76 protein-coding genes, 2 tRNA genes and 1 pseudogene (1 of these 79 only partly in view) are annotated in these 86,190 nt (G+C 71.1%); 22 read left to right on the plus strand and 57 right to left on the minus strand.

What is annotated here, in order from left to right; all coding sequences use genetic code 11:
* From AB0L21_RS13730 to bldG, 12 genes are all read right to left on the minus strand, one after another.
* Nucleotides 1–308, minus strand: the 5' end (the start) of a protein-coding gene (locus tag AB0L21_RS13730) for a ScbA/BarX family gamma-butyrolactone biosynthesis protein (protein WP_365784034.1). It extends 739 nt beyond the left edge of the window; only the first 308 of its 1,047 coding nucleotides appear in the window; the start codon lies at nucleotides 306–308; the stop codon falls past the left edge of the window.
* Between the two features lie 274 nt (nucleotides 309–582).
* Nucleotides 583–659, minus strand: a tRNA-Thr gene (locus AB0L21_RS13735).
* A gap of 107 nt (nucleotides 660–766) precedes the next feature.
* Nucleotides 767–2,377, minus strand: coding sequence for an alpha/beta hydrolase (locus tag AB0L21_RS13740; RefSeq protein WP_365784036.1), 1,611 nt, complete (start codon nucleotides 2,375–2,377; stop codon nucleotides 767–769).
* Nucleotides 2,378–2,493: 116 nt separating this feature from the next.
* Nucleotides 2,494–3,699 carry a DNA polymerase III subunit delta' gene (locus AB0L21_RS13745; protein ID WP_365784038.1) on the minus strand — a complete coding sequence of 402 codons (1,206 nt, stop codon included), beginning with the start codon at nucleotides 3,697–3,699 and terminating at the stop codon, nucleotides 2,494–2,496.
* Nucleotides 3,700–3,828: 129 nt separating this feature from the next.
* Entirely contained in the window at nucleotides 3,829–7,161 is a 3,333-nt protein-coding gene (gene tmk / locus AB0L21_RS13750; protein ID WP_365784040.1) for a dTMP kinase, read from the minus strand.
* A gap of 131 nt (nucleotides 7,162–7,292) precedes the next feature.
* On the minus strand, nucleotides 7,293–10,124 hold the full coding sequence (gene topA / locus AB0L21_RS13755; RefSeq protein ID WP_365699158.1) for a type I DNA topoisomerase: 2,832 nt from the start codon (nucleotides 10,122–10,124) through the stop codon (nucleotides 7,293–7,295).
* Nucleotides 10,125–10,381: 257 nt separating this feature from the next.
* Complete coding sequence (locus AB0L21_RS13760; protein ID WP_365784042.1) at nucleotides 10,382–10,579, minus strand: hypothetical protein; 198 nt, start codon at nucleotides 10,577–10,579, stop codon at nucleotides 10,382–10,384.
* Nucleotides 10,580–10,966: 387 nt separating this feature from the next.
* Nucleotides 10,967–12,487: a class I SAM-dependent methyltransferase gene (locus tag AB0L21_RS13765; protein ID WP_365699156.1), complete on the minus strand. Its 1,521-nt coding sequence runs from the start codon at nucleotides 12,485–12,487 to the stop codon at nucleotides 10,967–10,969.
* Between the two features lie 106 nt (nucleotides 12,488–12,593).
* Nucleotides 12,594–13,205: a small secreted protein gene (locus AB0L21_RS13770; RefSeq protein WP_365784044.1), complete on the minus strand. Its 612-nt coding sequence runs from the start codon at nucleotides 13,203–13,205 to the stop codon at nucleotides 12,594–12,596.
* Between the two features lie 236 nt (nucleotides 13,206–13,441).
* Entirely contained in the window at nucleotides 13,442–15,844 is a 2,403-nt protein-coding gene (locus AB0L21_RS13775; protein ID WP_365784045.1) for a sodium-translocating pyrophosphatase, read from the minus strand.
* A 331-nt stretch (nucleotides 15,845–16,175) separates the two neighbouring features.
* Nucleotides 16,176–16,610 (minus strand): ATP-binding protein, encoded by a 435-nt coding sequence (locus AB0L21_RS13780; RefSeq protein ID WP_365699153.1) that lies wholly within the window; start codon nucleotides 16,608–16,610, stop codon nucleotides 16,176–16,178.
* Nucleotides 16,611–16,792: 182 nt separating this feature from the next.
* Nucleotides 16,793–17,134 carry an anti-sigma factor antagonist BldG gene (gene bldG, locus AB0L21_RS13785; protein ID WP_014674042.1) on the minus strand — a complete coding sequence of 114 codons (342 nt, stop codon included), beginning with the start codon at nucleotides 17,132–17,134 and terminating at the stop codon, nucleotides 16,793–16,795.
* Nucleotides 17,135–17,214: 80 nt separating this feature from the next.
* Here bldG and AB0L21_RS13790 point away from each other — a divergent pair, with 80 nt between their 5' ends.
* Complete coding sequence (locus AB0L21_RS13790) at nucleotides 17,215–19,695, plus strand: DEAD/DEAH box helicase (protein WP_365699152.1); 2,481 nt, start codon at nucleotides 17,215–17,217, stop codon at nucleotides 19,693–19,695.
* A gap of 380 nt (nucleotides 19,696–20,075) precedes the next feature.
* Here AB0L21_RS13790 and AB0L21_RS13795 read toward each other — a convergent pair.
* From AB0L21_RS13795 to ssd, 7 genes and pseudogenes are all read right to left on the minus strand, one after another.
* Nucleotides 20,076–20,405 (minus strand): annotated as a pseudogene (locus AB0L21_RS13795) (Rv3654c family TadE-like protein); the annotation flags it as partial.
* Nucleotides 20,406–20,524: 119 nt separating this feature from the next.
* Entirely contained in the window at nucleotides 20,525–20,863 is a 339-nt protein-coding gene (locus tag AB0L21_RS13800) for a TadE family type IV pilus minor pilin (protein WP_365784047.1), read from the minus strand.
* Nucleotides 20,864–20,885: 22 nt separating this feature from the next.
* A complete protein-coding gene (locus AB0L21_RS13805; protein WP_078611786.1) occupies nucleotides 20,886–21,086 on the minus strand; it encodes a DUF4244 domain-containing protein in 201 nt (66 codons plus the stop codon).
* A gap of 121 nt (nucleotides 21,087–21,207) precedes the next feature.
* A complete protein-coding gene (locus tag AB0L21_RS13810) occupies nucleotides 21,208–21,990 on the minus strand; it encodes a type II secretion system F family protein (RefSeq protein WP_365784049.1) in 783 nt (260 codons plus the stop codon).
* Between the two features lie 90 nt (nucleotides 21,991–22,080).
* Nucleotides 22,081–22,926, minus strand: coding sequence for a type II secretion system F family protein (locus AB0L21_RS13815; RefSeq protein WP_365784137.1), 846 nt, complete (start codon nucleotides 22,924–22,926; stop codon nucleotides 22,081–22,083).
* 209 nt (nucleotides 22,927–23,135) lie between these two features.
* On the minus strand, nucleotides 23,136–24,323 hold the full coding sequence (locus tag AB0L21_RS13820) for a TadA family conjugal transfer-associated ATPase (RefSeq protein WP_365784051.1): 1,188 nt from the start codon (nucleotides 24,321–24,323) through the stop codon (nucleotides 23,136–23,138).
* Nucleotides 24,320–25,426 carry a septum site-determining protein Ssd gene (gene ssd / locus AB0L21_RS13825; protein ID WP_365784053.1) on the minus strand — a complete coding sequence of 369 codons (1,107 nt, stop codon included), beginning with the start codon at nucleotides 25,424–25,426 and terminating at the stop codon, nucleotides 24,320–24,322. Before ssd ends, AB0L21_RS13820 begins: the two co-directional genes overlap by 4 nt.
* A 593-nt stretch (nucleotides 25,427–26,019) precedes the next feature.
* Here ssd and AB0L21_RS13830 point away from each other — a divergent pair.
* Nucleotides 26,020–26,850 carry an HAD-IB family hydrolase gene (locus AB0L21_RS13830; RefSeq protein ID WP_365784055.1) on the plus strand — a complete coding sequence of 277 codons (831 nt, stop codon included), beginning with the start codon at nucleotides 26,020–26,022 and terminating at the stop codon, nucleotides 26,848–26,850.
* 366 nt (nucleotides 26,851–27,216) lie between these two features.
* Here AB0L21_RS13830 and AB0L21_RS13835 read toward each other — a convergent pair whose 3' ends face one another.
* A complete protein-coding gene (locus AB0L21_RS13835; RefSeq protein WP_365699145.1) occupies nucleotides 27,217–28,041 on the minus strand; it encodes an oxidoreductase in 825 nt (274 codons plus the stop codon).
* 101 nt (nucleotides 28,042–28,142) lie between these two features.
* Between AB0L21_RS13835 and AB0L21_RS13840 the strand changes: the two genes are divergently transcribed.
* Nucleotides 28,143–29,123, plus strand: coding sequence for an ATP-binding protein (locus AB0L21_RS13840; protein ID WP_365699144.1), 981 nt, complete (start codon nucleotides 28,143–28,145; stop codon nucleotides 29,121–29,123).
* A gap of 3 nt (nucleotides 29,124–29,126) precedes the next feature.
* Here AB0L21_RS13840 and AB0L21_RS13845 read toward each other — a convergent pair whose 3' ends face one another.
* Nucleotides 29,127–30,392: a hypothetical protein gene (locus tag AB0L21_RS13845; RefSeq protein WP_365784057.1), complete on the minus strand. Its 1,266-nt coding sequence runs from the start codon at nucleotides 30,390–30,392 to the stop codon at nucleotides 29,127–29,129.
* A gap of 338 nt (nucleotides 30,393–30,730) precedes the next feature.
* On the opposite strand from AB0L21_RS13845, the gene AB0L21_RS13850 reads away from it, so the two are divergent.
* From AB0L21_RS13850 to AB0L21_RS13875, 6 genes are all read left to right on the plus strand, one after another.
* Nucleotides 30,731–33,079: a SulP family inorganic anion transporter gene (locus AB0L21_RS13850; protein WP_365784059.1), complete on the plus strand. Its 2,349-nt coding sequence runs from the start codon at nucleotides 30,731–30,733 to the stop codon at nucleotides 33,077–33,079.
* Between the two features lie 92 nt (nucleotides 33,080–33,171).
* Nucleotides 33,172–35,127: an acetate--CoA ligase gene (gene acs, locus AB0L21_RS13855; protein WP_365784061.1), complete on the plus strand. Its 1,956-nt coding sequence runs from the start codon at nucleotides 33,172–33,174 to the stop codon at nucleotides 35,125–35,127.
* Nucleotides 35,128–35,332: 205 nt separating this feature from the next.
* Nucleotides 35,333–36,769, plus strand: coding sequence for a Na+/H+ antiporter NhaA (nhaA, locus tag AB0L21_RS13860; protein ID WP_365784063.1), 1,437 nt, complete (start codon nucleotides 35,333–35,335; stop codon nucleotides 36,767–36,769).
* A gap of 78 nt (nucleotides 36,770–36,847) precedes the next feature.
* Nucleotides 36,848–37,336, plus strand: a complete 489-nt coding sequence (locus tag AB0L21_RS13865) for a phage holin family protein (RefSeq protein WP_103814648.1) — start codon at nucleotides 36,848–36,850, stop codon at nucleotides 37,334–37,336.
* A complete protein-coding gene (locus AB0L21_RS13870) occupies nucleotides 37,333–38,256 on the plus strand; it encodes an alpha/beta hydrolase (protein ID WP_365699136.1) in 924 nt (307 codons plus the stop codon). Before AB0L21_RS13865 ends, AB0L21_RS13870 begins: the two co-directional genes overlap by 4 nt.
* A 162-nt stretch (nucleotides 38,257–38,418) precedes the next feature.
* Nucleotides 38,419–38,598 (plus strand): hypothetical protein, encoded by a 180-nt coding sequence (locus AB0L21_RS13875; RefSeq protein ID WP_365784065.1) that lies wholly within the window; start codon nucleotides 38,419–38,421, stop codon nucleotides 38,596–38,598.
* Nucleotides 38,599–38,613: 15 nt separating this feature from the next.
* On the opposite strand, the gene AB0L21_RS13880 is transcribed toward AB0L21_RS13875, so the two are convergent.
* Genes AB0L21_RS13880 through nth form a run of 3 tightly spaced genes read right to left on the minus strand, consistent with a single transcriptional unit; the run spans nucleotide 38,614 to nucleotide 41,554 of the window.
* Complete coding sequence (locus AB0L21_RS13880) at nucleotides 38,614–39,813, minus strand: MarP family serine protease (protein ID WP_365784067.1); 1,200 nt, start codon at nucleotides 39,811–39,813, stop codon at nucleotides 38,614–38,616.
* Between the two features lie 12 nt (nucleotides 39,814–39,825).
* A complete protein-coding gene (locus tag AB0L21_RS13885; RefSeq protein WP_365699134.1) occupies nucleotides 39,826–40,521 on the minus strand; it encodes a CoA pyrophosphatase in 696 nt (231 codons plus the stop codon).
* 55 nt (nucleotides 40,522–40,576) lie between these two features.
* Entirely contained in the window at nucleotides 40,577–41,554 is a 978-nt protein-coding gene (gene nth / locus AB0L21_RS13890; protein ID WP_365784069.1) for an endonuclease III, read from the minus strand.
* Nucleotides 41,555–41,895: 341 nt separating this feature from the next.
* Here nth and AB0L21_RS13895 point away from each other — a divergent pair, with 341 nt between their 5' ends.
* Both AB0L21_RS13895 and AB0L21_RS13900 read left to right on the plus strand, forming a co-directional pair.
* Nucleotides 41,896–42,570 (plus strand): Crp/Fnr family transcriptional regulator, encoded by a 675-nt coding sequence (locus tag AB0L21_RS13895; RefSeq protein ID WP_014674022.1) that lies wholly within the window; start codon nucleotides 41,896–41,898, stop codon nucleotides 42,568–42,570.
* A 60-nt stretch (nucleotides 42,571–42,630) separates the two neighbouring features.
* Nucleotides 42,631–43,452: a nucleotidyltransferase domain-containing protein gene (locus tag AB0L21_RS13900; RefSeq protein ID WP_365784071.1), complete on the plus strand. Its 822-nt coding sequence runs from the start codon at nucleotides 42,631–42,633 to the stop codon at nucleotides 43,450–43,452.
* Here the strand turns inward: AB0L21_RS13900 and AB0L21_RS13905 are convergent.
* Genes AB0L21_RS13905 through AB0L21_RS13920 form a run of 4 tightly spaced genes read right to left on the minus strand, consistent with a single transcriptional unit; the run spans nucleotide 43,449 to nucleotide 45,858 of the window.
* Nucleotides 43,449–44,279 carry an MBL fold metallo-hydrolase gene (locus AB0L21_RS13905; RefSeq protein ID WP_365699131.1) on the minus strand — a complete coding sequence of 277 codons (831 nt, stop codon included), beginning with the start codon at nucleotides 44,277–44,279 and terminating at the stop codon, nucleotides 43,449–43,451. The two genes, AB0L21_RS13900 and AB0L21_RS13905, sit on opposite strands and share 4 nt — an antisense overlap.
* Nucleotides 44,276–45,169: an NUDIX hydrolase gene (locus AB0L21_RS13910; RefSeq protein ID WP_365699130.1), complete on the minus strand. Its 894-nt coding sequence runs from the start codon at nucleotides 45,167–45,169 to the stop codon at nucleotides 44,276–44,278. Before AB0L21_RS13910 ends, AB0L21_RS13905 begins: the two co-directional genes overlap by 4 nt.
* A gap of 57 nt (nucleotides 45,170–45,226) precedes the next feature.
* On the minus strand, nucleotides 45,227–45,691 hold the full coding sequence (locus AB0L21_RS13915) for a RidA family protein (RefSeq protein ID WP_365699128.1): 465 nt from the start codon (nucleotides 45,689–45,691) through the stop codon (nucleotides 45,227–45,229).
* Nucleotides 45,688–45,858, minus strand: a complete 171-nt coding sequence (locus AB0L21_RS13920) for a hypothetical protein (RefSeq protein WP_165951826.1) — start codon at nucleotides 45,856–45,858, stop codon at nucleotides 45,688–45,690. The genes AB0L21_RS13915 and AB0L21_RS13920 overlap by 4 nt, the downstream gene beginning before the upstream one ends.
* A 107-nt stretch (nucleotides 45,859–45,965) precedes the next feature.
* Between AB0L21_RS13920 and AB0L21_RS13925 the strand changes: the two genes are divergently transcribed.
* Nucleotides 45,966–46,943, plus strand: a complete 978-nt coding sequence (locus AB0L21_RS13925) for an ArsA-related P-loop ATPase (RefSeq protein ID WP_365699127.1) — start codon at nucleotides 45,966–45,968, stop codon at nucleotides 46,941–46,943.
* The gene (locus tag AB0L21_RS13930) at nucleotides 46,940–48,337 is read left to right on the plus strand and encodes an ArsA family ATPase (RefSeq protein ID WP_365784073.1); all 1,398 of its coding nucleotides are present in this window, start codon (nucleotides 46,940–46,942) and stop codon (nucleotides 48,335–48,337) included. Before AB0L21_RS13925 ends, AB0L21_RS13930 begins: the two co-directional genes overlap by 4 nt.
* Nucleotides 48,338–48,578: 241 nt before the next feature.
* Here the strand turns inward: AB0L21_RS13930 and wblA are convergent, their stop codons facing one another.
* Nucleotides 48,579–48,917, minus strand: coding sequence for a transcriptional regulator WblA (wblA, locus tag AB0L21_RS13935; protein ID WP_018547931.1), 339 nt, complete (start codon nucleotides 48,915–48,917; stop codon nucleotides 48,579–48,581).
* Between the two features lie 490 nt (nucleotides 48,918–49,407).
* On the opposite strand from wblA, the gene AB0L21_RS13940 reads away from it, so the two are divergent.
* Nucleotides 49,408–51,747, plus strand: a complete 2,340-nt coding sequence (locus tag AB0L21_RS13940) for a transglycosylase domain-containing protein (protein WP_365784075.1) — start codon at nucleotides 49,408–49,410, stop codon at nucleotides 51,745–51,747.
* Nucleotides 51,748–51,833: 86 nt separating this feature from the next.
* On the opposite strand, the gene AB0L21_RS13945 is transcribed toward AB0L21_RS13940, so the two are convergent.
* Complete coding sequence (locus tag AB0L21_RS13945; RefSeq protein WP_365699124.1) at nucleotides 51,834–52,301, minus strand: GatB/YqeY domain-containing protein; 468 nt, start codon at nucleotides 52,299–52,301, stop codon at nucleotides 51,834–51,836.
* 94 nt (nucleotides 52,302–52,395) lie between these two features.
* Between AB0L21_RS13945 and AB0L21_RS13950 the strand changes: the two genes are divergently transcribed.
* The 3 genes from AB0L21_RS13950 (at nucleotide 52,396) to AB0L21_RS13960 (ending at nucleotide 54,458) form a co-directional block, all read left to right on the plus strand.
* Nucleotides 52,396–53,322: a metallophosphoesterase gene (locus AB0L21_RS13950; RefSeq protein WP_365699123.1), complete on the plus strand. Its 927-nt coding sequence runs from the start codon at nucleotides 52,396–52,398 to the stop codon at nucleotides 53,320–53,322.
* Nucleotides 53,323–53,559: 237 nt separating this feature from the next.
* Nucleotides 53,560–54,318: a Pr6Pr family membrane protein gene (locus AB0L21_RS13955; RefSeq protein ID WP_365784077.1), complete on the plus strand. Its 759-nt coding sequence runs from the start codon at nucleotides 53,560–53,562 to the stop codon at nucleotides 54,316–54,318.
* Nucleotides 54,319–54,384: 66 nt separating this feature from the next.
* Nucleotides 54,385–54,458 (plus strand) — tRNA-Pro (locus AB0L21_RS13960).
* Between the two features lie 97 nt (nucleotides 54,459–54,555).
* Here the strand turns inward: AB0L21_RS13960 and AB0L21_RS13965 are convergent.
* The 14 genes from AB0L21_RS13965 to AB0L21_RS14030 all read right to left on the minus strand — a co-directional run bounded on the left by AB0L21_RS13965 (nucleotide 54,556) and on the right by AB0L21_RS14030 (nucleotide 63,249).
* Nucleotides 54,556–55,725 carry a site-specific integrase gene (locus AB0L21_RS13965; RefSeq protein WP_365784079.1) on the minus strand — a complete coding sequence of 390 codons (1,170 nt, stop codon included), beginning with the start codon at nucleotides 55,723–55,725 and terminating at the stop codon, nucleotides 54,556–54,558.
* Nucleotides 55,725–55,907, minus strand: a complete 183-nt coding sequence (locus AB0L21_RS13970) for a helix-turn-helix domain-containing protein (protein WP_365784081.1) — start codon at nucleotides 55,905–55,907, stop codon at nucleotides 55,725–55,727. Before AB0L21_RS13970 ends, AB0L21_RS13965 begins: the two co-directional genes overlap by 1 nt.
* The gene (locus AB0L21_RS13975; protein ID WP_365784083.1) at nucleotides 55,900–57,204 is read right to left on the minus strand and encodes a replication initiator; all 1,305 of its coding nucleotides are present in this window, start codon (nucleotides 57,202–57,204) and stop codon (nucleotides 55,900–55,902) included. The genes AB0L21_RS13970 and AB0L21_RS13975 overlap by 8 nt, the downstream gene beginning before the upstream one ends.
* Before the next feature lie 132 nt (nucleotides 57,205–57,336).
* Complete coding sequence (locus AB0L21_RS13980; RefSeq protein ID WP_365784085.1) at nucleotides 57,337–57,585, minus strand: SpdD protein; 249 nt, start codon at nucleotides 57,583–57,585, stop codon at nucleotides 57,337–57,339.
* 14 nt (nucleotides 57,586–57,599) lie between these two features.
* The gene (locus tag AB0L21_RS13985; RefSeq protein ID WP_058081262.1) at nucleotides 57,600–57,794 is read right to left on the minus strand and encodes a hypothetical protein; all 195 of its coding nucleotides are present in this window, start codon (nucleotides 57,792–57,794) and stop codon (nucleotides 57,600–57,602) included.
* 12 nt (nucleotides 57,795–57,806) lie between these two features.
* A complete protein-coding gene (locus AB0L21_RS13990; protein WP_058081261.1) occupies nucleotides 57,807–57,998 on the minus strand; it encodes a mobile element transfer protein in 192 nt (63 codons plus the stop codon).
* Entirely contained in the window at nucleotides 57,998–58,198 is a 201-nt protein-coding gene (locus AB0L21_RS13995) for a hypothetical protein (protein ID WP_365784088.1), read from the minus strand. The genes AB0L21_RS13990 and AB0L21_RS13995 overlap by 1 nt, the downstream gene beginning before the upstream one ends.
* An 18-nt stretch (nucleotides 58,199–58,216) precedes the next feature.
* The gene (locus AB0L21_RS14000) at nucleotides 58,217–58,840 is read right to left on the minus strand and encodes a DUF2637 domain-containing protein (RefSeq protein WP_365784091.1); all 624 of its coding nucleotides are present in this window, start codon (nucleotides 58,838–58,840) and stop codon (nucleotides 58,217–58,219) included.
* On the minus strand, nucleotides 58,840–58,989 hold the full coding sequence (locus AB0L21_RS14005) for a hypothetical protein (RefSeq protein WP_365784093.1): 150 nt from the start codon (nucleotides 58,987–58,989) through the stop codon (nucleotides 58,840–58,842). Before AB0L21_RS14005 ends, AB0L21_RS14000 begins: the two co-directional genes overlap by 1 nt.
* Before the next feature lie 192 nt (nucleotides 58,990–59,181).
* Nucleotides 59,182–60,495, minus strand: a complete 1,314-nt coding sequence (locus AB0L21_RS14010; protein WP_365784095.1) for an FtsK/SpoIIIE domain-containing protein — start codon at nucleotides 60,493–60,495, stop codon at nucleotides 59,182–59,184.
* A 5-nt stretch (nucleotides 60,496–60,500) separates the two neighbouring features.
* On the minus strand, nucleotides 60,501–60,851 hold the full coding sequence (locus AB0L21_RS14015; RefSeq protein WP_365784097.1) for a hypothetical protein: 351 nt from the start codon (nucleotides 60,849–60,851) through the stop codon (nucleotides 60,501–60,503).
* A 126-nt stretch (nucleotides 60,852–60,977) separates the two neighbouring features.
* Nucleotides 60,978–61,706: a GntR family transcriptional regulator gene (locus tag AB0L21_RS14020; RefSeq protein ID WP_365784099.1), complete on the minus strand. Its 729-nt coding sequence runs from the start codon at nucleotides 61,704–61,706 to the stop codon at nucleotides 60,978–60,980.
* 89 nt (nucleotides 61,707–61,795) lie between these two features.
* Nucleotides 61,796–62,233, minus strand: a complete 438-nt coding sequence (locus AB0L21_RS14025) for an ATP-binding protein (RefSeq protein WP_365784101.1) — start codon at nucleotides 62,231–62,233, stop codon at nucleotides 61,796–61,798.
* Nucleotides 62,234–62,508: 275 nt separating this feature from the next.
* The gene (locus AB0L21_RS14030; RefSeq protein WP_365784103.1) at nucleotides 62,509–63,249 is read right to left on the minus strand and encodes a GntR family transcriptional regulator; all 741 of its coding nucleotides are present in this window, start codon (nucleotides 63,247–63,249) and stop codon (nucleotides 62,509–62,511) included.
* A gap of 81 nt (nucleotides 63,250–63,330) precedes the next feature.
* On the opposite strand from AB0L21_RS14030, the gene AB0L21_RS14035 reads away from it, so the two are divergent.
* Complete coding sequence (locus tag AB0L21_RS14035) at nucleotides 63,331–64,437, plus strand: DUF1152 domain-containing protein (RefSeq protein WP_365784105.1); 1,107 nt, start codon at nucleotides 63,331–63,333, stop codon at nucleotides 64,435–64,437.
* 48 nt (nucleotides 64,438–64,485) lie between these two features.
* On the opposite strand, the gene AB0L21_RS14040 is transcribed toward AB0L21_RS14035, so the two are convergent.
* From AB0L21_RS14040 to AB0L21_RS14065, 6 genes are all read right to left on the minus strand, one after another.
* Nucleotides 64,486–65,052 carry a hypothetical protein gene (locus AB0L21_RS14040; protein WP_365784107.1) on the minus strand — a complete coding sequence of 189 codons (567 nt, stop codon included), beginning with the start codon at nucleotides 65,050–65,052 and terminating at the stop codon, nucleotides 64,486–64,488.
* A gap of 637 nt (nucleotides 65,053–65,689) precedes the next feature.
* Nucleotides 65,690–66,226 (minus strand): hypothetical protein, encoded by a 537-nt coding sequence (locus AB0L21_RS14045; RefSeq protein ID WP_365784108.1) that lies wholly within the window; start codon nucleotides 66,224–66,226, stop codon nucleotides 65,690–65,692.
* Nucleotides 66,223–66,843: a hypothetical protein gene (locus AB0L21_RS14050; RefSeq protein WP_365784110.1), complete on the minus strand. Its 621-nt coding sequence runs from the start codon at nucleotides 66,841–66,843 to the stop codon at nucleotides 66,223–66,225. Before AB0L21_RS14050 ends, AB0L21_RS14045 begins: the two co-directional genes overlap by 4 nt.
* Nucleotides 66,844–67,905: 1,062 nt before the next feature.
* On the minus strand, nucleotides 67,906–68,406 hold the full coding sequence (locus AB0L21_RS14055) for a hypothetical protein (protein ID WP_365699121.1): 501 nt from the start codon (nucleotides 68,404–68,406) through the stop codon (nucleotides 67,906–67,908).
* Between the two features lie 247 nt (nucleotides 68,407–68,653).
* Nucleotides 68,654–69,049 carry a hypothetical protein gene (locus AB0L21_RS14060; protein ID WP_365784112.1) on the minus strand — a complete coding sequence of 132 codons (396 nt, stop codon included), beginning with the start codon at nucleotides 69,047–69,049 and terminating at the stop codon, nucleotides 68,654–68,656.
* On the minus strand, nucleotides 69,049–70,689 hold the full coding sequence (locus AB0L21_RS14065) for a hypothetical protein (RefSeq protein WP_365784114.1): 1,641 nt from the start codon (nucleotides 70,687–70,689) through the stop codon (nucleotides 69,049–69,051). Before AB0L21_RS14065 ends, AB0L21_RS14060 begins: the two co-directional genes overlap by 1 nt.
* A gap of 394 nt (nucleotides 70,690–71,083) precedes the next feature.
* Here AB0L21_RS14065 and AB0L21_RS14070 point away from each other — a divergent pair, with 394 nt between their 5' ends.
* Together AB0L21_RS14070 and AB0L21_RS14075 are read left to right on the plus strand one after the other, a co-directional pair.
* Nucleotides 71,084–73,753: an ATP/GTP-binding protein gene (locus AB0L21_RS14070; protein ID WP_365784116.1), complete on the plus strand. Its 2,670-nt coding sequence runs from the start codon at nucleotides 71,084–71,086 to the stop codon at nucleotides 73,751–73,753.
* A gap of 453 nt (nucleotides 73,754–74,206) precedes the next feature.
* On the plus strand, nucleotides 74,207–77,371 hold the full coding sequence (locus AB0L21_RS14075) for a BTAD domain-containing putative transcriptional regulator (RefSeq protein ID WP_365784118.1): 3,165 nt from the start codon (nucleotides 74,207–74,209) through the stop codon (nucleotides 77,369–77,371).
* A 64-nt stretch (nucleotides 77,372–77,435) separates the two neighbouring features.
* On the opposite strand, the gene AB0L21_RS14080 is transcribed toward AB0L21_RS14075, so the two are convergent.
* From AB0L21_RS14080 to AB0L21_RS14100, 5 genes are all read right to left on the minus strand, one after another.
* Nucleotides 77,436–78,230, minus strand: coding sequence for an ABC transporter permease (locus tag AB0L21_RS14080; protein WP_365699116.1), 795 nt, complete (start codon nucleotides 78,228–78,230; stop codon nucleotides 77,436–77,438).
* The gene (locus tag AB0L21_RS14085; protein ID WP_365784120.1) at nucleotides 78,227–79,201 is read right to left on the minus strand and encodes an ATP-binding cassette domain-containing protein; all 975 of its coding nucleotides are present in this window, start codon (nucleotides 79,199–79,201) and stop codon (nucleotides 78,227–78,229) included. The genes AB0L21_RS14080 and AB0L21_RS14085 overlap by 4 nt, the downstream gene beginning before the upstream one ends.
* A 26-nt stretch (nucleotides 79,202–79,227) precedes the next feature.
* Nucleotides 79,228–79,422: a hypothetical protein gene (locus AB0L21_RS14090; protein WP_365784141.1), complete on the minus strand. Its 195-nt coding sequence runs from the start codon at nucleotides 79,420–79,422 to the stop codon at nucleotides 79,228–79,230.
* Between the two features lie 7 nt (nucleotides 79,423–79,429).
* The gene (locus AB0L21_RS14095; protein ID WP_365784122.1) at nucleotides 79,430–79,519 is read right to left on the minus strand and encodes a potassium-transporting ATPase subunit F; all 90 of its coding nucleotides are present in this window, start codon (nucleotides 79,517–79,519) and stop codon (nucleotides 79,430–79,432) included.
* A 212-nt stretch (nucleotides 79,520–79,731) separates the two neighbouring features.
* Nucleotides 79,732–80,136, minus strand: a complete 405-nt coding sequence (locus AB0L21_RS14100) for a hypothetical protein (protein WP_365699112.1) — start codon at nucleotides 80,134–80,136, stop codon at nucleotides 79,732–79,734.
* A 170-nt stretch (nucleotides 80,137–80,306) separates the two neighbouring features.
* On the opposite strand from AB0L21_RS14100, the gene AB0L21_RS14105 reads away from it, so the two are divergent.
* A complete protein-coding gene (locus AB0L21_RS14105) occupies nucleotides 80,307–82,373 on the plus strand; it encodes an NAD(+) synthase (RefSeq protein ID WP_365699110.1) in 2,067 nt (688 codons plus the stop codon).
* 10 nt (nucleotides 82,374–82,383) lie between these two features.
* Here AB0L21_RS14105 and AB0L21_RS14110 read toward each other — a convergent pair whose 3' ends face one another.
* Nucleotides 82,384–83,088, minus strand: a complete 705-nt coding sequence (locus AB0L21_RS14110; RefSeq protein WP_365699109.1) for a TIGR03943 family protein — start codon at nucleotides 83,086–83,088, stop codon at nucleotides 82,384–82,386.
* Nucleotides 83,085–84,095: a permease gene (locus tag AB0L21_RS14115; protein ID WP_365784123.1), complete on the minus strand. Its 1,011-nt coding sequence runs from the start codon at nucleotides 84,093–84,095 to the stop codon at nucleotides 83,085–83,087. Before AB0L21_RS14115 ends, AB0L21_RS14110 begins: the two co-directional genes overlap by 4 nt.
* A gap of 159 nt (nucleotides 84,096–84,254) precedes the next feature.
* On the opposite strand from AB0L21_RS14115, the gene AB0L21_RS14120 reads away from it, so the two are divergent.
* Nucleotides 84,255–86,093: an NAD(P)-binding protein gene (locus AB0L21_RS14120; RefSeq protein ID WP_365784139.1), complete on the plus strand. Its 1,839-nt coding sequence runs from the start codon at nucleotides 84,255–84,257 to the stop codon at nucleotides 86,091–86,093.
* The last annotated feature ends 97 nt before the right edge of the window (nucleotides 86,094–86,190 follow it).

Raw genomic sequence — 86,190 nt, forward strand, 5'->3', positions numbered from 1 at the left:
GTGTCCATCGGCACACCGAGGTGACAGTGCGCCACCAGGGTTCCCGCCTGCCGGGAGCACTCCAGCAGCAGCATCGGGTCGATGAGCGCCGGGGACAGCGGGTCGTCGTTGAAGTACCGGTGGGCAGACGGCAGTCGCGCCGCGACTGCGAAACGGTCGCCGCCCAGCGCGACGTGATCGGTGAGGAAGACCTCACTGGCCGCATGACGGTGGACGAGCGACCGTTCCACCGCCCCGTCGAAGCCGAGCCGGTGCCCAGCGACGACCGCGCCGGAGGCCGTGGTCACACCCGTATTCACCTGGGTCATCGACTTGCTCCGTTCGAATCGATCGCACCGAGGTGTCCGTGCGGAACACCTCTGGGCTGTCTCGTCGTGACGCGCCGCGCACCTTCTCCTCCGCGGCCGACGCAGCAAGAAGCTAGCCGCGGCGTCTTTCGTCCTGCTGTCGCAGCGTGTAAGCGACTGCTGTCGCCGAGGGGAGGGCGGTGCCGAATCCGGCTGACGAGCGCCGGTACTGCCCCGGGCGAGGACCGGCAGAAACGAAAAAACCCCAGGTCAGAAGCCTGACCTGGGGTTACCGTGGAGCCGCTTTCGGGATTCGAACCCGAGACCTACGCATTACGAGTGCGTTGCTCTGGCCATCTGAGCTAAAGCGGCGTGCTGCCCGCACCATGGTGCGATCGGCAACGTCGGTAAGTCTACACAGTTTCCGGGGGTGCTTCGCACCCACCCCGGAGGGGTGGTTCCGGGGTGGGTGGCAGAGGCTAGGAGCACCGCTTTCCCCGGGCCGGCGGGGTGCCCCGGAGGAGGTAGGTGTCGATCGCCGTGTCGATGCAGGCGCTGCCCCGGCCGTACGCCGTGTGGCCGTCGCCGTCGTACGTCAGCAGGCGGGCCGAGGAGAGCTGGCCGGCCAGGGACCGGGCCCAGCGGTACGGCGTCGCCGGGTCGCGGACCGTGCCGACCACCACGATCGGCGCCGCCCCCTTCGCCTCGATGCGGTGCGGCTCACCCGTCGCCCGCACCGGCCAGTACGCGCAGTTCAGCGAGGCCCAGGCCAGGCCCGGGCCGAAGACCGGGGACGCCTTCTCGAACTCGGGCAGCGCCTTCTCGACGTCCTCGGGACCGGAGAAGGCCGGCGGCAGGTCCAGGCAGTTCACGGCGGCGTTGGCCATCATCAGATTGCTGTAGTGGCCGTTCGCGTCCCGCTCGTAGTAGCTGTCGGCGAGGGACAGCAGACCGGCGCCGTCGTTCTCCCGCATCGCCGAGGTCAGCGCCTCGCGCAGCTGCTCCCAGGACCCCTCGTCGTACATCGACGCGATCACCCCGGTCGTGGCCAGCGACTCCCCCACCTTGCGGCCGTCCGCGTCCCCCGCCGGGATGGGGTGGGCGTCGAGCTTGCGGAAGAAGGCCTGCAGGTTGGCGCCGACCCGTGCGGGCGTCGTGCCCTTCCCGCCGAGCGGGCAGTCGGAGTGCCGCACGCAGTCCCTCGCGAACGCCTGGAACGCCGTCTCGAAGCCCGCCGTCTGGTCCAGGTTCAGCCTGCGGGCGTCCAGGGTCGGGTCCATCGCGCCGTCCAGGACCATCCGGCCGACCCGCCGGGGGAACAGCCCGGCGTACGTCGCCCCGAGGAACGTGCCGTACGACGCCCCGACGTAATTGAGTTTCCGGTCCCCGAGCACCGCCCGCAGGATGTCCATGTCCCGTGCCGCCTCGACGGTGGAGACGTGCCGCAGCAGCCGCGCCGAGCGGGCCCCGCAGCCCTCCGCGAACTTCCGGTCCGCCGCGACCAGCGCGTCCCGTTCCCGCTGGTCGTCCGGGGTCAGGTCCGTCTGCGTGTACGCGTCCATCTGGCGTCCGTCGAGGCATTCGACGGGCTCGCTGCGGGCGACGCCCCGTGGGTCCACCGCGACCATGTCGTAGCGGGCGCGGACCTGAGCCGGGTAACCGATGCCCGCGTACTGCTGGAGGTACCCGACCGCCGAACCGCCCGGTCCGCCCGGGTTGACCAGCAGCGAGCCGAGCGGCTTGCCCTTGCCGGTGGCCTTCTTGCGGGCGACGGCGAGCCGGACGGTGCCCGCGTCGGGTCGGGCGTAGTCCAGCGGGGCCCTCATCGTCGCGCACTGGAACCCGGGCACACCGCAGTCGCGCCAGCTCAGCCGTTGGCCGTAGTACGGCGTCAGCGCCGACGGCGTGGCATGCGGCAGCGCGGCCAGCGCCGCCTCCGCCGTCCCGCCCGCCGACGTGGTCGAGCTCCCGGAGGAGCAGGCGGACAGGAGCAGCGCGGCGGCCGTGAGGAAGGTGGCCGTGAGACGGGCCGTCGTCCGGACGCGGGTGCCCCGGGTCCGGCGGGTGCGGGGGGATGGCCTGGTGTACATCCGGCGAGCCTAACGGTGTGCGACGAGATGTGTGCGGTGCGTGTGACGTGTGGCTCGTACGAGGGACACGGTGGCCTCCTTCCGTGCTCGGCCCGTGCCTTGGCGGGCTTACGGACTCACCCCGCGCGCAGCGCCATCGTCATCGCCTCGACCGCCAGCAGCGGAGCCACGTTGCGGTCCAGGGCCTCGCGGCACGCTCCGATCGCCTCGATGCGGCGGAGGGTGGACTCCGGGGTGCTGGACCGGGCCAGCCGCTCCAGGGCGTCCTCCGCGTCGGCGTTGGCGAGCGCCACGCGTGTGCCGAGCTGCAGGGCGAGGACGTCGCGGTAGAAGGTGGTGAGGTCACCGAGGGCGATGTCCAGGCTGTCGCGCTGCGTACGGGTTCTGCGGCGCTTCTGCATGTCCTCCAGGTCCTTCATCACCCCCGCCGTGCCGCGCGGCATCCGGCCGCCCTGGGCCGCGCCGAGCGCCGCCTTCAGCTCCTCGGTCTCCTTGCCGTCCATCTCCTCGGCGAGCTGCTTGGCGTCCTCGGCAGCCGCGTCGACCAGCTCCTGGGCGGCCCTCAGGCAGGCGCCGACCTCGTCCAGCCGCAGCGGGAGCTTCAGCACGGCGGCCCGGCGCTCGCGGGCCGCCGGGTCGGTGGCCAGGCGGCGGGCCCGGTCGACATGCCCCTGGGTGGCGCGGGCGACGGACGTGGCGACCTCGGGCTCGATGCCGTCGCGCCGCATGAGCATGTCGGCGACCGCCTCGACGGACGGCGTGCGCAGGTTCAGGTGGCGGCAGCGGGAGCGGATGGTCGGCAGGACGTCCTCGACGGAGGGGGCGCACAGCAGCCAGACCGTGCGCGGGGCGGGCTCCTCCACCGCCTTGAGGACCGCGTTGGCCGACTTCTCGTTCAGCCGCTCGGCGTCCTCGACCAGGATGATCTGCCAGCGGCCGTTCGCCGGGGAGGTGAACGACTTGCGGACCGTGTCCCGCATGTCCTTGACCAGGATCTCGGAGCCGACCGCGGCGACCGTCGTGACGTCCGCGTGGGTGCCGAGCAGCGCGGTGTGGCAGCCGTCACAGAAGCCGCAGCCGGGGGCGCCGCCGAGCGCGCGGTCGGGGCTCACGCACTGCAGGGCGGCGGCGAAGGACCTGGCCGCCTGGTTCCGGCCCGCGCCGGGCGGGCCCGTGAAGAGCCAGGCGTGGGTCATCTTCGACGTCTCGGGCAGCGGCTGGTCCGCCGCGGCGGCCGTGACCAGGGCGTCGGCGTCCCGCGCGGCGGCGTCGAGCACCGCGCTCACCTTCTCCTGCCCGACGAGGTCGTCCCACACGGTCATGGGTCACGCCGCCCTTCCGTCACACTCCGCGTTCCGGGATCCATTGTGCGGGTGGGCACTGACAACGGGGGCGGGCGGAGGTACGGCCGGGACAGGCCGACGGCACGGCGCGGGTCACCCCCCGTGTCGTCAGCCGCGCCGGCCCCGGCCGCCGCGCCCCTTGCGCCCCTGTTCCTCGCCGTCGCCCTGGTCGCCGTACTCCCCCTCGTCGTACGAACCCAGCAGTTCGTCGGCCAGCGTCGGCAGGTCGTCCAGCGGGGTTTCCTCGGCCCAGTCGGGGCGCGGGCGCCGGCGCGGCGTGCCGTCGGCGTCGAGCTGGGGCATCTCGCGCGTGCGCGGCTCGGAGCCGTCGGGGCCCGCGGCGGGCCGCTCGTCCCGGAAGAAGCCGGGCGGCACCCGGTCGACCGGGTCGCCGCCCCGTACGGGCGGCAGCACCGCGGTCTCGTCCGCCGCACCCGGAGCCACCGACGGCAGCTCAGCCGTCTCGTCGGCGGACACCGGCGGCAGCACGGCCGTCTCGTCCGCCGCGCCCGGCGGCACCTGCGGCAGCACCGCGGTCTCGTCGGCCGGCCCGGTGGCCGTCGGCGGCTGCGGCAGTTCGGCGGTCACCTCGGAGTCGGGGTGGACACCCCGGGCGTCGCCGGCGGCGCGCTCCTCGCGCACCGGCCGCAGCACCGTCGTCTCGTCGTCCGTGCCCCGCGTGTCCGTCCCGCGCGCGGCCGCTTCCGGCGACACCACCGGCGTCGGGACCGTGGCCGCGTCCGGGACCACTCGCGGTGCCGTGGGCAGGGGCGTGCTGGGCCTGCGGGCCGCGGCGTCGGCCGCCGCCGCGGCCTCGGCGGCCTGCCGGCGGGCCTCCTCCGCCCGCAGCAGCGCCTCCTCGGCCTTGCGCTGGGCCTCCAGGCGCCGGGCTTCCTCCTCGGCCCGCAGCCGGGCCTGCCGGGCCTCCTCCTCGGCGCGTCGGCGGGCCTCCTCCTCGGCCTGCTTGCGGCGCCGCTCCTCCTCGGCCCTGCGGCGGGCCTCCTCCTCCGCGCGCGCCTTCTCCTCGGCGAGCAGCCGCTGCCGCTCCTCCTCCGCGCGCCGACGGGCCTCCTCGGCCCGCCGCCGGGCCTCCTCCGCCTGCCGCTCGGCCTCGCGCCGCTGCGCCTCCTCCAGCTCGCGCCGCTTGCGCTCCTCCTCCTCGGCCCGCAACTTGGCCAGCTGCTCCTGGCGCTCGCGCTCCAGGCGCTCCTCCTCGGCCTTGCGGGCGGCCTCTTCCTCGGCCTTGCGGCGGGCCTCCTCCTCGGCCTTCCTGCGAGCCTCCTCCCGGGCCTTGATCTCCGCCTCGGACAGCGGCAACACGGTGTCCAGGCGGTGCCGGATCACCGTGGTGACGGCCTCCGGCTCCTGTCCGGCGTCCACGACCAGGTAGCGCCCGGGGTCGGAGGCGGCCAGCGTGAGGAAACCGGCCCGCACGCGCGCGTGGAACTCGGCGGGCTCCGACTCCAGCCGGTCCGGTGCCTCGGTGAACCGTTCGCGGGCGGTCTCCGGGGAGACGTCCAGCAGAACGGTCAGGTGCGGGACGAGACCGTTGGTGGCCCAGCGGTTGATGCGGGCGATCTCGGTCGGGGACAGGTCGCGGCCGGCGCCCTGGTAGGCGACGGAGGAGTCGATGTAGCGGTCGGTGATCACCACCGCGCCGCGCTCCAGAGCGGGTCGTACGACGGTGTCGACGTGCTCGGCACGGTCGGCGGCGTACAGCAGCGCCTCCGCACGGTGCGACAGGCCCGCCGACGAGACGTCCAGCAGGATCGAGCGCAGCCGCTTGCCCACCGGCGTGGCGCCGGGCTCGCGGGTGAGCACGACCTCGTGGCCCTTGGCGCGGATCCACTCGGCGAGCGCCTCGGCCTGGGTGGACTTGCCGGCGCCGTCGCCGCCCTCCAGGGCGATGAAGAAGCCGTTGGCCGCCGGGGCGGTGACCGGATCGTCGCCGCCCAGCAGGGCGTCCTTGAGGTCTTGCCGCAGCGGCACGCCGGAGCGGTCGTCGACCTTGGCGAGCACCAGCGCGGCCACCGGCAGCAGCAGCGCGCCGACCAGCATCAGCGTGAAGGCGGCGCCGCCGTGCGCGAAGACGAACTTGCCGTTCTCCAGCCGGTGCGGGCCGATCAGAGCCGCGACCAGGGGCGCGATCAGAGCGCCGAGTGCTATGAAGACGCGGATCATGGCGTGCAGGTGTTCGGTGGTGCGCGCCCGGCGGGAGTCCTCGGTCTCCTGGTCGAGCAGGGTGTGTCCGGTGTTGGCCGCCACGCCCGCGCCGACGCCGGCCAGCGTGACGATCAGCAGGACCGTGGTGACGTCCGGGACCAGCCCGGCGGCCAGCAGCGCGATGCCGGTGACGGCGATGGCCAGGGCCAGCAGGCGACGGCGGGACAGCGAGGGCAGCAGCGCGGGGGCGGTGCGGATGCCGACGGCGACACCGCCGGTCAGGCCCAGCACCAGCAGGCCGTACAGCACCGGGCCGCCGCCCAGGTCCTTGGCGTGCAGCACGCACACCGCGACGGCCGCCGCGATGGCGCCGGCGACTCCGGCGCAGGCCGGGACGAGCAGCGGGATGGCGCCCGTACGGCCCTTGTCGACGCCGGTGCCGGTGCGCGGGCGGCGCAGGCCCTCCAGCGGGGACCGCGCGCGCGGGGTGCGCGTGTCGGGCAGCTCCAGGTAGACCAGCACGGACAGCGAGGCGGCGAACAGGCCCGCCGCCACATACGACCCGAGGGCCGCCTGGTGCTGGTCGAACCAGGGCACGCCGGTGCCCAGCAGGTTGTTCAGCAGGGCGGCGACGACCAGGGCGGCGGCGGCCAGCGGCACCGCCAGGAAGGTCGTCCGCAGCGACAGGCGGCGCAGGGCGTCCAGGTGGTCCGGCAGCGGTCGTACCGTCGCGCCCTCCGGCGGCGGGGCCGGCAGCAGAGCGGGGGCGGCGCTCTCCCGGCAGACGGTCCACAGCCGCTCGGCGACGCCGGTGACGAAGGCGGTGACCAGCAGGACGGCGAGCGCGTTGTCCGGCGTCCAGTCGATCCACAGGGGCGCGACGATCAGCAGCGCTGCGCGCAGGCCGTCGGCGCCGACCATGGTCCAGCGGCGGTCGAGCGGGCCCTCCTGGGCGGTGAGCGAGGTCAGCGGGCCGAGGAGCACGGCGCCGAAGAGCAGCGCGGCGAGGACGCGCGCGGCGAAGACCGTCGCCACTGCGAACGCCACGCCTCGGTAGCCACCGCCGAAGGCCCCCTCGGCGATCGCCGACTGGAGGACCAGGAGGACCAGGACGAGGAGGGACAGGGTGTCGCCGACACCGCTCACCAGCTGCGCGCTCCACAGGCGCCTCAGCTGCGGTCGGCGCAGCAGGGAACGGACGGCGCGCTCGCGGGAGTCCGCGACCAGGGCGTCGTCCGGTGCTGTGGTGTGGGCCGTTGGCTGCTCGGCTCGCGTCATGCGTTCAGCCTATCCGCAGCCGCTGACACCACACCTCCGCGTGTCCGGGCATGCGCGCGCCCCGGCACCCAAAGGGTGCCGGGGCGGTCGTTTCGCGAGCCGGGAGAGGGGGCCGCCGAACCGACGGAGTGTCAGTCCTCCGTGCCGGAAGCCGTCGCCTTGGAAGCCGTCGCCTTCTTCGCGGTGGTCTTCTTGGCGGTCGTCTTCTTCGCGGCGGCCGTCGTCTTCTTCGCGGCCGTCTTCTTGGCGGCGGTCTTCTTCGCCGGGGCGGTCTTCTTGGCCGCCGCCTTCTTCGCGGTCTTCTTGGCGGGGGCCTTCGCGCGCTTCTCGGCGAGCAGCTCGAAGCCACGCTCAGGAGTGATCGTTTCGACGCTGTCGCCGGAGCGCAGGGTCGCGTTGGTCTCGCCGTCGGTGACGTACGGACCGAAGCGGCCGTCCTTGACCACGACCGGCTTGCCGGAGACCGGGTCCTCGCCCAGCTCCTTCAGCGGCGGCTTGGCGGCCGCCCGGCCACGCTGCTTCGGCTGGGCGTAGATCGCCTGGGCCTCCTCCAGCGTGATCGTGAAGAGCTGGTCCTCGGACTGCAGCGAGCGCGAGTCCGTGCCCTTCTTCAGGTACGGGCCGTAGCGGCCGTTCTGCGCGGTGATCTCCTGACCGTCGGTGTCGGTGCCGACGACACGAGGCAGCGACATCAGCTTCAGCGCGTCCTCAAGCGTCACCGTGTCGAGCGACATGGACTTGAAGAGCGAGGCCGTGCGCGGCTTGACCGCGTTCTTGCCCGTCTTCGGGGTGCCCTCGGGGAGGACCTCCGTGACGTACGGGCCGTAGCGGCCGGCCTTGGCGACGATCGTGTGGCCGGTGGCCGGGTCGGTGCCCAGCTCGAAGTCGCCGCTGGGCTTGGCCAGCAACTCCTCGGCCAGCTCGACGGTCAGCTCGTCCGGTGCCAGGTCGTCCGGGATGTCGGCGCGCTGGTGCTGCTCGGTGTCCTTCTCGCCGCGCTCGATGTACGGGCCGTAGCGGCCGACGCGGAGCACGATGTCGTTGCCCACCGGGAACGAGGACACCTCGCGCGCGTCGATCGCGCCCAGGTCGGTCACCAGCTCCTTGAGGCCGCCGAGATGGTCACCGTCGCCGTTGCCGGCGTCGGCCGCGCCGCCCGTGGCCGTCCCCTCGCCGAAGTAGAAGCGCTTCAGCCACGGCACGGCCTTGGCCTCACCCGCCGCGATGCGGTCGAGGTCGTCCTCCATCTTGGCCGTGAAGTCGTAGTCGACGAGCCGCCCGAAGTGCTTCTCCAGGAGGTTCACCACGGCGAACGACAGGAACGACGGCACGAGGGCCGTGCCCTTCTTGAAGACGTAGCCGCGGTCGAGGATCGTGCCGATGATCGACGCGTACGTCGACGGGCGGCCGATCTCGCGCTCCTCCAGCTCCTTGACCAGGGAGGCCTCGGTGTAGCGGGCCGGGGCCTTGGTGGCGTGGCCGTCGGCCGTGATCTCCTCGGCGGACAGCGCGTCACCCTCGGCGACCTGCGGCAGCCGGCGCTCGCGGTCGTCCAGCTCGGCGTTCGGGTCGTCGGCACCCTCGACGTAGGCCTTCAGGAAGCCGTGGAAGGTGATCGTCTTGCCGGAGGCGCTGAACTCGACGTCCCGGCCGTCGGCAGCGGTGCCGCCGATCTTCACGGTCACGCTGTTGCCGGTCGCGTCCTTCATCTGGGAGGCGACGGTCCGCTTCCAGATCAGCTCGTACAGCTTGAACTGGTCGCCGGTCAGACCGGTCTCCGCGGGCGTGCGGAAACGATCACCCGACGGGCGGATCGCCTCGTGCGCCTCCTGGGCGTTCTTGACCTTGGCGGCGTAGGTGCGCGGCTGCGGCGGCAGGTAGTCGGCGCCGTACAGCTGCGTGACCTGGGCGCGGGCGGCGGCGATCGCCGTGTCGCTCAGCGTCGTGGAGTCCGTACGCATGTACGTGATGTAGCCGTTCTCGTACAGCTTCTGCGCGATCTGCATGGTCGCCTTCGCGCCGAAGCCGAGCTTGCGGCTGGCCTCCTGCTGCAGCGTCGTCGTACGGAACGGGGCGTACGGCGAGCGGCGGTACGGCTTGGACTCGACGGACCGCACGGAGAACCGGGTGTTCTCCAGAGCGGCGGCGAGGGCGCGGGCGGTCGCCTCGTCGAGGTGAAGGGTGTTCTCGCTCTTGAGTCGTCCCAGGGAGTCGAAGTCGCGGCCCTGCGCGACCCGCCGGCCGTCGACGGTCTGCAGGCGGGCGACCAGCGACGACGGGTCCGACAGATCCCCCGCGCGGCCGGTGGCGAAGGTGCCCGTCAGGTCCCAGTACTCAGCAGAACGAAAAGCGATGCGCTCGCGTTCCCGCTCCACGACGAGTCGTGTGGCGACGGACTGCACGCGGCCGGCGGACAGCCGGGGCATGACCTTCTTCCACAGCACCGGCGAGACCTCGTAGCCGTAGAGACGGTCGAGGATGCGGCGGGTCTCCTGGGCGTCGACCAGCTTCTGGTTGAGCTGGCGCGGGTTGGCGACGGCCTCGCGGATCGCGTCCTTGGTGATCTCGTGGAACACCATGCGCTTGACCGGGATCTTCGGCTTCAGAACCTCCTGGAGGTGCCAGGCGATCGCCTCGCCCTCCCGGTCCTCGTCAGTGGCGAGGAACAGCTCGTCGGAGTCCTTCAGGAGGTCCTTGAGCTTCTTGACCTGGGCCTTCTTGTCCGCGTTGATCACATAGATCGGCTGGAAGTCATGGTCGACGTCCACACCGAGGCGACGGACCTCGCCGGTGTACTTCTCGGGCACCTCCGCGGCGCCGTTGGGAAGGTCGCGGATGTGCCCGACGCTCGCTTCGACGACGTATCCGGGGCCGAGGTAGCCCTTGATCGTCTTCGCCTTGGCAGGCGACTCGACGATGACGAGTCGGCGGCCGCCCTGTGCGGTCTCGCTGGTCGGGGACAACTTCGCTCTTCTCTCCGGTCGACGCTGGGGCCTCCCCAGGCCTTGGTCCCGGGGTCGCGGCGTACTGCTGGCACGTGTGACGCTGCGGAGTGTGACGCTACATCCCGCCCCCGTGTCAAACGGGAAAAGCCCACAACGGCCACTCGAACGGTAACCCGACTACCGCCCTTCCTGCCGCCCGGACCGCCCGGTCACCTCCACGACCCTGTCCGGAGCGTGACGCTCCCCTTACCCGCCGGACACGGCGGGTGCCCCTCTCAGACCCGGGCCAGGCAGTACGCGCCGAGGGTCAGGGCGACCGTCCCGGCCACGCTCGCGACGGCGGCGGATGCGACCCGACTCACACCGACGGCCACCGGTTCCCGGCGCCGGAGACGGTCCCCGGTCCACGCCAGCAGACCGGCCCCGAACAGGGCGAACACCACTCCCGCGAAGATCGCCGGCCCGCTCTCCATCGCCCGAGCGCCCCTTCCCTGCCGTCGGCTCTGCCCAGTGCCGGGAGGGTGGCACGCGCGGGAGGCGGGCGGGCGACACCGGGGTGAACGGAAGGCCTCCACGCATTCGAACAGGCACTCGAATTGAGGCGGTCCGAACCCGGCGCCGATATTTTTCCGGCCGTTTTTCGGGAAACGGTTCGGTGCCGCCCTCGATCGGCAACCTCGCCGGGCCCGTGCCCCCGGCATACGACGATGCGCGCACCGCGATCGGAAGATGATCCGAACGCTCCTACGACGGCACGGGCACCCGGCGTACGGCACCTGCCCGGCACCGCTCCCCGCCGGGCCTCGCACCCGGCGCCGCGGCTCCGCCCCCCGCGGCGCTCCCGCCCCGGGCGGGCCCGCTCAGCCCGCCGGCTCCAGGAAGCCCTGCTCCACCAGCAGCCGGATCTGCGCGGGCGTGCGGTCGCGGAGCACCACCGGGTCCTCACCGACGAGCTGCGCGATGGCATCCAGGATGCGGCCCGCGGTCAACGTGCCGTCGCACACCCCCGCGAACCCGGCACCCACCGTGTCCACCTTCGTCGCCCGGCGCATCCCGCGGTGCTGGCGCAGCACCACATGCTCCGGGTCCTCGGCGCCAGGCAGCCCGACCTGCTCCTGGACGACCTCGGCGACGAGCTTGAAGCGGCTGTCCAGCAGCGCCGCGTCGTCGTGCTCGCGGAGATAGTCGAGCCGCTCGAAGTGCGCCCGGATCGTCTCCCCGAGCGGTTGTTCGACCGGGTGCGGCCACTCCTCCACGGTGACGACGGGCTCGGCGGACCCCGTCCTGCGCAGGGTGATCCAGCCGAAGCCGACCGCCCTGACCTTGCGCGCCTCGAACTCGTCGAGCCAGGCGTCGTACCGCGCCTGGTACTCCGCCGGGTCCGCGCGGTGGTCACCGGCGTCCCTCAGCCACAGCTCGGCGTACTGCGTGACGTCCTGCACCTCGCGCTGCACGATCCAGGCATCGCACCCGCGCGGCACCCACGACCTGAGTCTGTCCTGCCAGTCCTCCCCTGCCACGTGCTGCCAGTTCGCGAGGAACTGCGCGAACCCGCCCTCGTTCAGCCGTTCCCCCGCCTCTTGAACGAGCGAGCGGCACAGATCGTCCCCGCCCATGCCACCGTCCCGGTACGTCAGCCGGGCACGCGGGGAGATCACGAACGGCGGGTTGGAGACGATCAGGTCGAACGTCTCGTCGTCCCGGACCGGCTCGAACAGCGAGCCCTCGCGCAGGTCGGCGGCGGGCGCCCCGGACAGCGCCAGCGTGAGCGCCGTGATGTGCAGCGCGCGCGGGTTGAGGTCGGTCGCCGTCACGCGCGTGGCGTGCTGCGCGGCGTGCAGCGCCTGGATGCCGGACCCGGTGCCGAGGTCCAGGGCGGAGGCGACCGGGGTGCGGACGGTGATGCCGGCGAGGGTCGTCGAGGCGCCGCCGACGCCCAGGACGACACCCTCGTCACGCTGTCCGATGCCGCCGGCCCCGCCGACCGCGCAGCCGAGGTCGGAGACGATGAACCAGTCCTCGCCGCCGGGGCCGCCGTACGGCCGCACGTCCACGGTCGCGGCCACCTCGTCGCCGCCCACGCGCCTGAGCCAGCCGGCCTCCAGCGCCTCCTCGACCGGCAGAACGGCCGCCACGCGCGCGTGGGGCACCGGCTGCTGGAGCAGGAACAGCCGTACGAGCGTCTCCAGCGGCGTGTCGCCACGGGTCGCCCGGAGAGCGGGCACGGTCTCGCTGCGGGCCAGCGCCGCGTACGCGGGCGCGCCGAGCAGGTCGAGCAGCCCGTCAGCGGTGAAGGATGCGGCCAGCAGCGCGTCCCTCAGGCGCGCGGCGATGTCGAGCCGGTCGGAAGCGGGCAGGGGAGCGAGTCCGGAGTCAGTCACGCCCCCATTGTGGCCCGCGACGGCCGCCCGGGGCCGACTCGCGCCGACTGCCCGGACCGACTCGTGCCGACTGCCCGGGCCGACTTCGCGCGGGCCGTTCCCGACGTCAGCCGGCCGTCGCCGATGCCGTCGGCTGTGCGGAGCCGGACGCGGTGACCTTGCAGCTGGGCTGCTGGGCCATCGCCTCCTTGACGTCGCCCTCCTCCAGCCGCTTCAGCGCCTCCGTGCCGCTGTCGCTCTGCTTGCCGACCTCCTTGGTCTGCAGGGCGACCTCCTTCAGGCCCTTGGCGAACTTGCCCTGGTCCTTGGTGTTGAGCCCGTCGACCTTCTTCTTCAGGCCGGCGTACGACGTGGAGAGGCCGGCCAGGTTCTTGGCCGCGTCCCGCTGGAGCTTGGCGCCGCCGTCGATCCCGGGCGGCGCTCCGGCGCTGTCGAGGGCGTCGGCGAGCGCCTTGTAGCCCTCGGCCATGTCCTGGAAGGCCTCGGCGTACGTCTTCTGGGCGTCCTTGGGCGGGAGGTTCGTGTCCGTGGCGATGGCCGCGATCGACGCGTTGGCCGACCTGATCTTCGCGTCCTGCGCGGGCACCGCGTCGCACACCGTCTTGGCCCAGGACACCAGCTTGGGGTCGGGCCCCTTGTCACCGCCGCCGCTGCACCCGGACACCGCCACCACCAGTACCGCACCGCCGGACAGTGCGGCCGCGAGCTTCTTGTTCACCGGATTGGTCCCTTCCATGGCTCTCGGCCCCCGGAATCTACACGGCGGACGCACTCCTTCCCCTTGCCGGGTGAGGCATAAGTCAGTTTTTGTGATCTTTCGCTCCATGGGAGAGAAGGCTCACGACGTGGGCGAGCCCACAGACGACGAGCGGGCGGGCGGCGTCAGCACACGCCGCCCGCCCACCCGTTGAGCAGGGCCTTCCTGTCCCGGCCTCGTCCCGAGCTCGTCCCGGCCTACGAAACCACCGCGGCGTCCGGCGGGTTGGCGACCCGTCCGGCGCTGTCGTCGTCGCCGACGGCGATCCCCCGCCGCTTGGAGATGTACACGGCCACGACGATCACCAGCAGCGCGAGGATCGCGATCCCGATCCGCACCCCGAGGTTCTTGTCGTCGCCGTAGGAAAACTTGATCACTGCCGGTGCGATGAGCAGCGAGACCAGGTTCATGACCTTCAGCAGCGGGTTGATCGCGGGGCCGGCGGTGTCCTTGAACGGATCGCCGACCGTGTCCCCGATCACCGTGGCCGCGTGGGCCTCGCTGCCCTTGCCGCCGTGGTTGCCGTCCTCCACCAGCTTCTTGGCGTTGTCCCAGGCACCGCCCGAGTTGGCGAGGAACACCGCCATCAGCGTGCCCGCGCCGATCGCGCCGGCGAGGTAGGAGCCGAGCGCACCGACACCGAGCGTGAACCCGATGAAGATCGGCGCCATGACGGCGAGCAGACCGGGCGTGGCCAGCTCCCGCAGGGCGTCCTTGGTGCAGATGTCGACGACCTTGCCGTACTCGGGCTTCTCGCTGAAGTCCATGATCCCGGGCTTCTCACGGAACTGCCGCCGCACCTCGAACACCACCGAACCCGCCGACCGCGACACCGCGTTGATGGCCAGTCCGGAGAAGAGGAAGACGACCGCGGCGCCCGCGATGAGGCCGACGAGGTTGTTGGGCTGCGAGATGTCCATGGACAGGCTGAGCGGCGAGCCCGGCCCGGTGAGCTTCGCGCCGACGTCCTGCACGTTGGTGGTGATCGCGTCGCGGTACGACCCGAACAGCGCCGACGCGGCGAGGACGGCGGTGGCGATGGCGATGCCCTTGGTGATGGCCTTGGTGGTGTTGCCGACCGCGTCCAGGTTGGTGAGCACCTGCGCGCCCGCGCCCTCGACGTCGCCGGACATCTCGGCGATGCCCTGCGCGTTGTCGGAGACCGGCCCGAAGGTGTCCATGGCGACGATCACGCCGACCGTGGTGAGCAGGCCCGTGCCGGCCAGCGCGACCGCGAACAGCGCCAGCATGATCGACGTACCGCCGAGCAGGAAGGCGCCGTACACCCCGAGCCCGATGAGCAGCGCGGTGTAGACGGCGGACTCCAGACCCACCGAGATACCGGAGAGGACGACGGTGGCGGGTCCGGTGAGGGAGGTCTTGCCGATGTCCCGCACCGGACGGCGGTTGGTCTCGGTGAAGTAGCCGGTCAGCTGCTGGATGACCGCGGCGAGCAGGATGCCGATGGCCACCGCGACCAGCGCGAGGATGCGCGGATCGCCGTCCTTGCCCCTGATCGCCGCGTCGGTGACGCCGTCGAGGGCGGAGTACTTCGACGGCAGATAGACGAAGACCGCGATCGCGACCAGCGCCAGCGAGATCACCGCGGAGATGAAGAAGCCGCGGTTGATCGCGGACATGCCGCTGCGGTCGGCCCGGCGCGGGGCGACCGCGAAGATGCCGATCATCGCCGTGATCACACCGATGGCGGGCACCAGCAGCGGGAACGCCAGCCCGGAGTCGCCGAAGGCGGCCTTGCCGAGGATCAGCGCGGCCACCAGCGTCACGGCGTACGACTCGAACAGGTCGGCCGCCATGCCCGCACAGTCGCCGACGTTGTCGCCCACGTTGTCGGCGATGGTGGCGGCATTGCGCGGGTCGTCCTCCGGAATGCCCTGTTCGACCTTGCCGACCAGGTCGGCGCCGACGTCGGCGGCCTTGGTGAAGATGCCGCCGCCCACCCGCATGAACATCGCGATCAGGGCGGCGCCGAGGCCGAAGCCCTCCAGCACCTTCGGCGCGTCGGCCGCGTACACCAGCACCACACAGGAGGCGCCCAGCAGGCCGAGCCCCACCGTGAACATGCCGACGACGCCGCCCGTGCGAAATGCGATCTTCATCGCCGTGTGCGAGACGGTGGTGAGATCCTTTTCCGGCTCGCCTTCCGCCGGGGTGGCTTCCCGGGCCGCCGCGGCGACCCGCACATTGCTGCGTACGGCGAGCCACATGCCGATATAGCCGGTGGCCGCCGAGAACGCCGCTCCGATCAGGAAGAACACCGAGCGGCCGGCCCGCTGATTCCAGTCGTCCGCGGGCAGCAGCATGAGCAGGAAGAAGACGACGACGGCGAATACGCCGAGCGTGCGCAGCTGCCGGGCGAGATACGCCTTGGCACCTTCCTGGACCGCCTCGGCGATCCCCTTCATGCTGTCGGTGCCCTCGCCGGCCGCCAGCACCTGGCGCACCAGGATCCCCGCGACCACCAGCGCGGCCAGGGCGACCGCCGCGATGACGGCCACGATGATCCTGTTGTCGTCGGTCAGGACCGCGGCTGCGAGGGATGTGGGGTGACCCAACTGAGGAGTAGAAAGCCCCGCCATTCGTCCTCCTTGACGCTTGGGCTGAGCTCAAGATGTGGACGGATTGTAGGTACCGCCGACTGATCTAAACAGGGGACGGTAAACGGAATTGGTCTGCATGTACATACAGCGAACCCGAACGATGTAATGCCTCAAAGCCATTGTCGGCCACCTGGACGCTTGATCAAATTACCACGGTTTCCGGTCGTGAATTCGTTCACGAATTCAGCGCCGACCGGAAAAACACGACAGGGGCCCTGCTCGGCAGGGCCCCTGTGCGCTTGTCGGGTGGTTGTGGCGGCTACGGCCAGTCGGGTGAGGCCGGTCGTCCGTCGGACCGGGCGGGGTGAGATCAGGCGAGTGCGGCGGCCGGCGGTGTGGTCGGCCAGGTCATGCGGATCAGGCCGCCGTTCTGCCCGGTGGTGACCTCCACGTCGTCGACGAGGCCGCTGATGACCGCGAGGCCCATCTCGTCCTCCTCGGCCTCCGCCTCGGCTTCCTGCCCCGCGCCCGGCGTGTCGCCGCCCGGAGCGGCGTGCGGAGCCTCGTCGCCGACCTCGATGGAGAACTGTTTCTCCTCTTCGATCAGCGCCACCTTCACCGGTGCCGTGACGCCACTGTTCTGGTGGAGTCCGACAGCGCGGGAGCAGGCCTCACCCACGGCGAGCCGCACCTCGTCCAGGACGGCCTCGTCCACTCCGGCCCTGCGCGCCACCGCTGCCGCCACCAACCGGGCGGTCCTGACGTGCTCGGGCAGCGCGCTGAAGCGGAGTTCGACGGTGGCCATGCATCCCCCTCGCGACTACGGGCGTGCGGTCGGGGGCGGGGCCGCCGAGCGCCCACACCCCCCGGTGTACATCTGCGTCCTGGGCCGCCGCATCGGCATCGGCCCAGGACAGGACCGGCCGGCGACCGGGCCCCGGCAGGAGCCCGACGCCGGCGACCGGTCCAGGATCGGTCGGTGGTCGATCAGTCGGTGGCCGCCACCGCTTCCTCGACCGTGGTGTGGATCGGGAACACCTTGGTGAGGCCGGTGATGCGGAAGATCTTGAGAATGCGCTCCTGGTTGCAGACCAGACGCAGCGAGCCCTCGTGGGCACGAACTCTCTTCAGGCCGCCGACCAGCACGCCGAGCCCGGTGGAGTCGAGGAAGTCCACGCCTTCCATGTCGACGACGAGGTGGAAATTCCCGTCGTTCACCAGCTCGACCAGCTGCTCGCGCAGCTTGGGCGCGGTATATACGTCGATTTCGCCACCGACCTCGACGACCGTACGATCGCCGACGGTACGGGTCGACAGGGACAGGTCCACGGATCCTCCAGCACCTTGCTATCGAGCGGTCGCCCCTCGGGCACCTCGCTTGCGGCCCCCGGGACGTTTCGCCAGCCGCGATGGCATTCAATCACTTACCGGCAGGCGTGCACGACGCCTTGGCTCCATTGTCCGTCACGCCAGTGACACACTCGGTGCCGATGGCCAAGAATCACCGATCCGATCGACCCCAGGCACACCCGGCCTCGCGCCCCTCTCCGGGCACGGTCCTGGACCGGCTCGCCTCCGGGCCGAGCCGGGCTGCGCGCATCACTCATACGGAGCACTTGCCCCCGCGCGCGGGCCGCCATGCCGTCTGGCCTGACCGGATTCGGCCCGAGGTGATCGCGGCCGTCCAGGCGTGCGGCATCGAGCACCCCTGGGCGCACCAGGCGCTGGCCGCCGGGCACGCGCTGGACGGCGACTCCGTGGTGGTCGCCACCGGCACCGCCTCCGGCAAGTCCCTCGCCTACCTCGTGCCCGTCCTGTCCACCCTCCTGGACGGTGCCGAGGCGCCGAACGGCCGTGGTGCCACCGCTCTCTACCTGTCCCCCACGAAGGCGCTCGCGGCGGACCAGTGCCGGTCGGTGAAGGAACTTTCACAACCCCTCGGCACATCGGTACGGCCGGCCGTGTACGACGGCGACACCCCGTTCGAGGAACGCGAGTGGATCCGCCAGTACGCCAACTACGTCCTCACCAACCCGGACATGCTGCACCGCGGCATACTCCCCTCCCACCCGCGCTGGTCCTCCTTCCTGAGATCGCTCAAGTACGTCGTCATCGACGAGTGCCACACCTACCGGGGCGTCTTCGGCTCGCACGTCGCCCAGGTGCTGCGCCGGCTGCGCCGCCTGTGCGCCCGCTACGGCTCCTTCCCCGTGTTCCTGCTGGCCTCGGCGACCGCCGCCGAGCCCGCGGTCGCCGCCCGCCGGCTGACCGGCCTGCCGGTCGTCGAGGTCGCCGACGACGCCTCCCCGCGCGGAGAGCTGGTCTTCGCCCTCTGGGAGCCCCCGCTCACCGAACTGCAGGGCGAGAAGGGCGCACCCGTACGGCGTACCGCCACCGCCGAGACCGCCGATCTGCTGACCGACCTCACCGTGCAGGGTGTGCGCTCGGTCGCCTTCGTACGCTCCCGGCGCGGCGCCGAGCTGATCTCGGTGATCGCCCAGGAGAGACTCGCCGAGGTCGACCGCTCCCTGGCCCGGCGTGTCGCGGCCTACCGCGGCGGCTACCTCCCCGAGGAGCGCCGCGCCCTGGAACGCGCCCTGCACTCCGGGGAACTCCTCGGCCTCGCCGCCACGACAGCCCTGGAGCTGGGCGTGGACGTCTCGGGACTGGACGCGGTGGTGATCTCCGGCTACCCGGGCACACGCGCGTCCCTGTGGCAGCAGGCGGGCCGCGCGGGCCGCTCCGGCCAGGGCGCCCTCGCGGTCCTCGTCGCCCGCGACGACCCCCTGGACACCTTCCTCGTCCATCATCCCGAGGCCCTGTTCGACCAACCGGTGGAATCCACGGTCCTCGACCCCGACAACCCCTACGTCCTCGCCCCGCACCTGTGCGCCGCCGCCGCGGAGCTGCCGCTGACCGAGGAGGACCTGGACCTCTTCGGCCCCGCCTGCGCGGACGTGCTGCCGCAGCTGGAGGCCGCCAAGCTGCTCCGTCGGCGCACCAAGGCCTGGCACTGGACCCGCCGGGAGCGGGCCGCCGACCTCACCGACATCCGTGGCGCCGGCGGCCGTCCGGTGCAGGTCGTCGAGGCGGGCACGGGCCGCCTGCTCGGCACGGTCGACGCGGGTGCCGCGCACTCCACGGTCCACGAAGGCGCCGTCCATCTGCACCAGGGCCGCACCTACCTGGTGCGCTCCCTGGATCTGGAGGACTCGGTCGCCCTGGTCGAGCAGGCGGACCCGCCGTACTCGACGGTCGCCCGCGACACCACGTCCATCTCCATCCTGGAGACGGACACCGAGATCCCATGGGGCGCCGGCCGCCTGTGCTACGGCTCCGTGGAGGTCACCAACCAGGTGGTCTCCTACCTCCGCCGACGCCTCATCACCGGCGAAGTGCTGGGCGAGACGAAACTCGACCTCCCTCCTCGTACGCTGCGCACACGCGCGGTGTGGTGGACGGTCACCGAGGACCAGCTGGACGAGGCCCGGATCACTCCGGAGATCCTCGGCGGCTCCCTGCACGCCGCCGAGCACGCCTCCATCGGCATGCTGCCCCTCTTCGCGACCTGCGACCGCTGGGACATCGGTGGCGTGTCCGTACCCCTGCACCCCGACACCCTCCTGCCCACGGTCTTCGTCTACGACGGCCACCCCGGCGGCGCCGGATTCGCCGAGCGCGCCTTCCACACCGCCCGCGCCTGGCTCACCGCCACCCGCGAGGCCATCGCCTCCTGCGAGTGCGAGGCCGGCTGCCCGTCCTGCATCCAGTCCCCCAAGTGCGGCAACGGCAACGACCCACTGCACAAGAGGGGCGCGGTACGACTGCTCACCGTGCTGCTGCGGGGGGCGCCGGAGGGAGCGGGTACGGAGGAATCGGGGGAAGCGTAGGCGAGGGGGCAAGCGACACGGCATGGAGGCGCGACGGACTCCAGGCGGTGGGGCCTGGGAGCCGCCAGGACGTCAGGCGGCAGGGCCTCGGACCCGCCTCGGCGCGGCGGACGGCAGGGCCTGGGTATCGCGGGGACATCAGGCAGCGGGCCCTCGGACCCATTCGGCGCCGCGGACGGCACGGCATGGGTGTCGCCGGGACGCCAGGCGGCAGGGGCTAGGTGTGCTGACCCGGCAGGTCGGTGACGCGGCACGGCATCGGAGTCGCCCCGGACACCTGGCGGCACAGCCCGGGAGCCGTCCGGGACACCGGGCGGCCCAACCGGAGAGCCGCCCATGGCGCCGGGCGAAGAACCCGGGGATCCGTCCGACACGCCGGGCGGTACCGGACCTGCCGGTCCCGCTCTCGCCCTGACCTCCGCCGTGAACGGCCCCCTTCCTGCGGCCGCCGTCACATCGGACGTGTCGCCGACGATGGCGCACCGCACCAGCCGTACTCCCTGGGCCGCCGCCAGCCGTTCGGCCCGGGCGCAGGCCGCCGTGCCGCCCTCGGCCCAGTGGTCCGCCGCCGCGAGCGCGGCCAGGTCGGCGCCGCCGGCCGCCCGGTGCCGTACGACGACGGCCTGCCCGAGAGCGAGCACGGCGCCGAAGACCACGCACAGCACGGCGATCGCCCCCAGGCTCCAGACGGTGGCGGATCCTCGGTCGGAGTCCGGCGGCCGGTCCGGCTGCGCGTGCCCACGGCACCGCGCCTCCTCACACCCTTCCCGCCCGGCCCCCCACCGACCGTCGGCACGCACCCGTTCGTCGGCCGGCCCGCCCCGGCATCTCATGGCCCCGTCTCCCTCGGTCCCACCGTGTCCTCGGCGAGGGCCACGGCCTCCTCCCGGATCTCGAACGGCAACCCGCTCAGCACCGGCGGCTCGGCCGCCACCGTCACCCGGACCCGGTCGCCCTCGCGCGCGACGGTCACCCGTGCTCCCCTCGGCGCCGCTTCCCGGGTCACCGTCACCACCGCCTGGGCCGGGTCCTGCCGGGCGGCGGCCCGGGCGCCCGCGCGGGCCGCGTCCACGCACTCGATCTGCGCCGCCACCACAAGCAGCGCCCAGACCAGCGCCATCGTGAACGCCACCAGCACGGACAGCACCACGGCCGCCTCCGCGGTCACGAACCCACGGTCCCTACTTGGCTCACATGCGCGCACTGAGGGCCTTCTTCACGATGGCCTGCAGCTCCGCCTGGACCTGGCCGCTGGTGACGACCTTGTAGAGCAGCAACGCGAACCCGACGGCCGCGATGATCCCCATGGCGTACTCGGACGTCACCATTCCGCCGTCCTGGCGGCACGCTCCGCGCACCCGGACCGCCGCTTTCCTGATCTTCTCGAACATTCCAACCCCCGTGACGCTTCTGGTCTGTCGTCGCTTGCTGTCGTTTGTCGCCGTTCGTTGACGTTTGTCGTCGTTCTTCGTGCTTACCTGACGTCTGCGTGCCGGCCCGCTCTCCTCGCCCTCACCTCCCTCCCATCACCTCGCCCGCCAGTCCGATCACGACCGGCAGCACACCGACCGCGATGAACGCGGGCAGGAAGCACAGGCCGACCGGCGCCGAGATCAGTACGCCCGCCCGACGCGCCCGGGCCGTCGCCGTACGAGCCCACTCCGCACGCGCGTCCGACGCGAGCCGGGCGACCGGGCCGGCCGCGGGCAACCCGGACTGGTCAGCCCGCTCCAGCAGCCGCGCCAGCGCACCGGCACCGGGCAGCGCCGCCAAGCTCCGCCAGGCGTCCGCCGGTTCACCGCCGAGCCGGACCTCCGCCGCGCCCCGCGCCAGCGCCTGTCCGACGGGCCCGCCAAGGGCCTCCCCCACCGCCTGGGCGGCGATCACCGGTCCGGCGCCGGCCGCGATACAGGCGGCCAGCAGATCGGCGGCCAGCGGAAGTTGACGCGCGGCCCCGGCCGTATCGACCGCCTCCTGCTGCCCGGCTGCCGCCTGACGGCCCCGCCACCGCCACAGCACCGCGCCCACCCCAAGCCCCAGCACCACACCGACGACCCCGCCGACCAGCACCCAGACACCGCACACCGCACCGGCCGTCGACACCCATCGCCGCCGAACGATGTCCGAAAGCGTCAACCGATCCGTGCGCTCAGGCACTGCGATGCCCAGCAGCTCGGCCATCCGGCGCCGCGCCCGACGCCGCCGTCGCGCCAGCTCCAGCCGCCGGACACCCCAGCCGAGGACCAGCACCACGGCCACCGCCGTCCCCAGCCTGTGGATGACTTCCCCGCTCATACCGCTCGCCCCTTCCCCGTCATTCGGCCATTCGGCCATTCGGGCTGTTCGCCCCATCGCGCACCGCTCTCCTCGCGCGGCCTCCGCCCCTCATGCGGCCTCCGCCCCTCGCACGATCCGCATCGCCCACCACATCCCGGCCGTCTCGAAGACCGCGCCGGCCGCCAGGCAGCCGAGGCCCGCGCCGCTGTGCAGCAGCACGTGCAGCGGGTCCGCCCCCATGGCCGTACCGAGGAGCAGCCCAAGGGCGGGCAGTGCGGCGAGCAGCACCGCGCTGGCCCGGGCGCCCGACAACTGGGCGCGCACGTCGGCTCGTTGGTCCCGTTCGGCGCGCAGTGCCCCGTCCAGCCGGTTCAGGCCGGTGGCGAGTCCGGCGCCCTGGTCCACGGCCACCCGCCAGCACGCGGCGAGTGCGAGCAGGCCTTCCGCCCCCGGCTGCCGAGCCGCCACGGCGAGCGCGCCGGGCACGTCTCCGCCGAACCGCGCAGCGGCCACCACGGCGGCCTGTGCGTCGCCGAGTCCGCCGGAGTCCCGCGCGGCCCGCAGCAGCGCCTCCCCCGGCTGCCGTCCCGCCCGCACCTCCCCGACGAGCCCACCGCACAGGGCGATCACCGCGTCGGCCCGCCGCTCCCGGGCACGCCGGGCCTGCCGGGCCAGCCGCATCCTGCGCAGCACCGGCACCCCGGCGACCCCCGCGACCACCGGAATCACCGAGGCACCCAGCAGCGCGATGCCCAGCCCGGCGACGAGCGCCCACCACTCGGCTCCCCATCGGCCGCGCTGCCGCCGCAGTTCCGCGAGGGCCCGCTCCCAGCCGGGCGGCCCGGTCGCCACCACCCCGCCGTCGGCCAGCAGCAGCCGCGCCCGCCGCATCCCGTAGTGCCGCCCGCCCAGCAGCCACACCAACGCACCGAGACAGACCAGCGCGGCCCCCATGGACGTCTCACCGATCACTTCCGTCACCCCTCTCATCAACGCCGGCTCCGACTGCTCCGCCGAAGCTCACTGACCCGCCACTGACCGCCGAACGATCTGATCTGCCGAACGCCCCCCGAACACACCGCTCCGGAACGCAGTTGACCCCAGAACCCACTCGCCGGACCAGAACGGGCCCCTCACACCACCCGCCCGCCGGTCCCCACCCCTCACTCCCCGAACTCCCCCGCGTCCCCCACCAGTTGCCGCAACCGCTCCCACCCCCGCTCCCGAACGAACGCCCGCTCGCCCCAGCGCAGGGCCGGCACCGTCCGCACCAGCCCGGTGGTGTCCCGTTCCAGCACGTGCACCTCGGCGATCCGGCGCCGCCCGGACCGGTCCCGTACGAGGTGCACCACCACGGAAAGGGCCGCCGCCAACTGGCTGTGGAGTGCGGCGCGGTCCAGCCCGGCTGCCGTGGCCAGCGCCTCCAGCCGGGCCGGTACATCCGCCGCCGCGTTGGCATGGACCGTGCAACAGCCTCCTTCGTGGCCGGTGTTGAGCGCCGCGAGCAGATGCACGACCTCGGGGCCGCGCACCTCGCCGACGACCAGCCGGTCCGGCCGCATCCGCAGTGCCTGCCGCACCAGGTCCTCCAGGGTGACCAGACCGGCGCCCTCCTGGTTGGCGGGCCGGGTCTCCAGCCGGACGACGTGCGGGTGGTCCGGCCTCAGCTCGGCCGAGTCCTCGGCGAGCACGATCCGCTCGCCCGGTCCGACGAGCCCGAGCAGCGCGCTGAGCAGCGTCGTCTTGCCGCATCCGGTGCCGCCGCTGACGAGGAAGGACAGCCGGGCATCGAGCAGTGCCCTCAGGATCCGGTCGCCGCCGGGCGGCACCGTGCCGGCCGCGACGAGCTCCTCCAGGGTGAAGGCCCGGGGCCGTACCACCCGCAGGGCGAGGCAGGCGCAGCCGACGGCGACCGGGGGCAGCACCGCGTGCAGCCGGGTGCCGTCGGGCAGCCGGGCGTCCGCCCAGGGCCGGGCGTCGTCCAGCCGGCGTCCGGCCACGGCGGCCAGCCGCTGCGCGAGACGCCGTACGGCCGCCGCGTCGGGGAAGGTCACCGGGGTCAGCTCCAGGCCGCCGCCGCGGTCCACCCAGACCCGGTCCGGGGCGGAGACCAGGACGTCGGTGACGTCCGGGTCGGCGAGCAGCGGCTCCAGAGGGCCGGTGCCGACGAGTTCGGACCGCAGGTGCGCGGCCGCGCCGAGTACTTCCGCGTCGCCGAGCACCCGGCCCTGTTCGCGCAGGGCCTGGGCCACCCGCGCGGGGGTGGGTTCGGCGCCGCTCTCGGCGAGCCGGCGGCGGACGCCGTCGAGCAGGGCCGCGCCGTCGGCCCGGTCGAGTCCGGGCAGCGTCATCGGATGCCTCCCGTCTCGACCAGCGCGCGCTCCCAGAAGTGCGCGCAGAAGCGGGCGAGCGGTCCGCGTCCGGTCGCGCCCGGCGGTTTGGCGCCGCCGCGCGGACGCAGCAGCGCCGGTTCGACGGGCACCTCGCCGGCCAGCGGCAGGCCGAGCAGCCGGGCCACCTCGTGGTCGTCCAGGCCGGGTGCGTACGGCCCGCGGACCGCCACCCGCAGGTCCCGCACGACCATTCCGACGGCGGAGGCGACGCGGCCTGCGGCTGCGACGGCCCGCAGCTCGGCCGGGACGACGAGCAGCCCCATGTCGAGCTGGGCGAGGGCCTCGGCGACCCCGTCGTCGAGGCGTCGGGGCAGGTCGACGACGACCGTGCCGCCGCGCCGCCGGGCGGCTGCCAGCACCGCGCGGACCGCGGGAGGCGGAATGGCGACGCAGTCGCCGCGGTCCCAGCTGAGCACGCGCAGGGAGTGCAGCTCGGGCAGCGACTCCTCCAGGGCGCCGCCGCCGACCCGGCCCCGGGAGGCGGCGAAGGCGGGCCAGCGCAGGCCTTCGGCGCTCTCGCCGCCGAGGAGTACGTCGAGTCCGCCGCCCAGCGGATCTGCGTCCACCAGGAGGGTGCGCAGTCCCTCGCGCGCGGAGGTGACGGCGAGCGCGCAGGCGAGCGTGGACGCGCCGGCCCCGCCCCGGCCGCCGATCACCCCGACGGTGAGGGCCGGGCGGCCGATGCCCTCGGCGACGTCGGCGATGCGGTCGACCAGCCATGGTTCGCCGTCGGGGAGCATCAGGACGTGGTCGGCGCCGATCTGGACGGCTCGTTTCCACACCCCCGGGTCGTCCTGGTCGCGGCCCACCAGCACCACCCCCGGCCGGCGGGCGGTGCCGCGCATCCGGTGGGCGGCGTCGTCTCCGACGAGTACGAGGGGGGCGGCCGCCCAGCCGTCGCCGGATTCCGGTACGCCGTGGTGGACCTCGGGTGTGGCGCCCGCCGCCGCGCACAGGCGCAGCAGATCGTCCAGGAGGACGGCGTCCTCGGTGACGATGAGCGGCCGCCCGGGCCGGTCTGCGGAGCCGGGCGGCGGGTCGTGGGTGACGGTTCCGGTCACGGGTGTTCCCCCTTCGCTGCGCGGGCCGCGCAGCCCCTGCGGCCACGCGATTCCCAAAGCTGTGAAGAACCGGCAAGCGGCCTCCATATGAACGGCCGATAGGAACCGGCCATACGCGCTCCGGCAATCGGACCCGGCCATGAACTCGCCGCGGCGGGAGTGCGCTGGAATCACGGTGCAGCGATCCGCGAAATAATGTGGATCTTGGTCGATAACTGTGGACAACCCGGACCCTGTGAATATCTTCGTCACCCATACCGGTGACCCTCGTGCTGATCCGTGTGCGATATCCACAGAGCAGCCTGACGATTACGGACCGTCACCGATCATGGGCATGTCGAGGACGCGGCCACGGCGGCGCGATGCCGGCCGTACAGCCGCGTGAAGAAGGAGGGGGGAGGGAGAAAACCCATCCGGACATGCGACGACCCCCGCCGGGGGGGAGAGCGGGGGTCGTCCCCACGGCCGACTCGGGGGGGGAGGAGTCGGACCGGGTTAGCACGGTCGCGAACGATCCGTGACTTCCATGGTGTACCCGAGAGCCCTCTCAGGCAAACCCACGCGCCCCACCTTACGCCGAATGGTGGGCGCCTATGCTCGGGGGCGTGGAAAACCACTCCTTGCCCCGCGCAGCGGCCTTCTTTGACCTGGACAAGACGGTCATTGCGAAGTCCAGCACCCTCACCTTCAGCAAGTCCTTCTACCAAGGCGGGCTGATCAAGCGCAGGGCGGCGCTGCGTACCGCATATGCCCAGTTCGTCTTCCTGGCCGGCGGTCTGGACCACGACCAGATGGAGCGCATGCGCGAGTACCTCTCCGCGCTGTGCCGCGGCTGGAACGTCCAGCAGGTGCGGGAGATCGTCGCCGAGACCCTGCACCAGCTGATCGACCCGATCATCTACGACGAGGCCGCCTCCCTCATCGAGGAGCATCACGCGGCCGGCCGGGACGTGGTGATCGTGTCCACCTCGGGCGCCGAGGTGGTCGAGCCGATCGGCGAACTGCTGGGCGCGGACCGAGTGGTCGCCACCCGCATGGTCGTCGGCGAGGACGGCTGCTTCACCGGAGAGGTGGAGTACTACGCCTACGGCCCGACGAAGGCCGAGGCCGTCAGAGAGCTGGCCGCGTCCGAGGGCTACGACCTGGACCGCTGCTACGCCTACAGCGACTCGGCGACCGACCTGCCGATGCTCCAGGCCGTCGGGCATCCGCACACCGTGAACCCGGACCGCGCGCTGCGCCGCGAGGCACTCGCCCGCGGGTGGCCGATTCTGGAGTTCCGCCACCCGGTCCGCCTCAAGAAACGGCTCTCCGCGTTCTCCGTCCCGCCCCGCCCGGCGCTGGTCGCCGCGGCGGCCATAGGCGCGGCAGCGGCGACCGCCGGCCTCGTCTGGTACACGAGTCGGCGCCGTGGCACCGCCTGAACCGCGCCCGTTTCACCCTGTTTGAACCTGAAAGTAAAGAAGTGCAGGCAGGGGTTCCGCTTCCTCCCGGCTCGCGGTACAAAGAACCTAGGCCCGCGAGACCAAAGGACATCCGAGAGGATCCCCTACCACTACGCATTGGCCCCACGGACCCAGCATGAACACCGGGCACCCACGCGACGTCGACCCGTCGATTACGGGCCAGCCGCACCAGGTGACGGGCAAAGCATCCCGACCTGATGGGCGACATATCGAGGACGCCTGGTAACCCGGTGATCATGCCAGCGGCGGTACGAGCACTCGTACCGCCGCAACCCTTTGCCGGGAAGCCCCGCCGTCCGGGGCTTCCGTCGTCCGGCCTTTTTCTCAGGCCGCGCCCCGCTGCAGCGCTTCGCAGACCGCCGTCGACTCGCGTACGCCCAGTTCGACCGCCCGGCCGCAGTGGGCGATCCAGGCGGCCATGCCCTCGGGGGTGCCGGAGACGTACCCGTCCAGAGCGGCCAGGTAGGAGGCGCGGCCCAGTTCGGCGTGGCCCACCTCGGCCGGGCAGACCGCCTTCGGGTCCAGTCCGCTGCCGATCAGCACGATCCGCTCGGCCGCGCGCGCGACGAGGCCGTTGTGGTGCGTGAAGGGGCGCAGTGCGAGCAGTTCGCCGTGCACCACGGCGGCCGTGACCAGCGCGGGCGCGGAGGTGCCGGCGATGATCAGGTCCGCCAGCCCCTCCAGTCGGCCCGAGACCTCCTCGGCGTCCGGCAGCGGCAGCTCGACCAGCGGCTCGTCGACCGGCTCGCCCGCCAGACGTGGCCTGCCGACCTGGTCCTCGTCGCTCGCCGCGGCCACCAGGTGCAGCCGGGCCAGGACCCGCAGGGGCGACTGGCGCCAGATGGACAGCAGCTGTCCCGCCTCCGCGGTGAGCCGCAGGGCCGCACCCATGACACGGGCCTCGGCGTCGACGCCGAAGTCGGTGCGGCGGCGCACCTCCTCCAGGGCCCAGTCCGCGCCGGACAGCGCCGCAGAGCCGCGGGCGCCGCGCAGGGCCGCCTCGGAGGTGATCTCGTTGCTGCGACGTCGCATGACCCGGTGCCCGTAGACCCGGTCCACGGCCTGGCGCACGGACTCAACGGACTCGGCCACACCGGGCAGCGAGCCCAGGGCCGCGAGCGGATCGGCGGTCGCGCCTGTCGTACTCATGAGTACGACACTACGCACCCCATCGGCCCACCCCACGAAGGAGTGGTCTTCTTCACTGCCTGGTGCCACGCACAGCCATCGCACGACTACTGTTGGTGAACATGAAAATTGCTTTCGTCGGGAAGGGCGGCAGCGGCAAGACCACGCTCTCCTCCCTCTTCATCCGCCGTCTCGTCGCCTCGGGCGCCCCGGTGGTCGCCATCGACGCGGACATCAACCAGCACCTCGGCCCCGCGCTCGGCCTCGGCGAGGAGGAGGCGTCGGCGCTGCCCGCCATGGGCGAACAGCTGTCGCTGATCAAGGACTACCTGCGCGGCACCAACCCGCGCATCGCCTCGGCCGCGACGATGATCAAGACGACTCCGCCCGGCGAGGGTTCGCGGCTGGTCGGGGTGCGCGAGCCCAACCCGGTCTACGACGCCTGCGCGCGCCCGGTGGAACTCGACGGCGGCGCCGCCCGTTTGATGGTCACGGGCCCCTTCACGGACGCCGACCTGGGGGTCGCCTGCTACCACTCCAAGACGGGAGCGGTGGAGCTGTTCCTGAACCACCTCGTCGACGGCCCCGACGAGTACGTCGTGGTCGACATGACGGCCGGTTCGGACTCCTTCGCCTCCGGCATGTTCACCCGCTTCGACATGACGTTCCTCGTCGCCGAGCCGACCCGGAAGGGGGTCTCCGTCTACCGCCAGTACAAGGAGTACGCCCGCGACTTCGGCATCGCCCTCAAGGTCGTCGGCAACAAGATCCAGGACCCCGACGACCTCGACTTCCTGCGCGACGAGGTCGGGGACGACCTGCTCGTGACGGTCGGGCGCTCGGACTGGGTGCGCGCCATGGAGAAGGGCCGTCCGCCACGGTTCGCACTCCTGGAGGAGGCCAACGCCCGCGCTCTGGACCTGCTCAAGACCACCGTCGACGCCACCTACGAGCAGCGCGACTGGGAGCGCTACACCCGCCAGATGGTGCACTTCCACCTGAAGAACGCCGAGTCCTGGGGCAACGAGCGCACCGGGGCCGACCTGGCGGCGCAGGTCGACCCCCACTTCGTGCTCGGCGAGAGTGTGGCGACGCCGGCCTGATCTCTACGGTTCGTCCGCCGGCGCCCCGGGCACGCCCTTGGGCGCCGGAGCCGGGCGGCCGGACAGGAAGGACGCCCAGCCCTGCCGGGGGGCCTCGCCCACCTTCAGGGTGCGCAGCTTCGCGAGGGTCCCCGGGTCCTGGGCGTCCAGCCAGTCGGCCAGCTGGTGGAAGGAGACACAGCGCACCTCGGGCTTGGTGCACACCTCCTTGACCACGTCTTCGACGGCGCGCATGTAGGTGCCGCCGTTCCAGGACTCGAAGTGGTTGCCGATGATCAGGGGCGCGCGGTTGCCGTCGTAGGCGCGGTAGAAGCCCTTGATCAGTCCGTCGCGCATCTGGGCGCCCCAGTAGTCGAACTTGTCGGGGTCGCCCTGGGTCTTGGTGCCGGACTGGCCGACCATGAAGTTGTAGTCCATGGTCAGCTGCTCATAGGTGTGGCCCGGGAAGGGCACCAGCTGCATCGACAGGTCCCACAGGCCCTCCTTCTTCTTGGGCCAGACCTGGTTGTCGACTCCGCTGGAGTCGTAGCGGAAGCCCAGCTGGCGGGCGGCCTTGATGAAGTTCTTCCGGCCTTCCAGGCAGGGGGTGCGGGCGCCGATCAGCTCCTTGTCGTAGTCGAAGGGCAGCGGAGCCGTCCGCTTCATCCCGGTGTTGGTCCGCCAGGACTTCACGAACTTCTTGGCCTGGGCGATCTCGCTCTTCCACTCGTCCACCGACCAGGTGCCGACCCCGCCGTCGGGCCCGCAGAAGTGGCCGTTGAAGTGGGTGCCGATCTCGTTGCCCTCCAACCAGGCCAGCCGTACCTGCTTGAGGGTGTCGGTGATGCCCTGCTCGTCGTTGAAGCCGATGTCGGAGCTGCCCGGCGAGTGCTGCGGGGGCTTGTACAGGTCGCGTTTCTCCTCCGGCAGCAGGTACACGCCGCTGAGGAAGTACGTCATGGTCGCGTTGTTCTCCTTGGCGACCTTGCGGAAGTGCGAGAACAGCTTCTGGCTGTCCTCACCCGCGCCGTCCCACGAGAACACGACGAACTGCGGGGGTTTCTGACCGGGGCCCAGCCGCTCGGGCCGGGGCAGATGCGGCTGGGATCCGGTGTAGGCGGTGGAACCGTCGCCGATCAGCCGGAGCACGCTGCCCGGCGCCGGCGCCCCCTGCCCCGGGCCGGGCGCCCCTTCCTTCGCGCCGCTGGAGTCGGTCGCGCAACCGGCGAACGACGCCGCACAGGCCGCGGCGACCATGGCGCCGACGGCGATCCTCTGGGTGGCGGCCATGTTCCGCCCACCTTCTTCCTTCTCTCAGGCACACGCTGACGAGGGCCGTTTTCGGGTGATGTGCCGGGTTCGCTCCGGCAGCGTCGCCAAGGTCGCACGGGGCCGAGAAGGAATTAGTACGACAAGCCGATCAAATGCTCACTTCACTCCAGCGGGCGATCTTCCACCCCTTTTGCCCGAGAAAACTATGCTCTGGCTTTACGTGGCATTACGGTTCTTTTACCGATCATTGATCCATCCCGCCGCTGTACGCCGTGACCCACGGCCGCGACCGAGCCCGCCCATCGCCGCGGGTCCCACCCAGTCCGCGACCGCGCCGCCCCGGAGGAGACGGGAACATGTCCGCCTGCGCACCCCCTCACACCCAGCACCCCCACCCGCCGCACAACCCCGCACCGGCCCGCCGCCGCTTCACCGTCGCGGGCGCCGACCTGTCCGCGGCCGTCGCGGTCTTCCTGATCGCCCTGCCGCTCTCCCTCGGCATCGCCCTTGCCACCGGCGCCCCGCTCCAGGCCGGACTCGTCGCCGCCGCCGTCGGCGGAATCGTCGTCGGGCGGCTGGGCGGCTGCCCCCTCCAGGTCAGCGGTCCCGCCGCCGGACTCACCGTGGTCACCGCCGACCTGATCCACCGTTACGGCTGGCGGGCCACCTGCGGCATCACCGTCCTGGCCGGCCTCGCCCAACTCGGCCTCGGCTGCCTGCGGGTGGCGCGCGGCGCACTCGCGGTCAGCCCGGCCGTGGTGCACGGCATGCTGGCCGGCATCGGCATCACCATCGCCGTCGCCCAGCTGCACATCGTCCTCGGCGGCAGCCCGGACAGTTCCGTCCTCGCCAACCTGCGGGCCCTGCCCGCCCAGTTGGCGGGCCTGCACCCGGCCGCCGTGTCGATGAGCGCGCTGACCCTGGCCCTGCTGCTGGCCTGGCCCCGCCTGCCCGGCCGCGCCGGCCGGCTGCTGCGCAGGGTGCCGGCCGCCCTCGTCGCCGTCACCGGAGCCGCCGCGACCGCCGCCCTCACGGGCCTGAGCCTGCCCCGGGTCGAACTGCCGTCCTGGCACAGCCACGCCCTGGCCGGACTGCCCGAGGGTCCGGCGCTCGGCCTGGTGGCCGCGGTGCTCACCACCACCCTGGTGTGCAGCGTGCAGTCGCTGCTCGGCGCGGTGGCCGTGGACAAGCTGGTCGCCGCCCGCACCGGCCCCCAGTCCCGCATCGGCCGCTCGGACCTGGACCGGGAGCTGCTCGGCCAGGGCGCCGCCAACATCGTCTCCGGTGCCCTCGGCGGGCTGCCGATCGCGGGCGTGGCGGTGCGCAGCACCGCGAATGTGAACTCAGGTGCCGTCAGCCGGAACTCCACGATGCTGCACGGCGTTCTCGTAGTAGTCGCCGCGCTGCTGATGGTCCCGATCCTGGAGGAGATCCCGCTCGCCTCCCTCGCCGCCCTGGTGATGGCCGTCGGCATCCAGATGGTGTCCCTGCACCACATCCGCACGGTGACGCGCCACCGCGAAGTGCCGGTCTACGCCGCGACCACACTCGGCGTGGTGCTCCTCGGCGTCCTGCAGGGCGTGTTCCTCGGGGTCGCCGTGGCGGTCGCCGTCGCCCTGCACCGCCTCGCCCGCACCCGCATCACCCACCACGAGAAGGAAGGAGTCCATCACGTACGCGTCCGAGGTCAGCTGACCTTCCTCGCGGTGCCCCGGCTCAGCAGAACCCTGCATCTCGTACCCCAAGGCGCCCACGCCGTCGTGGAGTTGGACGGTTCGTTCATGGACCACGCGGCGTACGAGTCGCTGCAGGACTGGCGCAGCTCCCACACCGCTCGGGGAGGCACGGCCGAGCTGGCGGGCCGGCGCGACGGAATCCGGACCGCCGAGCAGGCCCCGGCCACCGAGTGCCGGTGCCGCCCCTGGACCCCCTGGCGCAACCACCAGGCCTGCTTCGCCGGAGCCCCCGCCGCTCCGGAAGGGCAGGGGGCCGGCCGGGAACTGGCCCGTGGCATCAGCTCGTTCCAGCGGAACACCGCGCCGCTGGTGCGTGAGGAGCTGGCGCGGCTCGCCCGGGAGGGTCAGCGGCCCTCCCAGCTCTTCCTGACCTGTGCCGACTCCCGGCTCGTCACGTCCATGATCACCGCCAGTGGTCCCGGCGACCTGTTCGTCGTCCGCAACGTCGGCAACCTGGTGCCGCCGCCGGGCGAGGACCACGGCGACGACTCGGTGGCCGCCGCCATCGAGTACGCGGTGGACGTGCTCGGGGTGCGCTCCATCACGGTGTGCGGGCACTCCGGGTGCGGGGCGATGCAGGCACTGCTGACCACGGGGGCCGGCCAGGGGGACAGCACCCCGCTCCAGCGGTGGCTGCGGCACGGGCTGCCGAGCCTGGCGCGGACGGCCGGCGATCACCCCGAGCGGCCCCGGCTGGCCGGCCGGGAGCCCGCGGACGCGGTGGAGCTGCTGTGTCTGACCAACGTGGTCCAGCAGTTGGCGCATCTGAGGGCGCACGAATCGGTGGCCCGGGCGCTGGCCGAGGGGGCACTGGAACTGCACGGCATGTATTTCCATGTGGGCGAGGCCCAGGCGTATCTGCTCGCGGGGACGGAGGAGCAAGCGGTGTTCGAGGACGTCGCGGGAGGCATCGACGGAGGTGAGGAGGCACGCGAAGCGGTGCGGGTCACGAGCCACAGACAGGTCTAAACCAATTTTGCCGTCGACCCTTGTCATCGGACCCCCGCGTCTGATGAGCTGTGGCCTGGGACACAACGGACACCCTTCGAAAGGGAGATGTCGTGAGCAACGAGAGCCTGGCCAACCTGCTCAAGGAAGAACGCAGGTTCGCGCCCCCGGCCGACCTGGCAGCGCACGCCAACGTCACCGCGGAGGCGTATGAACAGGCCAAGGCTGACAGGCTCGGCTTCTGGGCCGAGCAGGCCCGCCGGCTGACCTGGGCCAAGGAACCGACCGAGACGCTGGACTGGTCGAACCCGCCGTTCGCGAAGTGGTTCAAGGACGGCGAGCTCAACGTCGCCTACAACTGCGTGGACCGGCATGTGGAGGCCGGGCACGGGGACCGCGTCGCCATCCACTTCGAGGGTGAGCCCGGCGACAGCCGGTCGATCACCTACGCGGAGCTGAAGGACGAGGTCTCCAAGGCCGCCAACGCCCTGCTGGAGCTGGGCGTGCGGAAGGGCGACCGCGTCGCCATCTACATGCCGATGATCCCGGAGACCGCCGTCGCGATGCTGGCCTCGGCCCGGATCGGCGCCGCGCACTCGGTCGTCTTCGGCGGCTTCTCGGCGGACGCGCTCGCGACCCGGATCCAGGACGCGGACGCCAAGGTGATCATCACCGCCGACGGCGGCTACCGGCGCGGCAAGCCGTCCGCGCTCAAGCCGGCGGTGGACGCGGCGATCGGCAAGGTGGACAACGTCGAGCACGTGCTCGTCGTCCGCCGCACCGGCCAGGAGGTGGCCTGGACCGAGGGCCGGGACGTGTGGTGGGACGACATCGTCGCCCGCCAGCCGGCCGAGCACACCCCGGAGGCGTTCGAGGCCGAGCACCCGCTGTTCATCCTCTACACCTCCGGCACCACGGGGAAGCCGAAGGGCATCCTGCACACCTCCGGCGGCTACCTCACCCAGGCGGCCTACACCCACTGGGCGGTCTTCGACCTCAAGCCGGAGACGGACGTGTACTGGTGCACGGCCGACGTCGGCTGGGTGACCGGGCACTCGTACATCGTGTACGGCCCGCTGGCCAACGGCGCGACGCAGGTGATGTACGAGGGCACGCCGGACACCCCGCACCAGGGCCGGTTCTGGGAGATCGTGCAGAAGTACAAGGTCACGATCCTCTACACGGCGCCGACCGCGATCCGGACGTTCATGAAGTGGGGCGACGACATCCCCGCCAAGTTCGACCTGTCCTCCCTGCGTGTCCTCGGCTCGGTGGGCGAGCCCATCAACCCCGAGGCGTGGATCTGGTACCGCAAGCACATCGGCGCCGACAGGACGCCGGTCGTGGACACCTGGTGGCAGACCGAGACCGGCGCCATGATGATCTCGCCGCTGCCCGGCGTCACCGAGGCCAAGCCCGGTTCGGCGCAGCGTCCGCTGCCCGGCATCAGCGCGACCGTCGTCGACGACGAGGCGAACGAGGTGCCCGACGGCGGCGGCGGCTACCTGGTGCTGACCGAGCCGTGGCCGTCGATGCTGCGCACCATCTGGGGCGACGACCAGCGGTTCATCGACACCTACTGGTCCCGCTTCGAGGGCAAGTACTTCGCCGGTGACGGCGCGAAGAAGGACGACGACGGGGACATCTGGCTGCTGGGCCGGGTGGACGACGTGATGCTCGTCTCCGGGCACAACATCTCCACCACCGAGGTGGAGTCGGCGCTCGTCTCGCATCCGTCGGTCGCCGAGGCCGCTGTCGTCGGCGCCGCCGACGAGACCACCGGCCAGGCCATCGTCGCGTTCGTCATCCTGCGCGGCACCGTCTCGGAGAACGAAGCGCTCATCGGCGAGCTGCGCGACCACGTCGGCGCCACGCTCGGCCCGATCGCCAAGCCCAAGCGGATCCTGCCGGTGGCGGAGCTGCCGAAGACCCGCTCCGGCAAGATCATGCGCCGCCTGCTGCGGGACGTCGCCGAGAACCGCCAGCTCGGTGACGTGACCACGCTGACGGACTCCACGGTCATGGACCTCATCCAGGCCAAGCTGCCCGCGGCACCCAGCGAGGACTGAACGGATCCGGAGGACTGAGCGGCACCCCGAGGGGCACCCGGCCGGCGAACGTGCCGGGTGCCCCTCGGGCGTCTACGGTGAAGATCGCCGGACCCGGCACGCGGCACTTTAGGTAAACTAAACAAAGTGCCGTACGCAGCGGCACGCCAGGTGCGCCGGGAAGTCTGGTCGGCATGTGAGTTCCGCCTGCCCCCGGAGGTCTCCCGTGACCGCGCCCCGCACCCGCCCCCGCACCACCCCCCGCAAGGTCCTCGGCCGCCTGTCGCTGCCCGAGCGCTCCTTCGTCGCGGACGCGCTGCGTACGGAGACCGTCGGCGGTGTGCTGCTGCTCCTCGCCGCCGTCGCCGCGCTGGTCTGGGCGAACGTCCCGGGCATCCACCACAGCTACGAGACGGTCAGCCACTTCCACGCCGGCCCCAGCGCCCTCGGCCTGCACCTCTCCGTCGCGCACTGGGCCGCCGACGGCCTGCTCGCCGTGTTCTTCTTCGTCGCCGGCATCGAGCTCAAGCGCGAGCTGGTCGCCGGCGACCTGCGCGACCCCAGGGCGGCCGTGCTGCCCGTCGTGGCGGCGCTGTGCGGGATGGCCGTACCGGCCCTCGTGTACACCCTCACCAGTGTCGCCGGGCACGGCTCCACGCAGGGCTGGGCGGTGCCCACCGCCACCGACATCGCCTTCGCGCTCGCCGTCCTCGCGGTCATCGGCACCTCGCTGCCCAGCGCCCTGCGCGCCTTCCTGCTCACCCTGGCGGTCGTCGACGACCTCTTCGCGATCCTGATCATCGCGGTCTTCTTCACCGACCGGCTGAACTTCGCCGCCCTCGGCGGGGCCGCCGCCGGCCTCGCGCTCTTCTGGCTGCTGCTGCGCAGGGGCGTACGCGGCTGGTACGTGTACGTGCCGCTCGGCGTCGTCGTCTGGGCGCTGATGCACAACAGCGGCGTGCACGCCACCATCGCCGGCGTGGCGATGGGCCTGATGCTGCGCTGCACCACCCGGGAGGGTGAGGAGCGTTCGCCGGGCGAGCGGATCGAGCATCTGTTGCGGCCCCTGTCGGCCGGGCTCGCCGTACCGCTGTTCGCGCTGTTCAGCGCCGGCGTGTCGATATCCGGCGGGGCGCTCGGGGACGTGTTCGCGAGACCCGAGACGCTCGGCGTGGTGCTCGGCCTGGTCGTGGGCAAGACGGCCGGCATCTTCGGCGGCACCTGGCTGACCGTCCGCTTCACCCGCGCGCAGCTCAGCGAGGACCTGGCGTGGGCCGACGTCTTCGCGGTGGCGTCGCTCGCCGGGATCGGCTTCACCGTCTCGCTGCTCATCGGCGAGCTGGCCTTCGAGGGCGACGCCGTCCTGACGGACGAGGTGAAGGCGGCCGTCCTCACCGGGTCGCTGATCGCCGCGGCGTGCGCGACGGTGTTGCTGAAGCTGCGCAACGCCGAGTACCGCAGGATGTGCGAGGAGGAGGAGCGCGACGAGGACCTCGACGGCATCCCGGACGTCTACGAGCAGGACGACCCGGCGTACCACCTTCGGATGGCCGAGATCCACGAGCGCAAGGCCGCCGAACACCGCCGGCTGGCCGCCGAAGCGCGCCACGGGCTTCAGGAAGTGCCGGGCGGGGCAGGCGAGGAGGACGGCCGTCCGGCATGATCTGACGAGACGGTACAAATCAAGACGGTACGCAAGACGGTACGTAGGACCCACGAGAGACCTCTGAGGGAGAACGCGATGAGCGCACCCGACGGCAGCCCGGTCGGCGCCGAACGCAGCATCGGCCAGCTGTTCGCCTCGGCGACGACCGAATTGTCGGCGCTGGTGCACGACGAGATCGCGCTGGCCAAGGCCCAGCTCAAGCAGGACGTGAAGCGCGGCGCGGTCAGCGGCGGCGCCTTCTCGATGGCGGGCGCGGTACTGGTGTTCTCCCTGCCGATGCTCAACTTCGCCCTCGCCTACGGCATCCGCACCTGGAGCCACTGGAACCTGGCGATCTGCTTCGTGCTGTCCTTCGCGGCCAACGTGCTGGTCGCCGGCCTCCTCGCGCTCATCGGCACGGTGTTCGCGAAGAAGGCCAAGAAGGGGAAGGGCCCGCAGAAGGTGGCGGCCTCGATGAAGCAGTCGGCGGGCGTCCTGCAGAACGCCAAGCCGCACCCGCGTCCGGAGCTGCCCGAGGACCGGGCTCCCGCGGCCATCGAGGCTGTGGCACGCTCGTCGTCATGACGGACCCCGCCGCTCCCTCGGCCGTACGGATCGAAGGTCCCTGGAGTCACAGGGACGTCGCCGCGAACGGCGCGCGCTTCCACATCGCCGAACTCGGCGACGGCCCGCTGGTCCTGCTCCTGCACGGCTTCCCGCAGTTCTGGTGGACGTGGCGGCACCAGCTGACCGCGCTCGCGGACGCGGGCTACCGGGCGGTGGCGATGGACCTGCGGGGCGTCGGCGGCAGTGACCGCACGCCCCGCGGGTACGACCCCGCCAACCTCGCGCTGGACGTCACCGGGGTGATCCGGTCGCTCGGCGAGCCGGACGCGGCGCTGGTCGGTCACGACCTCGGCGGTTATCTGGCGTGGACGGCGGCGGCCATGCGGCCCAAGCTCGTGCGGCGCCTGGCCGTGGCGTCCATGCCGCATCCGCGGCGCTGGCGCGCGGCGATGCTGCGGGACGCCCGGCAGACGGCCGCCAACTCCTACATCTGGGGATTCCAGCGGCCCTGGATCCCCGAGCGGCAACTGACCGCCGACGGGGGCGCGCTGGCGGGCCGGCTGATCCGGGACTGGTCCGGGCCGCGGCTGCCGGAGGACGCGGCCGTGGAGACGTACCAGCGGGCCATGTGCATCCCGTCGACCGCGCACTGCGCGATCGAGCCGTACCGCTGGCTGGTGCGTTCGCTGGCCCGGCCGGACGGTGTGCAGTTCTACCGCCGGATGAAGCGGCCCGTGCGGGTGCCGACGCTGCATCTGCACGGCTCGCTGGACCCGGTGACCCGGACGCGCAGCGCGGCCGGTTCGGGAGAGTACGTCGAAGCGCCGTACCGCTGGCGGCTGTTCGACGGGCTCGGCCACTTCCCGCACGAGGAGGACCCGGTGGCGTTCTCCACCGAGCTGATCAACTGGCTGAAGGATCCCGAGCCCGACCGATGAGGCGTCAGACGCTCGTCCGGTGACCGTGCGGTGAAGGTTCGATGCGTGGAGTATCCGATTTCCTGAACAGTTGTCCCCCGAACGGCCACATGCCTGCCGCATAGGCCAATTGGGGGGCGCACACGCGGTTATCGACCTTGGGGCGGGGGCACACGTCGGGGTATGGGCTGGACGCACGACTACAGTGACGCACCCCGCAACCGCCGCTCGGCCACGGGCCTGAGCACGCCTCAGCGAGGCACCCCGCAACTCGCGGAAGCGGGCCTCCGGGTGGGGATTCCGCACATCCTGCGCCGCCGGGCCCGCTGGGTCTCGGTGCGCCTGCGTCACCCGCGGGGCTGAACGCGCCGCGTCGTCCTACAGGGCGCAGTTGTCCGTACCCACCTGCTCGTTCGCCGTACGCCCCCGCTCGATGTCGGCCTGGATCTCGTCCGCCGTCAGGGCGTAACCGGTGTCCGCGTCGTCGAGGGACTTGGCGAACACCACGCCGTACACCTTGCCGTCCGGGGTGAGCAGCGGGCCGCCGGAGTTGCCCTGGCGGACGGTGGCGTACAGGGAGTAGACGTCGCGGCGGACCGTGCCGCGGTGGTAGATGTCGGGGCCGTTCGCGGTGATGCGCCCGCGCACGCGCGCGGCGCGCACGTCGTACGAGCCGTTCTCCGGGAAGCCCGCGACGATCGCGCCGTCGCCCCAGGTCGCGTCCTGCGAGGTGAACCGCAGAGCGGTCGCCCTCAGGTCGGGTACGTCCAGTACGGCGATGTCGCGCTTCCAGTCGTACAGGACGACCTTCGCGTCGTACCTGCGGCCCTCTCCGCCTATCTGCACACGCGGCGCGTCGACCCCGCCGACGACGTGGGCGTTGGTCATCACCCGGCGGTCGGCGAAGACGAAGCCGGTGCCCTCCAGGACCTTGCCGCAGCTCTGGGCGGTGCCGGTGACCTTCACGATGGAGCGCTGGGCGCGGAAGGCGACCGGGCTGTTCTCCAGAGCCGGGTCGGGCGGCTGCACGTCCTTGATCGGCTCGTTGGCGAACGGGCTGAAGACCTGCGGGAAGCCGTTCTGCGCGAGTACGGAGGAGAAGTCCGCGAACCAGGTGTCGGCCTGCGCGGGCAGCGCCCGGGAGACCCCGAGGAGCACCTTGGAGCCGCGCACCTCTCTGCCGAGCGTCGGCAGGGTCGTACCGGCCAGGGCGGAGCCGATCAGCCAGGCGACCAGGAGCATCGCGACGACGTTGACCAGGGCGCCGCCGGTGGCGTCCAGGGCGCGCGCCGGGGACCAGGTGATGTGCCGGCGCAGCTTGTTGCCGAGGTGGGTGGTCAGGGCCTGGCCCACGGAGGCGCAGACGATCACGACGACCACGGCCACGACGGCGGCGGTGGTGCCGACCTCCGTCTTGCCGGTCACGGCGTCCCAGATGACGGGCAGCGTGTACACGGCGACCAGGCCGCCGCCCAGGAACCCGGTCACCGACAGGATGCCGACGACGAAGCCCTGGCGGTAGCCCACCACCGCGAACCACACGGCCGCGACCAGCAGCAGGATGTCCAGCACGTTCACGGGATCACCCTGTCATGCGTGCCAGTCGAGCGGGACCTGCTTACCGCGGTCCCAGGGGCGCTCCCAGCCCGCGAAGTGCAGCAGGCGGTCGATCACTCCGGCGGTGAAACCCCACACCAGGGCCGATTCGACCAGGAATGCCGGGCCGCTGTGGCCACGGGGGTGGACGGCGGTGGCGCGGTGGGCGGGGTCCGTGAGATCCGCCACGGGGACGGTGAAGACCCGCGCGGTCTCGTTCGGGTCGACGACGCCGACCGGGCTGGGCTTGCGCCACCAGCCCAGCACGGGCGTGACGACGAAGCCGCTGACCGGGATGTACAGCCTCGGCAGCACGCCGAAGAGCTGCACGCCGGACGGGTCGAGCCCGGTCTCCTCCTCGGCCTCGCGCAGCGCGGCCCGCAGGGGGCCCTCGCCCTGCGGATCGCCGTCCTGCGGATCCAGCGCGCCGCCCGGGAACGACGGCTGCCCGGCATGGGAGCGCAGCGAGCCCGCGCGCTCCATGAGCAGCAGTTCCGGGCCGCGCTCCCCCTCGCCGAACAGGATCAGCACGGCCGACTGCCGCCCCGAGCCGTTCTCCGGCGGGAGGAAACGGCTCAGCTGGAGCGGCTGGATCGTCTCGGCGGCGCGCACGACGGGCTCCAGCCAGTCCGGCAGCCCTTCTTTGCTGAGCGTCACCGGACCACCCTGTGTGTCACTTGCCCTCGTCATCGCCACCCCCGTCGCTCTGTCCTCTCCAACGCCCGAAGGCCCCGAGATCGTTCCGTCACGCGGCCCCCAGCGGCGGCGCCGGTCTGCCGCCCGCGTCGAGGTAGGCCTGCGGGGGCTTGAGCCGCTGCCCCGGGAAGCCGCCCTTCTCGTACTTCAACAGCTTCTTCGCCTTCTCCGGGTCGGTCTCGCCCTCCCCGTAGGCCGGGCAGAGCGGGGCGATGGGGCAGGCGCCGCAGGCGGGCTTGCGGGCGTGGCAGATGCGGCGGCCGTGCCAGATCACGTGGTGGGACAGGTCGGTCCAGTCGCTCTTCGGGAAGAGCGCGCCGACGGCGGCCTCGATCTTGTCGGGGTCGGTCTCGTCGGTCCACCGCCAGCGCCGCACCAGCCGCTGGAAGTGGGTGTCCACGGTGATCCCGGGACGGCCGAAGGCGTTGCCGAGGACGACGAAGGCGGTCTTGCGGCCCACGCCGGGCAGCGTGACCAGGTCCTCCAGCTTGCCGGGCACCTCGCCGCCGAAGTTCTCGACGAGCGCCTTGGAGAGCCCTATGACCGACTTGGTCTTGGCGCGGAAGAAGCCGCAGGGGCGCAGGATCTCCTCGACCTCCTCCGGGTTGGCGGCGGCGAGGTCCTCGGGGGCGGGGTACTTGGCGAAGAGCGCCGGGGTGGTCTGGTTGACGCGCAGGTCGGTGGTCTGGGCCGACAGCACGGTGGCGACCAGCAGCTGGAAGGGGTTCTCGAAGTCCAGTTCCGGGTGCGCGTACGGGTACACCTCGGCCAGCTCGCGGTTGATCCGGCGGGCGCGGCGGACCAGGGCGGTGGGGGACTCGCCGGACGGTGGCGTGACGGCGATCTTCTTGACGGGGGCGGCCTTCCTGGCGGGCTTCTCCACGGACGCGGCCTTCTTCACGACGGCGGCCTTCTTCATGGCCGGGGTCTTCTTGACGGCGGGGGTCTTCTTCGCGGCCGGGGTCTTCTTCGCGGCGGGGGTCTTCCTGGCGGCCGACGGCTTCTTCGCAGCCGAGGCCTTCTTCACGGCAGCGGCAGCCTTTTCAGCCGATTTGCCTGTTTTATTACTTCCACCGGAATCCTGTTCGCCCACAGCGGAATCATGACGTGCAGCCACCCGCCCAGCCCCCTTGCCCTGTGCTCTCACCGGCGATTTGGACACCCGGCCAGCCTAAAGCCCGGCACCGACATCCGCCCCGGAGCCCGCTGAGCGGCCCCCGATCGGACCCCTGACGCTTACCCCGGGACACCTGTGCGGCATCCTTGTGACAGATCACACTGTTTGGACCGTCCGGCAAAATGGGGAACACGGACCCCTGGCACACGGGGGAGCAAGATCCCCTGAGCAGGTCGACAAGGAGAGAACTCGTGGACGACGTTCTGCGGCGCAACCCGCTCTTCGCGGCTCTCGACGACGAGCAGGCCGCGGAGCTTCGCGCCTCCATGAGTGAGGTGACCCTCGCACGCGGCGACTCCCTGTTCCACGAGGGCGACCCCGGAGACCGGCTGTACGTCGTCACCGAGGGCAAGGTCAAGCTGCACCGCACCTCCCCCGACGGCCGCGAGAACATGCTCGCCGTCGTCGGCCCCGGCGAGCTGATCGGCGAGCTGTCGCTGTTCGACCCCGGCCCCCGCACGGCCACCGCGACCGCGCTGACCGAGGTCAAGCTGCTCGGTCTCGGTCACGGCGACCTCCAGCCCTGGCTGAACGCCCGGCCCGAGGTCGCCGGCGCCCTGCTGCGCGCCGTCGCCCGCCGCCTGCGCAAGACCAACGACGCCATGTCCGACCTGGTCTTCTCGGACGTCCCCGGCCGTGTGGCGCGCGCCCTGCTGGACCTCTCCCGCCGCTTCGGTGTGCAGTCCGAGGAGGGCATCCACGTCGTCCACGACCTCACCCAGGAGGAGCTGGCCCAGCTGGTCGGCGCCTCCCGCGAGACCGTGAACAAGGCGCTGGCGGACTTCGCTCAGCGCGGCTGGCTCCGGCTGGAGGCGCGGGCCGTGATCCTGCTGGACGTGGAGAGGCTGGCGAAGCGGTCGCGCTGACGCGGGGCCCGGCCGTAAAAACCCGCTGCCCAGGGCGTGAGCGGACGGCACAGTAGGTCCATGACCGCGCTCCCCGCCCGCAGTGGCGTCGACACCCAGGGCTGCTTCGTCCGCGAAGGCTCCCTCGCGCGCGTGCAGCCCGCCTTCCGCCCCGTCGTGGCCGCCGTCCGCGACCGGCTGCCGGCCGTCTTCGGCGCGCGCCTGCACAGCGCCTACCTCTGCGGGTCGATCCCGCGTGGCACCGCGCGCGTGGGGCGCAGCGACCTGGACCTCCTGGTCGCCCTGCGCGAGGAACCGGCCGACGCCGACCGGGACGCCGTACGCGTTCTCGGGGAGGCGGTCGACCGGGAGTTCCCGCAGATCGACGGCGTCGGCACGCTGCTCTACGGCCGGGAGCGGCTGCTGAGCGACCTGGAGCGGTACGACATGGGCTGGTTCGTCGCCTGCCTGTGCACCCCGCTGCTCGGCGACGACCTCGCCGAGCACCTGCCCCGCTACCGCCCCGACTCCCTGCTGGCCCGCGAGACCAACGGCGACCTCGCCCGGTGGCTGCCGCGCTGGCGGGAGCGGATCGCGGGGACGGAGGACACCGAGGAGGCCCGCCGGCCGCTCGTGCGCTTCATGTCCCGGCATCTCGTCCGCACCGCGTTCACACTCGTCATGCCCCGCTGGCAGGGCTGGACCAGCGATCTGCGGGAGATGGCCGAGGTGTCCGGCGTGTACTACCCGCAGCGGGCCGCACAGCTGCGCGCGGCGGCCGAGCACGGCTACGAACCGGTCGGCGACCCGGACGTCCTGCGCTCGTACGTCGACGACCTGGGCCCCTGGCTCGCGGCGGAGTACGCGCGCGTGCACGGCGTGAAGGCACCCCGCCCGGACTAGATCAGCCCGTGCTCGCTCAGGTAGTCCAGCTGGGCCCGGACCGACAGTTCCGCCGCCGGCCACAGCGAGCGGTCGACGTCGGCGTACACATGGGCGACGACCTGGGCCGGGGTCTGGTAGCCGTTCTCCACCGCGGTCTCGACCTGGGCGAGCCGGTGGGCGCGGTGGGCCAGGTAGAACTCGACGGCGCCCTGGGCGTCGTCGAGGACCGGCCCGTGGCCCGGCAGGACGGTGTGCACGCCGTCGTCCACCGTCAGGGACCTCAGCCGCCGCAGGGAGTCCAGATAGTCACCGAGCCGGCCGTCGGGGTGCGCCACGACCGTCGTGCCGCGCCCGAGGACGGTGTCGCCGGTCAGCACCGCCCGGTCGGCCGGCAGATGGAAGGACAGCGAGTCCGCGGTGTGCCCGGGGGTCGGTACGACCCTCAGCTCCAGGCCGCCGACGGTGATGACGTCTCCGGCGGCCAGGCCCTCGTCGCCGAGCCGCAGGGCCGGATCGAGGGCACGCACGCGCGTGGCGGTCAATTCGGCGAAGCGGGCGGCGCCCTCGGCGTGGTCGGGATGGCCGTGGGTGAGCAGGGTCAGGGCTATGCGCTTGCCGGCCTTCTCGGCCGTGTCCACGACGTTACGCAGGTGACCGTCGTCCAGCGGCCCGGGGTCGATCACCACGGCCAGGTCGGAGTCGGGCTCGGAGACGATCCAGGTGTTGGTGCCGTCCAGGGTCATCGCGGAGGCGTTGGGCGCCAGCACGTTGACGGCCCGTTCGGTGGCCGGGCCCGAGAGCACTCCGCCCCGGGGCTGGCCCGGCAGGGCTGCTGCGTCGGTCATGCGGGGCCTCCACCGGTCGTGTCAGCGGGCGTCGGAGCGGTCGGGACGTGCTTGGTGAACTCGTCGTGCCCGGGCCAGGAGAGGACGATCTCGCCGTCCTGGAGGCGGGCCCGGGCGAGCACCGGGGTCATGTCGCGCGCGGGCGCGCCGGCCAGCGCCTCGGCGGCGGTGCGGTACGGGAGCAACTGGCGCAGGGTGGCGACGGTGGGCGGCATCATCAGCAGCTCGCCCTTGTCGTACCCGGCGGCGGCCTCCTCGGGGCGGATCCACACCGTGCGGTCGGCCTCCGTGGAGGCGTTCCGGGTGCGCTGCCCCTCGGGGAGGGCGGCGACGAAGAACCAGGTGTCGTAGCGGCGGGCCTCGAACTCCGGGGTGATCCACCGGGTCCAGGCGCCCAGCAGGTCCGAGCGCAGCACCAGGCCGCGCCGGTCGAGGAACTCCGCGAAGGACAGCTCGCGCGCGACCAGGGCGGCGCGGTCGGCCTCCCAGTCGTCGCCGGTGGTGTCGCCGACGACCGAGTCCGGGTCGGGCCCGGCCAGCAGCACACCGGCCTCCTCGTACGTCTCCCGTACGGCCGCGCAGACGATCGCCTGGGCGCCCGCCGCGTCGACGCCGAGCCGTTCGGCCCACCACGCGCGCGTGGGGCCCGCCCAGCGGATCTGGCGGTCGTCGTCGCGTGGGTCGACGCCGCCCCCGGGATACGCGTACGCGCCTCCGGCGAAGGCCATGGAGGCGCGTCTGCGCAGCATGTGGACGACCGGCCCGTCCGGGGTGTCCTTCAGGAGCAGCACGGTGGCCGCGCGCCTCGGGGTCACCGGGGCGAGAGTGCCGTCCGCGAGCGCGCGGATGCGGTCGGGCCACTCCGGGGGGTACCACTGACCGTTCGCCATGGCCGGAGGCTATCCCGTGTAGGGCGAATGTTCGAGAGGTACCCGAGGTCAGCGGGGTTACTGAGCGAGTTCCACCTGGATCTCGACCTCGACCGGCGCGTCCAGCGGCAGCACCGCGACGCCGACCGCGCTGCGGGCGTGCACGCCCTTGTCGCCGAGCACCTCACCGAGCAGTTCGCTGGCGCCGTTGACGACACCGGGCTGCCCGGTGAAGTCGGCCGCCGAGGCGACGAAGCCGACGACCTTCACCACGCGCGCGATGCGGTCCAGGTCGCCGACGACGGACTTCACGGCGGCGAGCGCGTTCAGCGCGCAGGTGCGGGCCAGCTCCTTGGCCTCCTCCGCCGTGACCTCGGCGCCCACCTTGCCGGTGACCGGCAGCTTGCCCTCCACCATCGGCAGCTGGCCGGCGGTGTAGACGTACACCCCCGACCGCACGGCCGGCTGGTACGCGGCCAGCGGCGGTACGACGTCCGGCAGGGTCAGACCCAGTTCGGCCAGCTTGGCCTCGACCGCGCTCACGCGTCCTTCTCCGGCTTCTCCCGCTTCAGGTAGGCCACGAGCGACTCCGGGTTGGGCCCGGGCACGACCTGGACGAGTTCGTAGCCCTGGTCGCCCCAGCTGTCCAGGATCTGCTTCGTCGCATGGATCAGCAGCGGCACGGTCTGGTATTCCCACTTCTTGGTCATGGGGGCGACTGTAGCCGCTGTGACCGGGGGGTCCGGCGGCCCACCACGGCCCCCGTTATCCACAGCCTCCCGCGTGAGTGTCGCCCGGACTGGTTAGTCTCGAAGATGTGAGCAGGCTCCAGGTCGTCAGCGGCAAGGGCGGGACCGGAAAGACGACGGTCGCCGCCGCACTCGCGCTGGCCCTCGCGACCGAGGGGAAGCGGACGCTTCTCGTGGAGGTCGAGGGCCGGCAGGGCATCGCGCAGCTCTTCGAGACGGAGGCACTTCCGTACGAGGAGCGCAAGATCGCGGTCGCCCCGGGCGGCGGCGAGGTGTACGCCCTCGCCATCGATCCGGAACTGGCCCTTCTGGACTATCTCCAGATGTTCTACAAGCTCGGCGGCGCGGGCCGGGCGCTGAAGAAGCTCGGCGCGATCGACTTCGCCACCACCGTCGCGCCCGGCCTCAGAGACGTCCTGCTGACCGGCAAGGCGTGCGAGGCGGTGCGCCGCAAGGACAGGTCGGGGAGGTTCGCGTACGACTACGTCGTCATGGACGCCCCGCCGACCGGCCGCATCACCCGCTTCCTGAACGTCAACGACGAGGTGGCGGGCCTCGCCAAGATCGGCCCGATACACAATCAGGCGCAGGCCGTGATGCGGGTGCTGAAGTCGCCGGAGACGGCCGTGCACCTGGTGACCCTGCTGGAGGAGATGCCGGTCCAGGAGACCGCCGACGGCATCGCCGAACTCCGCGCGGCGCGGCTGCCGGTGGGCCGGGTCATCGTGAACATGGTCCGGCCGGAGGTGTTGGACGCGGCCGATCTGGAACTCGTACGGACCGTGGAGCGTTCATCGGTCGCACAGGCGCTCTCGGCGGCCGGTCTGGGCGGGGCCCGGCGCGGCGGGAACGCCGAGAAGCTGGTGGACCCGCTGCTGGAGCAGGCCGAGGAGTACGCCGAGCGGTACGCGCTGGAGCAGGAGCAGCGCGCGGTCCTCGGCGAGCTGGGCCTGCCGCTGCACGAACTGCCGCTGCTCGCCGAGGGCATGGACCTCGCGGGCCTGTACGAACTCGCCACCGAGCTGCGGAAGCAGGGGTTGTCATGAGTCCGGACCCGGCCGAGGCGCAGAACGCCGCCCCCCACCAGGACACGGCACGCTCGCGGCTCTCCCCCGCGCGCGTGCTGGACATCGATCCCCTGCTGGACGATCCGAAGACCCGGATCGTGGTGTGCTGCGGCGCGGGCGGGGTCGGCAAGACGACGACCGCGGCGGCCCTGGGCCTTCGGGCGGCCGAGCGGGGCCGCAAGGTGGTCGTGCTGACCATCGACCCGGCCAAGCGGCTGGCCCAGTCGATGGGCATCGACTCCCTCGACAACGTGCCCCGCAGGGTGAAGGGCACGGAGGGCGACGGCGAGCTGCACGCCATGATGCTCGACATGAAGCGCACCTTCGACGAGGTCGTGGAGGCGCACGCGGACCAGGAGCGGGCCGCCGCGATCCTGGCGAACCCCTTCTACCAGTCGCTCTCGGCGGGCTTCGCGGGCACGCAGGAGTACATGGCGATGGAGAAGCTGGGCCAGCTGCGGGCGAAGGACGAGTGGGACCTGATCGTGGTCGACACCCCGCCCTCCCGCTCGGCGCTGGACTTCCTGGACGCCCCCAAGCGGCTCGGCTCCTTCCTGGACGGCCGGCTCATCCGGCTGCTGACCGCGCCCGCCAAGCTGGGCGGCCGCGCGGGGATGGCCTTCCTCAACGTCGGCATGTCGATGATGACCGGCACGCTGGGCAAGCTGCTGGGCGGTCAGCTGCTGAAGGACGTGCAGACGTTCGTGGCCGCGATGGACACCACCTTCGGTGGCTTCCGCACGCGCGCGGACGCCACCTACAAGCTGCTCCAGGCGCCCGGCACGGCGTTCCTGGTGGTCGCGGCGCCGGAGCGGGACGCCCTGCGTGAGGCCGCGTACTTCGTGGAGCGGCTGGCCGCGGAGGCCATGCCGCTGATGGGCCTGGTGCTCAACCGGGTCCACGGCACCGGCGCCGGACGGCTGTCGGCCGAGCGGGCGCTCACCGCCGCGGAAAATCTTGAGGACCGCCGCATTGTCGATCAGGGGGACGGGAAAGCTGGACTTCGTAACTCTCCCGACACGTACGGCAGTTCACGAACTCCCGCAGCCGAGGCGACGGCACGTCCCGCGACCGAGACCCCAGCACAGCCCGCAGCTGAGACCGCGGCCGAGTCCGCAGCCACCGCTTCCGAGGAAGGCTCCCCCGCCGACACGGAGCGCTCCGTCGACCGGCTCACCGCGGGACTGCTGAGGCTGCACGCCGACCGCATGCAGCTGCTCTCGCGCGAGCAGCGTACGCGTGACCGTTTCACCGCCCGCCACCCCGAGGTGGCGGTGGTCGAGGTACCCGCGCTGCCCGGCGACGTCCACGACCTCGCGGGCCTGCGCGACATCGGTGACCGCCTGGCGGCGGGGCGGCCGGAACACTCGTAGGCCCGTGGGCGGGACCACAGGACGCGGCAGACCATGGGCACGGCGGTCGGCCGTCGGCGCTCTGCACAGCACACCCTGCGCAGCACGCGACACGCGGCGCACATGTCAACACCTCACGTGGCATGTGAACGCCTTACGCGGCATCTAAACGCCTTACGCGGCACATGTACCCGTTGCCGGACTATGTCCCCGCGATGTGCCCCAGGAGCGCGCCCGAGGGGGATGCCCCAAGGGGATGCCCTCAGCTCACCGCCGCGTAGTTCTCGTACACCTCGTCGTTGTCGAGGGGCACGATTCCCGCGCCCCGCTCGTACTCCGAGCGGGCGGTTTCCAGCAGTCTCCGCCAGGAGGTCACGGTGGGCCGCCGGCGCAGCAGTGCGCGGCGCTCACGCTCCGTCATGCCTCCCCACACGCCGAACTCGACGCGGTTGTCCAGCGCGTCCGCGAGGCACTCCGTGCGTACCGGGCATCCGGTGCACACCGCCTTGGCCCTGTTCTGCGCTGCTCCCTGAACGAACAGTTCATCCGGATCGGTAGTGCGGCAGGCAGCCTGCGCACTCCAGTCGGTTACCCAGCCCATACCGGCGCCGTCCTCTCCCGAATCGAGGCTCCCCCACGGCGGCAGCGGCATATTCACCGCCGCCAGTTGAGGACGTTACGGAAGGTGGGGACAGCGCAACACCCCCTGCGGGCCCAATCTTGAATGGCCCGAACGGACTATGGGTAAGCGGCAGATCACCCGCGGGAGTGAGCTGGCGACATGCGTGATCATCCCGGCAAACCGGGACAGTGGTGGCTCGTCACATCGGGCGCCAGGTGACACACGAGGCGGAATCGGGCTCGGCCTTCTCAGGGAACGGGCCCGTCCCTGGGGGTTTCGGGCTACGTCCGGAACGATTCGGGTTCGCCGGACGTATAGCTACGTGACCGCTCAGCTGTGACAGTTGAGAGCAGCTTAGGCCAAGGCCTGCGCGCGTGTCCGGCGAATGGGAACGTAGACCCCCCGCTTTGCCGTGCCGTGATGCGGTCGCTCCTTAGGAACGCTCAACAGTACGGATTAGGCTGCCCCCATGCCAAAGAAGCGCCCGGGCGGCGGTCTGTCGCCCATGCAGCAGGCCGCCAAGTTCCTCGGTGTCAGTGTGCTCGCCGGAGCCGTGATGGCGGGCATCGCGCTGCCCGCTGTCGGCGCGCTGGGCCTCGCGGCCAAGGGCTCGGTCCAGGGCTTCGACGAGATCCCGGCCAACCTGAAGAGCCCCCAGCTGAGCCAGCGCACCACGATCCTGGACAACAAGGGCAAACAGATCGCGACCGTCTACTCCCGCGACCGTACGGTGGTCGACCTCAAGGACATCTCGCCGTACGTGCAGAAGGCGATCGTCGCGATCGAGGACTCGCGCTTCTACAAGCACGGCGCCGTCGACCTCAAGGGCGTGCTGCGCGCCCTGAACAAGAACGCGCAGGAGGGCGGGGTCGCGCAGGGCGCCTCCACGCTCACCCAGCAGCTGGTGAAGAACTACTTCATCGAGGAGGCCGGCGACGACCCGACGAAGGTCGCCGAGGCCACCCAGCAGACCCTGGGCCGCAAGATCCGCGAGCTGAAGTACGCGATCCAGATCGAGGACAAGCTCGGCAAGAAGAAGATCCTTGAGAACTACCTCAACATCACCTTCTTCGGCGAGCAGGCCTACGGCGTCGAGGCCGCCTCCCAGCGCTACTTCTCCAAGCACGCCAAGGACCTGAACCTCCAGGAGTCGGCCCTGCTGGCCGGCATCGTCCAGTCCCCGAGCCGCTACGACCCGGTGAACGACGAGGCGGAGGCCACCAAACGGCGCAACATCGTCCTGCAGCGCATGGCGGAGGTCGGCGACATCTCCCAGAAGGAGGCCGACCAGGCCAAGCAGAAGCCGCTCGGCCTGCACACCAGCCGCCCCAAGAACGGCTGCATCACCGCGGTGAAGGGCGCCGGCTTCTTCTGTGACTACGTCCGCCAGGTCGTCCTCACCGACCCGGTCTTCGGCAAGACCAGGGAGGACCGGGCCAAGCTCTGGAACCGGGGCGGCCTGACGATCCGTACGACGCTCGACCCGCAGGCCCAGCGGTCCGTGCAGGCGTCCATCAAGGACCACGTCTACAAGAGCGACCCCGTCGCGACCGCCGCGACCATCGTCGAGCCCGGCACCGGCAAGGTCCTCGCCATGGGCCAGTCCCGCCCGTACGGCGTCAACGTCAAGAACGACGAGACGACGATCAACCTGTCCGTCAACGGGGACATGGGCGGCGGCGCCGGCTACCAGCCCGGCTCCACCTTCAAGCCGATCGTCGCCGCGGCGGCCGTCGAGGGGGGCAAGCCCCCGACGCAGGAGTACTCGTCGCCGTACGAGATGACGTACCCGAGCCCGGTCTCCGCGTGCGACGGCAAGACCTGGCACGACGACCCGAACAAGCCCACCAAGCTGACCAACGAGAACGAGTCCGAGCGCGGCCCGTACGCCATGAAGGAGGCGACCGCCAAGTCGGTCAACACCTACTACGTGCAGCTGATCAGCGACATCGGCATCTGCCCGGTCATCGACATGGCCAAGAAGATGGGCGTGCAGCGCGCGGACGGCCGCAAGATCCAGCAGGCCCCCTCCATCGCGCTCGGCACCCAGGAGATGTCCCCGCTGACGATGGCGAACGCGTACGCCACCTTCGCCTCGCGCGGGATGTACTGCACCCCGGTCGCCATCGAGTCGGTCACCAAGAAGGTCGGCAGCGAGCGGAAGTCCCTGCCGGTGCCGAAGTCGACCTGCTCGCGGGCGATGTCGGAGAAGACCGCCGACACGGTCAGCACGCTCCTCAAGGGCGTGGTCGAGGACGGCACGGGTCAGGAGGCCGGTCTCGGCAGCCGCCCGAGCGCGGGCAAGACGGGTACGACGGACGAGCGCTTCGCGGCCTGGTTCGTCGGCTACACCCCGAACATGGCGGGCGCGGTCTGGGTCGGCGACCCACAGCACAAGCGGAAGATGACCAACATCACCATCGGCGGCGTTCCGCACGACAAGGTCTACGGCGGTGAGGTCCCGGGCCCGATCTGGCGCGACATGATGAGCGGCGCGCTGGAGGACAAGCCCGTGGAGGACTTCCATCTGGTCGACATCCCCGACGACACCCACGAGGGTGATGATCAGGGAAAAGGCGACGGGGGGGCGGAGGACGGCAACAACGGGGACACGACGGGACGGCTGATCGGCGGACTGATCGGCGGACCGACGGACGGGGGAGCGACCGACGGCAGCACGGGTGACGCGACCGGCGGCACCCTCGGCGGCACGTTCCCGACCCCGACCATCTCCATCCCCGGGAACTTCATCGAGGGCCAGGTGAACGGCGGGAACAACGGGAACGGAAACGGGGGCGGTCGAAGGTAGCCGCCGTCGCCGGTCCGACGTACGACAGCGGGGCCGCACCCGGATGACGGGTGCGGCCCCGCTGACGTGCTTTCCGGATCTGTTTCTCAGCCCTGCAGCAGCTTCTTCACCGCGGCGGCGACCCGGCCGCCCTCGGCCTGGCCGGCCACCTTCGGATTCACGATCTTCATGACGGCGCCCATGGCCCGGGGCCCCTCGGCACCGGCCGCCTTCGCCTCCTCCACGGCCTGGGCGACGATCGCGTTCAGCTCCTCGTCGGACAGCTGCTTGGGCAGGTACCCGGCGAGCACCTCGCCCTCCGCCTTCTCCCGCTCGGCCTGCTCGGCACGGCCACCCTGCGCGAAGGCCTCGGCGGCCTCACGGCGCTTCTTGGCCTCGCGGGTGATCACCTTCAGCACCTCGTCGTCGGAGAGCTCACGCTTCTGCTTCCCCGCGACCTCCTCCTTGGTGATCGCGGCGAGCGTCAGCCGGAGGGTCGAGGAGCGGAGCTCGTCGCGCTCCTTGATCGCGGCGTTGAGGTCGTCGTGCAGCTTCGACTTGAGCGTGGTGGTCATGGCCCCGATTGTCGCAGGTGTACCGCCCGGTATGCCCGCCGATTTACCCGGCGGCCGGTCTCACCACGGCCAACGCGTCTGACACGATGGGCACATGCGCGCGCGATACGGAATCCCCCTGGGAATCGTGGCGGCCGGCGCCGCCGGCCTGGTCTATGCGGCGGGCTTCGAGGCCCGTTCCTTCCGCCTCCGACGGGTCACCGTCCCGGTCCTGCCCCCGGGCATGCGCCCGCTGCGTGTCCTGCAGGTCTCCGACATCCACATGGTCAGCGGGCAGCGCAAGAAGCAGCGCTGGCTGCAGTCGCTGGCCGGGCTGCGCCCCGACTTCGTGATCAACACGGGCGACAACCTGTCGGACCCCGAGGGCGTCCCCGAGGTCCTGGACGCCCTGGGCCCGCTGATGGAGTTCCCGGGCGCGTACGTCTTCGGCTCCAACGACTACTACGGCCCCAGGCCCCGCAACCCCGCCCGCTACCTGCTGGAGAAGACGAGCGGCCGGCACGGCCTGAACGGCAACCCCCCGGTGGTCGGCGCGATCCACAACCCGTGGCAGGACCTGCGGGCCGGCTTCGACGAGGCGGGCTGGCTGAACCTGACGAACACGCGGGGCGTCCTGAAGATCGAGGGCGTCTCGATCGAGCTGACGGGCCTGGACGACCCGCACATCAAACGGGACCGCTACGCCCAGGTGGCCGGCGGCCCGTCCGGGTCGTACGACTTCTCGCTCGGCGTCGTCCACGCGCCCTACCTGCGGGTCCTGGACGCGTTCACGGCGGACGCCTATCCCCTGATCCTGGCCGGCCACACCCACGGCGGCCAGCTGTGCATCCCCTTCTACGGCGCCCTGGTCACCAACTGCGACCTGGACACGGACCGCGTGAAGGGCCTCTCCACGCACACCGCGGAGGGCCACACCTCCTACCTCCACGTCTCGGCGGGCTGCGGCACCAGCCGCTACACCCCGGTCCGCTTCGCCTGCCCACCGGAGGCGACGCTGCTGACGTTGGTGGGGAGGGGGTAAGGGGAGCAGGGGGAGGCGGGAGGGCAGGGAGGGAAAGGGGCACCGGGTGACAGGGGCCCCTATGCCCCGCCACAGACCTGTCCCCCCCAACACACACAGGGACTGTCCCCCTCCCCATCCGGACCTGCTCCCGCACGGGCCGCCCCGCTCCCCGTCCGGACCTGCCCCCGCACGGGCCGTCCCCCATACGGACGAGTCCACATGGCCGCCCCCCTCCCCCACTCCTAGCGTGAGGGCATGACCGCCCCGATACCCAGGGAGATCCCGGACCTGCCCGCGGTCCCGGGCCCGCCCCTGCTGCTGCCCGCCCCGGTCCCGGCCACGGCGGTGGTGGCCCCGGTCCGCCGCCCCCGGGCCGCGGTGTTCCGCCTCGTGACCGCCGTGGCGGCAGCCGCCGGCGTCGCGCTGGAACTCCTGCTGGGCCCCCCGCCCGACATCCTGAGCTACTTCAGCGTCCAGGCCAGCATCCTGCTGACCGTGGTCATGCTCCTGTCCGCGTCAAGAGCCTGGCGGGCCCGCCGCCCGCTCCCCTCGGCCCTGACAGGCGCCACGCTCCTCTACGTCCTGACCTCGGCGCTGGTCTACCACCTGCTCCTGGCCCACACGACGCCTCCGTTCTCCATGACCGGAGCGACGGCACCACCAGAGCGCTGGCACGCCCAGTGGGCAGCTCTCCAGGTCCTCCACCTCCTGGTCCCGGTGGCGGCCCTGCTGGACTGGCTCCTCCTGACCCCCGCGGCCCGCCTGCACCTCCGCCAGACCGCCGCCTGGCTCCTCTACCCCCTGGCCTACCTGGTCTTCTCCCTCACCAGACCCGCGTTCCTGCCACCGGCCAGCCCGTCCCGCTACCTCTATCCCTTCCTGGACGTGGCGACCCACGGCTACCGCAGCACCCTGGCCAACGCCCTCCTCATCGGCCTCGCGATCTACGCCCTGGCCGTCCTCCTGGTGGCCCTCGACCACACCCGCCCGACCCCGGTCCGCCACCCCGCCTAAACCGGATTTCGTCTACAGCCACCGGTGGGCTAAAGTAAACGTCGTCGCCGCGACAAGCAGCGACACCGGGGTGTAGCGCAGCTTGGCAGCGCGCTTCGTTCGGGACGAAGAGGTCGTGGGTTCAAATCCCGCCACCCCGACAGCCGCAACAGCAGGTCAGGCAGGTACTGAATTCAGTACCTGCCTGATCTGTTTCTGCATGCGTGTCTATCTGCGTGACTATCGCTTCCCGCGTGCCTATGACCGCCGTTCCTGCGTGCCGAAGATGCCGTCCATGACCACGGCGCCGGTCTGGATCACGGGCCGGATCTGCTTCCGGTATACCTCCTCGGTCACGGCGGTCCCGGAGTGGCCGACGAGCCGGGAGATCTCCTCCAGCGGAACACCTCGGTCGGACAGCAGGGACACGAAGCTGTGCCGCAGTTCCCTCGGCGTCCACTCGTCCGGGTTGATCCCGTCGATGCCCTTGAGTGCCTGGCGGAAGGCACGGCGGACGTTGGCGGCATCGAGAGGCTTGCCCACGGCCGAGGAGAAGACGAGGCCGTGTTCCTCCCACGCGTCACCAGCGGCGAGCCGATCCCACCCCTGATCCTCGAACTGCTGCCAGAGAGCGTCCACGCATCGCGCCGGCAGGGCGAGCGTGCGCCGGGACTTCCGGGTCTTGGTGTCCCCGCCCCGACGGACCGAGCGCCACACCGCGATGTGCGGAGGCTGTGGCGGGTCGGCGTCCGGCTTGCCCTTCAGGAAGACGTGATCCCAGGTGAGCGCCCGCAGTTCCTCGGTGCGTGCACCGGTCAGGAGAGCAACGACGATGTACGCGTACATCGAGGTTCCCTCGGCGCCCTTGAGCACGGCCTCGGCCTGGGCGAAGGTGAGCGCCTTGGAGGGACGCCCCGCTTGCCCCTGGGGCACCGAGCACAGCTCGACGACGTTCCGCTTCACCTTGTCCCGGGCCATGGCCCGCTTGACTGAGCGGTTCAGGCACGAATGGACGGACTGGAGGGTGCGCGTGCTGAGTGTCTTCGCCTTGGCAGCAAGCCAGCGATCCACGTCCTCGGCGCTCAGGTCGCGGAGCTTGCGAGCGCCCAGCGACGGGATGACGTGCGTCTGGCACAGGATCGCGCAGGTCTTGGCCGTGCTGGGATCGACCCCCACCAGGCCGTAAGCGAGCCAGTCCGTCACTGCGTCCTTGACCGTGTAGTTGGTGGGTGCGATCGCAAGGCCGTCTTCGTGGTCCCGCAACACCTCCTTCAGCTTGTTCTTCGCCTCTGTCTTGGTCTTGCCACTCCCCCGCTTCACGATCCGCTTGCCGCTCGGATCAAAACCCAGGTTCGCCGTAGCGATCCACCGTTGCCGCTTCTCGTCCCAGTGCAGGCCGCCGTCACCACGGCTCCGACGCTTGGTCATCAGGCCGCACGCTCGATCTGTCCGGCGATGAAGTCGCCCAGGGCGGATGCGGGGATGCGCCGGCACCGGCCGATGGTGACCGAGGGCAGGCGTCGCGTGCGGATCAGGTCGTACACCTTGGAACGGCCGAGCCTGAGACGGGCCATCACCTCGGCGACGGTGAGCAGTTCGTCATCACGCACGGGTCGGTTCTCCTTCAGTTCCGGGGGCGGGTTCGAGTGACGCGGCGAGCCAGGCCTCACCGGCGCTGAGGCCGGTTCCGGCGAAGACCCAGTGGGCGAGGACGAGCGTTGTTTCGCCTTCCTGCGGCGCGGCCGGAGTGGCTTGGGCGCGGCGCCATTCGGCGCGGGCGTCGCGGAGGGCGCCGAGGGTGGTGGAGTAACGGCGGGACTTGGTGGAGAAGTGGCCGCGGAAGCCGAGCATGTGGGCCCAGGCCCGTAGGCGGAGGTCTGCCAACTCCGGGCGTGTGCCCAGGGCCCAGGCCGTGCGGATCATGCGCCGGGCGTGCTCAGTGATCTGCGCTTGCGCCAACTCGGCGAGGAACCGCAACGGCCGGTCGAGGGTGCCCGTCGCCGTCTCGGCGCCCTTAGTGGCGTACTTGGCAACGTACGACGCCACGGCCCGCTCGGTCAGGTCCTGGCCGCCGTCGAAGTCGGCGGAGCGGATTGGGCGGACGTCGAGTTGGTGGCCGAAGACGAAGGCGTGCGGTCGGCCGTCGATTTCCGGGCCGTCGACACGGGCCACAGTGGCGGAGGCGTGGATGGCGTCGGTCAGCAGCTCGGCCGTGGCCCAGGCCGGGGGCGCAGTCTCGCCGCCTGCCGGGCCGTCGAGGCGGATGACCGCGTGGAAGTGGACCGCGCCGCGCCTCTGGTACTCGGCCACCTTCGCGAAGGAAACGCGGGCATGGTCGCGGAAGGCCCGTTGGGTCAGGCCGGCTCGCTTGGCGACCTCCCGGCGGAGGTAGATCGAGAAGCGCCGCCACAGGGCCCCGGCGTGCGCGTTCCACAGTACGGCTGCTTCGTAGTCGTAGGCGTCCGGATCAAGGGGCGTGCCCAGCGCAGGGTCCTGGTCGTCGTGGCGAGTGCCGCAGCGGCAGGGGCGTCCGCTGGAGGGGCGGTTGTGGACCGGACCGAAGCTTGGGGCGGTGAAGGTAGCGAAGACGCGCGGGTGCGTGGCGACCCGCTCCGGGGTGCCCTTGCCGCCCCGGAGTCCGGCGGTGATCAGATGGTAGGTGTCGCGTCGATACGTCTCAGCGCATGCCGCGCACCTGGTGGCCCGGCGGTTGTTGCAGCGCACGAGGAGGTTGCCAGCGGGGAGAGCCGCCGAGTCCAGGTGGTGCAGGACACGGCTGATCTCACCGGTGGCCGTGTCGACCGCGTGCTCTGTGCGGTGGCCGCTGAGACGTACCGGGCGGGTGCAGCCGCCCAGGGTGGAGAGTTGGCGAGCCAGCTCGGGCAGGGTGCCAAGAGAGGCCAGCATGGAGAGTTCCGCCAGCGGGGGAGGAGTCTGCCGGGTGATGATAGGACTTCCTTTCGGCTGTTTCGGCGGTTGGGAAGGGACGGCCCCGGGGCGGCGGGATGCTTGGCGGCTTGTTGCCGCCCCGGTGGCCGGTCAGCGCTTGTTCGCGCCGGTGACGAGGGAGCGCAGGACCACGGCGGCGATGGCCACGGACACGGCCGAAACGGCGACCGCCGCGAGGAGCGCGGTGAGCACGACGCCGACGACGGCCACCGCGGCGACCGCGCCCACCCACGGGGTCAGGGAGCGGCCGGCCGAGGGAACCGGGGCGTGGCTGTGCTGGGTGCTGACTGCGTTCGAGGTGGGCAGGGCCGGGATGTCGGGCAGCTTGGGGCGGAACACGGCGCATCTCCTTGTCAGTGGTGGGTGCCGTTGACGACGTCGACGCCGGAGCGGGTGCCGGAGTCGATGGCCGGGGCGAGGAAGGTGTGGGAGAGCAGGAAGCCGAAGAGCGCGATCACGACGACGAGCCAGACGCGGACGCCGAGGAACTTGACCGCGCCCCAGGCGATGAGGCCCAGGACCAGGACGAGCGGTAGCGAGACGGTCATGGCAACTCCGTTTCAGCGGATGCGGCAGCGGTGGGTACGGGCGGCGAGCTCGGCGGCGGTGCGGCTGTCGTAGTCGGCGGAGAAGCCGCAGCGCGGTGCGGTACAGGCCGCGGTGTGCTTCTCGCGGCCCCGGCCGTCGTAGTACGTGGCGACCTGAACGGGACCGATGCGGACGACGCGGCGGAAGCGCGGGTTCGCGGGCATCAGGGCAGCTCCTGGGAGTCCGGGTGGTTCTCGCCGGTGAAGTCGGCAACGTGGTCGAGCAGCCACCGCCGGATCTCCTCGCCCTCGTACTCGTCGGCGGTGAGGATCACGGGTTCGGCGATGAGCATTGCCTCGGTGAGGCGGTTCTGTCGGGTCAGCTCGGCGGCACGGTTGAGCGCGCGGAGCGTGGACGGACGCATGGTGCGATGTCCTCCGGGTCAGGTGATGTGGGCGGCGATGGCTTCGGCGAGCGGCAACGGAACGCCGAGACGTGCGCGCAGGGTTGTGGTGTCGATGGCGGCCCCCGTCCGGGCCCGGTGTTCGTCGGCGACCTTGCGGGCCAGGGCGACGAGAGCAGGTGGAACGGGCGCGGGTGCTGGCGCGGGGACACTGGCGGCAGGCAGTTCGGCCGCCGGATCGGCCAAGGGCCCCGGGCCGTCGCTGCCTGCCGGGGCCGGTTCCGGGGACGGCTCCGCTGTGTGTGAGCCATGGGCGAGCAAGGTTCCGCCGAGGAAGGCGACCGCGGGCCATCCGGCGACGAGGATGCGCAGCCAGGCTGGTACGTCGGCCAGGTCGAGGAGGCCGGCGGTTGCGACGTTCGCGCCGAGGGATGCGGTCAGGGCGACGAGGAACCAGCACCAGGCGGCTGGCTTCGGACCGCCGGAGCGGAGTCGGTGCCAGGCGGCGACGAGAAGCAGGTCGACGGAGACGGGGTAGGCCCACGCCTTCCACCCGGTCTGTCCCGCGGCGGCGGCGAGGTCGTGCAGGTGGGCGAAGGACAGGGCTCCGGCGATGACGGCTTGGACCAGGACCGCGTCCGCGCGGAGAGCGGGGCGAGCCATCAGGACGACTCGCCGGGGTAGTCCGGGCCGTCGTTGGGGTTGTAGTCCGGCGGGAAGACGCCGGGCGACAGATCCGGCAGGGACACGGCCAGGCAGGGAGTGACGGCGTTGACGAACGTTTCGTCAGCGCCATACGTGTCGGCGTACAAGGCCAGTTGGCCAAGTAAGAAGACTGTTCGGACGAAGTCTTCGCAGTCGGGGCACATGGCGGGTGCTCTCCCTTCTTCCAGGCATGGCGGGTTAGGGACTCGGCACGGAACGCCGTGCCGGGCGGGAGCGGTGACGCGGTGAGTGCTAGGAGAAGCCACCGGAGCGGGCGCCTCCACGGGCGCCGTCGGGACCTACGGGCGGAAGTCAGCGAGGGCCGGTACGTCGGGGGCGATGTGCGCCGCAGCGCGGCAGGTGGCCGCCGCGTCGGCGAGGGAGAGATTCGGGGTGCGGATGCGGGACCAGCCACCCGAGGTGTCACCCGTGACGGCCAGACCAGGCCGCTCGGAAGGGATGGAGCATGCGGCCCAGACGGCTTCCGGGGCGATGTCCCCCAGGGCCATCTTCGCCGAGGCTTCGTCGTTGACCCGGTGGCAGACCCGGCCCGTGAGCTGGGCACGAAGCATGGTCGCGCCCTTGCCCAGCTCGGCACCGAAGCGCTGTCCGCACACTTGCAGGTAGATGCCGGCCGCGCGGCCGAGTTGGGCGAGGCGGATGAGCTGGGTGACCATCTCGTCGCGCCGTTCCTCTTCCTTCCGTGTGGCCACGAGGAAGAGTTCCGCCACCTCGTCGACGAAGAGCACGATGGGCGCGGGGCGTTCGGCGTCCGGCAGTCCCCAGATGTCCGAGGTGATCAGTTCGTCCGGGGTGCCAGGGGCGATGCCCTGCCGGGCCTTGATCAGGTCGTATCGGTCCTCCATTTCCTTCACGAGCACCGGCAGCAGCTCGGCCGCCTGGTCGGGGTCGGTGGCCAGTGCGGACAGCCGGGCGGCGAACGGGGCCAGTTCGACCCCGCGCTTACAGTCGATGCCGACCAGGACGACCGGCTGAGTGGCCAGGCCGGCCAGCAGGTTCCGCAGGTACATGGACTTACCCGAGAGCGTGGCGCCGAGGACGAGTTCATGCGGTACGGCGCGGTAGTCCCGGACGTATGCCGTCGCGTCCTCCCGCAGGGCCACCGGAACGCGGAGCAGTCCCAGGCCCGTACGGCCGCGGGGCATGCGCACCTTCCTGAGGACGTCGAAGCCGACGAGGCGCAGTTCGACAACCCCCGGCTTGACGTCCCGGACGTGCACGGCGTGGACGCCCCAGGCGTGCCGCAGCCGTTCCACCGAGGCCGCCACGTCCGCCGGCTCCTGTCCGGGGGCCAGGCGGAGCCGCATACGCAGCCCGGTCGAGGTCGGGCGGATGAGGCCCCGACGAGGCGGCACCGGCCGGACCTCCCGCCGGGTGGTGGCTCGCACGGCCAGGGCCCTCCAGCGCGGAGGCTCGACCGTCAGGCCGCAGGCATCCATGGTCGAGGAGTACGAGACCAGCAGCCGGGCCACCGACACCGGCAGCCCGACCGCGGACCAGTAGGCCGCCGGGTGAGCGTGCCGGACGTAGGCCGCGCCGCCTATCGCGGCGAGCGACCCGCCCAACTCGGCCACCGTCACCAGCTCCGTCACGACGATCAGCCCGCCTGAGCCATCGGGAAGGCGCCGGGGGCGACGGCGGTGGCCCGGTAGGCGATGCCGTGCCGCTGCTGTCCGTTGAAGACGCTCTGCCAGGGCCGGGCCACCAGTCCGGGCAGCGAGACCGGGACACCCACGGTCAGGCCCTCCGTGACCCCGCTCTCGGGGATGGTGACCTGGATCAGCGACGACTCGCCCTCATCGATGTAGACGACGCCGACGGTCATCAGAGCCTCACCACTCACGGCGTCCTTGGCGATCTCGCCGGTCTGCCGGTCACGGACCTTCGGTGCCGGCGCTTCGGTGAGCAGGATCGTGGCGGTCGAGGCGTCGACGCGGATCACACGCACTGAGATGTCTCCTTCTGAGTCGATCAACTCGCACCTGACAAGTTGACTTAGCAAGTCCGAAGCTAGAGATGCCAAGTTGACTTGTCAAGTCGGATTGGTGGTTGATTTGAGGCGCCGTCAGGCGGCTCAGTTCAGACGGTAGGTGTCTTCCAGTTCCTGCCGGTCGGCAGGAAGAAGCACGTCAGAAACTTGCAGCGCCTGCCCGGACGCGTCACAGGCGATGACAAGGACACTGAGGACGGGGATGCCCTCCGGCAGTCCCAGCAACTCGGCTTCAGTGACATCGGGCAGCCGCGCGGACACCCGCTCCGTCACATGGTCAAAGCGGACCTTCTTGCGCGCCTCCAGGTGCTCACGCAACCCCACGGTCAACGCGTCATCGCCGGCCAGATCGGTCCCCTCGACGAGACCGGCGGGGAAGTACGACGAGACCAGCTCGACCGCTTCGCCGCCTTCTTCGACCAGAAAACGGCGCCTGACGGCCTTGGCGTTCTTTGGTAGTCCCAGAGCCGAGGCCACGCGTGCCGGGACCGCCTCTTCGCCGACGTCGACTAGGCGCCCGGGACTCCGCGACTCGTCGCGCGTCAGCGTTTCCAGACCTCGCCGGTCCTTCTCCTCGACGACCGCAGGGCGCCCTCGCACGATCGTCCCGTATCCCTGCCGGGACTCTAGCCAGCCGTCCCGCTTCAGCAACTCCAGCGCGCGCACGACCGTGGGCCGGGACATCCCGAACGCCTGCACCAGCTGGTTCTCGCTGGGAACCCGCGTGCCCGGCGCGTACGTGCCGTCCTCGATGCGACGCTGGATCGTCTGCGCGAGGCGCACGTACTTGGGTGCCTCCACTTCATACGCCATGAACGCCGCCTGTCGAGATTGGCCAAGTCAACTGGTCAACCAGACTAACGACAATTCCACTGTGGCAGTAGAAGCAGGACCTGACCCTCTCAGGAGGGCCAGGCATCTGCCATCACGAAGGAGACGACTGTTCCCCCGAAGCGGCTGGGGCCCGAGTGCCACGACTGGGCGATGGAGTCGACCAGGAGCAGCCCGCGCCCGTGTGCGTCATCGGCGTCCGGCCGGCGCAGGCGAACGCTCGCAGGGAATCCAGGGTTGTGTACCTCTACACGCAGCGAGGTGCCGTCCCGGAACCACTCCACCCGTACGCGCCATTCCTCGTCGGACTGCCCGTACAGGATCGCGTTGGTCACCAGTTCCGAGATCATCAGCGTGCAGTCGTCGACCGAACAGGCCGGGTTGTAGGGCGCGATGAACTTCCGGAACCAGCGCCGGGCCCGGGGTACGGATTCGGCGGTTGGATGTAAGGTCATCGCCCCCAGTCGCGGCGAGTCCTCGCAGGGGTAGCGGTCGATCATGTAGGTCATCCGCGCTCACTCCTTGCCGCTGCCGTCGCAGTCGAGGCAGCGCCGCTTCGATGCGGCACGGGTGCGGTCGTTGGCGGTGGCAAGGGCCACCGACGTACGCGAACTGACTCGCTTCCAGCCGCGCCCCCGGCATCCCCGGCAAGCTAAGTGCGTGCCCTGATCCGGCCGCTGACTCGTCACTCCCGTGCCCCCTTCCTAAGTGGCATTAGCCACTTCCTGGATAGTGGCATTAGCCACTTGAGGTGCGCAAGCGGTTCACGCGAACTGCCCTGCAATCAGGCGAGGGGGTAGCCCTGCTCGAACGCCCAGCGGTGCGGCGGGTAGGTCGCCTCGGAGAACTCCAGTGGCCGATCCTGAAGGTCGTAGACCACGTGGTGAACGATCAACACGGCCGAGTCGGCGTCCAGTTGCAGGTCAGACGCCTCTTCGTCGGTAGCGGTCCGAGCACACATGCGATCCTCGGCGTAACTGCCCTTCCGCCCCGTCATGTTCTCGACGTACATCAGCGTCCCTTCCTGGATCCGTTCCGGTTCCAGGAGCTTGGGCGCGCGCTGACCGACGTCCGGAGCGAACCAAGACGTGGACAGGGTGATGGGCCCGTCCTGGTTGTTGGTCACCCGTCGGCGGTGTACCGCCCGGCGGTCCTTCGTCAACCCCAGGGCCTCGGCGACGTGATCGGGTGCGTCCATCCACCCGGCCGACGTGATCACCGCATACTCGCCGGACGTGTAGATCTTCCCTGTCTGGCGTGCGCGGCCGTACAACTCCCGTGCACGCCTGTTCACTTCGAGGCTGCGCACATAGGTACCCGACCCTTGGCGCTTCTCGACGAGCCCTTGATGGCTCAGCGCCTCCAGCGACCGGGCGGCCGTAGGCCGGGAGACCTTCCAGTCCGCCGCCAACTGCCGTTCCGAGGGGACCTCGTCCCCCGCCCGCAGGTCTCCCCGAAGGATCTGATCGCGGATGTAGTGCGCGATCTGGAGATACTTCGGCTGAGTCTCCTCGATCTGCGGCATGTCCCCTCCTTGTCAAAGTGGCTATGGCCTCTAGCCACTATAGGGTGAGTGGCCAATATAAGAGCCCGTAATGTGGGGCACATGACGCGGTTGATCGTCGCAGCAGGAGGAGGTGGCGACGCAGTCGCCGCCGCAATGCTCCACGCCGCCCTGTACGGCGACGAGCGCCAAGCGGTGATCCTCACTTACGCCTGGGACCGCCTCTTGGTCGACCCACTCCCGGGCCCCCGAGGAGCCGACAGCTTCACCGGGCTGGAGCCCGTCACTCACTCCGCCTGGTCGGTGCCGGCCGAGGCCCAGCCGATCCCACCGGCAGGCTCCACACTCCCCCGACTCGCGGCAGAGCTCCCGCACACGTTGGCCTTGCTCGACCCGCACCACGGCGCCGAGGGCATCACGCGGCAGCTGGAAGAACTAGTGGACCACCTGGCCCCCACATCGATCGATCTACTGGACGTCGGCGGAGACATCCTCGCCCGGGGCGACGAACCCACGCTCAAGAGCCCGCTTGCCGACGCACTCACACTCGCCGCCTGCTGTCAGGTCAACGCTCCGATCCGCTTGCTGATCGCAGGCCCGGGGCTGGACGGCGAAGTCTCACCCGACGACCTGCGCCCCATGCTCGGCACCCTTATCCATACCTTCACGTCGAAGGATGTGGAGGCAGTCGGCACCGTGCTGGAGTGGCACCCCTCCGAAGCAACCGCGATGCTCGCCGCAACAGCTCGGGGAGTCCGCGGCATCTGCGAGGTACGCGACGCCGGCCTTCCCGTACCCCTCACCGACGAGGGAGCCACGGTCCACGAAGTCGACCTGGACGACGCGGTCAGCCGCAACAGCCTGGCCCGCGCCATCATGACGACGGCCACCCTGGACGAGGCCGAGGCGTACAGCCGAGAAATCTACGGCTTCTCGGAAATCGACTACGAGCGCAACAAGGCAGCCTGGCTCACCGAGCAGACGCCCACGAAGCTCGACTCTGCCGACGTACTGTCTCGGCTCGACCAGTTCGAGGCCGAAGCCCAAGCCCGCGGAGTCACCCACACGACCTTCCGCCGCATCACCGAGGCCCTGAACCTCAGCGGCTCCCAGCGCGAAGAGCTACGCCAACTCCTGATCAGCAGTCGACCGGAGCAGTACGCAGCTCCCCTGTGGCGCATCCCAACTGACGTGTCGAGTCTCAGTTGATGGTTGGCGGGTTGGCGTCGGGTGATGCTTGACGTCTGACCTTGGCAGTCAGTCTTCCATCGGGTCGAAGGTCTCCACTGCGGAGCGGAAGGTGTCCTGTTCCGACACGGCGGCGTTGATGAGGACGACGAAGTCGGAGAGAGCAGTCTCGGACGGGGTGCCGTCGGCGTTGACGCTGCCCGGTTCGTCCTCCCACGCAATCAAGTGGATCACTACCGAATAGCGGCCGACGGGCAGATCGCACTGGACCGTTCCGGGCCACGCTTCGGCACCCACTGCCTCGATGCCACTGAGCCACACCTGTCCCGAAGACTGGAGAAGGTACGCGTCCGAAGTGACCAGGCAGTGTCTGCTTTCCCGCTCTGTCAGCTGCGCAAGCCGGCCGACGCCACCGATGCGGACCAGCACCCCGAAGGCACCGTCACTTCGGATGTTGATGGGAACGAGGGCACCGGTACAGATATGCCGTTCAATGTCCTCGTCCTCACCGAGCTGCGGGTCCCAGGTGTCGTAATCGACGATGCTGGTGAAGCGCTGAGGGTTCCACAGAGCGAGCATTCCAGCATCGGTCGCGACCGTGGATACGGTCTCTACAGTGCGCGGCGAGGCAGTCACTCGGGAATCCTGTCATGCACGTCGGCCACGACAGTGGCCACCCCGTCCCCCTCGCCAGTGCAGATACACAGCCAAGCCGAGGCAGGCGGTGTCATGCATCAGGTGAAGCCACAACGTCGAGCGTCAACCGAGACAGGACAACCACCGGCTCCAGTCAGTGAGTTACAACTTTCTCTACTGGTTCAAGGCCCGCGCACGGCGCGGGCGCGCGCCGCCTCTGCGGCGCGGCCTGCCTCCTGTCTCCGCCCCGGCTGGCCGCGCCCGGCGGCGCGCTACGTGCTGCGGGCGGAGCAGGGAGCAACCCGCGAGTCAAGACATGCCTCCGGCGGGGGCGCTCAGGCTCCGAGATGGCGGGGTGCCGGTACGCGGGTGCCGGCCGCGAGTGGCTGGTGCGGGGGCTCCCATCCCGTCCGCCGTCGACCCAGGCAGAGCCGAGCAGCCGTGGTTCAGGGCGTCAAGGTCGTTCGTACAGTGGCGCGCTCCACCTTGACGCCCTGAACCACGCCCGCTCCACGGTGTGTGGGTCGACGGCAGACGGGATGGGAGCCGGGTGTGTGGTGGCTTAGGTAAGGCTGCGGGTAGAACGAGCATACTGGTACGGGGGACAGCGGAAAGCACCGTTCACCGATAGGCCAAGTCAGCGCAAGACAAAGGCGATCACAGTCACGATTGTGGTAATGACCACTGCCAGGCTAGTAACTAGCGTGAGAGAGGTGAGTGAGGCCTGCGGATGTCCGCGCTCCGTTGGTTCGAGTTGACTCAACCCCTCAGCACTTCTAGTCCAGCGAAAACCAGTATGGTCCGAAAACACCAATGTTGTCTGGGAATTCAGTTCAGTAAGCGGCGCTTGGGCGACTGGGCCTGAATCATCCAATTGCAATCGGGCCTGTCCAGGCGGCAACTCTGCGAGAGCGACGAGGTCCTCCCCGGATACTTGCACCTTGACGTCTCTGATTAGTTGATCTGTCCGGTTCTCGATCACGCAAACTCGATACTCACCACTCAGGCGGTCAGGTTGATCAGCCAGGTAAGCGAAGACTTCACCTGCCTGAATACGAGCTCCAACTTTTTTGTTTGTGAGGGCTGTCACACGGAACGAGATGACGCTGACAACGGCACCGGCCAACGCTGACAGGGCCCCGACAATTGCGGTTACTACCTCAGCATCCATCATCGGCCCGCTTTCTGGGTCGGCTTGGCGGGGGGCTCTTTGCCTGGCGCAGCACCACTTATGTTCAGCATGCCGTAGGTCAATGCCGATGTAATTACGATCGCAACTCCCGCCAAGAGCACCTGCCGGGCAACCGTCTTCATCCCCCGCGGATTTTTGTGCGATTCGTAGTCTCTGATTGACCGAGGGTGAGCCAGCAGTGGGCGCACCCGCTCGGAAACGCGATGCTTATGCCAGGTCCGACCTTTGCTGTCCACAAATGTGATCTCCACCGGGTAGCCGGCAAACGCTGGATCCACCAACCTCAGCCCCGGATCGATCTCCACGTAGTCGGGCCCACCAGCATGGACTACGGGGATGAAATTCAGCTTGTCACGTCCCGGTTGCACTACGGCGACCTGATGAATGTCGTTACCCGACGCATTCCGAATTACATACTTCAGGTGACAGTAGCCAGGGGGACACCCGGCTGATGGAGGCACGAACTCTTCAGCCCACGCGTTAATGCCGCTGATGTGGTTCTGTTCGTCGTTGGCACGCGATCCCTTGTAGATCTCGACAAGGAAGGGAGTAGCAAGAGCGACGACCACTCCTACCGCAGTCAGGATCTCGGTCACCATGCAGTGATCATAAGGTAACCCTCGGTCAGAGGTAAGCCATCTGCCAACGCTCTCTTGGGGCCGTCCGAGGTCGGCCGACGCCCACCCACAACGTCAGCAGCCCACGGCATCCGAACCGGTCAGAGTCTGGCTTCTTCTGGCTCGCTGGTCAGCGAGGCCGCTGTTTAGTAGACCGGCATGTGAGCGCCCTCCCGGGCCGTCCTCGGGCCGTGGAAGGGCGCTCAATGGTGACCAACGTCGACAGGTGCCGACAGCTCGGCAGCAGGTCTGGGCGTTGACCGATTAGGCGGCCGCAGGTCACGGCCGCCGGTGATCAGCTGTGGCTGTGCAGCAGCGCAGCGCGTCATCATGAAGTATGGGGATTGATCTGGAGCTGCACTCGTCACGGCCGGCACGCAACAGCTGGCGCAAGTCCCGCGCAACGCTCCTGCGGAGTTCCCACGGGCATGGCGACGCACTGGCCGATGCACTCGGCTCGCTCCAACTCCTAGGAGTACCCGGAAGGCTCACCGCCGTCGATCCGTACGGGGACACGTTGATGAACGAGCAGGAGGCCGCGGTTGCCCTCCAGGAGATCCACGGCTTGAGGCGGAGTTGCGCTGATGAGCGTCAGCTGGCTGCGCTGGACGATCTCACAGCGATGCTGGAACAGTGCGCGGCTACCCCAGGCAGCTACTTGTGGTTCGCAGGCGACTGAGGATCCGGCCAGCTTGCCGTGTGAGTGTCTAACTGCGTGACAACGCCGACGGACAGCGGCGGACAACCGCGCACACCTGCGGACCATCGCAGCAGGTGAGAGCCGCACGTCCCCAAGGTCGAGGGCCCGCCCAAGTTGCTTCGGGACGAAGAGGTCGTGGGTTCAAATCCCGCCACCCCGACGCCGTAGTACCAGGTCAGGGGCCTGATCCACTAGGTGGATCAGGCCCCTGAGTGGTTCCCGGGGATCGTTTGGGAGAAATCTGGGAGAAGATCTTGGTCGGCTTCTCCCAGACGGATCCGGCATCTGTCACGACGCGTAGGTCGGACGATGCGGCTCAGAGCTGCACGTTCGCGAATCCGGATCTACGACACCGCCGCTTCTGGTTCGTCCGCCGCATACGGATGGACGTGCCTGCCCCCGTTGAACGGGGTGAACCACGCCTTGAACCCCATGGGCGCGATGCGGAGGATCTCGCCGACGGGACTTTCATCGATCCCGTCCATGGAGTCGTCGTAGAGCCACTCGTGGTCCATGTCCTCGTAGACGTTGTCGCTGAACGCCTCCAACGCAGCCGAAACACCGTCGCCGAGTAGCCCGAAGGTCTCCAGGGACGCGTGGGCCTCGTTCAACAGAAGCCTCAGGGCGAGTTCCTCGGCAACACAGCTCAAGCGGTGGAAGCTGCCGTCCGTGAAGCACGTGGTCATGGCGACCACCGTCACCAGGAAGCGGCGGGCAAACAGGCTGTCGTATTGGAGTGCATACCGCGCGGGAAGGTCCTCAAGGTGCCATAGAGGCCCGTCGCACTCCGCGGCTGTGGTGTCCTCTTCCGTCAGCGTCTGCACGTCTGCGAAGAGCTGGTCCACCAGGACGTCGGTCGCCCACACCAGCGCGCCGGCGGCCAGCCGGGCGTCCTCAGGCGATACAGAAAAGCCGTCCTCGCCGTCCTCCGCCCCTTCGTCCTCCTCATCGGCGCAGCTCGCCGGCCAACGCCAGCATCTGCTGGCGCACCTCCTCCGCCTTGGCCTCCGCGTCGTACTCGTCCTCTTCGCTGCCGGCCGGAGGGCGCTCGCTGTGCCAGGACCGCGACCAGCTTGCGCAGTGTTCAGCGCTTCACCTCAGCCATTCTGCAATCGCGTGGGCCAGAGTTTCGCCGCCCTGCTGAACCACAGTCCCCGCCACCAGAGCAGGAAGCGCCTGGGCGATCCCGCGAAGTACGCCGGCCTGTGTGTCGGGCGTGGCCAACGAGGTGTCGGCGGTGTCCGCCATGGCACGCAGCACCGCCGCGTTGGCCAGGCCCGCCTCATTGCGCTCCACATCGGCACGGAACGAGGTGAGGAGGTCTCGTACGGCCTCGATGTCGACTGTGCCCTGGACTGACGCGGACTGGTAGACGTGGGAGATGTTCTGGCCCACGACGTTCTGATTCGGAGCGTTGTTGTTGCCGCCGATGCTGATACCCGAACCGTGTTCCTGCTCAGGCTCGGGGCGACGCCGTCCCATCCTCATCACTTGCCTCCCTGATTGCCGTTGCTCTGGCCCACCCCGCGGATGCCGCTGCCCGCGACGTTCTGGATGGGCGCGTTGTTGTCGCCGTACACCTGGATGTTGGTGATGACCGCAGCCACCTGGCGCTCGTACGGGGCGGTGTCCACGCCCAGTTCGTCGAGGTACTCGGCGACGGTCCGAAAGATGCAGGTCTGCATCAACACGACGTGTCTCTTGGCGTCGTCGCTCTGGTGCATGTCCGTGACTTCTTCGGTGGAGTATCGATCGCGCAGGCTGACCGGATCCTTCTCTTCGGCGCGGCCGTCCTCGGCCTGTTCGCCGAGCCCAAGTCGCGCCACGAAGCGCCACAGCCAGATGGGGCCCGCAGCGGCGTCCAAGAGCGACTGCGTGACGACCCAGCCGAGCATCCGTGTCCCACGCTTGGCGACGGGCGCGTCGGTCACCCGCAGTTCGTCGTATAGAGGTGTCATCACGTGCGGACGCACGGTCAGCCGTAGCTCGCCGGCCTCCAGCGCAGCGTGCACGAACACAGTGACCACGACCTGGCCGTCCCAGCTGACACACTGCGCCCGCAGATACAATCGGTCCGGCACGCTGGACGGCGACCGGCGCCCCCGGCCACGCAGGTCCGGCAGCTCCAGTTTCGCCGCCCGGGTGCGCTGGAGCCACAGCGCCGACGGCAGACCCTTCACCTGCGTGACGGAGAAGCCAGGCAGTGGATCAGTGATCTCCCGGGCTCCACGCCCCAGCTCCCGCAGCGCCCCGCCCATCCGCCGCAACAGCTCCACCTCCCCGAACGACTTGACCGACTCCTCCGGATCCTTCGGCTTCAACGGGATGGCGATGTCGGCGGATCCCCACACATCGCGCCCGGCTCCCAAGAAGTACTCGGGCTCGTCGTACGGCAGCTCCCGCCTCCCCTGTTCGTTGCCTATGCGCGTCATCCGGTGCGCGCCCTTCGCGGCAGCCCACGGCAGCCGATCGGGCGACACGCCCTCCCGGACGAGCCGGGCCAGCGCCGCCCGCGCCGCAAGCCGGTCGCCGGCACACACCAGTGCGGCTCCGATCAGCAGCGCGAACGGCAAGAGGAGAAGCCCGACCCGCAGGGCGACGACCTCGTCACCGACCGGCCTGTACGGAACGACCGCGAGCACCCACGGGATACACAGCACGAGATACGCCACCCGGGGCGACCTGGAGAGCCGAGACTTCCTCCCCTTGCGTAACGCCCGGTGCGCGGCCCAGCGCATCAAGAGAGCGACCAGGACGACCACTCCCCACACGACGGCCGCCCGCGGTGCCGCGTACATCACGAGGGCCGCCAGGAACAGCACCGCCAGGCGTCGAGCCCACCGACGTCGACGGGCACGCAGGCTGTGCGCCATCACGGGTACGAGGTCGAATCCGTACGACGGAACAGGCAGCGGCGGCCCGTGCAACACGTGGTCCACGACCCACTGCGCCACGGGCTCGCCCAGCGGCGGGCAGTCGTCGCTGCCCTCCAGGTAGATGCGTCTACGGGTGCTGCGTCGTGGCTTGTTCGACTTCTTGCCCTTGCCCCGGAACTTCCGCCACCACGCCTTGACCTCCCCCACTCGGTCAGGACGCGCGTAAACGGCCTGGCACAGCAGTCTGGTCACTTCCGAAGAGGTTGGTTCCACCTCGCCGTGGCGGCTTGCGCCGGAGGTCTCGGGGGCAACCTGAATCGGCCCCTCCGGCTCCTCGGCCTCACCACCGCCCGCCCGGCCCTGAGCCCGCAGCCCCCACCCCAAAGCCATGCGTCCCCGTTCGTCGATCCGGCGGGCATCGTCACGGTGAACTTGGAAAACCACCAGACCGCAAACGCGACAATGCGCTCAAACCGCCTGGCGAACAGAGGGATTGTCTGAATTCTGCTCCTTGCCACGTGACAGCCGGGTCGGAATCGGGACGTCGCGCCTGCTGTATGCGACCCCTGACCCTGCCGGAATGCGCGCTTGTCAGGCTGCCCTTAAAGGGACGTAGATTGATCCGAGTGGATTGTCAGGGGGAGCCATGGCAGGGCGGGATCTTCGAACGCTGTTCAGCTCGAACGACCGGAGTATCGCCGCCAGTGAGGCGTTCACGAACCGGCAGGCGCAGTGGCAGGCGGTGACAGCCGGCCTCGCAGATCACATACGGCGTCTGACCAGTTCTGACTTCGACGTGGAGGACTTGGAAAGCCCCCGCACCAACATCATCGTGTTCCACGGTGTGGGCGGGATCGGCAAGTCAACGCTCTCCCGCAAGATCGAGGCGTCGCTCGCCCACAGTGAGCACCGCCCGGTGCAGTGGGAAGCGTCATCCCACGAGGAACGGATCCTGCCGGTCCGCATCGACCTCGCGCACGCTGCGGGCATGGACTTCGAACGGGTCATCCTCACCATCCGCCTTGCTGTCGCCACGCTCGGTCGGCCGATGCCCGCTTTCGACCTCGCCCTGCGCCGCTACTGGGAGCACAACCACCCAGGTGAGCCGATCGAGGACTACCTGCGCAGGGGCGGGCTGCTGAGCCGCTTCAGCGCCGCTGCCGCTCTACCGCAGCAGATGCAGTCCGCTCTCAGCGACGTCGCCCAGGCCCTGCTCCTGCCCGGCACTGTCGGCAGCGCGCTCGGACACGGGGGCGGGGCGCTCATCAAGGCGTTACGCGAACGGCGCCAGTCCGTGCGCGCCCTCGCCGGCTGCTCCCGCCTGGCCGACCTGCTGGAAGCCGAGCCAGACCTGGAAACCCTCAGCTTCTACCCTCACCTGCTCGCCTGGGACCTGGCCCAACTCCCAGCCGACAAGAGCGCACTGCCTGTGATCCTGATGGACACCTTCGAGGACACCGGCGACCGCACCCACCGTGACTTCGAGCGCCTGCTCCAGCGCATCGTGTGGCTGATGCCCAACGCGTTCTTCGTCGTCACCGGACGCAACCGCCTCCAGTGGGCAGAGAGCAGCTTGGAAGGGCAACTCGACTGGACCGGTCCGAATGCGTGGCCCGGGCTCGTCTCCGACACGACCCATACTCGGTCAGGCGTATCCGGCCGCCACATCCTGATCGGCGACTTCTCCCCGGAAGACTGCGAGCACTACCTGTCCCGCAGGCTCAGCCGCAACGGGCAGCCGCTGATCGACGAACCGGTCCGCCGGATCATCGCCGAGCGGTCCCACGGGCTCCCTCTGTACCTGGACCTGTCGGTCATGCGCTACCTGGAGCTTCGGCGCAGCGGCAGACAGCCGCAGGTCACGGATTTCGATCACGACTTTCCCGCCCTGATCGCCCGTACGCTCAGAGACCTGACCGCCGAGGAACGCCACGTACTCCGCTCGGTCAGCCTGCTCAGCGCGTTCTCCGTGCCCCTGGCCACCCAGGCCGCCGGCATGCAGCACGATGCGCCTGCCCTGCGGTTGACCGATCGCCCTTTCATCCGGGAGTCACCCTCCGGTGTGTGGCCCTTCCATGTCCACGATCTGATCCGCGCCGCCATTCGCAACGCGGACGACGCCAGTGACGACCGCTGGTCGGAGCAGGACTGGCAGCGCGCGGCCCAACGCGCCTTCCACGCTCTGGAATCGCAGTGGCGCCAGGACCTGCGACGCGACCGTGCCGTCCTGGTCGGATGCCTCCAGCAAGGGCTGCTCCTCGCGCGGGACTTCCATCTCGATCTCGGCTGGCTCGGCGATGCGGCATTCCAGTATGTAGGGGACTCGATCTGGGAACCGCTGGTGCTCCCCGCCGCCGATGCCGCGTCGCCGGGGGGCGTGCGAACGGCTGCGGACGCCCTGGTGGAAACGCTCAGTGCCATCGCCCGGCGCCAGCACGAACACCGTGAACGCACAGTCAGTCGGCTCTCCGCCGTCCTTGCATCGGGGTTGCTCCCTGATGGACTGGTCGAACTGGCCGCGTATTACCGAGCGAAGGCCCAGCGGGACCTCGGGTTGACGGACGATTCCCGCCGCGGCATGCAGCGTGTCGCGTCCGCCGGCGGTCGGCTCGCTTCCGCCGCTCGACGGGGTCTGGCGCACCTGAGCCGAGTGTCCGGAGATTTCCCGGCGGCGATGGAGCTCGCCGGGAGGCTGGGCTGGGCTGGGCGGCACCATCGGGTGCGGGGAGACGTCTGGTGGGTGCAGGGCGACATGGAGCGGGCGGCAGCCGCGTATCTGGCGGCTCGGAGTGAGGCGGAAGAACACGGTGTGGTCGGCGAGACCGCCGTGGCCCAGGCCCATCTCGCCTTCGCCGTATCCTTCGTCGACCCGCTGCGGGCCGATGACGAACTCGACCTCGCCGACCGGCTGCTGTCGCCCCTGAGTCTGCGCTCCGACGAGATGACCGCTCACATCGCCACACTCGTGCGCGACGCAGGATTCGCCGTAGACCTGCCGGACCGGGCGGCCGTCCAGCTCGCAGAAATCGGCGTATCCGGCATCTCCTACGCCGCGGCCAAACTGCAACTGGCCCTGTGCTTCCACCACGCGGTCCTTGATGCTCGGGACAACCTCGCGGCTGACATCGCCCGCTTGCGCGGGCTCACACAGAACGGCTACTACGCCTACTACGTCGAAATCGCGCACTTCATGGGCGGCCTCCCACTGCCCCCCAACACCGTACGAGCACGGTGGATCGACGGGGAACGACAGACCCGGGAACGGTGGCGCAACATAGTACTGGGACGCCGCGATCACCTCGGCAGGGTTCGTTGAGCTGCAGTACACGGTCTGCTGCTGCCAGGAGATTGCCCAGCTCTGGGGCGGGGCGATCTGTATCCGCGATGGGGCTGACGGGCGGAACACCATCAAGGCGGCGGCACGGACCGACTGGCCGAGCGCAAATTACCTGAGTGGTTCCGGGCGACGTTCCGGGAGCCGTTCGAGTGCCGAGTTCGGCATCCGGCTCCCAAGGAGCGCTGGTGGAACGCCTCAGGAGCCCGACGCCTCGGGGTGCAGTCCGGGTGACCGCCATGACGACGCCGCGAACCGATCCGGCAACAGACAGAGAGCCGGCTGCGTGGTTCTCCCCCACACCTCGTGCGCGCAGCCAGGACCGGGCCGCCGGTCTCGTCGGTGGCAAGGTGTACCCCGGCCAGTTCCAGATCCGCCGCCGGCGGGACGTCGGTCTCCTTCGCCGCTCCAGTAGTGGCTGGCTAGTCTTCACGCGTGACGACCGAGTTGACCCTGCTGTCCGAAGTCGCCTGTCGTGGGCGGGAGATCACCGCGCCTCGGCTGCGCGGGCTGGTGGCGTTGCTCGCCGGGGATCTGCGGGCCGGGTGCAGCACGGGGCGGCTGGTGGAGGGGCTGTGGCCGGACGGGCTGCCCGAGCGGCCCGGCAAGGCGGTGCAGGTGCTGGTGTCGCGGCTCAGGGCGCAGGTGGGTGGTGAGCTGGTCGTCAGTACGCCGACGGGGTACCGGCTGGCGCTGGACGAGGCGCGGGTCGACAGCTCCGCGCTGCTGCTGTACGAGGCGGCGAGCGCCGAGCGGGCTCGGGCGGGGGATCACGCGGGTGCCCTGGCGCAGGCCGAGGCGGGCCTGGCCCTGTGGGACGGGAGCGTGGGTGCCGGGGCGGGAGAGGACCTGCGCGATCCGGTGGTGGCGCTCCGTACCGACCGGCTCCGGGCACACCGCTCGCTCGTTCGTTCCCGTGCGCTCGCGCTCGCCCGGCTGGGGCGGCCGGAGGAGGCCGTGGCGCCGCTGGCCGAGCTGGTCCGGGAGCTGCCGCGGGACGAGGAGGTGCTGGCGGAGCTGCTGCGCTGCGAGGCGGCCACCGCGGGCCGGGCCGCGGCTCTCACCCGGTACGACGCTTATCGGCGGGGTCTGCGCGAGGAGTTGGGCGCCGATCCGGGTCCCGGCCTGAGGTCCGTGTACCAGGAGTTGCTCCGCGCGGACGCGCCCCGGGTTCGGCAGGGGGTGCCGCACGAGCCGAATCCGCTGCTGGGACGGGAGGGCGACGTCGCCGCCGTGGCGGGGCTGTTGCGCGCGGCCCGGGTGGTCACCGTCGTGGGCCCCGGCGGGCTGGGCAAGACCCGGCTGGCCCATGCGGTGAGCCGGGCTGCCGAGCAGCCCGTGGTGCACTTCGTCCCCCTGGCCGGTGTCACCGCCGACGACGACGTCGCCGCCGAGGTGGCCTCGGCGGTGGGCGCGGGCGAGGGCCTGCAGTTCGCCGGGGGCGGCGACGCGGTGAGCGGCATCGTCGGCGCGGTGGGTACGGGGCCCACGCTGCTGGTGCTGGACAACTGCGAGCAGGTGATCGCCAGCGCGGCCGTCCTCGTCCAGGCGCTGGTGTCGCGGTCGAAGGAGCTGCGGGTGCTGGCGACCAGCCGGGCCCCGCTGGGGCTGACCTCGGAGTCCGTGTACGCCCTGCCGGAGCTGTCCCTCGCCACCTCGGTCGAGCTCTTCGAGCAGCGGGCGCGGGCGGCCCGGCCCGGCGTGGACCTGCCGGCCGACCGGGTCGCCGAGATCTGCCGCCACCTGGACGGGCTGCCGCTCGCCGTGGAACTGGCCGCGGCCCGGGTACGGGTGCTCTCGGTGGCCGATATCGCGCGTCGTCTCCGGGACCGTTTCGCGCTGCTGCGCGGCGGCGCCCGTGACGCGCCCGAGCGGCACCGCACGCTGCACGCCGTGGTCGAGTGGAGCTGGAACCTGCTGGAGCCCGACGGCCGGGCGGCGCTGCGCGCGCTGTCGGTGTTCCCGGGCGGTTTCGCCGAGGACGCGGCGGAGTACCTGCTCGGTGAGAGGGGGGACGCGCTGTACCTGCTGGAGCAGCTCGCCGGTCAGTCCCTGATCAAGGTGGACGACAGCCCGTCCGGGACGCGCTTCCACATGCTGGAGACCCTGCGGGAGTTCGGCGCCGCCCGGCGGGCCGAGGCGGGCGAGGAGGAGGTGGTGACCGGCCGGTTCCTGCGCTGGGCCCGGGACTTCGGCCGCGGGCACCATGACGTGCTGTTCAGCAGCGACCCGGCGTCCTCCTGGAACCGCATCCGGGCCGAACAGGACAACCTCGTCCTCGCCCTGCGGCACGCGCTGGCCCGGTCCGACGGGCCCGCCACCGCCGCGCTCACCGCCGTACTGGCCTCCCTGTGGGCCACCGACTCCCACTTCACCCGGCTCGCCGCGCTCATCGCCGACACCGGCGGGCCGCTGTCCCGCTTCCGCCCCGGCCCGAAGGACGTCGAGCCGGCCCGCACCGCGGCGGCCGTGTGCACGGCCAGCCTCTTCATGGCGCACGGCCCGCACGCCGTACGGCAGTTGGTGACGCTGCGGCGGCTGCCGCCCGCTCCGCCGGACACGCTGCTGCGGGCGCTGGCCGTCGTGCTGTGCGCCGTGCCGGACATCCACCCGCCGGAGTACGCGCTGCTGCGGGAGCTGTGCGACGCGGAGGAACCCCTGCTGGCGGGTGTGGCGGCGTGCTTCGCCAGCTATGTGTGGGACGCGGCGCACGAGACGGAGCGCGCGCTGGAGTACGCCCGCCGGATGCTCGACGCGCTGGAGCCGCTCGCCAACCCCGCCATGCAGCTGCTCTGTCACGGGCGGATCAGCGAGCTGTGTCTCCAGTCCGAGCGGGGCGCGGAGGCGTACGACCATCTGCGCGCCGCGCTCGCCGCGCTCGACCGGTTCGGCGACTGGTCGGACTCGGTCGGCGTGCGCTGGGGGCTGGTGCTGGCCTGTCTGCAGCGCGGGGAGGTCGACGAGGCGGAGTACTGGCTGGGGCTCGCGGCCCTGGAGCAGCCGCCGGAGTCGCCGCAGATCTACACCCCCGATCTCCTGGCCCGGGCGGAGATCGCGCTGGCCCGGGGGCTGACGGAGGTGGGGCTCGGGCTGTGGCGCCGGGCGGTGGAGCGGGTGCGGGAGGACAGCCTGCTGTACGCCGGTGATCCGTTCGTGCATCCGTGGTCGCTTCAGGTGCAGTCGGCCGCGCTGGCGGCGCACGCGCGGCACGGCCGGCTGGAGCCGGTGGCGGGGCTGGCCGGGCAGCTGCGGGAGCGGCTTCTCGACATGCTGTCCGGCTCTTCCCACACCCCCGGCTCCCCCGGTTCCCCCGGCTCGTCGGCTGCCGGTTCCCCGGTGGAACTGCCGGTCTACGGCACGGTGTTGCTGGCGCTCGGCCTCGCCGGGCTGGCCGGCGGCGATACGGCGGCCGTACGGCTGGTGGCGCTGGCGGAGCGGATGCCGGTGGTGCGGGACTTCCCGACCCTGTCCTCGGCCCGGTCCCGGGAGGCGGCCAAGAACGCCGACAGGGCGGCGTACGCCGACGCGAGGTCGAGGTACGCCGCCCTGGGGCGGGAGGAGCTGCGGGCGGAGGCACTGCGGGAGCTGAGCGCCGGATGAACTCCGGGGAGCCGGACGCGAGCTGAGCCTCGTGGAGCTGAAGGCCGGCTGGGCTCCGCCGGGTTCAACGCCGCGGCTCCCGGTTGAACCGCGCCTTGGACCAGAGGTAGCCCAGCACGGTCAGCCCCAGGCACCAGGCGACGGCGAGCACCGCGTTCTTCGTGCCGATCCCGCTGCCGAGCAGCAGCCCGCGCAGGGTCTCGATGGCGGGCGAGAACGGCTGGTACTCGGCGAACCAGCGGAACCAGCCCGGCATGGCGTCCACCGGCACGAACGCGCTGGACAGGAACGGCAGCATCACGAGGGGCGTCCCGGTGTTGCTGGCCCCCTCGGGGTTGGGGCTGACCAGGCCGATGCCGACAGCGAGCCAGGTCAGCGCCAGGCTGACCAGCGCCATCAGCCCGGCCGCCGCGATCCACTCCAGCGGCGTCGCGTCGGGCCGGAAGCCGATGGCCAGGCCGATGCCCAGCAGCAGCACCAGGGCCATCAGTGTCTGGATGACGCTGCCGAGCACGTGGCCGATCAGCACGGAGGCGCGGGAGATGGCCATGGTCCGGAACCGGGCCATGATGCCCTCGGTCATGTCGGTGGCCACCGACACGGCGGTGCCGAGCGAGGTCATGCTCACGGTCAGCAGCAGGATGCCGGGGACCAGATAGGCGACGTAGTCGGCACGGTCCGCGTGTCCGCCGTTGATGCCGGCGCTCATCACGTCGCCGAAGACGTAGACGAAGAGCAGCAGCAGGATGACCGGGGTGAGCAGGAGGTTCAGGGTGAGGGAGGGGTAGCGGCGGGCGTGCAGCAGGTTGCGCCGCAGCATGGTGAGGTTGTCGCGGAAGGGGTGGCCGGCGGCGCTCATCGGACGGTCTCCTTGTCGCTGGACCGGGAAGGTACGGGGCCGGTGGTGAGGGCGAAGAACACGTCGTCCAGGTCCGGTGTGTGGACGGACAGCTCGTCGGCCTCGATGCCGGCGGCGTCGAGCCAGTCGAGGATGGCGCGCAGCTCGCGCTGGCTTCCGTCGCTGGGGATCTGCAGGGTGAGCGCCTCGTCGTTCCGGGTGGCCTCGCGCAGGGCGGTGGCCGCGCGCTCGTACGTCGCCGGGTCAGAGAAGCGCAGCCGCACGTGCCCGCCGGGGACGAGCCGCTTGAGCTGCTCGGCGCTGCCGTCGGCGACGATCTTGCCTCCGTTGAGCACCGCGATGCGGTCGGCCAGTTGGTCGGCCTCCTCCAGGTACTGGGTGGTGAGGAAGACGGTCGTACCGCCGGAGACCAGCTCGCGGATGATCTGCCACATGGTGTGGCGGGAGCGCGGGTCGAGGCCGGTGGTCGGCTCGTCCAGGAAGATGATCCGCGGGCTGCCGACCAGGGTCATGGCGATGTCGAGGCGGCGCTTCATGCCGCCGGAGTACGTGGAGGCGGGCTTCTTCGCGGCCTCGGTGAGGTCGAACCGTTCCAGCAGTTCGGCGGTGACGCGCCGTCCCTCGTGCCGGGAGAGGTGGTGCAGGTCCGCCATCAGGAGCATGTTCTCCTCGCCGGTGATCAGCCCGTCCACGGCGGAGAACTGACCGGTGACCCCGATGGCGGCCCGCACCGCCTGCGCCTCGGTGGCGAGATCGTGCCCGGCGATCCGCGCCTGTCCGCCGTCGGCGGAGATCAGCGTGGACAGGATGCTGACCGCCGTGGTCTTGCCGGCACCGTTCGGCCCGAGGAGGGAGAAGACGGTGCCGGCGGGCACGTGGATGCCGATGCCGTCGAGGACGGTCTTGTCCCCGTAGGACTTGCGCAGCCCGGTGGCGGCGATCGCGAGTTCGTCTGCGTCCGTTGTCGTCATGCCGCAGAGCGTGCGGCCCGGGCGGTTCAGCGTGGCTTCAACGCGGTTTCAGCCGCCCGGGGAAGGGGCAGGGCGGCTGAAACCCGCAGGTCGTTCTCCACGCGCAGGTGCCGCGGCGAGGAGTAGACCCGGGCCATGCAGGTGCCGAGGGGGACGTAGGCGAGCGCGAGCGCGCCGATGAGGGCGAGCAGCTGGAGCACGCCGGCCGGTACGGGACCCATGGGGCGCTCAGAACCTCTCCGGGAAGACCAGGGCGAGGACGAGACAGCCCAGCAGGGCGACGGCGACGACCAGGGCGACGACGGTCTCGGCGGTCACGGCTTCGTCACCCCCTTGGCGACGAGAGCCACCGGCGCGAACGCCGCGAGCACGGTGAGGACGAAGGCCGGATCGGCCATCGCGGACTCCTGAGTGAGGTTCGGCGGAAACGGACGCTTCGAGGAGAACGCCGGTCCGGCCGGAACACGTCACCCGTTGACGGTCCTCATACGGCCGCCCGCACGGCCTTGACGCGACTCTTACGCCCCCGGTCAGGACGCGGTGCGACGCCCGCCCCGCCCGGCCAGGGCGATCACGCCGGAGACGGCGGCGGTCCCGGCGAGGCTGCCGATCATGACCAGGCCCACGCCGATCACGAAGAGGCCGCTGGCGTCGTCCGACCAGTCGTACCAGGCCGCGGCGGTCAGCCCGGCCGTGGTGCCGAGGACCGCGCTCGCGGTGTGCCCCCGGGACACGGCCCAGTACACCGGCACCAGCAGCGTCAGCACCAGCCCGATCACCTGCCAGGCCTCGTACGGGCCGGTCGTCGAGCCGTCCGGGTGCACGTCCCGCTGCTGGTCCCAGCCCAGCCAGGCGGCCCACGCCGCCGTGGCGACCAGGGCGGGCACGAGGGCCGGAAGTATCCGGAGAACGGGTTTCAGGAGTCCTTGGCGCATGCTCCCAGCCTTCCGGTCCGCGCCGGCACCGGCCAGAGCGAACGTACTCAGGTGCGCCCGAGTACCCCGGCGTACCGGGCCTGGGTACCACGACGCACGCGGTGTGCCCGGGTACCGGCGGACCGGAGTGCCCGAGTAGCCCGGCGCGGCCGGGATCTAGGCTTCCAGACATGAAGGAAGCCCCGTTGAACTTCTGGTCGCTCTACAGCCATGGCTTCGCGCGCGTCGCCGCGTGCACCGGCCACACCGTCATCGCCGACCCGCGGGCCAACGCCGAAGCGGTCCTGCGCCAGGCGCGCCGGTGCGCGGACGAGGGCGTCGCCGTCGCCGTCTTCCCCGAGCTGGGCCTGACCGGCTACTCGATCGAGGACCTGCTGCTCCAGGACGCGCTGCTCGACCAGGTCGAGGCGGCCCTGCGGACCGTCGTGGCCGGGTCGGCGGAGCTGCTGCCGGTGCTGGTCGTCGGCGCCCCGCTGCGCCACCGCCACCGGATCTACAACTGCGCGGTGATCGTGCACCGCGGCCGGATCCTCGGTGTCGTACCGAAGTCGTACCCGCCGACCTACCGCGAGTTCTACGAGCGCCGGCAGATCGCCGACGGGCACGACGAGCGGGGCGGGACCATCCGGGTCGCGGGCGCCGAGGTGCCGTTCGGGGTGGACCTGCTGTTCGCGGCCGAGGACGTGCCGGGGCTCGTGCTGCACACCGAGATCTGCGAGGACATGTGGGTGCCGGTGCCGCCGAGCGCGGAGGCCGCCCTCGCCGGGGCGACCGTGCTGGTGAACCTCTCGGGCAGCCCGATCACGGTCGGCCGGGCCGAGGACCGCAAGCTGCTGTGCCGCTCGGCGTCCTCCCGCTGCCTCGCCGCGTACGTCTACGCGGCGGCCGGCCTCGGCGAGTCGACCACCGACCTGTCCTGGGACGGGCAGACCATGATCTACGAGAACGGGGTGCTGCTCGCCGAGACCGACCGCTTCCCGCTCGGCGACCAGTACGCGGTCGCCGACGTGGACCTCGACCTGCTGCGGCAGGAGCGGCAGCGGATGGGCACCTTCGACGACAACCGCCGGGCCCACGCCGCCCGGACCGGTGACTTCCGGACGGTCTCGTTCGAGCTGGACCCGCCGCTCACCGACCTCGGGCTGCGCCGGCGGGTCGAGCGCTTCCCGTTCGTGCCCGCCGACCCCGAGCGGCTCGCCCTGGACTGCTACGAGGCCTACAACATCCAGGTCGCCGGGCTCCAGCAGCGGCTCGCGGCGATCGGCGGGCCGAAGGTCGTCATCGGCGTGTCCGGCGGTCTGGACTCCACGCACGCGCTGATCGTCGCCGCCCGGGCGATGGACCGCGCGGGCCGCCCGCGCGGCGACATCCTGGCCTTCACCCTGCCCGGCTTCGCCACCAGCGACCACACCAAGGACAACGCCCACAAGCTGATGCGGGCGCTCGGCGTCACCGCGGCCGAGCTGGACATCACGCCGACCGCGCGGCTGATGCTGAAGGAGATCGGCCACCCGTTCGCCTCCGGCGAACCGGTGTACGACGTCACCTTCGAGAACGTGCAGGCCGGCCTGCGCACCGACTACCTGTTCCGGCTGGCCAACCAGCGCGGCGGCATCGTCCTCGGCACCGGCGACCTGTCCGAGCTGGCGCTCGGCTGGTCCACGTACGGCGTCGGCGACCAGATGAGCCACTACAACGTCAACTCCGGGGTGCCGAAGACCTTCATCCAGCACCTGATCCGCTGGGTGATCAACAGCGGCCAGTTCGACGAGGAGACCGGCGACATCCTGGCCGCGATCCTGGACACCGAGATCAGCCCCGAGCTGGTGCCGGGCGAGGAGATGCAGTCCACCGAGTCGAAGATCGGCCCGTACGCGCTGCACGACTTCACCCTCTTCCAGGTGCTGCGCTACGGCTTCCGCCCCTCGAAGATCGCCTTCCTGGCCTGGCACGCCTGGCACGACGCGAAGTCCGGCGCCTGGCCGCCGAACTTCCCGGAGGCCAAGCGGGTGGCGTACGACCTGCCGGAGATCCGGCACTGGCTGGAGGTGTTCTGCCGCCGCTTCTTCGCGTTCTCGCAGTTCAAGCGCTCGGCCATGCCGAACGGCCCGAAGGTGTCGGCGGGCGGTTCCCTCTCCCCGCGCGGCGACTGGAGGGCCCCGTCCGACGGCAACGCGGAGGCGTGGCTCAGGGACCTCGCCCGTTTCGACTTCGACAGCGCGGCGGCCGGGCGGTAGCCGCTGCCGGTCAGGTGTTCCAGGTCTCGTCGTACGGGTCGCGCGGTGCCGTGACCGGGCGGGTGGAGGTGACCTTCAGGTAGGGGATGGGGCCGTTGCCGACCGGGTCGTGGGTGAGCCCGGGGGCGTACGTGCCCGTCACCTCCAGCCAGGCGTCCGGGCGCAGGACCGGCGGCAGCGCGCCGGTCAGCGCGATCTTCACCGGCTGGGCGTCCGCGGCACAGCAGTTGAGGGCCATGCGGACCAGGTAGGGCCGGCCCGCGTGGTCCAGGGCGAGGAAGCCGGTGACCCGGACGGCACGGCCGTGCAGGGAGCGGCCGTGGCCGTAGGCCGCGCGGGAGGCGTAGTCGACGACGGAGAGCGGCACCGGGTCGCCGGCCGGCAACGGGCCGTAGGCGTACGGCTTCTGCAGGGCCGTGCCGGAGCGCAGGGCGCTGTAGGAGCCGAGGGCCGGCGGGGCGATCAGGATCAGGGCGAGGAGCGGCAGCAGGAGCAGCCAGGCGACACGCGGCTCGGGGTGCGGATGCCGCTCCCGGTCGCGCCGGCGCTCGTACCAGGCCGTCGCCAGGGCCGCCGCGATCAGGACCGCGCCCGAGGCCAGCAGCAGCGGGCGCAGACCCGCCTTGACGTACCGCAGATACAGGTCGGTGGCGCCCGCGTGCAGCAGCGCGCCGCCGAGCAGGAACAGGACGGCCGCCTGGGCCTGGCGGTTCACAGCAGCACCGCCCCGGTCAGTACGGCGCCCGCGACGGCCAGCGCGAAGGTGGCGGGCGCGAACCGGAGCGCGAAGGCGCGGCCGAAGGTGCCGGCCTGCATCGCGAACAGCTTGAGGTCGATCATCGGGCCCACCACCAGGAACACCAGCTTGGCCGTCGGGGAGAACTGGGTGAGGGAGGCGGCGACGAACGCGTCCGCCTCCGAGCAGATCGACAGCAGGACGGCGAGCACGGCCAGGGCGAGCACCGAGACCAGCGGGGTGCCGGCGGCCGTGCGCAGCCAGTCCGCCGGGACCGCCGCCTTCAGCGTGGCCGCGGCCGTCGCGCCCAGCACCAGGAATCCGCCCGCGTGCATGACGTCGTGCCGGACCGCGCCCCAGAACGCCTCCCCCTTCGTCGCGCCCTCGTGCGCGCCGTGGGCCGCAGGGCGCAGCCAGTCCGTCCGGCCCAGCCGCTGCCACAGCCAGCCCATCGCGCAGGCCACCAGCAGACTCGCCAGGAACCGGGCCAGGACCATCTCCGGGTGCCCGGGGAAGGCGACGGCGGTGGCGGTCAGCACCACCGGGTTGATGGCGGGCGCGGAGAGCAGGAACGCCAGGGCGGCGGCGGGGGTCACGCCCCGGCGGACCAGGGCGCCCGCCACCGGCACCGACGCGCACTCGCAGCCCGGCAGCACCGCGCCCGCGACCCCCGCCACCGGCACGGCCAGGGCGGGCCGGCGCGGCAGGGCGCGCGCGAAGAAGGACGCCGGGACGAACACCGCGATCGCCGCCGACAGCAGCACGCCCAGCACCAGGAACGGCAGCGCCTGGACGGTCACCGCCACGAACACCGTCATCCAGCTCTGCATCAGCGGGGTGCCGAGGACGCCACGGATCGGGGACTGGGCGAGCACGGCCGACAGGAGCACCAGGGTCAGCGCCAGCGGGGAGCTGAGCCGCCGGCCGCGCGGGGGCTCGGCCCCGCCCGTGTCCGTACCGGGCGGGGCGTCTTCGGTGATGGCCACGGGCGGTTCCCTCCGGCTGCTAACGCTCCTCCCCTTCCCTACGCGAGTTCCGGCGCGGGCGTTCAGACCGTTGCTGGAACCACTCGACTCCTTGGTGCACTCTTCTCCCTCGTGGCGAGCGTTCCGTATCAAGGGGGGCCGGGGTCCCCGCCGGCGCACATGGTGGTGTGCGGTGACGACGGGCTCGCGCACCGGCTGGCCGCCGAGTTGCGCGGGGTCTACGGCGAGCAGGTCACCCTCGTCGTGCCGCCGAACGAACGCACCGTCCGGCCCCCGGTGGTCGGCCGCGCCCGGTCCGCTTCGGCCGCGCTGTTCGACCGCGTGGTCAGCGCCGCCGTGGGCACCGTCGGACGGTCCGGCACGGCCGGGCAGCCCCCCGGTGGCACGGGCGGCGGACGCGCCGACGGGGAAGGGGTGCTGGAGGCCGCCGAGCTGACCGAGGCGGTGCTCGCCGAGGCCGGGGTGGCCCGGGCCGCCGCGCTGGCCCTCGTGTACGACGACGACGAGACCAACATCCGGGCCGCTCTGACGGCCCGCCGGCTCAACCCCCGGCTGCGGCTCGTCCTGCGGCTCTACAACCGGCGGCTGGGCCAGCACATCGAGGAACTCCTCGACCAAGCCGCCGCGTTGGCCGCCGGGGACGACGGCGGCCCGGGCACCGCCATCGAGGCCTCCACCACCGTGCTGTCCGACGCCGACACCGCCGCACCCGCGCTGGCCGCCACGGCCGTCGCCGGCACCAGCAGGGTCGTCCAGGCGGAGGGCCTGCTGCTGCGGGCCGTGGAAAGGCCGCTGTCCGGGGACGGACCCGGCACCGGGGCCGGGCTGACCCTCGCCCTGCTCTCCGGCGGCGATCCGGCCGGCGCCGACGGCCCGTTCGGCGCCGTGGAACAGCAGCCCCGGCTGCTCCCCGACGACGAGGAGGTCCGGCAGGCCGCCGGACGGCAGGCCGTGGTGCTGGAACACGTCTCCGCCCCGGCCGGTGGCGAGCCCGCCGCGCCCGCCCGTCGCGCGATGACCGGCGTACCGCCGCTCGGCTCCCTCTTCTCCCGGCGGCTGCGCTGGTCCCTGGCCGTGCTCGTCGGCTGCGTGGTCGGCCTCGCCGTCGCGCTGTGGGTGGTCACCCGCATCCATCCGCTGCGTGCCTTCTACATCACCCTCCTCGACCTGTTCGCGATCGACGACCCGGCCGTCAGGGAACCCCTGGGCCGCCAGCTCCTCCAACTCCTGTCCGCTTTCGTCGGGTTGCTGCTGCTGCCGGTGCTGCTGGCCGCCGCGCTGGAGGCGTTCGGCACCTTCCGCACCGCCTCCGCCCTGCGCAAGCCGCCGCGCGGTCTGAGCGGACACGTCGTCCTGCTCGGGCTCGGCAAGATCGGCACCCGGGTGCTGACCCGGCTGCGGGAGCTGAACATCCCCGTGGTGTGCGTGGAGTCCGACCCGGAGGCGCGAGGGCTCGCCACCGCCCGCCGGCTGCGGGTGCCGGTGGTGCTCGGGGACGTCACCCAGGAAGGCGTCCTGGAGGCCGCCCAGATCCGACGCGCCGAGGCGCTGCTCGCGGTGACCAGCTCCGACACCACCAACCTGGAGGCCGTGCTCTACGCGCGGACCGTACGGCCCGATCTGCGCGTGGTGCTACGGCTGTACGACGACGACTTCGCCACCGCCGTGTACCGCACCCTCCGCACCGCCTACCCGCAGGCGCTGACCCGGAGCCGGAGCGTGACCCACCTGGCCGCCCCCGCGTTCGCCGGGGCCATGCTGGGGCGGCAGGTGCTCGGGGCCGTCGCGGTGGAGCGGAGGGTGCTGCTGTTCGCCGCGGTGGACGTGGACGGGCATCCCCAGCTGGAGGGCCGGACCGTGCGGGAGGCCTTCCGGGCCGGGTCCTGGCGGGTACTGGCGCTGCTGGGCCGCGCCGACACCTCTTCCTCGCATGTGCTGGAGAAGGGGGACCGGGTGGTCGTCGCCGCCACGCGAAGAGGCCTCGCGGAGCTGCGCTGACCCTGGGCCCTGTCGTCAAACTCCCGTCTGCCGCGCTCCGGGCGGACGACGGGAGTTTGACGACAGGAACAAGTACGGCAGGTGACCTGCAGCGAAA

The sequence above is a fragment of the Streptomyces sp. NPDC052721 genome (assembly GCF_040678315.1).
Taxonomy (GTDB): domain Bacteria; phylum Actinomycetota; class Actinomycetes; order Streptomycetales; family Streptomycetaceae; genus Streptomyces.

Excerpts from the sequence above, each read along its gene's own strand:
- AB0L21_RS13875 (WP_365784065.1), top strand. The coding sequence starts at position 38,419 with ATGGGCTGGACGCACGACTACAGTGACGCACCCCGCAACCGCCGCTCG.
- AB0L21_RS13820 (WP_365784051.1), bottom strand. The coding sequence starts at position 24,323 with ATGACGCTGCCCGGACTCGACCGGGCCGACGGCGCGGCCCTGCTCGAC.
- AB0L21_RS14025 (WP_365784101.1), bottom strand. The coding sequence starts at position 62,233 with ATGACCTACATGATCGACCGCTACCCCTGCGAGGACTCGCCGCGACTG.
- AB0L21_RS13850 (WP_365784059.1), top strand. The coding sequence starts at position 30,731 with ATGTCCGCCTGCGCACCCCCTCACACCCAGCACCCCCACCCGCCGCAC.
- AB0L21_RS13985 (WP_058081262.1), bottom strand. The coding sequence starts at position 57,794 with ATGACCGTCTCGCTACCGCTCGTCCTGGTCCTGGGCCTCATCGCCTGG.
- AB0L21_RS13990 (WP_058081261.1), bottom strand. The coding sequence starts at position 57,998 with ATGCCCGCGAACCCGCGCTTCCGCCGCGTCGTCCGCATCGGTCCCGTT.
- AB0L21_RS14120 (WP_365784139.1), top strand. The coding sequence starts at position 84,255 with ATGGTGGTGTGCGGTGACGACGGGCTCGCGCACCGGCTGGCCGCCGAG.
- AB0L21_RS14020 (WP_365784099.1), bottom strand. The coding sequence starts at position 61,706 with ATGGCGTATGAAGTGGAGGCACCCAAGTACGTGCGCCTCGCGCAGACG.
- AB0L21_RS13775 (WP_365784045.1), bottom strand. The coding sequence starts at position 15,844 with ATGGCGGGGCTTTCTACTCCTCAGTTGGGTCACCCCACATCCCTCGCA.
- AB0L21_RS13760 (WP_365784042.1), bottom strand. The coding sequence starts at position 10,579 with ATGGAGAGCGGGCCGGCGATCTTCGCGGGAGTGGTGTTCGCCCTGTTC.
- AB0L21_RS14000 (WP_365784091.1), bottom strand. The coding sequence starts at position 58,840 with ATGGCTCGCCCCGCTCTCCGCGCGGACGCGGTCCTGGTCCAAGCCGTC.
- AB0L21_RS13940 (WP_365784075.1), top strand. The coding sequence starts at position 49,408 with ATGCCAAAGAAGCGCCCGGGCGGCGGTCTGTCGCCCATGCAGCAGGCC.
- AB0L21_RS14100 (WP_365699112.1), bottom strand. The coding sequence starts at position 80,136 with ATGCGCCAAGGACTCCTGAAACCCGTTCTCCGGATACTTCCGGCCCTC.
- AB0L21_RS13900 (WP_365784071.1), top strand. The coding sequence starts at position 42,631 with ATGACCGCGCTCCCCGCCCGCAGTGGCGTCGACACCCAGGGCTGCTTC.
- AB0L21_RS13790 (WP_365699152.1), top strand. The coding sequence starts at position 17,215 with ATGGCATTCAATCACTTACCGGCAGGCGTGCACGACGCCTTGGCTCCA.
- AB0L21_RS13830 (WP_365784055.1), top strand. The coding sequence starts at position 26,020 with ATGCTCGGGGGCGTGGAAAACCACTCCTTGCCCCGCGCAGCGGCCTTC.
- tmk (WP_365784040.1), bottom strand. The coding sequence starts at position 7,161 with ATGACGCGAGCCGAGCAGCCAACGGCCCACACCACAGCACCGGACGAC.
- AB0L21_RS13740 (WP_365784036.1), bottom strand. The coding sequence starts at position 2,377 with ATGTACACCAGGCCATCCCCCCGCACCCGCCGGACCCGGGGCACCCGC.
- AB0L21_RS14090 (WP_365784141.1), bottom strand. The coding sequence starts at position 79,422 with ATGGGTCCCGTACCGGCCGGCGTGCTCCAGCTGCTCGCCCTCATCGGC.
- wblA (WP_018547931.1), bottom strand. The coding sequence starts at position 48,917 with ATGGGCTGGGTAACCGACTGGAGTGCGCAGGCTGCCTGCCGCACTACC.
- AB0L21_RS13920 (WP_165951826.1), bottom strand. The coding sequence starts at position 45,858 with ATGACCAAGAAGTGGGAATACCAGACCGTGCCGCTGCTGATCCATGCG.
- AB0L21_RS14035 (WP_365784105.1), top strand. The coding sequence starts at position 63,331 with ATGACGCGGTTGATCGTCGCAGCAGGAGGAGGTGGCGACGCAGTCGCC.
- AB0L21_RS13885 (WP_365699134.1), bottom strand. The coding sequence starts at position 40,521 with ATGACGAGGGCAAGTGACACACAGGGTGGTCCGGTGACGCTCAGCAAA.
- AB0L21_RS13945 (WP_365699124.1), bottom strand. The coding sequence starts at position 52,301 with ATGACCACCACGCTCAAGTCGAAGCTGCACGACGACCTCAACGCCGCG.
- AB0L21_RS14045 (WP_365784108.1), bottom strand. The coding sequence starts at position 66,226 with ATGATGGATGCTGAGGTAGTAACCGCAATTGTCGGGGCCCTGTCAGCG.
- AB0L21_RS14050 (WP_365784110.1), bottom strand. The coding sequence starts at position 66,843 with ATGGTGACCGAGATCCTGACTGCGGTAGGAGTGGTCGTCGCTCTTGCT.
- AB0L21_RS13835 (WP_365699145.1), bottom strand. The coding sequence starts at position 28,041 with ATGAGTACGACAGGCGCGACCGCCGATCCGCTCGCGGCCCTGGGCTCG.
- AB0L21_RS14070 (WP_365784116.1), top strand. The coding sequence starts at position 71,084 with ATGGCAGGGCGGGATCTTCGAACGCTGTTCAGCTCGAACGACCGGAGT.
- AB0L21_RS13865 (WP_103814648.1), top strand. The coding sequence starts at position 36,848 with ATGAGCGCACCCGACGGCAGCCCGGTCGGCGCCGAACGCAGCATCGGC.
- AB0L21_RS13975 (WP_365784083.1), bottom strand. The coding sequence starts at position 57,204 with ATGCTGGCCTCTCTTGGCACCCTGCCCGAGCTGGCTCGCCAACTCTCC.
- AB0L21_RS13805 (WP_078611786.1), bottom strand. The coding sequence starts at position 21,086 with ATGTTCGAGAAGATCAGGAAAGCGGCGGTCCGGGTGCGCGGAGCGTGC.
- AB0L21_RS13950 (WP_365699123.1), top strand. The coding sequence starts at position 52,396 with ATGCGCGCGCGATACGGAATCCCCCTGGGAATCGTGGCGGCCGGCGCC.
- AB0L21_RS14060 (WP_365784112.1), bottom strand. The coding sequence starts at position 69,049 with ATGAGGATGGGACGGCGTCGCCCCGAGCCTGAGCAGGAACACGGTTCG.
- AB0L21_RS13955 (WP_365784077.1), top strand. The coding sequence starts at position 53,560 with ATGACCGCCCCGATACCCAGGGAGATCCCGGACCTGCCCGCGGTCCCG.
- AB0L21_RS14105 (WP_365699110.1), top strand. The coding sequence starts at position 80,307 with ATGAAGGAAGCCCCGTTGAACTTCTGGTCGCTCTACAGCCATGGCTTC.
- AB0L21_RS13815 (WP_365784137.1), bottom strand. The coding sequence starts at position 22,926 with ATGGGGGCCGCGCTGGTCTGTCTCGGTGCGTTGGTGTGGCTGCTGGGC.
- AB0L21_RS13810 (WP_365784049.1), bottom strand. The coding sequence starts at position 21,990 with ATGAGCGGGGAAGTCATCCACAGGCTGGGGACGGCGGTGGCCGTGGTG.
- AB0L21_RS13910 (WP_365699130.1), bottom strand. The coding sequence starts at position 45,169 with ATGGCGAACGGTCAGTGGTACCCCCCGGAGTGGCCCGACCGCATCCGC.
- AB0L21_RS13845 (WP_365784057.1), bottom strand. The coding sequence starts at position 30,392 with ATGGCCGCCACCCAGAGGATCGCCGTCGGCGCCATGGTCGCCGCGGCC.
- AB0L21_RS13905 (WP_365699131.1), bottom strand. The coding sequence starts at position 44,279 with ATGACCGACGCAGCAGCCCTGCCGGGCCAGCCCCGGGGCGGAGTGCTC.
- AB0L21_RS14085 (WP_365784120.1), bottom strand. The coding sequence starts at position 79,201 with ATGACGACAACGGACGCAGACGAACTCGCGATCGCCGCCACCGGGCTG.
- AB0L21_RS14080 (WP_365699116.1), bottom strand. The coding sequence starts at position 78,230 with ATGAGCGCCGCCGGCCACCCCTTCCGCGACAACCTCACCATGCTGCGG.
- AB0L21_RS13965 (WP_365784079.1), bottom strand. The coding sequence starts at position 55,725 with ATGACCAAGCGTCGGAGCCGTGGTGACGGCGGCCTGCACTGGGACGAG.
- AB0L21_RS13745 (WP_365784038.1), bottom strand. The coding sequence starts at position 3,699 with ATGACCGTGTGGGACGACCTCGTCGGGCAGGAGAAGGTGAGCGCGGTG.
- AB0L21_RS13870 (WP_365699136.1), top strand. The coding sequence starts at position 37,333 with ATGACGGACCCCGCCGCTCCCTCGGCCGTACGGATCGAAGGTCCCTGG.
- AB0L21_RS13780 (WP_365699153.1), bottom strand. The coding sequence starts at position 16,610 with ATGGCCACCGTCGAACTCCGCTTCAGCGCGCTGCCCGAGCACGTCAGG.
- AB0L21_RS13840 (WP_365699144.1), top strand. The coding sequence starts at position 28,143 with ATGAAAATTGCTTTCGTCGGGAAGGGCGGCAGCGGCAAGACCACGCTC.
- AB0L21_RS13930 (WP_365784073.1), top strand. The coding sequence starts at position 46,940 with ATGAGTCCGGACCCGGCCGAGGCGCAGAACGCCGCCCCCCACCAGGAC.
- AB0L21_RS13995 (WP_365784088.1), bottom strand. The coding sequence starts at position 58,198 with ATGCGTCCGTCCACGCTCCGCGCGCTCAACCGTGCCGCCGAGCTGACC.
- AB0L21_RS14030 (WP_365784103.1), bottom strand. The coding sequence starts at position 63,249 with ATGCCGCAGATCGAGGAGACTCAGCCGAAGTATCTCCAGATCGCGCAC.